The following is a 115,343-nucleotide window of genomic DNA, read 5'->3' as shown; positions in this document are numbered from 1 at the left end:
CAATCAATAATAATTGATTCCAAGGGCGGTGGAGTGATATGATTACTTCACCGTTTTTTTGTTGGAATAAAAATGCTTTGAGGCACGTCTGTCTCTGGCTATCTAATAATGTACATTTTATTGTAAAGGAGTATGAATCATATGCAAAAGGTTGAAACCGTTCAAGAGTTTGAACAGCTATCCGAAACGAATTCCCGCTTCTTTTTTATGAAGCACAGCTTAACCTGTCCGGTGAGCTCAAATGCTTTCAATGAATACCAGGCCTTCCTGAATAAGCATGAAGAGGAAGACGGCTACTATTTAGCCGTTCAAGAGTCAAGGGAGCTATCCAATCACATTGCAGAAAAATACGGCATCAAGCATGAATCACCCCAAGCCTTCCTGTTCATTGAAGGAAAACCGGGCTGGAATGCTTCACATTGGAATATTACCGAGAATGAATTGAATAAGTTGTAAGGAAAGGACTCTGTTTTGACAGGGTCTTTTTTTCTAAGCACTTTTCGTAAATATTGTTGCTATTAAACGAGTGGTTGTGTGAAAACTTGGACCGTTCCTTTCCGCTCCAGGCACTTGCTTTCCGCGGGGAGGAAGTCGAGCCTCCTCGGGCTTTAGCCCTGCGGGGTCTCGACCTTTCCTCTATCTCCCGCAGGAGTCAAGTGCCTTCCGCTACAATCCACTCTGTGTTACTACATTTCTTCTACTTATAAGTATAGATAGAAACAAAAAAGCTCCTATTTTAGATTTGTTAAGCGTTTGTTTCCAAAACAAAGTACCTAAAAAGAAGGAAAAGAAATTTTGTGTTAACTCATATATCGGTCGATCATTGTACTATCTTTCCAATGAGTCACAATACTCCCATGGCAAATAACCACTTGAAAAGAGAAGAGTAATCGTTTTCTCTAGGTTGTTTTTGTGACTATTAAGCTCTGTCCCGAAATTTTCTTAAAGATGGTGTGGGGAACTGCGTAGACTCCTGCGGAAGTACGGGCGTGCCGAGACCCCGTTCGGCTAAGCTGAGGAGGCTCGGCCGAACGCTAGCTGCAAGCGAAGCAGTTCCCCACACCATCCAGCACATACTTATTTGACAGAGCCCAAGCAGATTTCATAAAGGACAACAATCTTGGCGAAAAGAGTCTTTTTATGGCGAGGGAGGTAAAGTATTTTTCTTTAAAAGTGAAGAAAGATTGCGCTCTTTTAAATAAAAATTTGGTAATTCCCTCCCACGTGTTTACTTTCCATAATACAGGGAATTTACTCTATAAGAATAAAATTTATTGATAGTAAATTAGGAGGAACGATTCATGACTCAGACTGTACCTTATAATACTCAAACGAGCAATACGACTAATACGACTGCGATGAACGGCACTTCCGGTGAGAAGAATGGTAAGTTATTAAAAGGCATGGTAGTGGGGGCTGTAGTAGGCGGCGCACTGGCTATGCTTGATAAAACAACGAGGAAAAGAGTATCATCCAGAACATCCAATGTGAAAGACTCCACAATGGGGATGGTGGCAAAGGTAAGGGAGAATCCATCGGGAGTTATGAACGACTGGCAGGATCGCCTTAAAACGGCTTCCACTGTATTAAAGGATGCGATCAACGACGCACAGAGCCTTTATGAAAAGGTGAATGATGATGTGATCGATCAAGTGAATCAAGTAAAGGAAGATTCTTCGGAAATAATCGCTACAACGAAGGAAGCGGCAGAGGAATTGAAGGATATAGGCGGTAAAGTGAAAGAAGCGGGTGAGGAAGTGACAGGGGAATCAACCCCTTCAGTTAACGGTTCACAATCCTTAACAAGCTCAACTTCTACAAATGATAACAATATCCATCCAACTAATCGTGCGAGCAGCGTCCCTGGACAAGTTGGATCATAATACAAAAAAACTGGCGTAAATGCCAGTTTTTTTGTTGTCAGCTATTCTTTCATTCAGCGTGTGGACTGAGGCCAGACGATTTCGAGTTCGTCCCCTTGTTGAATTTCTTCATAAAAGGTGGTTTCCTCTCCGTTTTTCAAGAGTAAGAAGCTCCCATTCGCATGGGAAGGCATGGTGATTTCAACAGTATTAAAGATGTCCTGGAATATAAATGAGCTTACTTGTTGTTCTTCAATTTCAATCGAATCCCCGGAAATTAAGCGATCGCCCATTTCAAGTCTGCTGCCATTTCGATAAACACGGCTGCTCTCTTTCAAAAGCTCTACTTTCTTTCCGTTAAAAGTAATGCTGATAGAAGCCCCTGCAGTGAGCTGTTTCTTGGCGAGAAGCTCCTTTACCGTTGGAGTAAAGCCTGGTTTATATGAAATAATATCGCCGTGTTGAATCTTTGATGATAGCTTTGCTTCAATACCGTTGATGAACAGCTTCCCGCTATAAACAGGGAAGAAAGTGTCTTTTCCATTGATGGAAATACGATAGGGCTTAGAGCTTTCTAACCACTCTTCATACCCTGAATGCTTCAACACATCTAAGAGAGATTCCATCAATTCGATCCGGATACAATCTCGGTCCTGAATGGTATCATCAAGGGATGCAGGTTGATTGTTTCTGTAGACGAGTGGAGCTAGTAAAAATGGGTTCTCATCTATCACAATCTTTTTTGAAGTAGAGGTGTCTAGTAAATCTCCAATCGTTACACTTGGTGAAGTCCCGTTCTCTCCTTTGTGAACAGTGATACTATCGTTATTGTTAATTTTTTCGTCCAGTGCACTGGGCTGACCATTTTTTTCAATAAGAGGTGCCTGACCATGACCTCCTGGTAAGGTGATATCTTGACCATTGACTGTTACAAAGAAACCATTACCTGGAACCCCGTGCCATTTACTTAGTTTTAAGCCTGCGGCCAAAATACAGTCCCCTACTGTTAAGTCCTTTACTTCAAATAATCGGACCGGCTGATTGTTTACGTGGGCTGTGACGTATTGGACAGGTGTCTGCTTGGCTGCAATGGCGATTCCGATAGGTGTAACGAGCTCTGGTCCTTTCGTTACTTCATCCAATATGGTTATATTCTGAATCGCTTCCACGCCTCTTACTGCGACCCGGTTGTGTGGCAATTGTAAGGATGAAGCTAATTTGCCCGGCAGCTCAGGTGTTAAGCTGCCTCCTCCAACTAGCATGACAGCTTGTGGAGGCTTCCCGTTGTTCAACCGGAGAATCTCCTTGGAAATCTCCACAGATAAACGATCTACAGCTGGACCAATTCTTTCAACAACCTCCAGTGCAGGGAAACTCGTTTCAAAACCAAGAATATCGGTTACCGTAATCTCTTCTCTGGACTGAAGCTCCCTCTTTGCCTGCTCGGCTAAAGGAAAATCCAGCAATAGTTCATTGCTGATGGCTTCTGTTATTTCATCACCCGCTGTCGGAACCATTCCATAGGCAATGACAGTGCCCAGATTTGTAATCGCGATATCGGATGTTCCTGCTCCGATATCAACGAGGGCTACATTGAGTCGTCTCATGGATTCTGGAATCAGCACATTAATCGCAGCGATCGGCTCCAAGGTTAAGGCATCCATTTCCAGACCAGCGCGATTCAGTGCCGCAATTAAGGATTCAACCACTACACGTGGAAGGAAGGTTGCGATAATCTCGACGGTGGCCTCTTCTCCCTGCTGATCGATGAGACTTCCGATTTCCTCGCCATCCAAACGGTAGAAAAGGACAGAATAACCAACACAGTAATAGTGATAGCCCTTCGTATCATTTTCGTTTTCTGCAGCCAATGCTTGAGCCTGCTGGACAGCGCTTAACTCGAGATGGAGGATATCGTTTTTTTGAAGGAGTGGTTTTCCTGTTATAGGTAATGTGGAAGATGCGGTGGCCGTTTTCAGGGCTCTTCCGGCAGCTGCGACACATACTTTATGAAGAGGGCCGTGTTTCTTCTCCAATTTCTCTTTAATGGAGCAAATGACCTCGGCGACTGCTGGGACGTCATGGATCTGACCATCCAGCATGGCTCTCTTTTTATGCTCTTCTACTAAAATATCTGAAACTTGAAATATTCCGTTTATTTCTTCTAAAATGATCCCTACGACCGATCGGGTTCCGATGTCCAATGCAAATATTTTTTGCGTATTTTTCAATTAGTGTTCACCCACTTTAGCCTATTCTCATACAATACTAAAATACTTTAGCGCTTAAAAGCGTCTAATTAATAAAGAATTTTATCGTGACATTTTGGATATGTTCTATTATAATAAGTTTCAATATCAAAAATGTATCATACTTTCTTAAAACTATAACAGTTTTTACGTATGAACAGGATAAAAAAAGAAAGGGTGCTGTATTGTGAGTAATCAAGAGCTCGATCAATTACGAAAACAAGTAGACGAGATGAACTTAAAACTATTAGACACCATTAATGAACGTGCTAAACTAGTTCAGGAAATCGGGCGTGTCAAGGAGACTCAAGGAGTATACCGCTATGATCCTGTTCGTGAAAGAGGAATGCTTGATCTGATCAAAGAAAATAATAATGGTCCATTTGAACATTCGACCGTTGAACATATTTTTAAAGAAATCTTTAAAGCCGGTTTGGAGCTTCAAAAAGACGATCACCGTAAAGCACTGCTTGTTTCCCGTAAAAAGAAACCGGATGATACGATCGTAACGATCAACGGCGATTCAATTGGAGACGGAAAGCCTCACTTCATTTTCGGACCATGTGCGGTTGAATCTTACGAGCAAGTAGCAGAAGTGGCAAAAGCCGTCAAAGCAAAAGGACTTAAATTGCTTCGAGGAGGAGCGTTCAAACCGAGAACGTCACCTTATGACTTCCAGGGCCTCGGAATCGAAGGATTAAAAATTCTTAAAAAAGTGGCGGATGAATATGATTTGGCTGTCGTCAGTGAAATCGTAAATCCTGCAGACATCGAACCAGCATTGGAATACATTGACGTGATCCAAATCGGTGCGAGAAATATGCAAAACTTCGAGCTATTAAAAGCAGCAGGAGCAGTAAAGAAGCCGGTATTACTTAAACGCGGTTTAGCTGCAACGATCGATGAGTTCATCAACGCTGCTGAATATATCATTTCACAAGGAAATGGAGACATCATCCTTTGTGAGCGTGGAATTCGTACGTACGAAAAAGCGACAAGAAACACATTGGATATTTCAGCTGTCCCAATTCTTAAGCAAGAAACGCATCTGCCAGTATTCGTGGATGTAACGCACTCAACCGGACGCAGAGACCTGTTGCTTCCAACGGCGAAAGCAGCACTTGCCATCGGTGCAGATGGTGTAATGGCTGAGGTTCATCCTGATCCTGCCGTTGCCTTATCCGATTCTGCCCAACAAATGGACTTAGATCAATTTGATCATTTCTATCAAGAGCTGTTAAAAGGAAGAACGATCGAAGTATAATATATAAAAGAGAAGGGTTGGATCCTGTATATGGGGTTCAACCCTTTGTTTTTTATCAGCGAAATCCTGATTTTAACGGCGAAACGCATCCTCTTCTCCAGTAAGCCAGTATTCTGATAGTCGCTCTTTCACTATGCTATAATCAATTTTTTATTAAGATAAGGCACAGTCGTTGCACGAATATAGAGACTATCGTATGATTATCATGGTAATTGCAGATAAATAACCTATATACATTGAAAAAACACTAACGTGAATATAATTATGTGCATTTTTTAACAAACTATTGTAATCGCTTTTTTCTTTAGGTTTATTTAGTGTAAAATAAGATAAATAAATGAGTAGAAGAGTAAAGGAGAGTTAGCTATGAACGTTACAATATATGATGTAGCAAGAGAAGCAAATGTTTCCATGGCAACCGTTTCACGTGTTGTCAACGGAAATCCCAATGTAAAGCCGGCAACAAGAAAGAAAGTACTGGAGGTCATTGACCGCCTTGGGTACCGTCCGAATGCTGTAGCAAGAGGACTTGCAAGTAAGAAAACAACAACGGTCGGAGTCATCATCCCGGATATCTCTAATATTTTTTATGCTGAGTTGGCACGTGGTATTGAAGATATCGCAACGATGTACAAATACAATATTATCTTAAGTAACTCGGATCAAAATGCGGAGAAGGAACTTCACCTTCTCAACACGATGCTGGGTAAACAAGTGGACGGAATTCTGTTCCTTGGCGGGCACATTTCCGAGGAACATGTTCAGGAATTCGAACGTTCCCCGGTTCCAATCGTTTTAGCTGGAGCAGTGGAAGAAACAAACAAGGTTCCTTCCGTTAATATCGACTACAAAGCGGCTTCCTACGATGCTGTTACGGAATTGTTGGAAAAAGGACATAAGCGTATCGGATTTGTCAGTGGTCCTTTCCACGATACAATCAACATGAAGTTTAAATTAGAAGGGTATCGTGAGGCTCTTGCCAAAGCCGGAGTTGAATATAGTGACGACCTGGTTGTTGAAGGTGAATACACATATGATTCAGGACTTGAAGCCTGGCAGAAGTTTTCTGAGCTTGAGGACAAGCCGACCGCTATATTTGTCGGAAATGACGAGACGGCCCTTGGAGTCGTTCACGGTGCTCAGGATCAAAACGTGTCCATTCCCGATGAAGTTGAAGTAATCAGCTTTGATAACACAAGACTGGCGCTTATGGTTAGACCACAGTTAACTTCCGTTGTTCAGCCTTTATATGATATCGGGGCTGTGGCGATGAGATTATTAACGAAATATATGAACAAAGAAACGGTCGAAGAATCCACAGTAGTTCTTCCTCATCGAATCGAACATCGGAACTCAACAAAATAAGAAGTTTGTCGATATAAAAAATAAAGACAAACAGAACTTATTTTTGTAGGGAGAGTCAAAATGAAAAAGCTTGATGTTCTTACACCGATCGGGGTTGTAGTAGGGTTTCTATTCGTCGCTTTCGCCATCATTACGAACGCTGGTGTTACAGGCTTCAGTTCCTTCATAGATCTGCCGTCCATGTTTGTTGTCATAGGCGGTTTGGTCGCTGCCATGCTGGTCAGCTTCTCTATTAAGGAATTGAAGCAATTGGGGAAAGTGATGAGAGAATCCTTTCGTGACGAGGAATATGATCTTCAAGGCCTCATTCGCACGTTTGTGACCCTATCAGAAAAAGCCAGACGTGAAGGTCTTCTCTCATTAGAGGCGGAAGTGGAAGAGGTCGAGGATCCTTTCATTCGAAAAGGAGTCCTGTTAGCCGTGGATGGAATTGAGCAGGACGTGATTGTAGATATCATGAACGCCGAGATCATCGCTTTAGAAGAGCGGCATCGTAAAAATAAAAGTTTACTGGATAAGGCTGGGGAGTATGCGCCTGCCTGGGGGATGATCGGGACCTTGATCGGTCTCGTCCTGATGTTAAAGAATTTGAATGATCCAGCGTCATTAGGGCCTAATATGGCCATCGCCTTGTTAACGACTTTATATGGATCGATCCTTGCAAATCTTGTCTTCTTACCTATGGCATCCAAATTAGCGATGAAAACAGAAAAAGAAGTGTTTATGAAACAAATCGTGATTGAAGGTGTCGTTGGGGTACAATCCGGTCAAAATCCAAAAATCTTGGAAGAGAAACTGAGAGTGTTCTTATCCAATGAGGAACTGGAGATGTACTCTGCTGGCAGAAAGCAAGAGGAGGCAACATTCCATGATGCGTAGACGAAGACAACCGTCTCAGCCTACGGGGGCACCAAAATGGATGGTAACCTTTTCCGATCTCATCACTCTTATTCTCGTATTCTTTATTTTACTATTTTCCATGTCTCAAATTGATATCGTGAAATTCAGGACCATCGCTGATTCCTTTCAGCAGCGTCAAATACTGGAGTTTTACCCTTCTGTCATTCCATTCGAGAATCCTTCAGCTGAACCTGAAATGGAGAAGGAGAATACTCAGCCTCAAAGCAGTGAGGAAACCGATAAAGAGTTGAATCAGCTTTTAGCCGATATTCAAAGCTACTTGAATGAAAATAAACTTAGTGACGTTGTAGTGGCCACAAGAACCGAGCGTGGAGTCGTGCTTGTCCTTCAAGAACAAGCACTGTTCGCTTCAGGTGAAGCAACGGTCCTTGAGGACGCTTATCCGTTCTTGAATAAAGTGGGCGATCTTTTATCGAGGATCCCAAACTTCGTGAAAGTGGAGGGACACACAGATAATCGTCCCATCGGTACATATCGTTTCCCATCAAACTGGGAGCTCTCCTCCGCAAGGGCAAGCAGTGTGATCCGGTATCTTGTTCAAACCGAAAACTTAGATCCGAAGCGCTTCATTGCCGTCGGATATGGGGACACACGACCCATTGCACCCAATGACACAAGTGAAAATCTTCAAAAAAACAGGCGTGTGGAAGTGATCATAACAGATCCTGCATATGAGGAACAATAAAAACCAAGGACTTCTCGGGTAGTGAGAGGTCCTTGGTTTTTTGTTAACTTGACGGCTTCTGTCTCAGTTGCTGCCGGATGGAATAGAGGGCTTTCTCAACGGTTTGCTTGTTTTTTTCCGTGATTTCGCCTTTTCTCGGAATCGGCTTGTAAATGTCAGGTCTATCCCACCATTCAGATGGCAGGGTGACCCCTGCTTTACTTTGCCAGCGTTCCGTCCATTTAGACGGAAAGGAAGAGGCAAGGTCCATTCGACCGGTCATCTGCATCCAAATCATGCTCCAGGCCCTTGGGACGACTCTCCAAATGTCATAGCCGCCACCACCAACGGCAATCCATTTACCATCGCAATACTGATGAGCAAGCTCATGGGCGATACGAGGGATTTCCCGGTATATATTCATGGTAGCCGAAAGGTGGGTGAGTGGGTCATAATAATGGGCATCTGCCCCATTTTGAGTCAAAATGACGTCGGGCTTGAAGAATTCAATGACTTCACGAAAGGACGTTTCGTAAGCTTCGAGCCAAGACTCATCCTCAGTAAAGGCATCGAGGGGAATATTGAACGAATACCCATATCCTTTTCCGTGACCGCGCTCATTAATATTGCCTGTCCCCGGGAAGAGGTAGCGACCCGTCTCATGGATGGAAAGGGTACACACGTCCGGGTCATCATAAAAGGACCACTGAACGCCATCTCCGTGATGGGCATCTGTATCGACGTATAGGACCCGGGCCCCGTACTTTTCCTGCATGTAGCGGATCGCCACCGAACTGTCGTTATAAATACAGAACCCTGATGCTTTTCCTTTGAAACCATGATGGAGGCCGCCACCGAGATGAAGGGCATGCTTCGCTTTTCCCGTCATGACAAGATCAACCGCCGATAGCGTCCCGCCAACCAAATAAGCACTTGCTTCATGCATTCCTTGAAACATCGGGGTATCTTCAGTACCAATTCCAAACCCTTCAGCCTGATCTTGAGAGAGTTGGCCGACACTCGCTCTTTTGACGGCGTTTACGTAATTTGGATCATGATTAAGAAACAACTCTTCATCGGTAGCCATTCGTGGTGGAACGATTTCATCTGATTGAAGAGCATTTGCTTCTTTGAGTAAATCCATCGTCAGGGTCAATCGGGTTTGATTGAAGGGATGCTCATCAGAGAACCGATACCCCAGGAGTTCGTCTGAATAGATGAAAACAGCATCTTTTGTCATGAGGAGATTCCGGGCATGTTTGGCCATAACACGTCATATCCTTCTTTCTTTAGATCATTGATCACATTCATCGGATTCATCGTTCTTACTCTGAACACAAGGATTTTGAACTGTTCGTCCTTTTTATCCGGATAGACAAGTACACTTTGAATATTGGAATTATTCCGTCTGATGATACCGGCTACCTCGTATAGAATGCCCGCTTTATGTGGGACTTTCACTTCGATTTGAGAGCCGGGCTGATGGGCTCCCGTCAGTTGAATGAGCGTGTACAACAGGTCGGTTTCGGTAATGATTCCGACCAGCTTCTTTTCCTTCAAAATAGGAAGGCAGCTGATCCGGTGCTCATAAAAGAGAGCCGCAACCTCTTCGACAAAATCGAGAGGATGACCTGTGATCACATCTTTCTTCATGATCAATTTAAGCGGATTCTGCAATTCATTGCCAGGGGACTCATCATGAAAAATAGATGGGGTGCCGTCTTTTACATCACGGTCACTCACGATCCCGATCACTTCCATATCATGATTGGTAATCGGGATATGCTTGATCTTCTTATCCCGCATTAATTTTATGGCTGTTTCAATTGTATCGTCTGCCTTTAAAGTTTCGACTTTCGTTTTCATAATTTCTTCTACAATCACGTTCTCCACCCCTTTAGAAACTTGTCAGAATTCCATTAATACATAAAACGATTCATAAACCTCAGTTGATCAAATCGCTGGATGGAATCCGGGTCCACTCTTGTACCGATTCTCGCCATTAAACAATTAGCAGGATGGGAACTGATTTCAGGGTCATCCGTTGCGTAATATTCCAACCCGCCGGCGTTCATCATTTTTTCCATCACTTTCCGATATTCCCACACGTTCAGACCGGTACCTTTTAAATCCCAGTGCCAATAATATTCAGTCGTAATGATGATGTAGTCTTCCATATGATCATCCATCATGGAAACCTTTAATAGATTTTTTCCGACTGAAGCCCCGCGGAATTTAGGAATGACTTCTATTGCTCCAAGCTCAATCAGATTATCCATTTTCCCCTGAGACCAGCGTTCAAGGGGGTCAGGATATAAATATGTAACATATCCAACAATCGTATGATGATCTCTCGCGATCAGGATTCGGCCCTCTGGTAAACTGGCAATCTCTACAAGGGCTTTATGCTGATGGGCAGGAGGTCTGAAAGCGACCAAGTCCTCGTGAAAGTCAAGCCTTGATAGTTCTTCAGCGGAAATCGGACCTTCAATAATGATATTTCCTTTAGTTGTTTTCAATTCTGTTGCATTATAGGTTTTTTTCAATTTCATCTGGACACCACCTAAAGATATTCCTCAAGTCCATTATACATGAAATTAAAAAATGTATAGCGATTTCACGAAATTTTCAGACGTTTGAAACGGGGAAGTTATTCTGGAATACCTATCTGGAACAGGGGTTTGAAGTGTTTTTATTCTGATTAAAGCAAAGAGGACATAGTGGCAGATTTTTTTAAAAATTGAGAAAATATTAAATTTATACTATAATAAGATTGTAATTTCTTACATAAGGGGGATGCGGTATATGAAAGTGGAAGCGTTACCAGTAACGAAGGGAAACTATAATCTTGAAAGCTATGAAAATACGTATGAATCATTTGATTGGAAAGATGTCGAAAAAGAATTTTCATGGTCGGAAACAGGACGTGTCAATCTGGCTCATGAAGCAATCGACCGACATGCAGTATCTTTCAGGAAAAATAAAGTCGCTCTTTATTACCGAGATGCAGAACGTGATGAAAAATATACGTACTCTGATATGAAGAAGATGTCGAACAAAGCAGGAAATGTATTGAAACGTTTTGGGGATGTTGAAAAAGGTGACCGTGTCTTCATCTTCATGCCGAGATCACCGGAATTGTATTTCTCCGTATTGGGTGCGATCAAATTGGGTGCCATCGTTGGCCCTCTGTTTGAAGCTTTCATGGAGGGAGCCGTTCGTGATCGATTGGAGGATAGTGAAGCAAAGGTACTGATCACGACTCCTGAACTATTAAAGAGGGTTCCGGTAAGTGAACTTCCGAACCTGAAGCATGTTTTCTTAATTGGGGATGAGGTACAGGAGGACGATGTCCATATTGACTTTATGACTAAATTTGCTGAAGCAAGCGATAAACTGGCCGTGGAATGGGTAGACCGGAACGATGGATTGATCCTTCACTATACGTCAGGGTCCACTGGAAAACCAAAAGGGGTCCTTCATGTCCATAACGCTATGATCCAACATTATCAAACTTCCAAATGGGTACTCGACCTTCAGGAAGAGGATGTGTATTGGTGCACAGCTGATCCGGGCTGGGTCACAGGGACATCATATGGAATCTTCGGACCGTGGCTGACAGGTGCCTCGAACGTCATTGTAGGGGGACGCTTCAAGCCGGAGAACTGGTATCAAACGATCGAAGATTATGGAGTGACGGTTTGGTACAGTGCTCCAACCGCCTTCAGAATGTTGATGGGGGCAGGGGATGAAGTCGTGAAACAATTCGACTTAAGCTCGCTTCGCCATATCCTGAGCGTAGGAGAACCACTGAATCCGGAAGTTGTGCGCTGGGGAATGAAAGTATTCAATCTGCGCATCCATGATACTTGGTGGATGACTGAAACAGGCGGTCAATTGATCTGTAACTATCCGAGCATGGAAATCAAGCCAGGATCCATGGGAAAACCATTCCCTGGAGTGAAAGCAGCGATTGTGGATGATCAAGGAAACGAAGTGCCTCCATACCGCATGGGGAACTTAGCGATCAAAAAAGGCTGGCCGTCCATGATGAACCAGATCTGGAATAACCCACAGAAGTATGACTCATACTTCATGCCTGGTGACTGGTATGTTTCTGGAGATTCAGCTTATATGGATGAAGACGGATATTTCTGGTTCCAGGGCCGGATTGATGATGTCATCATGACGTCTGGAGAACGAGTAGGTCCATTCGAAGTAGAAAGCAAGCTCGTAGAACATCCGGCAGTCGCAGAAGCAGGCGTCATCGGAAAGCCCGATCCGGTTCGCGGCGAAATCATCAAAGCATTCATCGCTCTTCGCGACGGCTACGAAGTGACAGATGAGCTGAAAGAAGAGATTCGCCAATTCGTGAAAAAAGGATTAGCTGCCCATGCGGCTCCTAGAGAAATCGAATTCAGAGACAAGCTGCCGAAAACACGAAGCGGAAAAATCATGCGTCGCGTGTTGAAGGCATGGGAATTAGACCTTCCTACCGGTGATTTAAGTACAATGGAAGATTAATAGATGAAAGAACCTCTGCTCGTGGTGAGTAGGGGTTTTTTTTGTGGTCTGGGGGAGTGGAGGCGAAGGTGGTGGGATTTGTCGATTTATCAGAAGTGGCAGGTAACCTTAAAAACGGCAGATAAAAATAGAATATGGCAGATAAACTGAATAACCGGCAGATAAAATAAAAATATGGCAGGTGAATTTCCAAAGTGGCATGAAAGATCAATGGACAGCCAAATCCTCAAATCAGCTGTCCCTATCCAATCCTTTAATCTCATCCAATATAAAAAAACGAGCAAAAAGTAAATACTTTTGCTCGTTTTTTATATTGCGATCTAATTCTGTTCTGCAGGTGGTTCAGGTTCAGTTGGCGGCTCGGTTCCTCCATCGTCACCGCCGCCGTCACCGCCTCCATCATCAGCAGGTGGTGGCTCAGGCTTGTCTGGTTTAGGGGGAGCATCGGCCGGTTTATCACCAGGCGGTTTCGGATCCGTTGCAGGCTTCTCTGGCTTCGGTTCCGGTTTTGGCTCCGGTTTTCCGATTTGTACAGTGTTGGAAGCTCCTGATTGTTTTCCGGCTACATCAACGGCAACCACATAGAAATCACCATTTCCAACGGAAACGGAATAATTCCCGCCAGACTTGACACTGCCGACCTTGCCGCCAGCTTTACTATATACACGATATCCGACGACATCTCCGCTTGCGGAAGGGGTCCAAGTGATGGTATTACCATTAGCACTCGCTTTTACCGTCCCTGGAGCCACTCCGTCGTCAGAAATTTTATTTTCTGCAATCAGAACATTTTTGAATCGATTGTCACCTTCCGGAATGAGTTTGTTTGGATTTCCAGGTACAGAACCAAATACATTCTTCACAAAGTCAGGATTCAAGATCACTCCCGGTTGTGAAAATTCTTCCGGCGTATTAGGCAGTGCTAAATATTTCTTTCCGTTTACCATGACATAACGGCTCATGAGTAAGCTGTCATCTGTTTTGGTCGGTACATATTTAGCGTTGAATAAGTCACTTTTCACTAGCCCGGCCTGACTGCATGCTTCTGATGGCAGCAATCCGGAAATGGAGCAGAAGGATCTCCTTACAATGCCTTCCGGTGCTGTAAACGAAGCATCTGGATCAATCAGTTCGGGAGCCAGGTCTCTCGTATCATTCAATAGGTATGACCATAAGCGGATGTTACGTAATCCATAATGTCCATACTGTGCCCGTGATCCTGGTGTATTTAATGAAGAAGGTGTGTCATACCCGAACCATGTTCCGAATGTAATGCTCGGATTGGATGCGACAAACCAGTGATCCTTGTATTCCTGACTCGTTCCGGATTTCCCGGCCCAGTCTGAACCAAAGTTTAAGAAAGTTTTTGCATATCGTCCGGTACCCAGAGAATGATCAAGAGTATCCCTCATCATATCGATGGCAAGGTAAGCCGTTTGTGGACTGAATACATCGACCGGTTCTACTTTATGTTCGAATACCACATTGCCATCCTGATCAACAATTTTATCGATCATGTAGGCATCTATGAATTTCCCACCGTTTGCAAAAGTAGTATAGGCATTCACATTTTCTTCGACTGTTACACCACTTGTAGTGGCTCCCAGTGCAAGCGACAGGTTATTATCATATCGGCTGTTTAGTGATGAAAAGCCCATTTTCAGAAGGAATTCTTTAAATGGATTTCGGTTATAGATATTGGCATATGTTCTTACAGCAGGTAAGTTCAATGATTCTGCAAGTGCATATCTTGCAGGGAAAAGTCCACGTTCATTAAGCGAGTAGTTTTCAGGCGTCCAGCCATTGATGTTCACACCAACATCAGGAATAGGGGATCCAGGTGAAATGTATCCGTATTCCAGTGCCGGGGCATAAGCAAGTAAAGGCTTCATGGTAGACCCGTTTGATCTCAGTGACTGGGTGGCGTGGTTGATTTGTTCCGTTTTAAAGTCACGGCCGCCAATGAAACTGATGATGCGTCCTGTTTTATTTTCAATCATGATCGCTCCAACCTGAACCGGCTCCTGAACTTCCACTTCTTCTCCTGTTTCAGGGTCCGTTGCCGCTACATATTTCGGAGGTCCATACATTTCGTAGGCATCTTTCGTCTTTTGCATTTGATCGTAGATCTTTTTATCGATGGTTGAGTGAATCTGATAGCCGCTTTGACGAACATTGCGGTCCGCGAGTGTTCGGTATTTCTCCTCGAGTTCATCATTATTTTCAAGATCCTGTTTTGAATAGCCGTCTTTTTCGGCAAGTACATCCGTCATGATATCGACTGCTCTGCTTTCAAGTTCGGCAGTCAGCCAAGGATACTGCTCACTTGGTGATGCTTTAGGCTTGATGAAATCTTTCGACAGATCATAGGCAACAGCATCATCGTACTCTTTTTTCGTAATATAACCTTCTCGGTGCATTCTGTAGAGCACAGTGTTTTTTCGGCTCATTCCAGCTTCCAGATTCTCTTTCATTTCTCCGCTATTCGTAAATGGAGTATAAGAGAATGGGGCTTGTGGAAGTCCTGCAATGAATGCAGATTGAGGCAAGGTTAAGTCCTTGGCGTCGACTCCGAATATCCCTTGGGCAGCAGATTGGACCCCGGCGATATTCCGACCGGAAGAATTACGTCCAAGTGTCGCTACATTCAGGTACGCTTCCAGGATTTCGTCCTTTTCAAAGAAACGTTCCAAGCGTAGGGCGAGGAGTATTTCCTTTGCTTTTCTTTCAAAAGATACTTCATTCGTCAATATTTGGTTCTTGATTAGCTGTTGTGTGAGTGTACTTCCACCTGATTGAGTGGAGGAATTGGTGAATTCCTGTAGTACGGCACGCATGATCGCTTTCGGTACGACACCGTTATGTTCTTTGAAGTATTCATCTTCCGTGGCAATAACAGCATTTCGCAGATCTTCAGAAACATCTTTGAGCTTTACTTCTTCCCGCTCTAAGTCTGTTCGGAGTTTACCCAAATATACATCATTGGCAAAGTATAGCTGCGATGTTTCTTCGTAGTTGTAAATGTCCTTTTTCATTTGGTCATAAGGACGGATCGGTTCTTCCTTGACGAGAGAAGCGAAATATCCCGCTCCGACTCCACCTGCAAATGCGAATCCCAGTACAAAAATCACAACCAGGATCAACGACAGATTCCAGAATACTCCGTATGTAATTCTTGCTCGTTTTTGAACTCCAGTATTTGAAAAGAACCTGATTGCAGGGTCTAGTTTTTCGAGTAATTTGTTCCATTTTTCCTTCATATATCATTCCCCCCAGAACATTCCCATTATAGCATATTTACAGGAAGGCTGTCGTAAAAAGTCAAATAAAATGGTCTTTTATCATGCGTTTAGTTGACTAATATTTTAGAATATGGTAAAAACCTTATATAGCGAAATGAATGACGATCCGGCACACAGTCGGATTTACTTACAAAAAAATGAACGTGTGATCGCAATGAGAGGAATAAGTAGTCTGCCTTCCCTGTTATAAAGAGAGTCAGTGGTAGCTGTGAACTGACACAAATGGCCGATGAATTACATCCTGGAGCTTTTGCTGTGAACCTTAGTAGCAGCAAACGGTTAAAGCCGTTATCTTTAATGAGTGAAGGATGTAATTCCTTAATTTGGGTGGTACCGCGCGACAGCGTCCCTGCATATATGCAGGGACTTTTTTGTTGTCTTGTTTTACAAAAAAGGAGGAAAAAACATGGATTTGATAAAGGACTTGGATTGGCGTGGAATCACGTATCAACAAACGGATGCTGAAGGGTTGAAGGACCTGTTGAATAAAGAAAGCATCTCCATCTACTGCGGGATCGATCCGACAGCAGACAGTATGCATATCGGGCATCTGCTCCCATTTTTGACATTAAGACGCTTCCAGAATCAAGGGCATCGTCCACTTGTGCTAGTGGGAGGGGCAACAGGCTTGATCGGTGACCCGAGCGGTAAAAATGAAGAGCGTAAACTGCAGACAATTGAAGCGATTCAGGGGAATGTAGCGAGCATTAAAGTGCAGCTTGAGAGCATCTTTGATTTCGAAGGGGACAATGGTGCAGTGATGGTGAATAACTATGACTGGATTGGAGCGATGGATGTTGTCACTTTCCTTCGTGATTTCGGTAAGCATGTGGGTGTGAATTACATGCTGGCAAAAGATACGATTGCGTCACGCCTGGAATCTGGTATTTCGTTCACTGAATTTACGTACACCATTTTGCAAGCCCTGGACTTCAATCATCTATACGACAACTACAATTGTAAGCTACAAATCGGTGGGAGCGATCAATGGGGGAATATCACGACTGGGCTTGAACTGATCAGACGTACCCATGAAGAAGAAACGAAGGCATTTGGCTTCACGATTCCACTCGTAACGAAAGCCGATGGAAGTAAATTCGGTAAAACCGAAAGTGGCGCGATCTGGTTGGACCCGAAGAAGACATCTCCTTACGAGTTCTACCAGTTCTGGATCAATGCGGCTGATGCAGATGTCGTGAAATACTTGAAATACTTTACATTCCTTTCACACGAAGAGATCGATGCTCTGGCACAGTCAGTTGAGACGGAACCTCACCTTCGCAAGGCGCAAAAGGCACTGGCTGAAGAAATGACAAAACTGATTCATGGCGAAGAAGCACTGGATCAAGCGATCCGCATCACACAAGCATTATTCAGTGGTGAGATCAAATCGTTATCGGCTTCTGAAATTTTAGAAGGATTCAAAGATGTTCCTTCATTCGAACAGCCTAAAGGAGAAGAGATCGGATTGATCGACCTTCTCGTCAATGCGAAAATCTCACCATCAAAGCGACAAGCCCGTGAAGATGTCGGAAATGGTGCAGTATACCTTAACGGTGAACGTGTAACAGACCTTCAGCATGTGATGGATGAAAAAGACATGATCGAAGGACAATTTACCATCATTCGCCGCGGAAAGAAGAAATATTTTAGAATTCAGTACGTATAATACTATTATTGAATCTGACAGTGCGGTATCCGTTTCTCTTTTGTGGAGCGGGTACCGTGCTTTATTCTGGGAAAAAGTTATACGCCTCTCATGTTTTAAACACAAAAAAACACTGCCCATAAAATGGACAGTGTTTTTCTTACAAAGATTAACGAGAGTAGAACTCAACGATAAGAGCTTCATTGATTTCAGCCGGTAATTCAGAACGTTCAGGAACGCGTGTGAAAGTACCTTCTAATTTGTCAGCATCGAAAGTTAGGAATTCAGGAACAAAGCTGTTCACTTCCATCGCTTCTTTGATGATGTCAAGGTTACGTGATTTTTCACGAACTGAGATTGTTTGACCAGGGAGTACGCGGAATGAAGGGATGTCTACGCGAGATCCGTTCACTGTTACGTGACCGTGGTTAACAAGTTGACGTGCTTGACGACGAGTACGAGCTAAACCTAAACGATAAACAACGTTATCCAGGCGGCACTCAAGTAGCGCCATGAAGTTTTCACCGTGTTTACCTTGTAATTTGCCAGCTTGGTCAAATAGGTTACGGAATTGACGCTCAGTTACTCCGTACATGTGACGAAGTTTTTGCTTCTCTTGAAGTTGTAAACCGTACTCAGAGATTTTTTTACGTTGGTTAGGACCATGTTGTCCAGGAGCGTAAGGACGCTTTTCTAATTCTTTACCCGTACCGCTTAGAGAGATTCCAAGACGACGAGATAATTTCCAGCTTGGGCCAGTATATCGAGCCATGAATGACTCCTCCTTTATTGTTTTTATTTTGTTGTAAAATAAAAACACCTGTGAATAAACAATTATGTGCATTTTGTTTTCATGTACCTTCGCCCTAGCAGCAGAGGGTTACAAGATACACCTCAATATGTAGAGGAACAAAATACGATCATAAAGGACTTCACTGAAGCTGCATTATTTTACACAAAGAATATTATATGACGGGAGTGAATAGAAGTCAAGGAAGTATTTTAAGATGAACAGATTTCATAGATTCATGCGTGGGTTATTCTCTAAACAAAATAGTCCAAAAGTCATTTTTTGTGATATAATAAAAGTTGGAAAATATGTTGAATAGGTGAATGTCGTTGAAAGAATCAAAAAGAGAAAAGACCCTTCGATTTGCATTGATCGGTCTGTGCGTCCTGGTTGTTTTAGGAGGGTTTGTTTATTCTACCGATTCCTCGGAAAAAGTAGATGAGTCTGGGCAATCGATTCATGCGGAAGTATTATCTGCAGGAAATCGAGAGCAGAACCCCATCATCGTTGTAGCAAAAATGGCTCAAGATCAGCCTGTCCTTATTATATATGAACTTGATAGAAGCAATCAGTATTATTTTAAGGTATTACATAGTGTGTCGTTACAGAAAAGAGTGAAAAAGATAGGACTCTCCAAAGGTAAAGAGGGGATATGGGTCCAATTAGATAAGAAACAATGGGTGTTATTTTCGAAATCTTTAGAGGTTTTACAAGAGAAGAAGGAGGCTCCTTCTTCGGTGATCTCCAGTAAACAACCCTTTACATATGACGAGCATCATCAGTTGATAGACATTTCCCTAAGAGAGGACAAAGACCCGGTTCAACTGGATGTGTCAGATCAAAAAGCTGAACCTGCGGAAGTCCATTCCTTATCGGTAGATCAGCCATTATGGCTCGTGGTATTACAAGAAGATCTGGTGCTGGCTCAAGGTCAATGATGTTAATAGTTTCACAAACCTTTTAGGTGTGGGTGAGAAAAATGTACGTTGTTCATAATTCATTGCTTAAATATAAGTCAAAGCTGTTTGATTTGATCTATGAAGAAATGTCAGTAGAGTTGGGGCATTCTGCTCATTTGCAAAAGTGGCTGGATATCATTAAAGTCTGCCTTGATATTGATCGGGCATTTTTATATTTTTACAACGAATCTGCCTATTTCTTATATCAGCCCAGTGACAATGAGGAAGTTCCCCTCACACTTGCTGAAACAAAGGAGAAATACATTTTTCGTCCTGTAATGGTTGAGGAAGAGGATGATTGCGCCATCCGCTTTCACTTTACGAATAAAGATGGCAGTCCTCTGGCGATGCTTTTAGTAAAAAGGAATGAATGTGAAAAAGTGAAAGACGATGGCTGGCTTCATTCCTTTTGGGAAGCCAGCAATCAATTTTTACAGCATACAGGTGGAATCCAGACCGTACTCGAAGATGAAAAACGGTACAGGGAATTATTTAAAGTAACGGAGATCTTTCACTCAACAAGGGATGTCCATACGCTTCTCGTGCAGATCATTGAAACGTTGAAGCAGGTGTTTCCAATCGATGAGTTCCACTTGTTGTTGTCTAACGACCGGTATGAATTCGGGACACTCCCCATTAAAAACTTTGACTTTGATCGTGCCAATGAATCTGCCATGCAGGCATTTGTCAATGGAAGTATCGAAGTGAAGGAACAGGATGTCCTGTATGCACCTTTAAAAGGAAAACAGGGGATCTATGGCGTTCTCGAAGTGAAGTCAAAGACCCATTTCACCTTTACGGAACAGAAGATCGAGTTCATTCGCTTACTTGCCTATACGGCAGGGAATGCCCTTGAAAATGCCAAACTTTATGAACAGTCTAAGAGGCTCATTACCGATTTGCAGCTTATTAATGAAACCTCCCATCAGTTAAATTTAAATTTGCGATTAACGGATACCGTCTTGTTTTTAAAGAAACAGGTTAAACGATCTTTTCAGGCATCAGCAATCGGATTTGTTCTCCTTCAAAAAGGGGAGTATAAAATCCTGGAGGAAAGCTCTTCTGTTTTTTTTGAAGAAGAAGGTGAGAAGTATATCTCCTATGTAATGGCGAGAATCGAGAAGGAACGGGATGCCATCTTTTTAGGGGATGTAAGTGATCGATTCGAGGAGGGAGCGGTCTTTCCTTCCGTTATGGCCGTGCCCATGATTCAAAATGAAGCCCTGCTCGGGTTTTGTATAGTGTTACATAAAGAACCGTACATGTTTTCCTTTGATATGTACAAGCTGCTTCAGTCGTTTATCCATCATTCGACTCTGGCAATCACCAATGCCACCCTTCGTGAGAAACTGGAGCAAATGGTCATTACCGATCATATGACTAAATTATTCGCACGAAATTATCTAGATGATGAAATGGAATCTTCGATGAACAAGGATTCAGTGGGAACCTTACTTTTGATCGATATTGACGATTTCAAGGCGATAAATGATAATTACGGCCATCAAATTGGTGATGAAGTCATTATCGGAGTGGCGAACCTGATTAAAGACATCGTCAGTCATCATGGATTTGTTGCCAGATGGGGAGGAGAAGAATTAGCGGTCTATCTGCCTTCCCTTGACCATGAGGCGGGTTCTGACATTGCTCAACGCATTGTCGAGGAGATTCCTCTGAACACAGATCCTTCCGTGACTCTGTCCTGTGGCTTATCCACATGGAGAGTAAGGGACGAACAGTTTCCCAAATCTGTAAAGGAATTAGTCAAGCAAGCAGATGAAGCACTCTATCATGCGAAAAATAACGGAAAGAATCAGGTTGTGAAAGATTGTGATGGAATCATCCTGGAATAAGAGAGATCCCGAACCCGGAGCCGACATGGTTTTTCCGGGTTCTTCTTTGTTGGACATTTTCCTTTATCACTTTAGTGTAACCGCTTTCTTTTTTGTTGTGGTTATCATATTCTAGAATAGTAGTTACTTAGACATAAAGGGAATACTGGGAGGAATACTGTATGAAAGAAGAGAAGCGTTTTGAAACAAGGGTGATTCATGAGGGGTATGCATCATCTCAGCACTTTGATAGTTTAGCGCCGCCTTTATATCAAACTTCTACTTATACCTTTGCAAATGCGAAACAAGGGGAAAATCGCTTTGCCGGTGAAGAGGAAGGATATATATATTCAAGACTGGGTAACCCGACAGTATCGATTCTGGAAGACAGGATGGCATCATTGGAAGGGGGCGGGTCTGCCCTTGCCTTTGGTTCCGGCATGGCAGCTGTATCCGCTGTATTATTCTCCTTAACCAAATCAGGAGATCATATTCTATGCTCTCAAGGCGTCTATGGCTGTACGTTCGGTTTACTTCAGTTACTTCAAGAGAAATTCTCCATTCATCATGACTTTTCATCCATGAGTACAGAAGAGGAAATCCGGGAGAAAATCACAGAACATACGAGCTGTATCTATGTAGAAACACCGATCAATCCAACCATGCAATTAATTGACCTTGAGCTAGTCGTGAAGGTCGCCCGTGAAAAAGGGATTCCTGTAGTGGTTGATAATACATTCTGTTCACCTTATTTACAACGACCGTTGGAACTTGGATGCGATATTGTCATCCATAGCGCAACGAAGTATATCGGCGGTCATGGAGATGTGGTCGCAGGGCTGGTTGTGGGATCACAGGAAAAGATGGCAGAAATTCGCATGACGACTCAGAAGGATATTGGAGGAATCATTTCTCCTTTTGACGCATGGTTATTATTGCGGGGGTTAAAAACGTTGGCGGTGCGAATGGACCGTCACTGTGAAAGTGCAGAAAAGATTGCAGGTCTATTAGCTGAACATCCGGCAGTAGAATCTGTGATTTACCCGGGCCATTCCAATCATCCTCAACATGAGGTCATGAAGAAACAAATGAAGAAAGCCGGAGGAATGATTTCCTTTACGATTAAGGGTTCGAAGGAAGAGGCACAGAAGCTGATGGATGATCTTGAAATGATCAAGATCGCCGTAAGTCTGGGGGATGCAGAAACATTGATTCAGCATCCGGCGACCATGACTCATGCAGTCGTACCTGAAGAGTCAAGAAAAAGCATGGGAATCAGTGACACTCTCCTAAGGCTTTCCGTAGGATTGGAAGCGCCGGAGGATATTTGGGATGATTTAGCTAAGGCTTTGAATAAGGCATAAGTAAAAAAGGAAGGAACCAATTTTTCGGTTCCTTCCTTTTTAAGTGGTTTATAAGTGGCGTAATAGTTCTTCCACAAAAATCTCCAAGTACTTTTGATCCTCTTCGTCAAATCTGGCTTTTTCCGGACTGTCAATATCCAGAACACCAATCAGTTTTCCCTCTTTCACAAGTGGGACGACGATTTCTGATTGAGAGGCTGCATCACATGCAATATGTCCGGGGAATTCATGAACATCATCGATCAAAAGTGTTTTTTGTTCGCTAGCAGATGTACCGCAAACCCCTCGGCCCAGTGGGATCCTTACGCATGCAGGAAGTCCCTGGAATGGTCCTAACACCAGTTGATTGCTTTCTTCTTCATATAAATAGAATCCTACCCAGTTAATACGGTCCATAAATTGATTTAAGAGGGCAGAAGCATTACTTAGGTTCGCGATTTGATTTGGTTCGCCTTCTAATAAAGCTTTCAGTTGCTTCGTCACAAGACCAAAGCCCTGTTCCTTTGTACCTTGATATTTTTCTGCTTTAAACACCAACAACTCCCCCAATTCTACAAAATGTGCGTTATTTCATGTCCGTTTGTTTCCCAAAGCCCTCTGTACAACAAATCCTGTCGAGAAATACTTAAAGGAAATCCACATGAAAACACGAATTCTTTGAGTAAACAAACTATAATAGAAACATCTATTGAACCATTTTTAGCATAATTCACTCAAACCTTCAATGATTTAGATTTTTTCATCAAAAGATTTTTAATAGATTGAATTCCTGTCACTGTTTTTTTCATACGCCTATCATATTTGAAAGAAGGGGAAATATGAAAAAACTAGATACCTCCATACCGACGAAAGATGCCATTTTTCAAGCAGCCGTGTATTTGTTTTATGATCACGGCTTTGATGGGACCTCTGTCCGGGATATAGCAAAAAGAGCGAATGTCAACCCCGCTACCATCTCCTATTATTTTAAAGGAAAACAGGGTGTCCTGGAAGCGTGCTTCACTCATTTCTTTGAACAGTATCTGCGCTTTCTTCAGGAAGAAGTGGAAGCCTTGAACTATGTAAGTGCGGATTTATGCTTAAAGCGGGCAGTGTACAAAATCTTGAAATTCCAAAGTGAACATCATCAATTATCCAGGTTCATCTGGAGGGAAGTGTCGATTGATTCGCAGGTTGTGCGTGAAATCATTTCTTCCTACTTAATGAAAGAAAGACACTATATGAAGCGATTGTTTGAACAAGGGATGAAAGATCATGCCCTGAAGAAACAACCTGTTAGCTTTTTGGTGATTCAGCTCAAATCCATGCTGACGATGCCCTTTCTCAATAGCCAGCAACTAAGAGAAGTGTGGCAAATGTTCCCGCAGGAATATTATTTTATCGATCAATACTATAAAAATATTGATCAGTGGATCGATTTACTTCTCGTTTCCGAAGCGAAGGAAATCATGAAGAAAGAACTTATTATCTAAGCCGGGAAAAGCAACAAAAGAACTCTTCGAAGTTAATAGAAGAGTTCTTTTGTTTTTATCATAGCATCTCTGCTCTGCCTTGACCGACACCTGCAGCTGTATGGGCATCTGAGCCATAAACGGTTTTGATTCCTAAAGAATGAGCTTGTTGAATGATTTCTGTAGGGGGATAGGGCTCACCACAGTAGGGCTTCACCAGGCCTGCCCCATTATAATCCAACTCCAAATGTCTTGAGGCCATTTCTTTTAATATCATAGAGGTTTTATCTAAAAAAGCATGGGAAGCCGGATACAGCCTTTGAAATTTCTTTACGAGGGTCATATGGCCGATCCGCTTGGGCTTATAGGGTCCCAAGTCAGCTCTGATAGACTTTATTACGGTATCATAATAGTGTTCGTAAATCGCATCGACGGATCCGTAATAAGCAATCATAGATTGGAATACATCAGGACTGAAGTCCAGGCAATCCCATTTTCCCCCGTGCTCCAAGAAATGGACGGAAAGAATACTATCATCCAAGCGGGGTCCGTAAGTAGTTAAAAATTCAGCTGTTTCTTTTTCAAAGCCTGCAATGTAATCGACCTCTAACCCTGTACGAATCGTAATTTTATCTTTATATTTCTCCTTTAGGATATCCAGAATTTGAACGTATTCCAAAAGATGTGATGGATTCATACCGCTATCCTTGTCCGGGGTTGTGTCTTCAAAGCCCTGGGGAAGTGGCGCATGCTCCGTAAATGTTATAGCAGAAAAGTTTAAAGACAACGCTCTTTCTATATACATTTCAAATGTATCGTCACTTCCATGAGGACAAAAAGGGGTATGAATATGACCGTCCACTTTCACCAAAGTCTTCACTTCCTTGTAAATAGTGATTAATTCTAAAAGAGGCTTTTTTCGTATACAGCCTGAAAAATAAAAAGTAATATTAAAAATACATAAAAAAAGTCTATTTTTCCTTGAATTTGCTGAAAATGACTTTTTATCACTGAAAAATTAGAAATTAATAGTCAAAAATTGTCGTTAACATGGTATCATTATAGCAATGAGAATTTATTAATGAAACATTCAAATTGATATAGATGTCTACTGAATAGTTGAACAGGGGGCTTAAGATGCAATACGTCATCGCTGGAATAATACTTATCTTAATCATATTCCTTATCGGATTTATCTCTAGAAAAAAATATTACGCTGAAATTGATCGCTATGAAGCTTGGAAAATAGATATTATGAACAAGCCGGTTTCAGATGAACTCTCCAAAGTGAAACAATTGAATATGACAGGACAAACAGAGGAATTGTTTGACGGTTGGAGACAGGGATGGGATGAGATTGTTGCTGTGCAGCTTCCTGATGTTGAAGAACTACTATTCGATGCAGAAGAGTACACCGATAAATTTCGATTTACCAGAACGAAAGAGATCCTATCCCGAATCGACAAGGTCCTGACTGAGACCGAACAGAAAATCGAGCAAATTCTGACAGAATTAAATGAACTGATCGGCAGCGAAGAGAAGAACCGTGAAGAAATTCAATCTCTTCAAGAAGACTATCGAAACAGTAAAAAGCAGTTACTTGCGTATCGTCATACATATGGTCAAACCGCTAAGTACATAGAGAACATTTTGGATAAGCTCTCTGAACAGATGAATCAATTCAATGACTTAACAGAGCAGGGGAATTATCTGGATGCAAGAGAAATAGTCCTTAGCCTTGCACAGGAAATGAAGGATGTTTCCTACAAAATGGAGACGGTTCCGAAACTGATCACCGATTGCGAAAACCTTTTGCCTGCACAGTTGTCCGAGCTCGAAGCGGGATACGTGGAGATGAAAGGACAAGGATACAAGCTTGATCATATTGATGTAGAGAATGAGGTTGCATCCCTGAAGGATACCTTGCTCCACTTTAATAAAAATCTTGAAGAGCTGAAGGTAGAAGAAGTAGAAGAAGGAATTCAGGAAATTAAAGAAAAGGTCGATAACCTTTATGATTTACTGGAAAAAGAAGTACATGCCAAACATTTTGTCCAACAGTATAAAGATCAGACGACTGAAGGATTGATCAAGGCCAAGGAAGACAATGAAGATATTCAATCTGAAGTAACGCTTGTGAAACAAGGCTACCATCTTCAAGATGCGGACCTTGATACACCGTACGAAATTGAGACGAAGATCATTCAGCTTTCAAAGCGTCACGAAATGTTGATGAATAAAGAAGAATCGAATGGTACTGCGTACTCCTTACTGAGTGATGAGCTGAAAGAAATCCGAAACGGTCTGGAAGAATTGGATCGGGAACAGAGTGAATTCTCCATCTACTTACAAAACTTGCGTAAGGATGAACTGGCAACCCGCGAAAAAATCCAGGAGCTTAAGAAAAAGGTGGCTGAAGCGAGCCGCATGATTTCAAAGAGTAATGTACCCGGCTTACCTGCTGATTACAAAGATCTTCTCGATGAGGTCCATCGGAAGATTGAGCAAGTGAATGCCAGTTTAACCGAAAAGCCTTTAAACATGAAATTTGTTCAAGAAACACTACTTGGAGCTGAAGACACTGTCGATCATTTTTACACGAAGACGGGAGATCTGATCGAAAACGTGATTCTATCCGAGAAAATCATTCAATATGGAAACCGCTACCGCAGTAAGTATAGTTCAGTCAGGGATGGTCTTCAGTCTGCTGAAGAATCCTTCCGTCAATACGATTACCGCAAAGCATTGGAAGAAGCGGCAACAACGATTGAAAAAGTCGAGCCGGGTGCTCTTAAGAAAATCGAGAAAATGATGGATATTGAGGAAAAGTAATCATCATCATAAATAAAAAGGACTGATTTAGAATGAACTTCTAAATCAGTCCTTTTTTCATGTAACTAACTGGCTTCAATTGTACGCTTTGTCTGTCCCGCAAGTGCAGCAATGACGAACCCAATGATGGCACCGATCATAGCAGGCACTAACCAGCCGATCCCTTGTGAATAGAAAGGAAGGAATTCAAGTGATTGACTGATGGCAGTCACGTCAATCCCGGCAGTTTTAATCCCATCAATTAAACTGATCAATCCTGTTGGAATCAGGGCTCCCACGTATACAAGAGAATATCCGTTAAAACCATTGTGCATGAACGACAGTAAGATCAATACGATGGCCAATGGATAGATGAAGATGAGTACCGGTAATGATACAGCAATCAGCTGAGTCAACCCAATATTGGCAATAATCATACTAAATACAGACATGATGATCACTAACTTCGGATAGGATACCGGAAGAATCTTTGCGAAATATTGTGAACATGCAGAAACTAGTCCGACTGACGTAGTGATACATGCAAACGTGATCGCCAGTCCCAGGATGATTGTTCCTAAAGAACCGAATAAATGACTCGCTGCTGCTGATAGAATGGCACCACCGTTAGCTTGAGTACCGATTGAATCAGTACTTGTAGCTCCAATGTAACTTAAGGATAAATAAACAAGTGCTAAACCGATGGCAGCGATGATCCCTGCAATGATTGTTATCCGAGTGAGGTTTGCTTTACTCGTCACACCACGGTCTTTAATGGAATTAATGACCACAATCCCGAATACTAAAGCCGCGATGGTATCCATCGTCAGATACCCCTCAATAAATCCCTTGAACAGCGCTCCATTCTGATAAGCGGGGTTCGGTGCTCCGAAATCTCCCATAGGAGTTACGATACTCTTGACCACTAAGATCGTAAGAATCACGATCAGGGAAGGTGTTAAGATCTTTCCGATTCTGTCTACGAGCTTTGAAGGATTCATCGCAAGCCATGCGGTTAATCCAAAAAAGATGACCGTATAAATGAATAAAGGAGTTCCGTATTTGGCAACATCTCCAGGTAAAAATGGGATCACTCCGATTTCATAAGCAACCGTACCGGTTCTCGGAATCCCAAAAAATGGTCCAATGGCCAAGTACATCACAACCGTGAAGACTAGTCCATATAAAGGATGAACTCGATTTGCAAGTGTCTGAAGATCTCCTCCAGATTTGGCGATGGCGATAACGCCCAATAAAGGAAGTCCTACTCCAGTAATGAGAAAACCGATAATACCGGTCCACACATGTTCCCCGGCCTGTTGACCTAAAAAGGGCGGGAAAATCATATTACCTGCTCCGAGGAAAAGAGCAAAGAGCATTAATCCTATCGTAAAGATTTGGCTGAATGACAGCGCTTTCTCATTCATATATACCCCTCCGTTTGTAATCGTTATCATAAGCAAAATTATCTTATCATAAGATTGTAGAAAAATGTCGAAATACTAAATAGTCTTACAATTTAGTATATTTAAATAACTTTTGCCATTATTTCCTTTATGATTCTCGCAAAAATTCTGTCATTTTTCAATGATTATTTTTGGAAATTGCAAAAAATTCTCGAATGATCTGAGAAAATTAGTATTGCTACAATAATATCCTGCCCTGCATGTTGAATAAGATTTGGGTTCAGGATGATTTATGGTAAGATTAATGATTGAATATATTACTGTGAAATTCGCAGGTCACCACAAGTAAAAGAAGGTGAAATCTTGATTTATTTAGATAATAGTGCAACAACCAAGCCATATAAGGAAGTACTAGATACATTTCTTAAAGTGAATGAACACTTTTATGCTAATCCTTCATCGATTCATTCCTTTGGAGGGCGTATAGAGAAATTAATTCAACAGTCCAGGGAACAAGTGGCTTCATTATTAGATATAAAGCAGAAAGAGGTATTCTTTACCTCTGGTGGAACAGAATCGAATAACCTGGCGATAAAGGGGACGGCTTTACAATACGGTCACAGAGGGAAGCATATTATTACGACGAATATAGAGCACCCTTCCGTCCGGAGTGCCGTTAAACAATTAGAGACCTACGGGTATTCTGTGACCTACCTTGATGTCGATGCGCAGGGAAGGATTCAACCTGAACAAGTAAAAGACGCCATACAGGAAGACACCATTCTCGTTTCTGTCATGCAGGTGAACAACGAAATCGGGAGTGTTCAGCCGATCAGGGAGATAGGGATGCTGCTTTCTGACTATCCAAAAATCCTTTTTCACGTTGATGCTGTTCAGGCATGCGGGAAGGTCCCCCTTATTCTCCACGAAAAGCATATTGATTTATGCAGCATTTCCGCTCATAAAATTCATGGCATTAAAGGTACTGGAATGCTCTATGTGAGGGACGGACTTGAGCTATCCCCTATCATTTCAGGGGGGGAGCAAGAAGGGAATCTCAGAAGCGGTACGGAGAACACAGGTGGAATCGTGTCATTTGCAAAGGCATTAAGGATGCACCTTACGGAAAGTAAACAAAAGCTTCCTATGATGGAAGAAAACCAGCGATATTTAAGAAAAGAACTGGAAAGAATGGAAGACGTGATCGTTCATACACCAGTGGAGCACCATGCTCCTCACATCCTTAACTTTTCTATAGAAGATTTTAAAGGTGAGGTCGTCGTTCACGCATTGGACCTCCATGAGGTGTTCGTGTCTACTACAAGTGCATGTTCATCAAAGCAAAGCAAACCAAGTCGGACCCTTCTATCCATGGGTGTATCAAAGAGCCAGGCGAACAGCTCCATTCGTATCAGTCTATCTTTTCACAATACGATGGAAGAGTGCCGTCAATTCATGCAGTTACTAAAGAAAGAAATAGAACAATTACAAAAGACAATGAGGAGATCACGATGAATTATAATCGCATACTAGTCAGATACGGTGAAATTTCAACAAAAGGCAGAAACCGGAAGATGTTCACGGCCAAGCTGCGGGAAAATATTTTGCAGGCATTGAAAGATTTCCCCACGATTTCAGTTTCAGCAAGCCGGGATCGTTTGCATATCCAGTTAGGGGACGAGAACGGGGAAGAGATCATCCCAAGATTGGAGAAAATCTTTGGAATCCAATCCTTCAGTCCGGTTGTCAAAGTGGCTCAGGATATCGAGGAAATCAGCCAAGCAGGATTGGCCCTCGTTCAAAAGAGTTTCACACCGGGGAAAACCTTCAAGGTATCTGCCCGCAGAGCGGATAAAAAGTTCTCCATGGACACAAACGAATTGAATTACGAAGTGGGATCCTATATCCTCCGAAATATGGATGGATTAAAAGTGGATGTGAAAAATCCCGATATTAACCTTAATGTAGAAGTTAGAAAAGAGGGTGTCTATCTCTCCTCGGAAATTTATCAAGGTTCAACGGGGATGCCGGTTGGCGCAAGCGGAAAAGCGATGCTCATGCTATCAGGAGGCATCGATAGTCCGGTAGCAGGGTATTTAACGATGAAACGAGGCGTTGAAATCGAGGCGGTCCATTTCCACAGCCCACCTTTTACAAGTGAGCGGGCAAAGCAAAAGGTGATCGATCTTTCCAAGAAACTGTCTGCATTCAGTGGGAAGGTGAAATTGCATATCGTACCGTTCACGAAAATTCAGCAAACCATTCATGATCAGGTTCCTGAAAATTACACGATGACTTCAACGAGACGGATGATGCTCTTTATTGCTGATGAGATTCGTGAAAAGAACGAAGGATTGGCCCTGGTGACCGGGGAAAGTCTTGGACAGGTAGCGAGTCAGACGTTAGAAAGCATGCAGGCCATTAATGATGTGACGAACACACCGGTACTCAGACCGCTCATCGCCATGGACAAGCTTGAAATCATTGATATCGCTCAAAAGATCGATACACATGATATCTCGATTCTTCCATATGAAGACTGCTGTACCATCTTCACACCGCCTGCACCAAAAACAAGACCTAAAAAAGATAAAGTGACATATTATGAAAGCTTTGTTGATTTTGATACTCTTATTAAAGAAGCCGTCGAGGGTACTGAAACCATCACCATTGATGGATCAACCGGTTCAAATGTAGAAAAAACCTTTGACGAACTACTCTAAAAATTTAGGATTATTTACCAACAATTTTCTTTGCATGAAGCCATGTGTTTTTACACATTCTATACTCACAAGGAGGTGAAAACACATGGCAAACAGAAGTTCAAATCAATTAGTAGCTCCAGGAGCTCAACAAGCAATCGACCAAATGAAATACGAAATCGCTTCAGAATTCGGAGTTCAACTTGGTCCAGATGCAACAGCACGCGCTAACGGTTCTGTAGGTGGTGAAATCACTAAACGTTTAGTTCAAATGGCTGAACAACAAATCGGTGGCGGATACGCAAAATAATTAAATACAATGGCTACAAGGAGCGAGATTCTCTCGCTCCTTTTTATTTTATTCTTTTTTACTATGATGAAAGAAGCTGGGACAAAACTAAAAAACCACGATATAAAGATGAACAATTGAAGTGTAGGTTCTTAATACCGCTAATGATTTCCGTGCAAGACTACGCTTTCCGCGGGTAGCTCGTGAGCCTCCTCGGCCTTAGACTAAAACACTTTTGTCCCAGCCTCTTTAGGGTGTTATTCAACTAAATTCTTCAATAATGAAATAATTTTTATGCTTTTGTTATTCTCTGATGATTTTCCGTGAATCACTAAGTAATTGATAACGGGTGTAGAATTACCATTCATATTCAATATCAAAAAGGTTGGTTGTATCGATTAAATTCCAAGTGTTTTCATTATTTACTTTAAACTCTTTTAGACAAAATTATTATCATATCGTTAATCGTGACTTCATTAAATTGATGATGGATACTCTCCAGCACTGGGAACCAAGAAATATAATTATCGAGATATTTCGTTACGACGTTAAGTTTGTTTCTTGGAACTAACTCTAAACATATCTACAATAAGTGCTTTCTGGTGTTTTCCAAAACGTAATTAGGAAGCCAGAATATAGAAGTACAGAGTGGATTGTAGCGGAAGGCACTTGACTTCCTCCGCGGGGAATCTTGTGCCTGGAGCGGAAAGGAACGGTCCATGTTTTTACACGACCACTCATTTTTAGAAGAATAATTAAGTTTTGTAAAACCGGTGGATGAGACTTGAGCCCCTTCGCCAGTCCCGCGGAAAGCGAGCATCCTGTAGAGAAAATCAACTATTACTTTCATCTTAAAGATAGCGACAACTTTAAGAAATGAGCAATTTTCTTTGCAAGATAATGTTATTTTTTGATCTGATTTTGAAAATCATCCTTAATTTATTATCCCTTTGTCGAAAATCCTCAGAATTTGTATTTAGGAAAAATATAAACGAATAATTTAAAAAATTTGAATTATTTTGTATAATAGAGAAGAATCGACAAACAAGGGGGAGTCAGAATGAAGAGAGAAGAACTAATTGCACCGGAAAAGTACAATTTAGTAGAAGAAGTAGAGAAGTACGCAGGTGATCAACAGAAGCTTGCAATTAAATGGGAAAACGAAGAGGGAACGAAAGCCGAAATCACCTACCGGGAATTATTGAACAATGTAAATAAAATTGGAAACGTTTTCTTGGGTTCGAACCTGGAAAAAGGCGATGTCATCCTTGTGATGGTTCCCCGTTTAATCGAAGCGTACGCTGTGTACCTTGCTGCTCTTAAATCCGGGCTCGTGGTGATCCCAAGTTCAGAGATGCTTAGAACGAAGGATCTGGAATACAGAATCGACCACGGTGACGTGAAAGGAATTGTAGCTTACTCTCCATTTGTTGAGCAGTTTGAAAACGTTAGAGGAATGGAAAATCTCCAAAAGTTTGTTGTGGGAGACAAACAAGAAGGATGGATTGCATTAGAGGATGAAATGAAAACAGCTTCTGATGAATTACCTTTCGCAGATACAAAGCGTGATGATATGGCGTTCCTTTCTTATACGTCAGGGACGACTGGAAACCCTAAAGGAGTTGTCCATACCCATGGCTGGGCATACGCTCACTTGAAGACGGCAGCCCGTGAATGGCTATCCATTGATGAGGGAGACACGGTTTGGGCTACTGCAGGTCCGGGGTGGCAAAAATGGATATGGAGTCCGTTCCTGTCTGTACTTGGGTCCGGGGCCACCGGACTTGTGTATCAAGGTAAATTCGACCCTAACAAATATCTTCAGTTGCTTCAGGACAATGAAGTCAATGTTCTGTGCTGTACACCAACAGAGTATCGCCTGATGGCCAAAGTGGATAATCTCGGATCATATAAACTAAATCAATTACATAGTGCAGTTTCGGCTGGAGAACCATTGAACAGGGAAGTCATCGACGCCTTCAAGAGACACTTTAATATAGAAGTACGTGATGGTTATGGCCAAACCGAAAATACGCTCCTCGTCGGCATCATGAAGGGCATGGAGATGAAACCGGGCTCAATGGGGAAACCAACTCCAGGAAACAGAGTCGAAATCATCAACGAGGAAGGGTATCCATGTGAAGTCGGAGAAGTTGGGGATATCGCGGTTCATGTAGAAACACCTGCTCTATTCAAAAATTATTATAAAGATACCGAGCGGACGGCGATGCAATTCAGAGGGGATTATTACATTACAGGTGATAAAGCGAAAAAGGATGAAGATGGCTACTTCTGGTTCGAAGGAAGAGGAGACGATATCATCATCAGCTCCGGATATACCATTGGACCATTCGAAGTGGAAGATGCCTTAGTCAAGCACCCATCGGTTCAGGAATGTGCCGTTGTAGGAAGTCCCGATGAAGTAAGGGGACTGATCGTGAAAGCCTTTGTCGTACTGCGAAATGATGTGAATCAAGAAGATCCCGAATTGATTCCTGCTCTTCAGCAGCATGTTAAAGACTTAACAGCACCATACAAATATCCGCGTAAAATTGAATTTGTGAAAGAATTGCCGAAAACAACTTCAGGAAAGATCAGAAGAATCGAGCTGAGACAAAAAGAAATGAGTTCAGTTAATAACTAGTCAGGGATGAGGCTGGAACAAAACCATAAATTCACGGACTAAAGACTAACAATTTAGTGTAGTCTCTGAACACCGCTAATGATTTCCGTGCAAGACTACGCTTTCCGCGGGTAGCCCGTGAGCCTCCTCGGCAAGCCTGCGGGGTCTCACATAAGCTACTTTTCCCGCAGGAGTCTTCGTCTTGCACTCCAATCAACCGCTGGAAAGAGCAACACCTAAGTATAAATTAAGATTAAAACCCGAACTTATTTGGCGATATTAAAGCCATAAAGTTCGGGTTTTACATTTGCTAAAACATAATTGTCTCAGCCTCATTTTTGTAAAAAATTCTTTTAGCAAAGATTGTGGTTTATAACATAAGGTCTGCTTGAACTCTCTCAATCAGTATGTGGTAATCGGCAAATGTTTTCTAAAAGCTTTTGATTTTATGGATTTCTTTTTTTAAAACATTCTTAGAAAGTTGATTGGAGCGGAAGGAGGCTCGACTCCTGCGGGAATAGCTGGACAGGTGAGACCCCGCAGGCGCAGCCGAGGAGGCTCACCGCCAGCCCCGCGGAAAGCGAGCATCCTGGAGCGGAAATCAACTACTACTTTCTTACTTAAGATAGCAACGAACTTTGTGAAAAGAACTTTATGAAAAAAACCTTTCTCTTTCAGATTCCTCCTATAATATGGTACATTTGAAAAACAGAATTTTTTTATAAAGAAGGGGTAAACATCATGGGCACTTTATGGAAAAACGGAATCATTTACACAATGCAAGAGGAAGGACATCACGTTGAAGCGGTCTACACGGAAGATGGGGTCATCAAAGGAATCGGCTCATCTGACGACCTGGCGAAGAATGAACAATTCACGATTGAGTCCGAAGTAGATCTTGGGCAAAAAGTGATGTTTCCCGGGTTTGTCGATAGTCACATGCATCTGATCGGGCATGGCGAAACGTTAATGAGGCTGGATCTTTCCAGTATGAATAGTAAGCAGGAAGTACTAGAGGCAATAAAAGAAAAAGCAAAAGGCCTTGAAAAAGGAGAATGGGTCATTGGCGAAGGCTGGAACGAAAACCTTTGGAGTGATGCGGCGGTTTTAACCAAGCAGGAAATTGATGAAGTCGTACCGGATCATCCTGTACTTCTGAAACGCATTTGCCGTCATGCCATGGTAGTGAATTCACTCGCTCTAAAGAATGCAGGTATCGATGAGGAGACTCCCGATCCTTCCGGTGGATTGATTGAGAGGGATGATGCCGGTGCATTAAACGGATTGTTAAAGGATAAGGCTCAGGATCTGATGATCGATGCATTACCAGCCATCTCCTTAGAGTATCTTGTAGGTGCCCTGACAAAAGGAATCGAAAGCTGCTGGGAGCACGGACTGGTAGGTGGACATACAGAAGATTTAAGCTACTATGGGAACTTTAAGAAGACGTATGATGCATTTGTAAAGACGATCACCGAGGGCAAAAAGAAATTCAGGGCACATCTATTGGTTCATCATGAAGTGATTGAAGATTGGAAGGAAGATGGTCACCATTTCCTCAGCGGCAATCAATTTATTGAATTCGGTGCCATGAAGATCTTTGCTGATGGGGCTTTAGGCGGCCGGACTGCCCTATTAAGCTATCCATATGCCGATGACCCAAGCACAAGCGGAGTCAGCATCCATACAAACGAAAAACTTCTTGAGCTTGTGAAGAAGGCTAGAAAGTATGATCTTCCGATTGCCGTTCATACGATTGGTGATCAGGCTTTTGAAAATGTACTCGATAGCATCATGAAAGTGCCATCTCACTTTGGAAGACGGGATCGACTCATTCATGCCCAAATTCTGCGTAAAGAGCTGATCGAGAAGATAAAGGATCTTCCGTTAATTCTTGATATTCAACCAAGGTTTGTTGCGTCGGATTTTCCTTGGGTAGTCGAAAGACTTGGAGAGGAAAACATGCAGTATAACTATGCGTGGAAAACACTTCTTGAGGAAGGCATTCCATGTGCCGGTGGATCTGATGCGCCAATCGAGCCGATTAATCCTCTTTGGGGAATCCATGCGGCAGTTACGAGAACGAATCCATTGGATCCTGACAAAACAGAGTATCGTCCCGAAGAAAAGCTTACGATGTATGAAGCCCTCTCCCTGTTTACTAAGGGAAGTGCCTATGCCTGTCACCACGAAAGTGACAGAGGGCAGATACGGGAAGGATTTACAGCGGACTTTACCGTTTTAGATATCGATCCGTTCAAAGTGGATCCCGATCAATTGTTAAACAAAGTAGTAGATATGACGGTGGTGGACGAGACCATCGTTTATAAAAAAAATAAATAATCATTGCCCCCAAAACTTTTCATGGATATAATGGAGATATTTCGGAAATAGAAATAGTTTTGGGGGTGTTTTTATGAAGCAAAACGATCAAGCTGGAATCATCTACACGGCTTTTTCCTATTTTTTATGGGGAATTCTCCCGATCTATTGGAAATGGTTGAATCATGTTTCCGCCTATGAAATTCTCGCTAACCGCATTTTTTGGTCCTTTTGGTTTATGCTCTTATTTTTATTCGTCAGTAAACGCTGGAAGGACTTTTCCTTATATTTGAAAACATCTCTTACGAAAAAGAAGCAGCTGTTTGCTTTACTCCTTGCTTCTTTATTGATCAGTACGAACTGGTTCATTTATATATGGGCCGTGAATACAAATCAAATGGTGGAAGCGAGCCTGGGGTATTACATCAACCCCTTGGTGAGCGTTTTGTTAGGGGTATTCATCCTGAAGGAAAGCTTGTCAAAAGCCCAAATGGTCTCATTTGGATTGGCCGCGATAGGGGTTCTGATCCTCACGATCTCCTATGGGGAATTCCCATGGATCGCCATCGGTCTTGCATTCTCTTTCGGACTATACGGATTAGCCAAAAAGCTCATCCAGGTCGAATCATCCATCGGTCTGACCCTGGAAACCCTGACCATCGCTCCAGTGTCCCTACTCTACCTAGGCTACATGTACAATGAAGGTTCCGTGTCCCTATTCCATGTATCGTTAGGGACGGACCTCTTATTGATCGGTGCCGGGGCAGTAACCGCCATCCCTTTATTATTCTTTTCAAAGGGTGCTCAACAAATCCCGCTTTATATGGTCGGATTCCTGCAATACATTGCACCGACCCTCACGTTGATACTCGGCATATGGGTCTATGACGAAACCTTCTCATTCACCCATCTCATCTCGTTCATGTTCATATGGCTCGCCTTAACCATCTTCACGGCTTCAAGAGTGCAGTACGCCAGAAAGCGAAGACGGGAAGCGAGATTATCCGCTTGATAAAATGCAAAAAGCTCCAGCATGTGCTGGAGCTTTTTGTATAGGGACGGACCTTGGTTTGTTCACCATTTGGCACAACAAACGGGGAAAGTGGCACAAGTTGGCCTGATTTTGGCACAACAGAGAGGAAAATGGGGTTCTGATACCCATTCAGAACCCCATTATTTTATAAGAACGAACGCTTCACTTTCTCCCAGAACGAATTATCCTTCAATTTAACCGTTTTGATGATTTTGTCACTTAACTTCGCTTCGACTTTTTCTACGTGTTGAATGCTGAGAGCCTCATTGTCCATCCCCATTGCAGGGTAGTCATTCCCGTCCTGAACGATTTTAAGAACCAAGCGGCGCTTGTCGCTAAGAATGAAGGAAGACCCAAGCGTACGATATCGGTTATTATTCAAGGACGCCATCTCACTCACTTGAATGCAAGGCAGCATCGGATCCACCACGGCTCCGCTGACCGATTTATTATAAGCCGTACTTCCCGTCGGAGTCGCAATGATCATCCCGTCTCCACGGAACGTTTCAAAATGATTATCATCGATGAAAACATCCATGACGAAGGTTTTGATGATGCCGGAGCGGATGCTGAATTCATTCAGGCAATGGAAGGAGGTCTGGTTATCGACGGTAATTTCAATGGTCGGATATTTGCGTACCTCGATTTGCTCGGTTGTCATCGCTTCAATCATTTTGGATGTGTCATCAATATGGAAGTCACAATACATACTCAGGGTGCCACCTGTAGAAACACCTGCATACAAGCAATCCTGTCTGAAGCCGGTTTGGCGGACGGCTTGAAGAAACGTTCCATCCCCTCCGATGCTGACGATGATATTCGCTGTCTTTGGAGAATCGACAATGTTGAAATCATAACGATTGGCAAGCTCGTATAATCGGTCCAGCTTTGCTTGCATCCCTTTTTCATTTAAGGCATAGAAATAAATATTTCGACGGTTATTCATCGTATGTAGTACCTCCCTGAAATAAAAAATAAGATAATTTTTCCCATTTCCATGAAATTTTGCTAGAATCTAACTTAGTGAATATTCTATCATGTTTTCACATGAGAATGATATTTATATCCTTACATAAGATAGGGTAAACAAGGGAGGAATATACAAGATGAATGCAAAAAGATGGACGGCATTAGGTATTGCTGTTGGGTTATTCTTTGTTTCTGTTTTAGTCAATTTCGCTACATCTGCGGCGACTGGTGATTTTAATAAAGCATTTGAAGACATGCTTGGCGCAACAGACAACCCTTTTTCAGAAGAAGTGATTGATGAGGGGAATGCCCAGAAACGAATTGCTGTGTTAGAAGTAGAGGGTGTCATTCAGGATACGGGTGGCGCTAATTCTCTATTTGAAAGCCCGGGATACAACCATGAACTCTTTATGGATAAGCTGGATGCGGTTCAAAAAGATAAATCTGTCAAAGGGATTATTTTAAAAGTAAATTCCCCAGGTGGCGGCGTAGTGGAGAGTGCGCAGATCCATTCGAAGCTTGTAGAAATCATGGATAAAGCGAAAAAGCCGATTTATGTATCAATGGGGGGCACGGCAGCTTCCGGAGGTTACTACATATCTGCACCGGCTACGAAAATATTCGCCAGCAAAGAAACACTGACCGGTTCACTCGGTGTCATCATGCAAAGCATCAACTACTCGGAACTCGCAGAGAAATATGGAGTCGATTTCGTGACCATCAAGAGCGGACCGTACAAAGACATCATGAGCCCGACACGTGAAATGACGGAAGAAGAGAGAAAGATTCTTCAATCCATGATCGATAATTCCTATGAAGGCTTCGTCGATGTCATTGCGAGTGGCCGTGATATGTCAGAAGCAGAAGTCAAGAAAATCGCAGACGGAAGAGTATATGATGGAATCCAGGCGAAAGAAGTCAATCTGATTGACGAATTCGGCTATGTGGAGGATACCATTGATGCCATGAAAAAAGATTATAAGCTAAAAGATGCTCAAGTATTTGAATATACTGCAGGCGATCCTTTCTCAGAATTCTTCAGTATGGGTGCAAAGAAAATGATAGGGCAGGACATGGAAGCAGCGGCATTAATGAAGCTGCTATCTAAGCCGAATTCTCCGCGATTAATGTATCTATACTCTGAATAAGGAAGGTGAATGAAGTGAGTGACACACAAGATCGTTCTGTACAACATGATGAAGAGCGGGAGCGAATCGAAATCGATCCCCCTTCTCATGATCAATCAAGGCCCGTGAATCACGATGGATATTACTTAGCAGGATTTTGGATAAGGTTCTGGGCGTACTTACTGGACCTTATCGTGATTGGCAGCATTACACGATTAGTAGTTAATCCAATCTTTAAGCTATTGGATATTTCACTTTCAGAAGGCTCCATGTTTGCACCGATTTCGATATTAACGAGTATCGTCTTCTATGGCTACTTTATGTTGATGACGAAATACTTCAGCCAAACGATCGGTAAAATGGTGTTCGGCATTAGGGTCATCGATTTAAAAGGAAGGAAGCCTTCGTGGGGAACGATTCTATTTAGAGAGCTGATCGGCCGTTTTATCTCTACCACGATCTTTATTCTCTACGTGGTGGTAGCCTTTACGAATAAAAAACAAGGAATACATGATTTGTTCGCTGATACGACGGTGGTTCAGGAAAAGAAGCAGCTGGAGTTTAAGCCGGCGATTTAAATCATTATTGTTTTGAAACCAAACCTGTTTATATGGGTTTGGTTTTTTTTATTGAGAGAAGTGTCGAGGATTTACATTAAATGTAAAACGACGCAATAACCGTTAAGAATGACGCAATTAATTGAAAAACGACGCAATAACGCTAGAATAGACGCAATAATTGATAATACGACGCAATTCCAATGGGAAACGACGCAATGATAAAAAAGCAGACGTTCAGATTATCCTCAAGTGCCCCAATATTCATCAAATATTTCTCTTTTCCTCATGATACAAGCCCGATCCTCATACAAAATCTCTCCCCGCTAGTTTATTTTCCCAGGCAAAGGCCATAATAAGAGGTTGAAGGGTGTGAAAATATGAGCTGGTGGATTTGGACTTTACTAATTGTTATGGCACTTATCTTGTTGATCTTATTTCTTCTGATTATTACGAAGCTTACCGTTACTCTCTCGCTGTACCATGGGAATGATAATGACCATTTCAAGGTGAAGCTTAGGGCATGGTTTGGCTTGCTAAAATATACAATCGATATCCCATTAGTCAAACTCGATGACGATGGACCGAATATCGTGTTTGAGGAAGAAACGAAAAAAGGCAATGAAAGCAATCCATCAAATAAAAAGACTTCTAAAAAGAAAATCACTCCAAATGATTTTATAGATAGTTTGAATGATACGAAGGAGATCATCATCCATGTCCAGTCACTTCACAGAATCATCCGGTCGTTTCTCAAGAAAGTCAAACTGGATCATGTGCATTGGAAAACGTTATTCGGCACTGGTGATGCAGCTTCAACAGGTACGTTAACAGGGACGATCTGGGGGATGAAAGGAAGTATCATCGGCATTCTGAGCGGGTATATGCGCCTTCAGTCCATGCCCGTCATAGAGGTGACTCCGACGTTCCAGCATGCTGTGATCCAAACGCAATTTTCATGTATTATCCAGTTTCGCATAGGGAATGCTATCCTAGTAGGTTTCAAGATACTTCGGTATTGGAGAGGCGGTATGGCTAAGTTTAAGACAAAGCCCCTTTCCACACTTTCTGGAGAAAAACATTCAGTATAATAAGGAGGTCTTTACATGTCAGAACATCCTATTGAAGGTCTAATGACCACGGCAATGGAAAATTTAAAAGAAATGATCGATGTGAATACGATTATCGGTGATCCCGTTGAAACACCCGATGGAAGTGTCATCCTGACAGTATCAAAGGTTGGCTTTGGATTTGCTGCAGGCGGAAGTGAATTCATCATTGATGGTGGCAAAGGAAAAGATGATGGTGGCGGAAAAGGCGGAGATAGCGGAAGCAATCAATCATCCCAGAAGCAGCAGCCATTCGGTGGAGGTAGCGGGGGCGGTGTCTCCATCACTCCGATCGCGTTCTTGATCGTCAGTTCAAAAGGAATCAAGATGCTTCATTTAGATGAAAGCACTCATCTGATCGATCGCCTGCTGGACCTAGCTCCCGGTGCCATCGAAAAGATCCAGGGTATGATGAAAAAGGACGATAACAAGCAGGACAATAACAGTCAGGGTAATCACAATCAAAAACTTGATCTGTAAAAGATAGAGAGCTTACTCGAGTATGAGTGAGCTCATCTTTTTTTTTGAAAAGAACCCCTATGATTTGCTTTACCGTATCTTTTTTCTGTACTATAAACATGTACATATTATTATGGAGGAGGAACAAATAATGGCAAACATTACATTTAAGAATAACCCTGTCACTCTATTAGGTAATGAGGTAAAAGTAGGGGACAAAGCTCCTAACTTCACAGTATTAGCTAATGATTTATCGGAAGTCACACTGAATGATTCCAAAGGCAAGGTGCGTTTGATCAGTGTCGTTCCTTCCATCGATACAGGAGTTTGTGATGCCCAAACACGTAAATTCAATGAAGAAGCAACCAAGTTTGATAATGTAGAAGTATTGACGATTTCTGTGGATCTTCCATTCGCTCAGAAGCGCTGGTGTGGAGCAAACGGTATCGAGAACGTTCAAACGCTTTCCGATCACCGCGATCTTTCTTTCGGTGAAGCATTCGGCGTACACATCCAAGAGCTTCGTCTGCTTGCACGTGCTGTGTTCGTGGTAAACAGCAACGATGAAGTGACATATGTGGAATATGTGAGCGAAGCAACGAACCACCCGGATTATGACGCTGCCGTTGAAGCAGTGAAGAACGCTAAATAATTCCGTCCCAACTGAACAATGCTTAGACATGCTGACCTGAATTACCCATGGTCAGCATTGTTTTTTTTACAAACGGTATGGACAAAGGTAAAATAGATGAATGAAATTGTGATAAAGGAATGAGTGCCGATGATTAATTCGCCAGTCGAATCATTATTTGGAATAATCGATGAAACGGCTACACTGCTGCAAGAGGAATTAGCATGCAGCTATTTAGAAGCCGTTGCGGAAACAGGAGAAAACCTATTTCAGGGTGACGTCCTGCAAGAAGAAGTAAGTGAACTGACCAAGAAGCGTTTGAACAAAAAGTACGATGAAGTGAATCTTTCTCAGCTGGAGAATGAAAATATCCGTAAAGCCTTTCAGTTTGCGATCCTAAAAGGAATGAAAGAAAACGTACAGCCGAATCATCAAATGACACCGGACTCACTTGGTTTATTTATCAGCTACTTAGTCAATAAATTTACTCGGGGCATGGACAAACTCACCATCCTGGATCCGGCGATCGGAACAGGAAACCTCCTGACGACGGTATTGAATCAAATGCCAGGAAAAGAAACACAATCCATCGGGGTCGAAATTGATGAGGTATTGATCAAACTCGCTTACGTAGGAGCGGATCTTCAAAAACATCCACTACAGCTCTTTAATCAGGATTCAATCGAACCGCTGTTCATCGATCCTGTAGACCTTGTGTTGTGTGATCTGCCAATCGGTTATTACCCGAACGATTTACGTGCACAGGACTATGAGCTGAAAGCAGAAGAAGGCCATTCATATGCCCATCATCTGTTTATGGAACAAAGCCTGAAGCACACGAAAGACGGAGGATACCTTTTCTTCATCGTGCCAAATGGACTTTTCGAATCTCCATACAGTGCACAGCTGCAAACGTATTTGAAAGAAAAGGCAGACATCCAAGGCTTCCTACAGCTGCCTCTTTCCCTGTTCAAAAACAAAAACTCAGCGAAAAGCATCCTGGTCCTTCAAAAGAAAAAAGATGGCCTGAAGCCACCTAAAGAAGTATTGCTTGCCCAGCTGCCAAGCCTATCGAATCAACGAGCCCTGCAGGACATCATGTCTAAGATCGATCAGTGGCTTGCACAAAATAAATAGTAGACTGCCTTTTGGCAAATACTAAAACTAAATAAACACACCAATGAGCAGTCCTATTCGTAACTGAATGAGACTGCTTTTTTTGTTGGTGTATAGAGGGTTGTTTTAATAAGGGGAGATTTTCCGGTTATCCTGCAAAGCAGGGTCAGTTTCGGGGGATATAAGGGGAGTTTTTCCGGTTAAGGTAACGTAGAATGGTCCGTTTTCATGCTTTTGGATTAAATAGGCGGATTCATTCCCCCTATTTACTCCATATTTCTAGCATCATTCCTCAATAAGAGGAAATTTTCCCCTTATTTTGATAGATTGGTCTCTGGGCAAAGCCCCTCCGCTTTTCGAATTGTCCAGCTCCGGGGCTTAGAGGCTCGAGGTCATAAGTCAAGAACACCAAAAAGGCAAAGGGCGCCTTTCCGGTGTTCTCGCCTTATGCTTGTCGGGACTGACCAAGCCGTCTACGCTTTTCTTTTTCTAATTTTTGCGAAAATATTTAATTTAACATGAAAACGATGTCATTTCAAGCTTTTTCTTGAAATAGGGGGGAGTCAGTGATTTAATGGGGAATTGAGAGATAAAAAATGATTCAATGAACAGAATAAATAAGAGTCAAGAGATCGAAAACAAAAGGAGCGATACAACGTGGCAAAAAAAGTGATTGCAATTAATGCTGGAAGCTCTTCTTTAAAGTTTCAGCTTTTTGATATGCCTGAAGAAACGGTCATTACTAAAGGTCTTATTGAACGTATCGGACTGAATGATGCGGTATTTAATATAACGGTGAATGATGAGAAGCGTGAAGAAGTGACAGATATCCCGAACCATGAAGTGGCTGTTAAGATGCTGCTTGAAAAGCTGACAGGCTTTGGCATCATCGATTCACTTGATGAAATCGACGGGATCGGACATCGTGTCGTACATGGCGGCGAGGTCTTTAATGAATCCGTTCTGATCACCGACGAAGTAGTGTCTAAGATCGAAGAACTGTCTGATCTGGCTCCACTTCATAACCCGGCAAACCTGACGGGTATCAAGGCATTCCATAATGTATTGCCGAATGTACCTGCGGTTGCTGTCTTTGATACAGCGTTCCATCAATCCATGCCGGAAAGCTCGTTCTTATACAGCCTTCCTTATGAGTACTATGAAGATTACGGAATCCGTAAGTATGGTTTCCACGGTACTTCCCATAAGTATGTATCCGAGCGTGCTGCGGAAATGCTTGGCCGTCCGAAAGAGCAAGTCCGCTTGATTTCTTGTCACCTTGGGAATGGTGCGAGTATCGCAGCGATCGAAGGCGGTAAATCCATCGATACATCAATGGGCTTCACTCCACTAGCTGGTGTTGCCATGGGAACTCGTTCAGGTAATATCGACCCGGCCCTTATCCCGTTCATCATGGAGAAAACGGGTTCAACGGCTGATGAAGTATTGAACATCCTGAATAAGAAATCCGGTATGCTTGGTGTATCCGGGTTCTCAAGTGACCTTCGTGATATCGAACAACAGGCTTCTGAAGGAAACGAGCGAGCGGAACTGGCTCTTGAAGTGTTCGCCAACCGTATCCATAAATACATCGGTTCTTATGCATCCCGCATGTACGGTGTAGACGCAATTGTCTTCACAGCAGGTATCGGTGAAAACAGTACGCTGATCCGTGAAAGAGTCCTTCAAGGCTTGGAATTCATGGGCGTATACTGGGATCCGGCACGTAATCAGGTCCGCGGTAAAGAAGCATTCGTTAACTACCCGCATTCACCTGTAAAAGTCATGATCATTCCAACAAACGAAGAAGTCATGATTGCACGTGATGTAGTGGAAAAAGGGAATATCTAATAAACTTACGCAGGATCGCCTTTCGGGGGGATCCTGTTTTTTTAATAGGGCTATTTTCGCATAGTTTGTTGTTATTGTAGAGGAGAAAGTAATAGTTGATTTCCGCTCCAGGATGCTCGCTTTCCGCGGGGCTGGCGGTGAGCCTCCTCGGCTGCGCCTCCGGGGTCTCACCTGTCCAGCTATTCCCGCAGGAGTCGAGCATCCTTCCGCTCCAATCAACTTTCTGAGCATGAATTCTTAACGGAAAACAATTTAAAACAAGAATTTTAGCAAACAATCTCATTTAAGGTAAGTAGAGAGTGATTTTCCTTTTAAGGAAGAAGGATTATTTTTTCTGGTTTCTTGCACACCTTGAAGCTCTGTCATGAAAAAACTGTTAAAGATGGTGAGGGGAACTGCGCAGACTCCTGCGGAAGTACGGTCGTGTCGAGACCCCGGAAGCGAAGCTGAGGAGGCTCGGCCGAACGCTAGCTGCAAGCGGAGCAGTTCCCCTCACCATCAAGCATAAACCTGGTTGACAGAGCCCTTGCAGATTCTATGCTAAAAAACAAAAATCTTTGCTAAAAGAGCCTTTCATAAAAATAAATGACAGAGTATTCAATATACTTCCTCGCGGATAAGTGTTGTCCTCCCCATATATGGTATACTATACGTAATTTAACGAATGTAAAAGGAGTGGGAGAAGTGAATTGGTCAGAACGAGATAATCAGGTATGGCAGTCGATTAAAGCGTGGAGAGCAGAATTATTTGAATACGAAGCGAATGATTTGGAGCATACATATGTGAAATGGTTGGATTACGCATTTGAATCCATCCCTGAAGATGTTCAGGCTCAATTTTTCCAACGGCTGGATGGCTGGTTGTTCCACATGCACTCTCTTATTCAAGGTTCACAGATGCAAAATGATGCCCGTGAGCGCATCCTTGTGACGGCACGAGCCTTTAATCAAGACATTCAGACGGTCGAGGATCTTCATTATTTAACGATTGATCAGCTTCATTACATAGCGGAACAGCATGCGGGACGACATCGCATCTACTCTCTGTTACAAGGGGGGGTGACGGGGACCGGCGGCCTGGTGGCGATCGGTTCGGATCTGCCTGCCATGCTCGTCATCAATCTTCGTTCGGTGCAGCTCATTGCCATCACCTATGGTTTTGATGTTCAGACCCCGTTTGAAATGATGACGTCACTGAAGGTGTTTCATGCGGCTACCTTACCGGCAAGGCTACGTGCCCTTGCGTGGGAAGATTTGATGGAGGATTTAAATAAGAAGGACAGCAATTACTTCTATGATGGATCGGAGCAGCTGACGGACTACACGTGGCTGGAAGGATCCATGAAGCAGGCGCTTAAAGCTATGGCCATCACTATGTTCAAAGGGAAGAAGTGGTCCGGTCTGCCTCTTGTCAGCATCGCCATCGGAGCGGGTTCGAATTATCAGCTTTCCAGAAAAATTACCGATTTTGCGGAAAAATATTATCAGTACCGCTATTTACGTGAAAAGAAAAATGACCAATAAACAAAGGGGAATGATGTGCTCACATCATTCCCCTTTGTGTTTTATCCGGAGTGGTCCGATACCAAATCCATAAATCATTGATCTCTGAAGCTCTCTCGGAAATCTCTCCATTGATCATGCAGGATCTGTCGAAATGGTCTTCCTGAGCTAATTCCGCCTGCAGTCTCTCAATCTCCACTTCTATTTCCTGGATCCGGTCAGGAATCATTCCCCGCACGCGCTCCCATTCTAGAAGTACCATTTCTTGTTCTTGAGAAGAATAAGAAGTCCAATCCTTCGACAACCGGGGAAGTTGAATTCCTAGCCTTGAATTATATGAAAAAAATTCGTTCTTCATCTATGTGGATGCTCCTTACGTTTCATTCTCCTTTCATCCTACAATAAAATAACCGACAAGCCCAGTACAAAGCGAATCTCACATTCCACTGATAAAATATTTATACAAATTTATGAATAAGTATTGATGTATCTCTCATTAACTGCTAATATAAATTCATCTTAAAGAATAAATATTCATTTTATATAAAATCAACAGGAGGAGATACGGATGAATAAAAAAGTGGTATTAGCCTACTCAGGTGGTTTAGATACGTCAGTCGCGGTTCAATGGTTAAAGGAAAAAGGATATGAAGTGATTGCATGTTGCCTGGATGTCGGGGAAGGAAAAGATTTAGATTTTGTTCAAGCGAAGGCACTGAAAGTAGGAGCTTCAAAAAGCTTTGTGATTGATGCCAAGGAAGAATTTGCAAATGAATATGCCCTTCTTGCCTTACAAAGTCACGCCCTGTACGAAGGAAAATATCCACTGGTATCTGCTCTATCAAGACCTTTGATTGCCAAGAAACTTGTGGAAATCGCTGAGCAGGAAAATGCTACGGCGGTCGCACATGGATGTACAGGGAAAGGGAATGACCAGGTGAGATTTGAAGTATCCATCGCTGCATTGAATCCTCATTTAGAAGTGATTGCACCGGTTCGCGAATGGAAATGGTCACGTGAAGAAGAGATTGAATATGCGAAGGTCAAGGGCATTCCGATTCCGATCAATCTTGATTCTCCTTACAGCATCGATCAGAACTTATGGGGAAGAAGCAATGAATGTGGTGTTCTTGAGGATCCATGGGCTGCCCCACCGGAGGATGCATATGATTTAACGTCCAGTATTGAAGAGTCACCAAACGAAGGTGATGTGGTAGAGATTACATTCTCTCATGGTGTACCTGTTGAATTGAATCATGTCGCATATCCGCTGCATGAGATCATTGCCAAACTGAATGTCATCGCTGGTAAGCATGGGGTCGGGCGTATCGATCATGTGGAGAACCGCCTGGTCGGAATCAAGTCACGTGAAGTGTATGAGTGTCCAGCTGCGGTCACGCTGTTAAAGGCACATAAGGAGCTGGAAGACCTCACGCTTGTGAAAGAGCTTGCACATTACAAACCTGTGATCGAGAAGAAAATGACGGAATTGATTTATGAAGGATTATGGTTTTCACCACTGAATAAAGCACTGAAAGCATTCCTTGATCAAACTCAGGTGTATGTGAATGGTGTCGTACGCGTAAAGTTGTTCAAGGGTCATGCGATCGTGGAAGGAAGAAAATCACCGAATTCCTTATATGATGAAAAGCTCGCAACCTATACAAAAGCAGATGAATTCGATCATGATGCAGCCGTTGGATTCATTCAATTATGGGGTCTGCCGACAAAGGTTTCAGCAATGGTCAACGCTGAAAAGAAGGAGAAAGTGACTCTATGAGCAAGCTCTGGGGAGGACGTTTCACAAAGAAGCCGGAAGAGTGGGTGGATGAATTCAACGCATCCATCTCTTTCGATCAGGAGCTCGTTCTAGAAGATATTGAAGGCAGCATCGCCCATGTGAAAATGTTAAAGAAATGCGGTATTTTGACGGTGAGTGAAGCGGATCAAATCCTTGGCGGACTTCATGTGCTGTACGGAAAGGCCGAAAAGAATGAACTTCAGTTTTCTGTGGAGTATGAAGATATCCACCTGAATTTGGAGAAGCAGCTGATTGATTTAATCGGTGAGGTCGGCGGTAAACTTCATACAGGCAGAAGTCGTAATGACCAGATCGCGACCGACATGCATCTATTTCTAAAGAGACGCGTGGAGGAGATCGTGAAACTTGTTGAGGACCTTCAGGAGGCGATTATCCTTCAAGCGGCAGAAAATGTAGAAACGATCATTCCTGGATATACTCATCTTCAACGTGCCCAGCCGATCTCTTTCGCTCATCATCTGATGTGCTATTTCTGGATGATCAATCGGGATAAGGAGCGTCTCGTTGACTCTCTCAAGAGAATTGACATATCCCCATTGGGCGCAGGGGCACTGGCTGGGACGACATTCCCGATAGACCGGGAATATTCAGCAGTGCTCCTCGGCTTCGGTTCATGCTATGAAAACAGTCTCGATGCCGTAAGTGATCGTGATTTCATCCTGGAATTCCTGAGCAACAGCTCGATTATGATGACGCATCTTTCCCGTTTAGCGGAAGAAATGATTCTGTGGTCCACGGAAGAGTTTCGATTCATCGAACTTGATGACAGCTTCACGACAGGTAGCAGCATCATGCCGCAAAAGAAAAACCCGGATATGGCGGAGCTTGTCAGAGGGAAGACAGGAAGAGTGAATGGGAATCTTATTTCTCTTCTTACCGTCTTGAAAGGCTTGCCCCTTGCGTACAACAAGGATATGCAGGAAGACAAGGAAGGCATGTTTGATACCGTTAAAACGGTGGTGGGATCCCTGAAGATTTTCACTGGAATGATCTCTACGATGAAAGTGAACACGAAACAAATGGAAGAAGCGGTAGGAAATGATTTCTCCAATGCGACGGAACTTGCCGATTACTTGGCGACGAAAGGGATTCCGTTCAGACAAGCCCATGAAATCGTCGGGAAGCTGGTTCTCTATTGTATTGAAAAAGGCTGCTATCTGAAGGATGTTTCTTTGGAGGAGTACGGTGAATTTTCTTCACTGATTGAAGAAGATATTTATTCAATTTTGACTCCGTATTCTGCTGTTGAAAGAAGGAAGTCGTATGGTGGTACCGGGTTTGAACAAGTGAAGGTCCAGATTGAGAAGGGGAAAGCTCATTTGAAAACCTTTACTGCTCAATCAGTCTAGAAAAGAGAGCGGTTGAACGTAGTGACAATCTACATTCAACCGCTCTCTTATTTTTTATAAACTTACTCATCTACTTCTTCTGTTCTTACAACAAGAACATCACAATGGGCAGCTCGTGTGATATGCTCTGACACACTTCCGATGAGGAATCGTTCGACGGCGTTGAGTCCGGTTGCGCCGCATATGACAAGGTCTGCTCCTACGTTCTTTGTTGCTTCTCTTGGGATGATCACTTTCGGGGAGCCGTACTCGACATAGGTTTTCACTTTAGTTAACCCTGCTTCTGCAGCTTCTGCTTTGTACTCTTCTAACAATTCTTCAGCATACTTGATAGCTCTTTCTCCTACCGTCCGATCATAGGATTCGATTGCTGCGAAGGAACGGGTATCGATCACGTGTATGAGTGAAAGAATCGCATCATTCCGTTTAGCAATGGCAATCCCTTTTTTGAAAGCCCATTCGGCTTCTTTGGATCCGTCTACAGCTACTAATATGTTCTGATATTTTAAACTCATTGTTATCCCCTCCTTACCTTTATCATACTATATTTTTCCACTCATATCTGTAGCCAATTTTCGAACAATATAAGGGAATAGATCACTTAATATAAGGGGGAATCGACATGAAGAAGAGGGATCCGAAAGAGCAGTTTTCGTATGATGAGCAGGCAAATGAACAGGTGAGCCAGCAGATCATGGATTCTTATACAAGCGGTGTCATTGATACGGAAAATGGTCAATATGGCACGTATGAGAATGAAGAGAATCAGAAGTAGGTAGTAAAGATACCTTTTTTGTACATCCTTCCATACTTAGGGTAATATAAATGAAGCTGAATAAAGGCAGTCGAGAGCAAGCAGGATATTTTCCTGCTTGCTTTTTATTGGATATGATGGACTGCTTTTTCTTATATCAATAAGAGAATGTTATGATTGTCCTTTCAGTTTTCATATTATTCCAATGCCCCTTTTTACAGTAGAATGAAGAGTAATTGATGGGAAAATATGTTATACAGGAGATTCTACTTTGTTGTATAAGGGAGTTACATTAATGAAAGCAGTTATTCAAAATGAGTTCGGACATTCAGATGTACTTGTATTCACGGATGTGAAATGCCCGGAAATAACGGAAGATGAAGTGTTGATAAAAACCGCATTTACCAGTGTGAATTATGCAGATATCAAGTCGCGGAAAGGAACTAAAGTGAAGGGTAACTTCCCCTTCACCCTTGGGTTGGATGTTTCTGGCACCATTGTGAAGGCGGGAAAATCGTCTCCTTTTTCTGTCGGAGACCGTGTCATCGCCTTTCCCATAGGTGGCTCATACGCAGAATATGTGAAGGCAAATAAACAATTGGTGTTTAAGATCCCAGACAGTCTTCCTCTTGAACAGGCTGCTACCATGCCGACCGTATCAATCTTGTCTTATCTTCTCTTACATGAAGTCGGTCAAGTGAAAAAGAGCGATACGATCGTCATTCATAGTGCTGCCGGTGGTGTTGGTTCAATGCTTGTACAATTAGCAAAACTGGCAGGGGTAAAGAAGATCATTGCAACAGTGGGGAACATCCGGAAAGAAAACTATGTAAAGAACTTAGGGGCAGATCTCGTTTGTACATACGACTCGTTTACAGAGGAAGTTCTAAAGAAAACATATGATCAAGGAGCAAATGTAATTTTCGATTCAGTAGCAGGTGAAGTCACTACCAGGAGTCTCGAGTGTTTGGGACTATATGGAACCCTTGTTCAATTCGGCAACAGCAGTGGAAAAGCCGGTACCTTTAAAACAAGCGATGTTCATAGTTCCTGCAGAAATGTAAAAGGCTTCAGCTTAGGAACGACCAGGAAACATCGACCGGAACTTTTAGCTCCTGTTGTTGATGAGGTTATAAAGTTATTTGCCTCCGAGAAAGTCATCCTGCCCGTCGCACAGATCTTTGATTTGAGAGATGCAGCAAAAGCGCATGAATTGATAGAGAGTCGTGATTATGAGGGGAAAGTGTTGATTAAGGTATAAATTTTCTTAGAACGATTTTTAAGATTAAGAGAACACCGTTGCCCTTGAAATTTCTTAGTAGGGAGTCAGTACTATGTTGATTAAAGTGATTACGTGTAAAGTGAACGAGGAAAGGAAGGAAGATTTTTTCGAAGAACAGAAACTATGGAAAGCGATGAGTCCGCTGAACGGATTCTTGGGTCAGGTTGGTGGATGGAGTAAAGAGGACCCAAACACAGCTTGTATTTTTGGTTTTTGGGAAAATCAAGAAACCTATCATTATTTTAAGGATAAGGCACATGACGAAATCCTTCTCCATTCAAATCAATCGAGTACCTATACGTCTATAGATGTATCTTTATATGAGGAAAGTATTACGATCCCTGGTTTGGAAAAGAGGATAACTCATGTTTTAGAGAAAGGTAAATATGTTCGAGTGGCCAGGGCACTAGTGAAACCTGGACATGGAGATCATTTTATTGATAGGCAAAAAACGATTTTGACTCCAGGAATGAGCACAGCTGAAGGGTTGCTTGGAGGAACATTTGCTATTTCTAGAAAGAGAATGAGAGATTTTCTGGTGTTTACCTGTTGGGAAAATGAGAGATTCCATCAAGTGTATATGGAAAAGCATTTTCCGGAATTCGTTACTGTAACTAAAACCCAAACCGATGTGCAGGAGATAAAGGGAGAAGAACTTGTGCTTGAAGAAGCGTGGCGGGTACTTCCATGTACTAACGGTACTTGAATATGAGCATCCTCATGTATATAAAGATAAAATAGCCTACCCAAAAGCTTTATCTAATAACGTCTTCGGGTAGGCTATTTTCTTGTGTCCAATATTTTTACCTCACTCCTGACAACCCCCGATTAATAAACCGGTGCAAGATCCCCGCCATCTCTTCAGGGGTCTTATCCATACCATTCTCCACCCAATTTTTGATGACATGAATACTTCCGCTCACCATGAACATATTGATGTATTCATAGGTTTCTTGATCGATCCGGCTTTCGGTGATCCAGTTTTTGAAGATGAATTCGTGGGTGATGATCATCCCTTTTTTGAGAAAGTACATATCGGTGTTTTCGCTGAGGAGGGCCTCACAGATGGCGCTTTTATCGGCGATGTATTCGAATAGCTTTTCGGTCATTTGGAGGGCTTCTTCTTCTTTTGAGAAGTTGTATTTACCCAATGTGACGGTCAGGTCCTCGATGAATTCTTCTTCGATTGCCTCAAGCAGTTCGTATTGGTTTGAATAGTGGGCATAATAGGTGGATCGGTTGATGTCTGCCGTTTCGCAGATTTCTTTGATGGTGATGCTTGAGATTGATTTAGTCTGCAGCAGTTTCAAAAGGCTTTCTTTTAAAACCATGCGTGTATATTTTTTTCGTCGGTCCATTTTTGAGTTCAACGATCAACGTTCCTTTCCTGCTTTTTCTGAGTTACACAACACAGGTGAGTGATGTGTTGAGTATTGAACATTCCTTATGCAACTGTCCGTTGAATATCCAACACGGTGTTTATTATAATGATAATGTGAAAATGTGAAAGAGACAAGAGAGGATGAAAGATGATAAATATTGCATCTTGGATCATAAAGCATAAGAAAGCTGTTCTGGTTGCGTTCATGCTGGTGACGGTGTTGTCAACGGCGGCGCAGTTTTTTGTGAAGGTCAATTATAATATGGTCGATTATTTGCCCGATGATGCCCAGTCGACACAGGCCATGGACATCATGGAAAAGGAGTTCACGGGTGACGTCCCCGATACGCGGGTCATGGTGACGGGTGTGACGATCCAGGAGGCACTGGACTATAAAGAAAAGCTGGAAGCCATAGACGGAGTATCGGATGTGATGTGGCTGGATGATATGGTCGACCTGAAGACGCCGTTGGAAGTGGCGGACAAGGAGACAGTCGAGAATTACTATAGTGATCAGAATGCGCTGTTTTCCATCAGTGTCGCTACCGGCGATGAGGTGCGGATCACCGATGAAATCTATGAACTGATTGGTAGTGATGGTGCGATTGCCGGTGAAGCGGCCAATACGGCAAGTTCTCAGAAAATGGCCGGAAGTGAATCGATGTATGCCGGGATGTTACTGGTACCCCTCATTATATTGATTCTGGTCGTCTCAACGACTTCGTGGGTTGAACCACTTTTCTTCCTGACGGCGATCGGGGTGTCGGTCCTCATCAACCTGGGAACGAATATCTTCCTCGGGGAGGTTTCCTTCGTCACCCAGTCGGTTGCGCCGATCCTGCAGCTGGCAGTGTCGCTTGATTACGCGGTGTTCCTGCTTCATAGCTTTTCCGATTACCGGAAAGTGACGGATGATCCTGAAGAAGCAATGAAGCTGGCGATGAAGAAGTCGTTCCCTGCAATCACGGCAAGTGCAGCAACGACGTTCTTCGGATTTATCGCCCTTACGTTCATGGAGTTCCAGATCGGCTCGGATCTCGGGGTGAACCTTGTAAAGGGGATCGTCCTGAGCTTTATCAGTGTGATGGTGTTCCTGCCTGCACTGACGCTTGTTTTCTATAAATGGATGGATAAGACGAAACATAAGAGCTTTGTACCGAGCTTCAGGGGTATCGGGAACAAGGTATTGAAGTTGAAGGTTCCGAGCCTGATTTTTGTATTTGCGATTCTGGTCCCTGCCTTCCTTGGGCAAACGAATACTTCATTTATTTACGGGTCAGGTGAGCAGCCGGAAAACACCCGTGTCGGGAGTGACTTTAAGAAGGTGGAAGAGGCGTTTGGTGAAACGACCCCCCTCGTGCTTTTAGTTCCCAAAGGAGATACGGCAAAAGAAAGGGAGCTCGTGGAGGACATCGAATCCCTTGATTATGTGACAGGAGTCATGGCGTATGTGAATCAGGTTGGTTCTGAGATCCCGCCTGACTATCTGGATAAATCGATCACGGATGAATTCTACTCTGAAAATTATAGCCGGATCGTCATTAACACGAACCAGGGTACGGAAGGAGAGGTTCCATTTGCCATCGTAGAGAAGGTGGAAAAAGCGGCGGCGGATTATTACGGGGATGAAGCTCTGGCGCTGGGAGAGAGCGTGACGCTTTATGATATCAAGAATACCGTCAACAAGGATAATGTGGTCGTGAATGTGCTGACGGTCGTGACGATTGCCCTTGTGCTTCTGTTAAGCTTTAAATCGATTACGATTCCGGTGGTGCTGCTCATCACGATTGAAGCGGCCGTATGGATCAATTTATCGATTCCATACTTCACGAATACACCTCTTGTGTTTGTGGGGTACTTGATCATCAGTACGGTACAGCTTGCCGCGACGGTCGATTATGGAATTTTATTCACAGAGGCTTATACCCATTATCGCAAGGAAATGCCTGCTAAAGAAGCAATGGTGAGAACCCTTGATGAGAAGACATTCTCGATTTCGATTTCGGCAGCGATCCTTTCGAGTGTCGGCTTTATTCTGTGGATCACCTCTTCCAATCCGATCGTTGGATCCATCGGTCTATTGATGGGCAGGGGGGCGCTGCTAGCCTTTATCATGGTCCTGCTTGTCCTGCCCGCGATGCTCTTGGTATTCGATAAAGTCATTAAGAAAACAACCTATAAAGCAAACTATTATGAGGAGAAATGATGATGAGAAAAAAACAATTACGTTATTCTGCACTCGCATTGATGCTATTCTTGCCTTCATTTCTTAGTGTACCAGCCCAAGCGGCAACGGAAGGAAAGGTCACGTCCAAGGATGAAGTCGTGTATGCGACACTGAATGCAGCTGGAGAACTGGATTCTATCTATGTCGTGAATACCTTGGACGTAGCTCGTGCCGGAAAGATCCTCGATTATGGGGAATTCAGCAGCGTCAAGAATCTGACGGATCTGAAGAAGCTTGAGGTTGAGGGGCAGAAGATTGAAATGGATGCCCCAGAAGGAAAGTTCACGTATCAAGGAAACATGAAAGAAGATACAAAGTTACCATGGGATGTGACGATATCATATAGCTTGGATGGGAATAAAATCGACCCATCACAACTTGCAGGTAAAAGCGGACATCTCGAAATCAACATCGATACTGCTGAAAATACGAATGCAGGTACTGTATTCTATGAAAATTATTTATTGCAGATTTCCCTGAACCTGCCGAATACGTATGAGAACATCGAAGCGGCAGACGGAATGGTGGCGAATGCTGGGAAGAATAAGCAAATCACCTTTACGGTCATGCCTGGAAAAGAGAAAAAGCTAAAAGTGGAAGCGGATGTAGAGGACTTTGAGTTCGATGGTGTTCAAATTGCGGCGGTCCCTTCCACACTCCCAATCGATACGACGGGTACAGAAGGTATGACGGATGACATATCGGAACTATCAGATGCCATCGGGAAGTTAAATACCGGGGTGGCCAATTTGAAAAGTGGTGTAACCCAATTGAACGAGGGAGCAGCGAGCCTGCGTGACGGTTCGGCACAATATCAAAATGGCATCAGTGAATTGAACGGTTCTTCGTCTCAAATTGTCGGAGCCTCGAATTCTATCGGTGATGCACTGAGAACCATCAATCAGTCACTGGCTTCAAATCCTGCTGAAATGGACTTATCAGCTTTGAATGAACTGCCGGCTGGTTTGACGCAATTGGCAGATGGCCTGACACAAGCCGCGAATGGGTTATCGACCCTGCAGAAGAACTATTCTTCAGCCTACGCTGCATTGGACGGTGCGATGGCGGGAATCCCTGCTTCCGAGCTTTCGGAAGAAGAGATTGCCGCATTATATGAAAGCGGAGCGGACCGGCAGGTAGTGGATAAACTGGTGGAGTCCCATCAAGCCGCGCAAAAAGTGAAGGGGACCTATGCAAGTGTCAAGGAAGCCTTCGCTGCTGTGGAACCGACCTTGAATCAGGTGAGTGGTTCCGTGAACGAGATGAGCGGACAGCTGACTTCCATCTCGAATAATCTGTCTGCATCTTTGAAAGAAACGGATATGAGCGGGTTTGCCCAGCTGCAAAAAGGACTGGGTGAATTGTCCGCCAACTACGGTGACTTCCACTCCGGATTGGTCCGCTATACAGAAGGCGTGGGTCAGTTATCCACTTCGTACGGGAAGCTTCATTCCGGCATTGCTGAACTGGCTGGAGGTACAAACGAATTAGAAGGGGGAGTCGCAGACCTTCACAGTGGAACGGGCGAATTGCATAAGGAAACGAAAAACCTTCCTGACAAAATGCAAGAGGAAATCAATAAGATGATGGCTGAATACGATAAATCCGACTTCAAGCCAGTATCCTTCGTTTCCCCAAAAAATGAAAAAGTATCTTCCGTGCAATTTGTGATCAAGACAGAAAGCATCGAAAAAGAAGAACAGGAAACGAAGAAAGCAGAACCGAAGAAAGAAAAAGGATTTTGGGAGCTGCTGATGGATTTGTTTAAGTAAGCTGAACGTATTTGATGAATGACACAAAGGTGATTGGTAGCACCTTTGTGTCATTTTTTAGTGGAATAAAAGATTGTGTAAATTTGAATATTTTGAAATAATTGGTATGGGAAAGAACGGTGTGTGAAGGAATTCAAGTGTATGGAGGTGAAAGTATGGTAAAAAACAAAGGAGCACTTATTGGCTCAGCTGCAATTCTATGTATATGTATGTCTTTATTTTTCCCGTTTCCGGATAATGAAATGATACATGCACGCACTACTTTCATGTCATTTCCAATCAGCGATCAAAACGGATACAATCTGCTTGGTATCATTGGATCCTTTTTATTCATCATCGCCATGATTTTACTCGTCAGGGGTCTACATAAATACCATTTTCGAACGGTGGTAATCACTGCATTCGTTTACGCGTTATTCCCCCCTTTGTTACTCATTCCGATGTATCAGGAAACGTTAGCTGATGGTATTGCCGCCATTTCCTACGATGGAAAGGGTACATGCGATTATGAGCAAGTGAGTGAAGATGAATTGAATGGTGAATGTGAAATCCTTTTACATAACCGCAGTGGTGAAACGGTGTCATTCCAGATAGAATTCCTGGATTCTTATTTCATGGAAAAGAATACACGATTGACGTCACTCATGAATGTGAATGGTCCCTATACCATTACAATAGAAGCAAATAGTGAAAAGTTCATTCAGCTGAAGGAATTATTGGACGTATCTGATGTTCCTAATCATATTGGCGGAGGATCATCGATGAATATTAATATTAAATTAATTGACGGGGAGTCTACCCGTATCTTGTAATGCCTCTTTCCTTCCAAACGTAATTCAAGCTAAAATAAAATGGAACAGCATATGAATTTTTTCCGGACTAGGGTTGTTTTAAGGGGGGATTTTAAGATGAATCTACTATATGAAGTGATTCCACAAGAAAAGGCAGAATACTGCCGGGACCTGTGCAATGAACTGATGGACTTTCAACAATCAAAGGCTACCATTACGCCTGAACGGTTTGACAGCATGAATTTTGATACAAGGATGATGCCATCGATCCAAAGCGCTTTACATAATTACATAGTGGTGGTGAAGGATCCTCATAAACATGAGGAAATGGTCGCGTATGTGTATACCAACATTTCACCGAAAGAATCGTATTCAAATGATTTTGCCACGTTTTTCGATCTTTCATCGGTTAAGAATAAGAACGTAGGCTGCCTATCCCAATTTTATATTAAAGAGGGGTATCGGCAATTCGGTGTGGGATCCAGGCTTTTTAACATGTCAATGGATTGGTTGAAAACCTATGAGGATGTGGAGGATTATTTTGTATTCACATCGAATGGGAATCAAGAGGCTTTGGAATTCTATCAGCGGAAAGGGTTCTCAATTTCTCATGATATCCTGGACGGATTTATCACGGTTTTACGAAGTCATAGGAGAGGATCGGGGAGTTTTTGACTATCCTCCCTGGAAAATATATAGTTGAAATCAGATAAGGTTATCTTGAACGGCATCATTTTAAAGAAGGAGGGAACAAGATGGACGTTTTTGCACCATATTTAGCAGGTATCGATCATCCCGATCACCGCAATCGATTGGAGGAAATCCTGACGTGGGTTGCGGCGAAATTCCCGCAAATGGAACCAGTGATGAAATGGAATACCCCTATGTTTACCGATCACGGCACATTTATCATCGGTATTGACGCAGCGAAGCATCATGTAAGCGTTGCACCTGAGGCGGTAACCATGTCGGAGTTTGCCGAAAGGATTGAACAAGCCGGCTACAGTGCCACCAAAGGCTTGTTTCGAATTAAGTGGAAAGACCCTGTGGATTATAAATTGCTTGAGGATATGATTACATATAATATTCAGGATAAAGCAGAATACACGGCCTTTTGGCGGAAGTAGCCAACACTTAGAGTTCATATAAGAAGGAGTGTTCCATGATGATAAAGCCGAATCGTAAGGTTGATGGATTTATAAAAAAAACCAAGACGTGGAAGGAAGAATTTGAGAGGTTGAGAAGCATCCTTCTTGGCTTTGAGGAGCTGGACGAAGAAATCAAGTGGATGCATCCTTGTTACACGCTGGAGGATAAAAACATTGTGTTAATGCACGGATTTAAAGACTATTGTGCGCTTCTGTTTCACAAAGGCGCCTTATTAAAGGACCCCGACGGGATTCTCATCCAACAAACGGAGAATGTGCAGGCAGCACGCCAGATCCGGTTCACGAATGTTCAAGAAATCATAGAAATGAAGCCAATCTTGAAAGCGTATATCCAGGAAGCCATTGAAGTGGAAAAGGCCGGTTTGCAAGTAGAATTAAAAAAGACGGAAGAATACACCATCCCCGAAGAACTTCAAACTAAATTCGACGAAGTCCCTGCCTTGAAGACGGCTTTTGAAGAATTGACCCCGGGAAGGCAACGAGCTTACATTCTTTACTTCTCTAAAGCCAAACAATCCAAAACCCGGGAGTCGAGGATTGAAAAATATGTGGAACATATTCTTGATGGTAAGGGATTGAATGATTAGAATATGATGGCTGAAGTCTGATGAAGCCAAGATTTGTGAGGGGGACGCTTTTGATTGACTAGCGTTTGTCCGAGCTGCCTCTTACTACTTATGAGATAAGAAACTGATTATTTTCTGAGGTGTCTTAATGATAAGGAAATTAATTGCAACGATTTATTTGTTGGTTGTTTTTACTATTAATTATTTTTATGATTTAAATAATATCTTTTTAATTGTTTTGTTTGCCATTTTCCTTATATTTTTATGGGTTGAAGATATAGGAAAGCTAAAATCAGGTGGGAAATGAAGTATTATTGTATTGAATCAACAAGGCAATAGCCAGGCTATTGCCTTGTTTAGCATTCATGCACCTGCCATTTACAAACTACGAATCCTTCAGTCTAAGAAATTACGATGTTATTGCAGTTGTATCGCATGTTTATCATCAATATTTTCAATGTGTGTTAAAATACTCACCCCACTCTGTTTGTTATCATAGTGCACCAGGTAAGTTTGATCTTCTTCTTGTTCTTCTATATAATTCTTCTTCAATACTGTAACGATAGCTGTTGTTGAACTTGTAACACCCATATTAGGTAAGATAAACAAGACGACAATTATCAACATAACGGATAGAGTGAGTATCCTTTTTTTATTCCTCATAAAGCTCTCCCTTTATTAAAACAATATCTCTTCAATACTAACAATTTATTTAATGGATACCAATAACATACAAACAGGAAGAACCAAAGTTTTCCTGTTTATTATTATTTATTAAAGCCAAATGGTCATTTGAGGTATCTAATTGATATAGGAACAAAAAGGGGTGAAAGACATCAATCGATTAGTAAAGAAAGCTCAAAAAGGCGATGACAGAGCATTTATTAAACTTTTTCAACACTATGAAGAGGATATATACCGAATGGCTTTTATTTATGTCAAAAATGAGAACGATGCTTTGGATATAGTACAAGAGGTGGCATATCGTGCTTTTAAAAAGATAGAAACATTAAAAGATCCCCATTACTTTAAAACTTGGTTAATAAAAATAGCCATCAACAGTTCATTGAATGTGATAAAGAAGAGGAAAAAGGTTGTTCACCTTAAACCAGAGTATGAGGAATTAATTTATGTGGAAGAACATGATCCTCTTCTATCAATTACTCTGCAAGAGCTACTGGAGCAATTAAATGTAGAAGAGAAAAGTGTCGTTATTCTAAGGTTCTATGAAGGATATTCATTTAAAGAAATTGCAGAAATACTTGAAATTCCATTAGGAACGGCAAAAACAACTTTGTACCGTGCGTTAAGTAGACTTCGAAAGCATTTTGAGGAGGCTGATCTTTGTGAGTAATATAAAGCAGGAAATAAACAAAATCGTTATCCCATCTACTTTACACCAACGTGCAAAAATGGGGGTAAGGAAAGCAAATTCAGAAAAAGGAGGAAAGCTTAAAAGGTACGTAAGAAATAATATAGCTGCTGTTATTCTTGCGGCTTCTTTAATAGTTCCCACTGGTGCAATTGCTTACCAATCATTTCTTGTGGAGGAGTTTTACGGATCATTCGAGGATGTAAAGATTCATATATCCAGTGCTACAATGGAAGGATATCTGCTTTTAGATGCAAAGTTAACTCAAGCCCAGGGGGATATGGAAAAAGGGGAGTACAAACGGTTTAAAGAATTATTAAGTGTTATTACAAACGCCAAGGTAGATTATGGAGATAAATATGGCAACATAGATTATTCTCAGGTCCCGAATGAGCAGCTGGTTCAATTTGAAAATACGTTACTTGAGATACAGCCATTCTTCGATCAATTAAATGGACAAAAATCAAGTAGAGAAGTATTGTCTACTGAAGAGTATAAGGAATATATTCATGCAATGATGGTATATGAACAAATTATGGCTCAGAGTGGCATCAAGGAATCTGATGAGGTAGATAAAATACCTTCAGATTTAAAAGAAGATTATTTAAATGCCAGGAATATTTTGAGACAAGTAAATGAAAAACAGCTAATGAATTAAATGTAAAATAGAAAGAATTCGCTCCTGGCTTATCTATTGCCAGGGCCTCTTAAACGAATGGGACTTATCCAGAACTGGATGAGTTTCTTTTTTTGAAAATGTTCCTTGAGTATATGGTTGGAATTTGAAATAATTGGTAGTGGGAAGAGGAACAAGGAGAGAAGACAATGGCACAATCACTCATTTTTGATATGGATGGAACTTTATTTCAAACAGACAGAATCTTGGAATTATCACTTGAGGATACATTTGACCATTTACGATCCCGAAATTTATGGGATACTCTGACGCCAATAGATCAATACCGCGACATCATGGGGGTGCCCCTCCCGAAAGTATGGGAAGCTTTACTGCCTGATCATTCTCAAGAGGTAAGGGAACAAACAGATACTTACTTTCTTGAAAGTCTGATCCATAACATTGAAAAGGGCAGAGGTGCTTTGTATCCAAACGTAAAGGAGGTTTTTAGATATTTAAAAGAGAATGATATTTCAATTTACATAGCGAGTAATGGCTTAACAGAATATTTGCAGGCTATTGTAAACCATTATCAATTGGATCGTTGGGTCACCGAAACTTTCAGTATCCAACAGATTCCAACGCTGGATAAAGGTGATCTCGTGAAGACGATTATCGATAAGTATGACATAACGAACGGCGCAGTGGTGGGAGATCGTCTATCGGATATCAATGCCGCTAAAGACAATCATCTGATTTCAATTGGATGCCGCTTCGATTTTGCCCAAGAAGCCGAACTGGCTCAGGCGGATTACATCATAGATGATTTGGTGGAACTGAAGAAAATAGTGCCTAAGAGTAAAAATAAAATCATGGGTTAACGTAGGATTGGTTGATAAAAATGAGGAACGATCTTTTTTGGATTTGAATGACAAGTTGGCTAATTGAAGTGAGTTGAAAAGGAGGAAACAGGATGACTCTATTGACACCGATAATCATAACAGGTGCGGTTCTCGCATTGGCTTGGATTATAGGAAATAATGAGAAGGCTAATGGACAAAGGTAAACCTTTTTGTTCTCCGGCTAAGATGCCATAAAAATAAAAACTTTCCATCTTCCAGCAATTATTTTTCGTACGTTTCATAGGACATACTCCGTCTTGTATTTCAGCGAAAGGTAAATGCTTCCGAAGCAAAAGAGAACCTTGCTCATGCTTCCACCCTAAAGAGTTCTGAGTGGTGTAACATGAGCTTACAGTAAGATTATCTTGGTATGTCTTCCGTTGGTTTTTCGATGTATTTTTGAAATCCATAATTCATTAGAGCAAGGGAATAGTAAAGAACGAAAATTTTTGTTGATGTGAACTTCTTGAATTTAAAATGTCCAATCTTCTGGAAAATCGGACATAGTAAATAAGCAAAAATATAGTCCATGACGAGATTAGCAATCGCATATAAAGAAAATTTTCCAAAAGTAAAATGAAAAACCAATAAATTAATGGTGAAAAACGGACCCAAAATAAATGCTAATGCGTCAAACACCATATATTTGTAACCGCCCTTTACTTTCCACCAATTAAATATTGGACTTAACATTTCGATAATAAGAAGAAGAAATGAGCAAAAGAATGTAACTGGTAGAAACCTTTTGAACGATTGTTTAGGGAGAAAGATCAAAACAACGATCCATAAAACGATTGCATTAAATATTCTAAAAAAATTGACGGACATTTTTTTCACCTCATTTTTCCTTTTAGGATATGACATTTCTTTTGGATATTACATTAGTGAACGCAAGGTAGGACTAAGTAGTGCCAAGCGGATGGTCATTTGCCAGAGAAACTACTTTTTTATGATTCATCATTACGTGGCTCAGAGTATCCAGCTTCTTTGGCGTACTAGGGTCCTGCCCAGTCTATTTCAGCTATTTTTTTCATGAATGTTGATAAATTGGCTGATGAGAGAATTTAATGCACTTGCCTTTTTGGTGGGAATTCGATGGTCTGATTTCTCGATGAATTCCAATTGATTAACAGGTAATTTTTTATGCAATAACTCGGCATAATGGTGGAATTGTGTATCCTTTTTACCATATATCAATAGTGTCGGACAACTGATGTTTTGAAGACGATCCGTACAATTATAGAGCAAACTAAAAGCATAGTATTGCGCAATATTTCTGGAATCTCCTTGTTTTGCATCGGTGAACATCTTTTTAAACAACTCTTTCGTATTCGAGTTGCCCTTTGATATAGACCATGCCAAAACAGAAACCAATCCTTTCTTCGCAAGCTTGAGTGCAACCCGAATTCTATTCTTGAGAATTATATCACTCACTTCAGACATTCCACTGATTACACAGCCGCCTAAAGCCCTGTCTGAAGAAGTCAGTAAAAATTCCAATACAATAGAACCTCCTGTGGAATAACCGCATACCCATGCTTTCTCAATAAGTAAATGATCGAGTATCTCAATAATATCCCTTACAATCAGCTGATAGGTGATGGATTCGTTAGAGTATTGACTTTGTCCGTGACCTCTAATGTCAAAGGTGATGACTTGAAAATTTCGGGATAACTCCTCTAATTGATACTCAAAATTAACGGAGGTTAAAGTAGGGGGGTGGATAAAAACAATTGGAGTTCCTTTCCCTTTAACTGAAAAATATATGCTAGTCCCATCATCAACGTTTAAAAGTGGCATGTAAGCTTCACACCTCCTTTCATTTTGGCCATATATTCCAGCTATCCGTAGTTCTTCATATTGTATGTATAGTATTTATTAGCACAAATTTATTATTCCTGGATTTTGATGAAATAATGAAAGTTATATAAAATTTGGTTTCCTTTGTATGATAAGTTATTTAACACTGGGCAATTCCTCAAAGGATGGTATAGGAAGTCTTGTATTATCAGTTGTTACAGATGCAAATAAGTGCCTTAATGAGATGTTGAGAGTGTGGAAACCAAATGGAGAAATGATCATTTTTAATAAATTCACCCCAAAAGACCAAGGACATTCACCGTTTCAAAAAGCACTTAGACCGCTATAAAAAAATTAGGTACTGACATAGAAGTTAACTTTAGAATTTGGTCTTAAATGAAGCCAATCAAGGTTTTATTTATAGAGGAAAATTCATGAATAATTAGGTCTATAGCAAAATAGTTATATAAAAAGACTTATTGTACAAGTTCATTAGTGTTTTTAGATTGGGACTGATTCTATGTATCGAAACAGAAATAGAGATAGACTTGTGAATATCGTCATTGTATCCCTCGTTTGCATCCTTATCTTTCATATCATCCGGATCATCCTTCACGTTAAGGTTTACTTCGTGTATAGCATGGGGATGGGATATCTTTTATTTATTGGACTAATCATCTTCCTTATTATGTTCCTATATTTTAAAAGGTGACGGTCCTCAAGGAAAACGCAATGAAAACGATTGCGTTTTTTTATTGTGTATTTAAAGGGTTTTCACAGAAGTTTAGTAGAATAAGAATGAAAGTGAGGACAACATTTCTGTGAATGGAGGGAATTTATATGAAGAAACTGCTCCTGTTCGGATCAAGTGGATTAGTGGGGAAGGCGTTGGTGGAAGAGTGCAAAGATTCCTTTGATGTATATGGGACCTATGCAACCAGACCAGGAGATCTCCCTGAAGAAAAACAATTTCAATTAGAAATCAGCGATATGGATAAGATGAAAGAAATCGTTCAGTCCATCAAGCCCGATAGCATCATTTCATGTCTAAGAGGAGAGTTCGATCAACAGCTTGCATTTCATAGGGAGCTGGCATTGGAAATCGAAAACACCGAAAGCGTACTCTATTATTTCTCCACGGCAAATGTGTTTGATGGGGATTTCACGAAGCATCATTCAGAAGAAGACACTCCTAACGCTGCATCCCCTTATGGGCAGTTCAAAATGGAGTGTGAAAATATGTTGCAGGAATTTTTAAAGGAACGTGCGGTTATGATACGCATACCGCAAATATGGGGGAAGAAGTCTCCGAGGTTGGATCAAATCAGAAGTGGAATAGAGAAAAACTCGATCGATGTATACAGCAATCTGGAGTGTAATCATCTAACGGATGAATTCCTTGCAAAACAGCTGAAATACATCATCCTCCATAAACTGACAGGGATCTTTCACTTGGGTGCTATCGACATGATGACGCAAGATACTTTTATTAAGGAGTTAGTCAGCAGCCTTACGGATAAAGAAATAAACTTTCATTATCGTTTGCTTCAGGATACACCGGATACATATTATTTTGGATTGAAGAGCATTCGAAACGATCTTCCGGAGAGTTTGTTGAAGACGAATAGGGACATGATAGCCAATGTAGTTGGTTCATGAAGAAATCTTATGCAGGAGGGGAAAAAACGGAAAAGATCAGGCGTGATCTCTTCCGTTATTCTCCCTCTTTTTTTGTTGATAGGGAATCACATTCACAACAATAAAAAGTCCAAAAGCGGGAAGTCTAATACGAGAAGGGGTGAGCAGAAAATGTTACTGATCTTATTCACGGCATTATTTTCACTCGTATTGTTGTACTTTCTAAAGGGATTATTAAAAAGATTCAGGGCGATCGAGGTATTAATCCTCAGTTTATTCAATTCCTTTTTATGCCAACACATCAATTTCAAAATCTTTTCTGCCTATGATCGACTTTCCGTTAAAGAAGAGATCATTCCGAGAGTAGTAAGTTATCTTCATTATGGATTATTACTACCGCTCTTATTAATATGGGTATTGTATTTCTTTCGTTCAAAAATTCCAACCGTTTTTAAACTTATGATTGCCATGGTCTGGATGGGGATTGATGTTGGATCAAAATATTTATTATTACAAATAGGGGTGTTGAAGTCTGAGACTGCTGGATGGTATCCAATAGTAGATGTAGGTATCACAGCTGGAATTCTTTTATTTTCTTCTATTTTTATGGTTCGTTTTGCCTTTATCTTAAAAAAGGAGCTCGTTTTTGTTGACTAACATACCGAAGATTCTAGAGCCTCTGACACCGAAAACATTCGATGAAAATGAGATTTTTGTCCTTTTTATTGTTGTCCTATGCGTGTGTATTTTGGTATTGGTCCATCATCTGGAGCCACACCTACTACTGCAAACTGAAATCATAGCTTTGTTTGTTTTTAACATTTTACTTGGAACAATAGGGGATCGAATGCTGGCAGAACCACCACTGGATTTTTATGACACACTCGATTATGGGCATGGGGAATTTTATGACTCCATTCTGCAAATAGTCGTATACCCCATCCCAATCATCCTTTTCATTCACTTCTATCGAAAATGGAAGCCAAACAAGGTTGTTTCTATTTTATTGTATGGCTTCATTCTTGTTGTGCTCGAATGGATTTCAGCAGAATACTTTGACGTTTTCCAATTTAAAACGTGGAAGACATCCTATTCTTATGTTTTCTATTGTTGTGTCTTAACAGTCAATCTGATTTTTGCCGGGCAGATTGAAAAATATTTACGCAGGGGCATATAGTGAAACATTATTTTATTCTTTTTATGATGTTGAAATTGAATGGTGTATATTGCATCATAGTCGGTGTCTAGATATACGATTGTAAGACAACGGACGGATTAGGACGATAAGGACCCGGGTATATGTGGTAAATTATTAATATAGCAAGATATAGCGGGAAATTAGTAACCTTAAACCTAATCAAATCATACATAAATGGAGCAATGAAACATGAAGGTAGAGCGACTACTGGCGATGATCATCAAGTTGTTAAATACCAATAGAATAACAGCAAAAAAGCTAGCCGAAGAGTTCGAGGTCTCTGTACGGACGATTCAAAGAGATATCGATTCAATTAACCTGGCGGGTATTCCGATTGTTTCATATAAAGGTTCGAACGGCGGCTATGGAATTCTTGAGGAATACAAAATCAGTACAGGATTATTTAATGATGTAGAATATGAATTGCTGCTCACTGCATTAAATGGTGTCTATAAAACCTATGATGATAACCAATTAAAACAAATTATTGAAAAGCTGACATCCATAAAGTCAAATGGGAACGTTCAGCAAACTTCACCCGTTTGGTTAGATTTCGGTGGCTGGGGACCGACTGAAAAAAGGAAAGAAAAAATAAATATGATCAAACAATCGATTGAAGCCAATAAAGTCATTGCTTTTCAATATATAGATATTAATGGACGCTATACAGAAAGAGAAATTGAACCTGTTACGTTAATTCTAAAGATCAATAAATGGTATGTGTATGCTTTTTGTACACTAAGAAATGAATATCGGTTGTTTAAATTAGGCAGAATGCAAAACATGAAACGTACGTCTAAACCAATTGAGCAAAGAGAACGAAGCGAACATGAAAGCTTTTACCAGCACAATCGTGAAATGGTTACCATCAAACTAAAGTTCACTCAACATGCCTTAAATGAGTTGGAGGATTATGTCGATTTAGATTCTGTAGAATTCGGTGATGACGGGTGGGTTTATCTGACTGAATCATTCCCGGAAGATGAATGGGTCTATCGTATGATCTTTAGTCTCGGATCCGAAATAGAAGTTCTTGAGCCAGAACATATTAGGGAGATTATGAAAGAAAGAGCAAAAAAAATATATGATAAATATTAAGAAATACGACATAATGGTGTCGGCTTACGTGTGATACGGTATCAATATGAATCAATTCTAATAAATGGGGGGATCAACGTGTCAGTAGTGAATCAATTAGCTTCCCAGCTCAATAGAAATGACGAAGAGCCCAATATTGAGCTGGCACACACGTTAGCTAATGAAGAAAATCATGCAGGTATAGAAGAGATTATTGAAGGCCTGTCTAGCAAAGATAAAAAGGTTCAACATGACTGTATCAAAGTAGCGTATGAAATCGGACAAGTTAAACCAGAACTAATAAGTAAGTATGCTCAGACCTTTATAGAGTTGCTGAAAAGCCGTAATAATCGATTAGTATGGGGTGGAATGACAGCATTATCAACGATTACTGAGGAATCTTCAGAAACGATCATGGCTCATCTTCACACAATAAAGAGTGCCATGAAAATGGGTTCGGTCATTACGATTGATAAAGGTGTTCTAACTCTTGCGAAGCTCGCCGCGGTTAATAAGGAAAATAATGACGCGATTTTTCCATTCTTACTCCAGCACCTTGAGAATTGTAGAACAAAAGAAGTGCCTCAGCACGCTGAAAGCACAATGGTAGCTGTTACAGATGAAAATAGAGAGGGGTTTCTGAATGTGTTACGAAAAAGAGAACCCTATCTGACGGCGCCTCAACCAAAAAGAGTAAAAAAAATCTATAAAACGTTGGAAGCGTAATGTTAAATAGTGAGGTGGAAAAATGAAAGAATATAAAAAATGTCAGAGTTGTGCCATGCCCTTAAAGAAAATGGAAGACCGCGGTACTGAGAAGAATTCAGAAAGAAGTTCGATGTACTGTAAGCATTGTTATGAAGAAGGGGAATTCACTCAAAAAGACATCACAGTAGAAGAAATGAAACAATTTGTAAAGAATAAATGTATCGAAATGGGTTTACCGAAGTTTATGGCAGGGATGTATGTAAAAAACCTTCATAAGTTGTCCAGGTGGCAATAGGTAGTATACATTCATGTGAAGACGATGTTGTATACATTTGTCCTTGATCTAAATGGCACTGTGTCTTTGATGTGTGTAAAGTCATTTTAGTTGAAGTACGAATAAACGAGGTGAAAGAGATGGTTAGAAGAATATAGATTGCCTCCTCAATTTGATTTGTATTAAATTTTGGAGGCTAACTAATTAAGTAGGAGTTGGGCATAGTATGAAGCAAAATAAGTATGATAATGTGAATTTTTTTTCTGAATATAAAAATATGGAACGTTCCGTTAAAGGTCTTGAAGGCGCGGGAGAATGGCACGTATTAAAAGAGCTTTTACCCGAGCTCCGAAATAAGAGTGTCCTTGATTTGGGATGCGGTTTTGGCTGGCATTGTCGCTATGCTCGTGAACAGCAAGCAAGATCTGTTATTGGAGTAGATATATCTGAAAACATGCTTCAACAAGCCCGTGAAATGACGAATGATTCTTTCATTTCATATATTAAGATGCCAATCGAAGACATTGATTTTTCTAATTCCCAATTTGATGTAGTGATCAGTTCATTGGCTTTTCACTATATTGAGTCCTTTGGAGAAATATGTAAAAAGATCTATGATAGTTTACAGCCGGGAGGTTCTTTTATATTTTCGGTTGAACATCCAATGTTCACTTCCCGAAAGGAACAAGATTGGTATTGTGATGACAAAGGGAATCGTTTACATTGGCCCGTTGATCATTACCAATTAGAAGGCATACGTGAAACAACGTTCCTGACTGAAAATGTTGTAAAATATCACCGTACATTTTCTACTTATGTCAATGATTTACTACATGCAGGCTTTAATATAAGGAAAATGAAAGAACCGATTCCCTCTGACGAAATGGTAGAAACTGTGCCTGAAATGAAAGACGAACTCCGCAGACCTATGTTCTTGATCATCTCAGCTGAAAAGTAATGCGTCTCATCGCTCCTACGAAATGTAGGGGCGATTTTCGCCTTCCCCTAAAGGATCTTCATGTGGAAGGCGGTATGCAAGCTTTCTTCCCTTTAAGCAAAGAAGACTCGTCAATTGGCGAGTCTTCTTTGCTAATATTTGCTGTCAGCATATCATTATAGCCTTTAATGTTGGTTTAAGCACCTCAAAAAGGACCCCCATACCGCTTCTTTTTATGAAGTCTTGACAGATTTACTTGATACCATTTTTGTAGGGACTCTGATCCCGGTTTCTTTGATAATAATGCCAGATTTGGACTTGAAAAGAGAGAACAAGACACATCCTGCTATGACAATGATGCTGCCGACAGCTTGTAGTCCATTCATCTTTTCCCCAAGAAAAGCGAAGGCCAATAAGGCGGTGAAAACGGGGTTGAAGTTCAAGAACAATCCTGAAGTACTCGGCCCCAGGTTATTCACCCCGATATTCCATAAGACCATGCATATAACGGTGGAAATCACACCGGTATATAAGATTGACTGCACGAATGAAGCGTCAATATTGGTCACCCGGAACGTAGAAAGATTAAAAGGAAGAAGGATGAGAAGGCCAAATAGTCCGGAGTATAAAATGGACATCATAGGAGTGACGGTCTTCATTGCCCATTTACTGCAAACGGAATAGATCCCCCACATGACAACCGCAGCCAGCATAAAGAGATCCCCTTCATTAATTTGCAGGGAATAGACCATCTCTACATTCCCTTTGGACAGGACAAGCAACACGCCAAAGAGCGAGAGGAACATGGATGACAGTTGAAATGCGTTCATCTTTTCCTTCAGAAAAATAAAAGAGATTCCGGCAATGGAGAACATATTTAACGTGGAGATCAGGCCCACATTGGTGGCAGATGTCTTTTCCAACGCCATGAATTGCAGTGCTTGAAAAAGGGCTACCCCCGTCAGGCCCATGAAAAATAACGGCAGGATCGATTGAATGGGTGGAAGCAGCTTCTTTTCTTTCCACCAGACAATCGGGAACAGGCAGACGATGGCGATCGCCCATCTTAATATGGTCAACGTTCCCGGAGATGCATGTTCCACAAGGGTTTTACCCACAATGAAATTGCCTCCCCAGAGAAGACTTGTCAGTAACAATAGATAATAATATTTCACGTCATTTAGCCCCTTTTCAAAGAGCCATTGTGCACAATGACATTGTCTATAAGAATAATTTTAACATTTTACTGAAAATACAAAAGAACATCTTGTATAATTAGGATTAATCGAAAAAAATGAAAGTTTAATAGCTATTTAGATTATTAAAATTCATTTATACATCGTTTTATCAGTGGTTTTTGGAACAATTGAAAAGGGTGGATGGAGAATGGAATCGATTGTAAGCAGGGTTCTGGACCAAATGGATCTCAAGCTTTTGGATTTGCTTCAAAAGGATGGCCAACTCAGTAATCTGGAATTATCGAAGCGTGTCAATTTATCTGCACCAGCCGTACACGCAAGAATCAAACGGTTGGAAATGGAAGGATATATCAAAAAGCAGGTAGCCATTCTAAACCATGAAAAACTGGGGTTTGACTTACTATGCTTCGTGTTTATGAGCACGAATGAACATCGAACAGAAAAACTGGAAGCAGTGGAGGAGACATTGGAATCTATGGAAGAGGTCCTGGAATGTCATTGCTTGACCGGGGAATATGATTATCTCTTAAAGGTGGCCTGCAAGGATCGCAAGGGGCTGGAGCTCTTCATCAGAAGGCTGAATGAGATGGGGATCACGAAGATTCAAACGAGCTTGGCGTTGAGGGAGATCAAGGATTCTACGGTGTTACCGATACAGGGGGAAGACTAAAATCCGACGGGGAAATGGTTACGAGTCTGCCCCACAGTCCATTGGCGGAATGCTGTGGGGCAGACCCAGTTGTTTATGATGGGGTGGATCACCATATATCTTGTTGCAGCTTCTCCACTCAATCCGATCGACCGATTTCTTTGTCGTTCTGTCCGATTACGGTTGAAATGTTGGCTGCAGTCACACCGATGATCGGTACTGCAAGAACCGTGAGAAACAGGGTCCCGGTTGCGACAGGCCACGCTAAAAAATGTTGCACTGAGATGGATGAACTCCGTAAATAGTGCTATTTAAATCCAAACAGCTTCATATTACTTCGCTTTAACCAACCTGATTTCTTCCGCTTTCGCTAACACACACTTCTTGTCTCCCGAACTCAATTCCACATATTCAGAATCGTAGATCCAGAATATGGTGAACAACTCATCTTCAAATTCTACAATATCGCCGAGATTATATTTCATTTTCACTCCTTGAAGGAGATCGATCCATTCACAGTGAACGGTGTATATTGTACCATTACTTTAGAACTAAAAATGTTTCATTGTGTTCATTGAGAGACCATTCAGGTTGAATTTCATCATGAAACCGCCGGTGTACGCTTAAATTCACTATAAAATATTCTTCTAAGAATGTATGAAGCGTGCCCCCTCCAAATTTTTAGACTGGTCCATTCGGAAGGGAGCAAACACGCGTTTGCCTGTGATATAATGGAAGTACACAACATAATACGGAAGATGGGGTAGCGGCTCACACTCCCGAGTGAAGGGAGGTGATACGCTAATGATTGCTGTAGGAGATGTATTACAAATCATGATTGCCTTTGGAACATTGATTGTAGCAATTGTCGCGGTTACACAAAAAAAGAAGTAACCATCGTCCCCACCGCTCATGAGGATCATTGATGATTACTTCGTTTCGATTGACTCTAAAGTGAGCCGCTGCACTTTCGATGCAGTTTATGTTGTGGAGGAGTCCTGATTGCCGTCAGGCTCCTTTTTTAGTGTACTTAACTACTTTTATTATATACATAAGTTCATACGTTAGTAAAGAATAGTGAATAAATGGATGAAGCACCGTCTATAATAAAATAAAATATTGACAAATTTAACCTGTATCATTTACATTTGTTCTAACATATATTGGATCACTTACATTCCATGACGAGAACGAGTAGGTATGGAATCTGTTCTACAGAGAGTTGACGATTTGGTGGAAGTCAACGTTCAGATCATATTGAATATCCTCTCCGAGAAGCAAAGCTGAAGGTACTTTAAGCTTTGACGGGCTTCCGCCGTTATAAGGAACGCGTATGATTGTACGTTGCATGAGTGCTGTCACGTAAACTTGAAATACAGTTTATGGATAGAATCAGGGTGGTATCGCGGGTAACAACTCGTCCCTAACATTGGTTAGGGGCGGGTTTTTTTATTTACAAAAAAATAGAGGGTGATGACATGAAAAAGGTGAATGTAAACGAAAAGTCGGTCGAAAGAGAGCAGCGGATCCAGGAATTCTGGAATTCGAATCATATTTTTGAAAAGTCAGTGACAAACCGAGAAGGGCAAAAGTCGTTCGTCTTCTATGAAGGACCTCCGACTGCCAATGGGCTACCGCATGCCGGTCACGTTCTGGGGCGTGTGATCAAAGATTTTGTCGCGAGGTATCAGACCATGCGTGGATATCAAGTCAAACGTAAGGCAGGCTGGGACACACACGGTCTCCCGGTGGAACTGGGCGTCGAAAAGAAAATCGGCGTGTCCGGTAAACAAGAAATCGAGGAATACGGTGTTGAGAAATTCATTGAAGAATGTAAAAAGAGTGTGTTCGATTATGAGAGGCAGTGGCGCACCTTTACGGAGGCAATCGGATACTGGGTGGATATGGATGATCCCTATGTTACCCTTCAGAATGATTACATCGAAAGTGTCTGGCACATTCTTTCGAAAATCCATGAAAAAGGGTTGCTTTATCAAGGGCATCGGGTCGCACCTTATTGCCCGAGCTGCCAAACCTCCCTCAGTTCCCATGAGGTAGCTCAAGGATATAAGGATGTAAAAGATTTATCCGCGACAGCTAAATTTAAGGTGGAAGGAAAAGAGCATGAATACTTTCTAGGGTGGACGACAACACCTTGGACGCTTCCTGCCAATGTGGCCCTCGCCGTCCATGAAGATGTGGATTACGTGAAAGCCAAACGGGGTGAAGAGACGTATATCCTGGCAAAGAACCTTGTGATCGATGTGTTGGGAGACGATTTCGAATGGGTCAGTGAGCATAAGGGCCACGAATTTGTAGGGGTTTCGTATCAGCCGCCGTTCAACAATCTTGCGCTTGATCGGGGGCATGAAGTGATTGCGGCATCATTTGTGACCGATGACAGCGGAACCGGGATTGTTCATCTGGCTCCCGCTCACGGGGAAGATGATTACCATGCAATCAAGGAAAGTGGATTGGATTTTGTCAATATTGTCGATGAAAAAGGCTGTTATACCAACGAATTCGAGCCTCTTGCAGGAGAATTCACAAAGGACAGCGATGTGAAGATCATCAAGATGCTGGCGGATAGTAATCTTCTCTTTTCCAAGGAGAAGTATGAACACAGCTATCCACACTGCTGGCGCTGTGACTCACCACTCCTTTATTACGCAATGGAAGGCTGGTTCATCAAGACAACGGCCATAAAAGAGACCATCTTAAAGAACAACCAATCCGTCGAATGGTATCCGGACCATATGAAAGAAGGAAGGTTTGGGAAATTCCTTGAGAATATGGTGGATTGGAACCTGGGAAGGAACCGTTATTGGGGAACACCACTGAACGTTTGGATTTGCGGGGAATGTGATCATCAGTATGTCCCGGGAAGCATTCAGGATCTAAAAGAACATGCGATCAGGGGTTGGCAGGACCATCTTGAACTTCATAAACCCTATGTCGATGAGGTCATCGTGGAATGTCCATCTTGTTCCCATGAAATGAACAGGACGAAAGAAGTCATCGATGTCTGGTTTGACAGTGGTTCGATGCCGTTTGCACAGTATCATTATCCATTTGAGAATGAAGAATTGTTTCATCAGCAATTCCCGGCAGATGTGATTGCCGAAGGAGTGGACCAAACGAGGGGCTGGTTCTACAGCCTGTTGACGGTTTCCTCCCTCTTCACAGGAAAAGCCCCATATAAGCGTGTGTTATCACTCGGGCACATACTGGATGAAGACGGACGAAAAATGTCTAAAAGCAAAGGGAATGTCATCAATCCAATGGATCTCGTTGAGAAGTTCGGGGCAGATGCTCTCAGATGGGCATTGCTTGCAGATAGTGCCCCTTGGAATAACAAACGCTTCTCAGAAAACGTCGTCAGCCAGGCAAAATCGAAACTGGTCGACACGCTGAATAATGTTCATTCCTTTTACACCCTGTATGCAGTGATCGATGGGTTCGACCCTGATCAACACGAGGCTGGAACTCCGTCTCTACTCGATCAGTGGATGTTGTCCCGACTGAATTCGGTTATCAAAAACGTAACGGACCATTTAGATCTATATGACTTTACCGCTGGGGCAAGGGAACTATCCATCCTGGTTGATCAAGTCAGCAATTGGTATATCCGCAGATCACGTGAACGTTTCTGGAGCGAAGGGCTGAATGAAGATAAATTGGCTGCTTACCATACTATATATAAGGTATTAGTAAATGTTAGCCGGTTGCTGGCACCATTCACTCCGTTCATTGCAGAGGATATCCATATATACTTGACCAATGAAAGTGTCCATCTGTCCGATTTTCCTAAAGTAAATCAAGAAGACATCAATCCAGCATTGGAAACGGAAATGGATCGCGTCTTACAAGTAGTCGAACTTGCCCGGTCTGCCCGTAATACGACGAATATCAAAACAAAGCAGCCTCTATCCAGGCTTACGGTAGTGGGAGCGAAGGATGATACGGAATTACTTAGGAAGTACGAATACATCATTCAAGATGAAATCAATGTAAAGAATGTAGAATTTCAGGACCAAGCAGGAGATTCCGTGCAATATGAATTAAAGCTGAACTTCCCGACTGCCGGTCCGAAACTCGGTAAGCTCGTGGGCCTTGTGCAGAAACATTTACAATCGTTAGATCATGAAGAAGCAAGTAAGGTTGTAGAACAAGGGCATCTTGACTTTGAGTCTCCAACCGGGGAAAAGGTATCAGTCGAGAAAGAGGATCTCATCGTTCATCAAAAAACACATAAAGGGTTGGAAATGGCTTCAAACACAACCTTCAGTGTTTTCCTGGATACAACCATCACAGAGGATCTGCGGAAAGAAGGGAAAGCCCGGGAGCTTGTTCGCGCCGTTCAGCAATACAGAAAAGAACTGAACCTGCCTGTGGAAGAGCGTGTGCATCTTGTGCTGGATGTTGATAAATCAATGAAAGAGGTAGTGGAGCAATTTGAAGACTTACTGCAAAGCAGCCTATTAATCAAGAGAATGACATTTGAAAAGCGTGAAGGCATGAAAGAAATAGACATTGATGGAGTGGGGGTCGGACTGGACATCAAAGAGTAAGAAGTGGTAATGAGGGGCTAATCCAGAATAGGGTAAGCCCCTTTTATTGTGTTAATTTCTCTTGAATATGAAAATGTAATTTGAAATAATTGGTATTAGATGGAAGGAGGAGAGCGAGACATGATCCATAATAAAGCCATGCGATACGGACGAGAAAGGCTTACATAAAATCATTCTAGAGAAAAAGTTATTACCGGGTGGGGGAGATTTCCATGCTAAACAGCTTACCTGCAAGCGAACACTTACCTGTTAAGGAAGGCTCATCAAAAATTAGAATCAAAACCCTATGGATCTATCTGATCATGTTGGCGGTTCCAGGCTATTTGATTAATAAATTCCCACTTCATGGTGTTACATACGAAGGAGTCAAGGGACTCATATGGTTTACTTATTTTATGGTCGTGACTCTGTGTTACAAGGATATCCGAACCTTCATCGCTCCGCTGTTGAACGTCAAAGCCTTTAAGAAGTCGGGAACCTATATATGGATTCTTATAACGTTTATGCTTCCGTACATCCTGCTGCACCTTTGCCTCTATTTTGAAGTGATTCTGGACAAATATTTTATGTTCTACTTCAATAATCATATGCTTCATGCCAGCACCTGGGGGCAGACAATCGATGTAGCGATTCTTACACCGATAACGGAAGAAATTGTGTTCAGGGGCATTTTGCTGACAATTCTATTGCGATTTGTAAAGCCGTTTTGGGCAGTCGGAATCACATCGATCTTGTTCGGACTTATCCACCCATCGGATATTTGGATGATTACGTTACTGGGGGGATTCCTTTTAACATTCACAACGTATAAAACCAAATCGATCCTGCCTGCGATGGTGGCCCATTCACTATGGAATCTATATATGGTTCAGCTGTTTCTTTATTTTTAGGGGAATAAATGCAAAAATCCTAAAGACAGGGGAGCAAATCTATGAAAAAACTAAGGATAATATTGAGTGTGATTCTTCTAGTCGCCATACTGGCAAATCTACATACTATAATAGCTTCAGTTAAATTGTACTCATTCGAACATAATAAAAAAATTGTCACCGAAACAAAAATTATAACGTTTCGTGAAGTATTTGAGACGTTGTATCAACAAAGAGAATTGGCTGCAGAATTAGAGGACTCCATCATCTATTCATTGATAGGTGATCAAGTAAGAAAAGGAACTGATGAGGCTTCTGATTACGAAAGATTCTTATCGCACAATGATCACATCACATCCTTAAAAGTTAAGCTGCCAATTACCACCTACAAAGATGACGATAAGACCTTTGAGTTTATATCAGGTAAAGGGAAAGTGTTAGAAATATTCGAGGACGGTGAGTGGAAAGGTTTTAATGGTCCTTTGGATAAGTTAATGAAAAAGTATAATTTGAATGTTCAATAAGAATAAACCAACACATGGCATGAACAAAAACGCTCATCCTGAGCGTTTTTGTATGATCAACGTATCTACTTCTGATTATACCCCCGTTCTCCATACGGCTGCAGTTTCTCCAACCACTTTTCTTCCAACTCATCCAGAGCTTCTTTTTCAGTGACATATGGATCATCATTCTTTTTCAGTTTTTCCAACAGCTCGAATGTAAAAGCGTCTTTCCCGAACTGGTTCCATTCGGTTTGTAACGCTTTGCTGGTGGTGAATCCATTGTTTTCAAGCATGAACTTGATCCCGTTCAGGGTCTTCAGGTTTTTCGTGCTTCCGATATAGATTTTATTGTTTTGCTGATTCAAGATTTGAAAGACACCTGCTTCAACCGGTGTTTCTTTATACTGTTGTTTTAACTCTCTTTTACGATCCATGTTAAGACCTCCTGTTCGTTCTTTACTTCTTTAACCAGTACTTGCTTCCGTCGGATTTACGGTCTATAAACCCATATTCGACGAGATATCTTCTGATAAGCACATAATCGTCATAAATGCCTTTTAATACATGATTTAATTCTTTTTCATCGTACATATCGTCTTTCTTCAACTGTTTAGAAATCTCACGAAGAATGACCAGCCTTTGCTTTTCCTTTGGGGGGAATGTCGTCAATGCCCCGTCAGAGAAGTACTTCTTCACGATTTGCTCCTGTTCGGTCTGTGTAATGTTGTACCGTTCGTCTACCATGGTGGCTGTCTTATGAACAGGGACAAACGTCGGGGCATTTTCGTCTTTCTCTTTCAGCAATTCCATCATGGTCAGGAAGGTCTTGGCCTGACGCTCCTTTTCTTTTAAAGCAAACCGGTGATGCCGGATAGTGGACGCACTCCCGATATCCAATTCTTCTTTGATTTCTTTGTCATTTTTCCCTTGATAAAAGAGGGTCAATAACCGTTTTTGGTGATCGGTAAGACCCGTGAGTTTTTTATCCATTCCAATTAAATAATCGAATACAGATAGGTGCGTACCCTCAATATGAACACCCATATATTTTTCGGCGAGGTAAAATTTATCTTCGTAAGGATAGACCATGCCTTTTTCAATGATCTCTCCGCACATAAGACAGATAAAGGAATCTTCTTCTTCTATAAAACCTCTTTTCATTTCTTCCAAAGAGGCACTCCAAAACAAGTTGGAAAGCTCCATTCCTTAACACGTCCTATTCTTTTTATCTTATACGAAATTATTATACAAACTTATTTAAAATTTGTTTGTTAATTTATAAACATAATATAAAATTGTTTGTAAAATGTCAATGGGTGTTGATGTCCACAGTCTCCAAATCGATGAATCAGCAGACTTACCTAAAAGCGTAGACCTGATGCAAAGGGCGTGGTATCTTCAGATTATCAAGGTGTGTAAATTTAAATCGAATGGAACGGAGGCCGAAATGGATGAACGACGTGACGAACATTAAATGTGAAAACATAACAGATGATATCATTCAGGAATACCAACAAAAGGGGTTTGAGTTGGTATTCCAAGAATATGTGATGGAACACTCTTTAACACACATCCCCAGAATCGAAACATCTTTTCCTTTGACTTTCAAAAGTTGGTCACCATCATTGAAAGAGCCATTTTATGAAGTGTACGAAGCCTCATTTAAGGACCGTCCCGGTTTTCCAGGGTGGCCGAGGGAGAAGTGGGTGGAGTGGATATCGTCCGGTTCTGATTTTCTACCGGAAAGGTCCTATATCGCGACTGTCAATGACCAGGCGGTAGGGTTCATTGCTACCGATCAGGAGACAGATACAATCGGGTATATCATTCAAGTGGGTGTGATTCCGGAGTGGCGGGGAAGAGGGATTGCTGCTGTATTGACTTGTAAATGCTTAGAAGACCTCCGACAAGATGGAATGAAATCCGTCGTCCTCCACGTGAATCAAAACAATCCCGGAGCCATAAAGTTATATGAATCTATAGGATTCAGGACTGTCCGGAAAAGAGGGACGTTTGGAATGACATCTTAGGGTATCTCGAATAGAAGGATACGCTTTTGTTGTTGTATTTTGGAGATTGAAAAATGAGAGTAGAATCTAAGTTTTCATATTGTGTTAGAAATATGATTATTGAACGAACAAGGCAATAGCCAGGTGTCTCTGGTTATTGCCTTATTTAGCTTGTTATTTTAGCTTTTCTTCACAAAGTATAGTATCTTGACAACTCCTCATACTAACTTTTAGGGAGGATGAAGGATGCCTAAAATAGAAATGTCCTTAAAAGAAAACATTAAAAACATAAAGAACACCTTTCACGATACATCTGACCTTATCGTAAGAAACATAAAGGCGGGTTGCGAAGGTTCCCTTGAAATGAATGTTGTCTATCTGGACGGAATAATCGATGTAGACCTTATTCAGGATTACGTGGTCAAGCCGTTATTGGAACCATTTAAGGGAGAAGATTTTAATGAATCACTCATCGATCAAATCATGGGAAGAATAGTTGAATCGGCAGATGTAAAAACGACAACTCAGTATCAAGAATTGACCGATGCCATTGTACAAGGAAATACAGTTTTGCTGATTAACGGGACTCGAGAAGGAATCATAATCCCATCTCCAAAATGGGCAGAAAGAAGCGTCGAAGCGTCAATCGGAGAACGTTCGGTAAGAGGTCCGCAAATTGGATTAACAGAAAAGATGAAAACAAATATTAATTTGATCAGAGGTTCATTAAAAACGCCGGATTTGTGTGTGGAAACAGTAGAGATTGGCTCCACTTCACCAACATCTGTTTCCATCTTATATATAGAAGGTACTGTCGATAAAGGGATATTAAAAAAAGTCAAAAAGAGGCTACACAGTCTTACCGTAAAGTATGTCCTGAGTGAAAGAGTAGTGGAGGAAGTACTAGAAGGAAAACCAAAAACATTTTTTTCCCGGCTAAGACATTCAGAACGAATTGATGGGGCAGTTTCATCCTTATTTGAAGGAAGAGTGGTAGTGATTGTGGACGGGTACCCTTTCGCCATCATTGCTCCTGCTCTATTTATAGATTTTATTCAGGCACCTGATGATTACCACATATCCATGGGCAGATTTACGAGCCGAATCATCCGTTTTATCGCCTTTCTATTAGGGGTGTACCTGCCAGCGGTTTACATAGCGTTAGCCAATTTTCATAAAGATGACTTACCCAACAAGATTTCGAAAGCAATCATTTCAAACGATGAGCTATTGCCAACCTTTTGGGAAATCGCCATTCTTTTATTCTTGGTCAGAATATTAGTAGATGTTTCGTTTCGTCTTCCACAGAGCGCGGTCATATTGGTGTCTTTAATCGGGACCATCGTCATTGGCGAAACAGCGGTCACCGCCAAATTAATCCACCCCGTCAGTCTGATCGTCATAGGGATAACCGCTCTTTCCAGTTTCTTGGGAGCTAACAGAGGACTGGTGGGACCTGATGCCACCTTAAGAATAGTATTTTTATTAACGGCTAACTTTTTTGGTTTTAATGGAATCATCATTGGAACAACCATTTTAATACTGTATATGGTGAGTCTGAAATCGATAGGCGTTCCTTATCTTTCACCTATCATTCCGTTTAAGATGCAGGAATTGAAGGATGCATTTTATCGAGAAGATTTACAGAGGCTGACCAATAGCAAGCACAGTTATACGGAAGATAAAGGTTAAAAGTTAGGGTCAGACCCTCGGCACGGTGGAGAATTAATGTACCGAGGGTCTGACCTCAATTTTGGACAACGCTCATTTTTATCTAGTCTTTTTTATTGAGATACTGGATGCTTTTTATTTTTCTCATCGTTACGCTAAATTGTGATGGATGTTGGCACGGCAATAAAGATATCATGTTAATTATGTGAAAATAGAAATTTTACAGAGATTTCACTTTATTCATTGAAATGAGTGAAAAATGGGTGTACGATAAAAAGAATATTCTTAGAAATGAATCCTGATAGAAGGTATAGTAGAGACACTTCTGAAGCGAACGGTATGATTTTTCATAATAAGCGGAGAAAATCTGCATTCGTTTCGTGGAGGGGTCTCTTTTTTATTTAAGGAGGATGCCGGCATGATAAATGAATTAACGGATTTTTTCTGGCAGCATGATATTTACTTCCGGATTGTAGTGAGTGCGGTGTTGGGATTCATCATTGGATGGGACCGGTCATCAAAAAATAAGCCAGCCGGTTTAAAAACTTATACATACGTATCGGTGGCATGTACATTGATCACGATCGTCTCAATCGAAGGCGCCGAGATGCTCAGTCAACCTGATAGCGGAAAAATGATGGATCCACTCCGTCTTGCTGCCCAAATTGTATCAGGGCTCGGCTTCTTAGGTGCAGGCGTGATCCTGAAAGATGGACTGCGGGTGAAAGGCCTCACTTCCGCTGCGATGATTTTCTACGTGGGTGGTATCGGAATCGGCATTGGAGCAGGATTTTATTCCATTGTCATTTTCGCCACCATTGTCACGTTCATCATGACGAGGATCGGAAACTTCTTTGAAGAAAGGGAGCTCAAGGCGATGAGCCTGCCGAAGCTGCGGAAGAAAAATGATGAGAAAGAGGAATAAATGTGGGGGTGAAATGGATAGGTGTGAATGATCAACAACTACTTTATGCGGATATGAGTAATGTTACAGGGATTCTTAACCCTATAATTCGGATGAAGTCTCCACGTTTAAGCTCGTTGTTTTTTCATTTGATTACCTATTCAACATCTCCCCTTTTGTGTTTACACCATAAATCAGCACTGAAATGTTTGTGTTGTTAGCACGTTGTTTCGTGTCATTGATTCTCGCTATAATTTACTTAAGATTTACATTTCTTCGTTTAATCACCCTGCACTTGAGGTAACAGTCACTATAAGGAGGTGTTGTAATCATGGAAGCAATCAGTAAGCGTTTTTTCTTGTTTCTTTCTCACAATAAGGCGTTGGATAAGATGGCCAAACGGTGGGGATCAAGATTTGGGGCTAATAAGCTTGTAGGGGGAGAAACCTTTGCACAGGCGATTCCATTGATTACGCAATTGAACGAAGAGGGATTCCAGGTTACGGTCGATCATCTTGGTGAGTTCGTCGATTCCACAGAGGTGGTGAGGGAGAATGTCCAACGATGTATCGAGAGTATCAGTGCCATTGCCTATCATGGGCTGGAGACTGAAATCTCTGTCAAGCTGACTTCCCTGGGATTGGATATCAGTCAAGATCTTGTCATGGAAAGTATGGAGTTGATTCTTGCGAAGGCAAAAGAAAGCGGAATCACGGTCACTCTCGATATGGAGGATTCCTCGAGGTGCCATGCCATCCTTGACGTTTACAAGAAGCTCTGTCAAAAGTACGACAATGTGGGGACGGTAATCCAATCTTATCTCTATGTTTCAGAGAAGGATGTGGATGATCTCAATCAGTGTTCCCCTTATTTGAGGCTTGTGAAGGGTGCATATAATGAATCGGGTAAAGTGGCGTTCCAGGAGAAGAAAAAGGTGGATGACAATCTGAAGCATCTCATCAAGAAGCAGCTCTTGAACGGCCATTATACAGCGATCGCAAGCCATGATGAAGCGATTATCAATTACACCATCGGATTAGTGAAAGAACACAATATCCCGAATGACCGCTTCGAGTTCCAAATGCTTTACGGAATGCGGAACCAACTGCAATCCGAATTGTTGGAAAAAGGATACACCGTCCGCATTTACCTGCCATATGGCGAGGACTGGTTCGGGTATTTCATGCGACGTCTGGCGGAACGGCCGGCAAACATCGCATTCGCATTAAAAGGAATTTTCAGCAAGTAACATCCAGACAGATTGAAATCAGAAAGGAATGTGAAGAGAATGAGTAACGGAATTTACAATATCCCAACACCTACAAATGAGCCTGGTAATACATATGCCCCAGGTACGAAAGAAAGAGAAACGTTAAAAGCTGAATTAGTGCGCCAAGCTGGTATCGAGGTTGAGATCCCGGTCATCATCAATGGCGAGAAAATCAAGACAGATACAGTGAAGCAAGTGGTGATGCCACATGATCACAAACATGTGTTGGCTAACTTCTCCCAAGCTGGTGAAAAAGAGCTGCGCGATGCAGTAGAAGCGGCAATGGCTGCGAAGGATTCTTGGTCCAATATGCCATGGCAACACAGAGCATCCATCTTCTTGAAAGCGGCTGACTTAATTTCTGGTCCATACCGTGATGTCATCAATGCTGCAACGATGTTAGGTCAATCCAAAACAGCGTACCAAACGGAAATCGATGCTGCACAAGAATTAGCAGACTTCTTACGCTTTGGCGTTGATTATGCGAACCAAATCTATCAAATGCAGCCGGACAGCATGAAAAACATCTGGAATCGTTTAGAATACCGTGCATTAGATGGTTTCGTACTAGCGATCTCTCCATTTAACTTCACAGCGATCGGTGGAAACTTACCGTCTGCTCCTGCTATTATGGGGAACGTGGTCGTTTGGAAACCGGCAACAACGGCTATACTATCAAACTACTACTTTATGCGTATTTTAGAAGAAGCTGGACTACCAAAAGGCGTTATTAACTTCGTCCCATCTCGTGGTTCACAAGTGTCAGAAGTCGTATTAACAGACCCACGCATGTCCGGATTCCACTTCACTGGATCAACAAGCGTGTTCCAGACGATTTGGAAAACAGTCGGGGAAAACATCACAAACTACAAATCGTATCCTCGTTTAGTTGGGGAAACAGGCGGTAAAGACTTTGTCTTCGCTCACGAAACGGCACAAGCAGACAAAGTAGTCGCTGCACTTGTTCGTGGTGCATTCGAATACCAAGGTCAAAAATGTTCAGCAGCTTCACGTGCCTATATCCCAGCAAGCATGTGGGAAGAAGTGAAAAATGGTGTCGTGGAAGAAACGGCGAAGCTTAAAGTAGGGGATGTCAGAGACTTCAGAAACTTCATGGGTGCGGTCATTGACAAAGCTGCCTTTGATTCCATCACAAGCTACATCGACTATGCGGCTGATTCTGAAGAAGCTGAAATCATTGCCGGTGGTACGTATGATGATTCTGTTGGATACTTCGTTCAACCGACTGTCATCGTGACAACGAATCCAAACTTCAAAACGATGACCGAAGAAATTTTCGGACCTGTATTAACGATCTATGTATATGAAAACGAACAATTAGAAGAAACACTGACTTCCGTGGATACTGCTTCCATGTATGCCTTAACGGGTGCAATCTTTGCACAAGATCGTGAAGCGATCATGCACTTGGAACGCCGCCTATCCGGTGCAGCTGGTAACTTCTACATCAACGATAAACCAACAGGTGCCGTGATCAACCAACAACCATTCGGCGGTTCACGCGGATCAGGTACAAACGATAAAGCAGGCTCTATTTTCAACATGATTCGCTGGACCAGTCCTCGTATCATCAAAGAAAACTTTGCGCCAACAACAGACATTACCTATCCATTTATGGATGAGGAATAAATCGAACACGATGAGCTCTCCCGATCAGGGGGAGCTTTTCATTTTTTATTGAGGGATTTAACGCTATAATAGGAATCACAAACACTCGTGGAAAGGTAAGATTCCTATGGAAGCACTTGATATCATCCTCCAAACAGAAGACATTCATAAAGCGACGGAATTGATCAGCTCAAAATTAGGCAATCCCGTCATCATTGAAAACAAAAATTTCGAACTGATTTCATACAGTTCCTCTTCGAATAAGTTCGATCAAACACAGCTAAAGACAATCCTCACGAAAAAATGTCCGGTCTTCATCATCGATCGACTGAAAAAAGAGGGCATCGTCCACCAGCTCGAGAAACATACGGATCCGATCCGGGTACAGGCGATGGAAGAGTTAGGATTTCACCAGCGCGTCGTCGTTGCAGCCAAGTACCTGGGAAACACGATGGGATATATTTGGGTTCAGGAATCCAACCGTCTTCTCGAAAATGAAGAGCTCGCTTTCCTTGAAGAAATCTCCGCTCATCTTGGAAACCTGATCAATGATATGTACGCAAAAGTCAATATCAAAAAGGACAGAAAAGAAGAAGTACTATGGCATCTCCTGCAGCACGAATACGGAAGTGAAAGCCAGCTCCGCCATGATGCATCCCTCGTCAAGCTGACCCTGCCTGAACGGTTCACGGTAGCGGTATACTCGATCGCATCGTCGGACTATAAGCCTATGCTCGACCAATTGGAGAAGCTGGTCCAGGAATCCAGCTTCAACACAAAGATTTATTCACTACGAACGGAATTCCAGGTGATCCTCGTTCTCTACGGCAAAGCAGACACACCATCTTCCTCCCTGGAACTAGCCAGAGATCTAGTCGAAAAGGTGAAAGAACAAACAGGGGAAGAAGAATTCTACCACTTCCTGATTGGGATCGGGAAAGAATACACCACGTTATATCAAATGAGAAAGAGCTTCTTGGAAGCGTCAGAGGTCATTGAAACGGCTAACTTCATCAGCCCGCGTCCTGAATCCATGCCTCGGGAATTCGCTCATCTGGGTATTTACAGGTACTTGCCAACCCTTTATGAGAAGAACACGTCAAAGGATTATTACAGTGATGATCTGCTGGTATTGATTAAGAATGATGTGAAGAAACAGACAGATCTTCTTAAGACACTTGAGGTGTATTTGGCGAATGATGGGAAGGGGAAACAGACCGCCAATGAACTGTTCATCCATCCGAACACGTTGAATTATCGGATCAAGAAGATACAGGATCTGACTACGATTGATTTTAATGATTTTAATATGAAGGTTTATTTGTATACGGAGTTGTTGTTGTTGAATAATGTGGAGGCTTATTATCAGAGGTACAAGGATGCTTTGAAAGGGATTTGATGCTCTTGGCCAGAGGAGAATTCTATACGTAGGGGGCAAATATATTGGACTTTGAAATGGTAGAGAATCTCAATAGTAAACAAGTCGAAGAATTACACGTCATGTATGAAACAGAATGGTGGACTAAGGGACGGACACTTACTGACATTCATGTTATGCTTGAGAATTCAGACATTGTTATAGCATTGGTTGGACCACAAAATAAAGAATTAATTGCTTTTGCACGTATACTTACCGATTACGTTTATAAAGCCATTATTTTTGATGTCATTGTAAATACATCCTACCGTGGAAAGCATATTGGTGAAAAAATGATGAACAACATCATAGAGCACCCCTCGTTAAAGAAAATAAATCATTTCGAACTATACTGCAGACCAGAAATGATACCGTTCTACGAAAAATGGGGGTTCACAGATAATCTGGGTGAACTTCATTTTATGAGACGCGGTTAATAATGGAATAGACTTTAAGTTTTATGTGAAACAAGGATTCATACTAGGTGGAGTCGACACATTGAAGCAGTCATATATTCCAAATATAGAAAACACTTTGTATTGGTATAAGTTATTCAAGTATCCTGGGCAATAATGGAATAAGAAAGTAGAGGGGGACGGTACTTTTTTTACCTTTACCTTTTGACCATCACCCAGGAAAGTAGAGTGAAAGCCGTCCCTGTTTTTTTGTAAGAACTATTTTCCTAAATAAGATAATTTAACGTAGTACAATATGTATTTCACTGTATACTTAGAATATTCAGATTTTAAAAAAAGAAGAAAATTCGTGTATATTAGACAACCTGTCAAAAGATGCCTCACAATCTTTGTTTAAGAGTGACCCACTTATCGGTTGGGGATCTGGTTAAGTGCCAGAGATAATGAATAGACGGTAAGATTCCGCTTAAATGGTCACTACGATTAAAAAAGGCTGAAATAAGCGGAAAGATTCCGCCTATTGCTTCCAGAAATATAATAATGGGGGATTTATCTGTGCTTAAGAGGAAATCCTCCGCTTATTTCCCTTCAATACTAAGTCCATCCTGGATATAACCGTAAAATCTCCGCTTATGTTCTTTCAGCCTAATAGACTGGGACCTGACCCCGCCTTCATCAGGGTCGGACCTTCTGTTAAAAGTAGGAGAGGTCCGTCCCTCTCTTTATGTAAAAACACTTAACAATATAAATCCGTTGAGTGGGAATGAGTCCGTTTCTTACTTCTCCTTTCGACTAATCTCAATCTCCCTTAAAGTCAATATGTAGAGTAGGAATCGTCCCCAGTTTGCATGCTTTCAAGTTGGATTTTGGATGAATTAGCCAATTTGAGTATATTGAAATTAATTCAAAAACAGGATTGACAACCCAACTAATATCCTTTAACATTACCCTAATGCTAAAACGCATTATAACGTTAACTTAATAAAGCGATATCTTCTTATCCAGAGAGGTGGAGGGACTGGCCCTGTGATACCTCGGCAACGGGTTCTTATGAATACCGTGCCAATTCCATCAAGTCATATGACTTGAAAGATGAGAAGAGCGGGACATATACATATTTGTGCCTCTCTTCTTATGAAGGGGGGCACTTTTTATTTTCTGCCATGTCCTTCACACACAGGCTTCAAGAAGAATACATAGCGAAAGGAGCAAGTCCTGTATGATCAGAGTTCAGAATGTTACGAAAGTTTTCGAGACGAAGGATGGCCCATTCACCGCTTTGAAGAATGTTTCCTTCGAAGTGAAGAAGGGAGAGATTTATGGCGTGATCGGATTCAGCGGAGCGGGAAAAAGCACGCTTGTCCGCTGTCTCAATTTTTTAGAGAAACCATCATCGGGTGATATTTTCATAGAGGGGCGCAGCTTGAAAGATCAGTCGGCAATCGATCTGAGGAAAGAGCGGCACCGCATCGGGATGATCTTTCAGCATTTCAATCTGTTTCAATCCCGGACGGTGGCAGGGAATATCGCCTATCCTCTGAAACTTGCAAAATGGCCAAAAGAAAAAATCAGCGAGAGAGTAAAGGAGTTGCTCGCGTTTGTCGGACTTGAAGATAAAGCGAAGCATTATCCGGATCAACTGTCAGGAGGGCAGAAGCAAAGGGTGGGGATAGCAAGAGCCCTGGCGACATCGCCTTCGATTCTGCTCTGCGATGAAGCCACATCCGCACTTGACCCTCAGACGACGGAATCGATTCTGAACTTATTAAAGAGAATCAACGCGGAGTATGGCATTACGATTGTGATGATCACCCACGAAATGGGGGTCATCCGGGAAATCTGTGATAAGGTCGCTGTCATGGAAAATGGAGAAATCGTGGAAGAGGGAAGCGTCTTCGATATCTTTTCCAACCCGCAGACCCCGACGACGAAAAACTTTGTGAAGAGTGTCATGAATGATCAGCTGCCGGCATCGGTTCTCGACAAATTGAATGACAGCAAAGAAGGGCGCATCTGCCGCCTTATTTTCAAGGGGGATTCGACGGGCACGCCGATTTTGTCCGAAACGGCAAAGAAATTCAATGCCCATATCAATGTATTATTCGGCCAGATCACGGAACTCCAGGGCAAGCCGTTCGGGAATCTCATCGTACAGATCATCGGCAGCAAGAAAGAAACGGAAGAGATCCTGGATTATTGGAAGAACAGATTATTCGTAAGCGAGGTGGAGAAGCGTGCAAGTTAACTGGGAATTATTTTGGCCAAAAATTATAGAAGCGACATGGGATACCGTGGCGATGGTGTCATTCTCCCTCCTGTTTGCAACGTTGATTGGGCTTCCCCTCGGCATCATCGTCGTGGTGACGAGAAAGGGGCACTTACTTGAAAATAAAGTCGTCTTTTCCATATTGAGCAGCATCATCAACATATTTCGTTCGATCCCGTTCATCATCTTGATGGTGGCCATCATTCCCTTTACAAGATTGGTAGTGGGCACATCGATCGGAACGGCGGCAGCGGTCGTGCCGCTTGTCGCATTTGCGGCACCGTATATTGCAAGACTGGTAGAGAGCTCGCTCCTTGAAGTGGAACCGGGTGTCATTGAAGCGGCGGAGTCCATGGGGGCAGGGCCGTGGCAGATCATTTTCGGGATCCTCATTCCGGAAGCATTGAGTACACTGGTCCTGAATATCACGATCGCCACCATCGGCCTGGTCGGTGCATCGGCCATGGCTGGGGCAGTCGGAGGCGGGGGCCTCGGAGATCTGGCCATCGCTTACGGTTATCAGCGATTTGAAACATCCGTCATGATCGTGACTGTCATCATTTTAATCGTGATGGTGCAGGGATTGCAGACAGCAGGAAATACCTTATCAAAAATCATCAGAAGACGTTAGGAGAGAGGAATATGAAAAAATCAATCAGTCTAGCAAGTATCGCGATTCTATTAATCACCCTTATATTGAGCGGCTGCTCGGGAAACAGTGCATCCGGCTCAAGTGAAAAAGAAGTTGTTAAAGTCGGAGTGAATGGATCTGGGGTGCCGATTTGGGAGTATATGAAAGAGAAAGCAGAGAAGGAAGGGATTGAGATCGAGATTGTGGAGTTTGCCGATTACGTGAGACCGAACCAGGCCCTGGCCGATGGGGATATCGACCTGAACGCCTTCCAGACGATTTCGTATTTTGACTCTTTCGTTGAAGAACATAATCTGGACCTTGTACCGATCGGCTCGACGATCATCGCGCCAATGGGAATCTATTCGGAAAAATATAAATCGGTAGAAGACTTACCGAAAGGCAGTAAAGTAGCCGTTCCTCAAGAGGCGACGAACCTTGGCCGTGCCCTTCTCCTACTGGAGGAAGCAGGTTTGATACAACTGAAAGAAGGATTTGATCAGTCACAAGGTTTGGAAGCCATAAAAGAAAACCCGAAAAACCTTGAATTCACACCGGTCGTCGCTGCCCAGACACCGAGGGTACTACCGGATGTTGCAGCATCGATCATCAATAATGGTGTCGCTGTTGAAGCAGGGTTCGTCCCGGTTGATGACAGCATCTATATCGAAGGGGCGGAATCTAAGCCGTTCATCAATATCATCGCGGCGCAGCAAAAAGATAAAGAAAATAAGACTTATAAAAAGATTGTGGAGCTCTATCAGGAGGATGACGTAGCGGAACATATCAAGAAAACATACAAAGATTCCCTGATCCCGACATTCGTGCCGGTCAGTGAATTGCATTAGGAGGGTAAAGAGATGAGTCAACCAGCAGCGATTACCGATCGTAAACACACCCTCGTCTCGGCAGTGGATCAACTGGCTGTGAAACTCGTATCAACCAGCCATCAGATCCACGACAAACCTGAAATCGGAAACGAAGAGTTCTTTGCTTCAGAGACCTTGACCACCCTCCTTGCAGCCAACGGGTTCTCCATTGTACGGGGAGTCGCAGGTCATGAGACTTCCTTTGTAGCACGCAAACATTCAGGGAAAGAAGGGCCGGTCATCGGCTACCTGGCTGAATATGACGCCCTGCCTGGACTCGGTCACGCCTGCGGTCACAATATCATCGGGACGGCAAGCTGCGGGGCGGCCATCGCCCTGTCGTCCCTACTCGATGAAACAGGAGGGGAAGTGGTGGTGTTCGGGACGCCTGCCGAGGAAGGCGGTCCGAACGGAAGTGCAAAGGGGAGTTTTGTAAAGGCAGGCTTGTTTGAAGGAGTGGATGCCTGCATGATGGTCCATCCGTTCAACCGAACAACTCAGACAGGGAAAACCCTTGCGGTGGACCCGCTTGATTTTGAATTTAAAGGAAGGTCTGCCCATGCGGCAGCTTCCCCTGAAGACGGAATCAATGCCCTCGACGGCGTGATCCAGCTATTCAACGGGATTAACGCCCTTCGCCAGCACGTGACCGATGATGTACGGATCCACGGCATCATCACCCACGGCGGCGACGCCCCAAACATCGTTCCTGATTATGCGAAAGCCCGCTTCTATATACGCGCTGCAACCAGGGAAGCGTGCAATGAGGTCACGAAGAAAGTGAAAGCGATCGCTGAGGGATCGGCACTTGCCACCGGGACGAAACTGAATGTCATCAAAATCCAAAATGAAGTCGATCACTTTCAGCTCAACCGTCGCTTCGATCAAGTATTCCAGCGGTCCATCGAGTCACTGGGCGAATCCTTCGACGATACGGAACGAAAGGGACTCGGCTCATCTGATGCCGGAAACGTCAGCAGGGTGGTCCCAACCATCCACCCCTATATCAAAATTGGGCCAGAATCCCTCGTCGTTCATACGAACGAATTCAGGGAGGCAGCGAAATCCATTGAGGGTGATCGTGCCCTTGTGATCGGGGCAAAGGCACTTGCGTTGACGGGGTATGAACTGCTGACGGATAAGGGGCTTTTGGAGGGAATATGGGAAGAGTTCGGTTCAAGTAAATAAGGATGAAAAGACAGCCAAATCAGGGCTGTCTTTTTTGTGTAATTGATATGCGGAGCTTAATGGAGAATGTTTCAATTAATTAAGAGTGCTTGGTAAGCATTCTTTATGAAAAAGTCAAACCGGAACCGCCCCCGGATGATTCTGGCTATGAAACAAGGAAAAAGGTATGGCTACTAAAAAAATAATCCTTCCTCTTAAAATCACAAACATTTTCACTAATCATATACTAGTTACTAGGGGTGGTATTTTAAGGAGGGATACAATGAGAATGAACAGGAAGAAGCACTTTCTACGTAAGGAAAAGCTTTTTGCTTATGTAACTAACTTTGGGGATGATACTATTTCAATAATAGATACCAAAAATGATAAAGTTACAGGTACTATTCTAGTAAGAGAGCAACCAGATGGGATTACGATTTCCCCTCTACTTAAACATGCATATGTGTCCAATACGAATCATGACTCGGTTTCAGTTATAGATCTTTCTAGTCATTAGGTGGTCAATGAAATACCTGTTGGTGAGGGGCCGGTTGGCATAGCTGCGACTCCTGATGGCAGAAAAGTGTATGTAGCGAATTTCGGTGGTACAACAGTCTCAATCATTGATGTCTGTACGCAAACAGTGAAACATATAGAAGTAGGAAATAACCCATTTGATGTGGCATTTAGTCCAAATGGAAGAAAGGCTTATGTTGCTGTAACAATAAGTAATTTTGTTGCCGTAATCGATACAAAAAAAGAATCAGTGATAGACAGGATTCCTATTACGAATGGGGAATTCCCTCGAGACCTTGCGATCACTCCGAATGGAAAAAAGCTATACGTGGCCAATCGTGGGAGAGGTGAGCCCAGTACAGTTTCTGTTATTGACCTAAAGGGAAATGTAGTAACGAATACGATCAATGCAGGTATTAGACCGAATGGTGTAGCGGTTACACCAGATGGGAAGAAGGTTTATATCACTAATATTAGTAGTGATAATGTAACAGTAGTGAATGCAATGGATGACTCAATTAGTGCAACGATTCATGTTGGAGACGGTCCAACGGATGTTTGTATTTCCCCCAATGGGAAAAAGGCTTATATCACTAACTTTAATGCAGGGACAGTCTCAGTGATTTGTATTAAAACGAATATGGTTTTGACTACGATTACTACAGGAAAGCAAACAAGCGACTGTGCTATTTCTCCTTCATGTTTTCCTTTCTAAGGAAAACATGAAGCTTTAAAAAATCAATGGTAGTTGATGTTTTCATTTATTATTAAAAGTGAGGTTGATATGATCTCAACCCATGACAGAATAATTAACTATCAAATACACCTGTCGAAGGTATTTTCCAATCAATTAAAAGATTGCTTCACTCTCGAACCATTCGAACTCTATTTGTGATTCAGCAGGGGAGCGACTGTATAAAAAGAACATAGCGTTCGTTCCTGGCTCTATTATTAGCCGGCCATCAACTCTAAAACCCAGCTCTGTTTTTTGGGGGCTTAGGGCTCTGGTACCGACAACCTTTCCTCCTGAAAATGAACCTGAAACACTAGGGTTGAAGAGGATTTGTCCCACAGGTCTATGCTTGGAGGCCAGTTTCAGAACACTCACGTCTGATGATAGAGTTGGGGTTCCAGGCGGGTCAGCATTCACAACAAAATCTGCCGTCACAAGTTTAGTCGAAAAGTTTGTCAAAGCAAAAAAAGAGACATATAAATTCACATTAGAGTGTAACGGATTGACAAGCTGAGCCCATGCATTTTTACTAGCATTCGTCTTTAATACCCCGGAAGTTCCAGCGAACAACCTTCCTTTGGTACTTTGAAAGGCTGGATTTATAATGTCTACTTCTGGCTTTATTTCCATGTAAAGTTTACCTCCTTATAAGTCTACTTTTAAAATATATATACTTGAGAATAGTCATTATGCTTTTATACTAAGTAAAAGTTATAGGGATTTAAGCTGTTTATAGCATTGGGAGTAGAAGTTGGATAAAGCAAAGGTTTCCTAATACAAGGAAGAGGTTGATGCTTTATTTTCATTTATCTTTATTGTTTTTTAAAGAAGATTGAGGGAAAAGGTGATAATAAGTTTTAATATAAAATATTGCAAACGTTTACAAACATATGTTATTGTATGTGTAACCGGTTACATAATAACCAACCAAACGAACAGGAAGTGACAAGCGTGGCAACGATCAAGGATGTGGCGAGTGAAGCGGGGGTGTCGGTGGCGACGGTCTCCCGGGTGCTCAATGATAACGGCTATGTAGGAGCCGAGACGAGGAAGAAAGTGATGGGGGCGATCGAGAAGCTGAATTACAGCCCGAATGAGGTGGCGCGCTCCCTATATAAACGGGAGTCGAGGCTGATCGGACTGCTGCTTCCGGATATCACGAACCCTTACTTCCCGCAGCTGGCAAGAGGGGTCGAGGATGAAGTGAGTGAGGCTGGGTTCAGGCTTCTGCTTGGAAACAGCGACGAGAATATTCAGAAGGAACTGGATTATATCCAGACCTTCGTTCAGAACAATGTCGTCGGCATGATTTCTGCGACCAATCATGTAGAGCATGATCAGCTGTATAGTGAATTGAATCTTCCACTCGTCCTCCTTGACCGGACCACGGACAACTATCCGGCTGTCTATGCGGACGGCCGTAAAGGAGGACGCCTGGCGGCAAAGACCCTAGTTGAAAAAGGGGCGAAGCGGATCACCGTCATGAAAGGGCCGGCACACGTCAAGCCGGCACAGGACCGATTCCGTGGAGCCGTCGAGTACTTAAGCGGGACAGACGTCGAATTCACGGTGATGTCCACGACCTCGTTCTCCTTTGAGGACGCCAAAGGCTGGGCAGAGGAACTGTTCGCCACATACCCTGATACGGACGGGGTCATCGCAAGCAATGATATCGTCGGGATCGCGATTCTCCATGAGGCCTTGAGGCTAGGGAAAAAGATCCCTGAAGACGTACAGATCATCGGCTACGATGACATCCCCCAGAGCAGCCTTTCCTATCCGGCGCTTTCTACGATCAGGCAGCCGGCTTACGAAATGGGCAGGCAGGCCGCGGCACTTCTGATTAAACTGATAAAAAAAGAACAAGACATCGATACAACTGTTCAGCTTCCGGTTGAACTCATACAGCGAAGTACAACAAGAAAGGGATGAAGGAAGATGAAAAAAGCAAAAATTGCCGTGATTGGCAGTTCATCCATGGATCTGGTGGTGACATCAGCGAAACGCCCCGGTGCAGGGGAAACTGTACTGGGCGATAGCTTTGACACGGTACCAGGCGGAAAAGGAGCCAACCAGGCCGTTGCAGCAGCAAGGCTTGGGGCTGACGTTTACATGATCGGATGCGTAGGCGATGACCCTTACGGCCAAGAGATTTTAGAAAACTTTAAGAGAAACGGTGTTCATACCGACTATGTGGAACCGGTTACAGGTCAGAAATCCGGAACCGCTCATATCATCCTCGCTGAAGGGGACAACAGCATTGTCGTCGTCAAAGGGGCCAATGATCTTGTGACACCAGAATACGTCGAGAAAACAGCTGATTTCTTTAAAACATGTGATCTCATCATGATCCAGCAGGAAATCCCCGAGGAAACGGTCGAGTACGTGGCAAACCTTTGCAAAAAGATTGAAGTCCCACTGCTACTTAACCCGGCTCCAGCACGGAAGATTTCACAGAAAGTCATCGATGGTGCCAGCTACCTGACACCGAATGAACATGAAGCGGATGTGCTTTTTGATGGAATGAAGCCGTCAGAAGCGCTGAAACAATATCCTGACAAAGTCATCATCACCGAAGGAGCAGCGGGAGTCCGCTACCATAACGGAACAAAGGAAATCCTCGTTCCTTCCTTTAAAGTCGAAGTCGTCGATACGACAGGGGCCGGTGATACCTTCAACGCCGCATTCGGTACGGCCGTGGCTGAAGGACAGTCAATGGAAGAAAGCCTCCGATTCGCAAACCGCGCCGCATCCCTTTCCGTGACCGGATTCGGGGCACAGGGCGGAATGCCGACAAGAGACGAAGTGGAAAGGAAGCTGGCAGAATGAAGCGACATGGCATCTTGAACAGTCACATTGCAAAAATACTAGCCGATCTCGGTCACACGGATACGATTGTCGTGGCCGATGCCGGTCTCCCAATTCCGTCAGACGTTGTAAAAATCGACCTGGCATTGAAACCGGGAGAGCCATCCTTCCTTGAGGTGATTGAACTGTTAAAGGAAGAAATGGTCGTCGAAACCGTCACACTGGCAGAAGAAGTAGAAACGAATGCGGGGGTTCATAAACAGATGACCTCATGGTTTGACGGGACCCAGTATGTATCCCATGAAGACTTCAAGAAAGAAACCCATAAGGCGAAGGCCGTCATCCGCACGGGGGAAGTCACACCGTATGCGAATTGTATCCTTCACGCGGGAGTCATTTTTTAAAACAAAGGGGGTAGTAGCATGCAGATCAGCATGAAGAATATCCATAAAGCATTTGGTTCGAACAAAGTTCTTGAAGGAGTGGACATCGAGATCCAGCACGGGGAGGTCCATGCCCTGATGGGGGAAAACGGTGCCGGAAAGTCGACCCTGATGAACATCCTGACGGGTCTTCACAAGAAGGATCAGGGAACGATCACCATCGACGGGAAAGACAGGACGTTTGATGATCCGAAGCAGGCAGAGGAATTCGGCATAGCCTTTATTCATCAGGAGATGAACGTCTGGCCTGAGTTGACCGTCCTTGAGAATCTTTTCATCAATAAGGAACCGGTTACACAATTTGGTCTCATCAATATGAGAAAAATGAAAGCGGTTGCGAATGAACAGTTTGAAAAGCTGAACATTTCCATCCCCCTCACAAAAGAAGCAGGGCAGTGCTCGGTCGGGCAGCAGCAAATGATCGAAATCGCCAAAGCCCTTATGACGGATGCAAAAGTCATCATCATGGACGAGCCGACGGCGGCCTTGACAGACCGGGAAATCGATACGCTCTTCACCGTTATCCGTTCGCTCAAGAAATCCGGCGTGTCGATTGTGTACATCTCTCACCGGATGGAAGAGATCTTCACGATTTGTGACACCATCACGGTCATGCGGGACGGACGCACGGTGGATACGACGCCGATTCCCGAGACGAACTTCGATGAGGTCGTGAAGAAAATGGTCGGACGTGAATTGACGGACCGCTTCCCGGCCCGGGATCCAAAGCCAGGCGAAACAATGCTTGAAGTTCGAAACCTGACGAAAAAGGGACTGTTTGAAAAGGTAAGCTTCGAGGTCCGCTCAGGAGAAATTGTCGGCGTATCAGGATTGATGGGGGCAGGCCGGACGGAAATCATGCGCACCATCTTCGGACTCGACGGACGTTATGAAGGCGAAATCCTCGTGAACGGGAAACCGGTCACCATTAAAACACCCGATCAAGCGGTGAAGCTCGGTCTTGGATTCATCACCGAGGATCGGAAGGACGAAGGACTCGTCCTCGACTTTTCCCTGAAGGATAACATCGCCCTTCCAAGCCTCTACAGCTTCACGAAGAAGGGCTTAATCAATGATAAAAGCGAACAGGACTTTGTGGAAATGCTTATCAAACGGCTGACGATCAAGACGGAATCAGCCCGGACTCATGCACGGAACCTTTCGGGTGGGAACCAGCAGAAGGTGGTCATCGCCAAATGGATCGGGATCGGTCCGAAAGTGCTGATCCTAGACGAACCGACGAGGGGAGTCGATGTCGGGGCGAAACGGGAAATCTATCAGCTGATGAACGAGCTCACCGACCGTGGCGTCGCGATCGTAATGGTATCATCCGAGCTGCCAGAAGTACTCGGGATGAGCGACCGCATCCTCGTCGTCCATGAAGGGACCATCGCAGGAGAGCTATCAAAGGAAGACGCCACACAGGAAAAAATCATGACATTGGCGACAGGAGGTCACGCACATGAATAACGCACTCAAAACGAATCACGTCGGCAATCTAATGCAAAAGCTCGGTCCACTTCTCGGACTGTTTGTGCTGATTGCGACCGTATCCATCATCAACCCTAGTTTTCTAGAACCCTTGAACTTATTGAATCTACTACGACAGGTCGCGATCAACGCCCTGATTGCCTATGGGATGACCTTCGTTATTTTGACCGGGGGAATTGATTTATCCGTCGGCTCGATCCTCGCCTTATCCAGTGCCCTCATGGCAGGGATGATGGTCTCGGGAATCGACCCGATCCTTGCGATCCTGATCGGCTGTATCCTTGGTGCTGTGATGGGAATGGTCAACGGACTGTTGATCACAAAAGGAAAAATGGCGCCATTTATCGCCACACTTGCAACGATGACCATGTTCCGCGGTTTGACGCTCGTGTACACAGACGGTAACCCGATCACAGGACTCGGCGACAGCTATGCATTCCAACTGTTTGGAAGAGGATACTTCCTAGGAATCCCAGTACCGGCCGTCACGATGATCTTGACGTTCGCCATCCTGTGGGTGATCCTGCACAAAACCCCGTTCGGCCGAAAAACGTATGCCATCGGCGGAAATGAAAAAGCAGCCCTTATCTCAGGTATCAAAGTACCACGCATCAAAGTGATGATCTACTCATTAGCCGGCTTACTGGCAGCACTCGCAGGAGCGATCCTGACGTCACGCCTGAACTCAGCCCAGCCAACAGCCGGTACATCCTATGAACTCGATGCCATCGCAGCCGTCGTCCTAGGCGGGACAAGCCTGTCAGGCGGACGCGGACTGATCGTCGGAACACTGATCGGTGCACTCATCATCGGAACGTTAAACAACGGTCTGAACCTGCTCGGCGTCTCATCCTTCTTCCAAATGGTCGTAAAGGGTGTCGTCATCATCATCGCCGTTCTCATCGACCGAAAGAAAGCAGCGTAGGAGGGATACTATGAAAAAAGCATGGTTACTACTTATCAGTTTGTCACTCCTATTCCTGGGTGCCTGCTCCCTGCAGCCGCCGGAATGGGCGAAGCCAAATAAAAGCTCGAACCCGGAAGACATCAAAATCGGACTATCCGTTTCAACCCTAAATAACCCGTTCTTCGTCTCCATGAAAAACGGAGTAGAAGACGAAGCGAAAAAACAAGGCATGGAAGTCGTCGTCGTCGATGCCCAGAACGATGCTGCCAAACAAATCAATGACGTAGAAGACCTCATCCAGCAGGGCGTCAACGTCTTACTCATCAACCCGACAGACTCAGCAGCCATCTCAACCGCCGTCCAGTCTGCCAACAGTCTCGGCATTCCCGTCGTCACCCTAGACCGCTCAGCTGAAAAAGGGGACGTCGCTACACTCGTCAGCTCGGATAACGAAAAGGGTGGCGAAATGGCTGGAGAATACCTCGTCAAACAGCTTGGTGAAGGAGCAAAGGTGGCAGAACTGGAAGGTGTCCCTGGAGCATCCGCCACTCGTGAGCGGGGAGCCGGATTCCACAACATTGCTGATGAAAAGCTGGATGTCGTGGCCAAACAGACGGCAAACTTCGATCGTACCGAAGGATTGAATACAATGGAAAACCTGATTCAGGGAAATCCAGATATCAAAGCGGTGTTCGCTCATAACGATGAAATGGCATTGGGAGCACTGCAGGCAATTCAAAGTTCCGGACGTGATGTATTAGTCGTTGGATTTGACGGAAATGAAGATGCGATGACTAGCATTCGGAATGGTAATCTGTCTGCGACTGTCGCTCAGCAGCCTGAGAAGATTGGTCAGTTGGCCGTGCAGGCTGGGGCTGATGTGTTGCAGGGTAAGAAAGTGAAGGAGAAGATTCCGGTGCCGTTGAAGTTGGTGACGGAGGAGAATATAGAGGCGACAGAAGAATAAACTTGGTGGGAAGCTCCTTTCGTGTGTTTGTGCGGAAGGGGCTTTTTCTTTTGGATAGTGGATTTAAGATGAACAACTCAGGAATCTATAATAATGCAGATAGAATTAATATTCTTTTTGAGGAGGGGATTTCGATGATACTTACGAAAACGCATGGAGGAATTTACGATGAGAATGATTACTGGACTGTTCCATACATTGACATTCGACCAGACATTCCCAATGATAAAAAATCAGTGGCAGTTCATCATTTGAAGATTTTCGGGTCAAACCCTCGATACACGATTTTGAGCAGTCAGTGTAGAATCTTCCTGCTCAATGAAACAACTACATTTAGATCTAATGGGTCATACTCACGTCACATTTCCGATGTACCATAAACATAATAAAAACTTCTATTGTATTCAGGAAAACGTTCCTCAAGCAGATGAATCAGACAATGTGTTGAGTGCGCTATAAAGCAAATGAAGAAGATGCAGTGATATTATTTTTATTTCATCACCTATACTATAATGGTGACAATCGATATAATTCTTATTCCTGGTTGTACATAAAGATATTTTTTTAGAATGAGGTGTTATCTTGGCCACCATTTTAGTAGCAGATGATGATCATTTCATCAGGGAACTGATCGGGATCTATTTGAAAAAAGAGGGATATACAGTTGTAGAAGCAAACGATGGTGTAGAAGCTGCGAATCTTTTATCTGAGCGCACCATTCATTTATGTATCATTGATGTGATGATGCCAAATAAAAACGGCTGGGAGCTTTGTAAGGAAATAAGGGAGTTATATGACCTGCCGATTTTAATGGTTACGGCTAAGGGTGAGAGCGAAGATAAAGTAAAAGGCTTTCAGCAAGGGACGGATGATTATATTGTCAAGCCATTTGATGCACATGAGTTGATGATGCGGGTTAAAGCGCTGTTGAGAAGATACAAAATCAATACGGCAGATAGAGTAACCATTGGAAATGTCATCATCGATGCGAACAGGATGGAAGTGACCGTTAATCATGAGCCTGTCCTTTTTCCTTTAAAAGAGTTTCAACTCCTGTACAAACTGGCCAGTCATCCTGGTCAAGTGTTCTCAAGAGACCAGTTAATAGAAGAAGTTTGGGGAAGTGGTTTTGAAGGCTTTGATCGAACCGTCGATTCACATATTAAGAAAATAAGAAAAAAATTAAATCAACAAACGGCTTTTGATATCGTGACAATCAGGGGACTGGGCTATCGTTTAGAGGGATCGAAGGATGTTTAACACGTTATATGTCCGCGTTGTAGTCACATTCATTTTGGTTGTAGGAATAAGTTTGACAGCCGCTTTCTTTATCACTTTCAGCTATTATCAAGAACGTGTGTTAAATGAGTTGGAGGAAGAAATGATCCAGGCTGGCAAGGGGATCATTCAGTTACAGAAAACGATGGGACAAGAGAACCTTGAAGGCTATTTAGCGGGTATACCAGCCATGACGATAGCCCTCTATTCAGAAGATGGAGAAGTGAAGGTGTTTGGAAAACATACGGATGAACCATTGGCAGCCCCTTCTGACGTCCGGAAAGTGCTGAATGGAGGCGTGTATCGGGTGAAATCCACGGAAAAAAGGTTGTTAAAGAAAGTGACAATCGGTTTGCCATTTCAAGTGGAGGAAAAGAGATATGCGCTCTTTCTCAAGCCAAGAATCATGGATCGCATTGATGTTATTAAAGAGGCTCTGATTACCGTATTAATATATGTGTTGATGATTGGCAGCTTACTTTATTTACTGGCAGCTTACCTATTAGTCAATCCAATTAAAAAGCTGACCGCGTTGACAACCAAAATCGCAAAAGGTGACTTCAAGCAAATCAACTCCATTAAGCAAAAAGATGAAATCGGCGAATTGGTCAGAAGCTTTAACAAAATGACTACGGAACTGATGAAATTGGAAACGATGAGAAAAGAATTTATATCCAATGTTTCACATGACTTACAATCACCTTTGACATCGATCAGGGGATTTGCTGTTGCGATAAAGGAAAATGAGTTTTCAAAAGAACAGCGGGATCATTACTTAACCATTATTCAAAAAGAGAGTGAACGACTTGCAAAGCTGAGTGAGAACATATTAAAACTGTCCGTGTTGGAAAATAAGGATTCATTACTGGAGAAAGAAACCTTTCGCCTCGATCAACAAATCAGGCACGTTTTTTTAAGCCATCAGCCCCAATGGCTTGAAAAAAAACTTGAGATGGATTTAGAAAAGGTTGAAAAAGCAGAGATCACAGCAGACCGATTGCAATTAGAACAGGTATGGCATAATTTACTAACCAACAGTATCAAATATTCCAATCCCTGTGGCGAAATTAAAGTAGTGGTAAGGGAGATGCAAAACAAAATCCACGTTGTTTTTTCGGACACGGGGATGGGGATTCCTGAAAAGGATCTTCCGTCTATTTTTGACCGGTTTTACAAGGTGGACAAAGCAAGGGTCCGTTCAGGACAGGGCAGTGGATTAGGGCTGGCCATTGTTAAGAAAATCATTGACCTTCATGAAGGTGAAATCTCCATTAAAAGTGAAGTTGGAGCAGGAACTTCTATTCATATCGTCCTCCCGAAATAACGGCAAACTCTTCTATAGAGTCTGCCTTTTTTTTATGTTTCTTGGTCATATTCAGGGCACATTTCTCTTTTATAGTGAAATCATAATCGAAAGGAGACATGCGGAAGATGAAAAAATGGATTGATTTCAGCTTGAAAAATAGTGTTGCCATCCTTGTGTTAACAATCCTGGTGGTGGCAGCAGGTTTACTATCAACACATACGATTAAGTTGGAAACCTACCCTGACGTGGAGGTTCCAACCCTTATGATACAGGTGGGTTATCCGAACCATCCCTCTGAAGAAGTGGAGAAGGATATCACTCTGCCAATCGAGGAAGCGGTTGAACAACTGGCCCCTTATGAAGAATTAACGAGTACGACAGGGGCAAACAGTGCCATGATTCAAGTAAGCTATGACTTTGATGAAGACATGGATGAACGGGAACGTGATATTCAATCCGCCATCAGTAAGCTTTCACTGCCTGAAGATGCCACTCTTACGTATAAACGGTTATCAGCCAGTGCGAAGCCTATTTATCAAATTGCCTTTGCAGATGATGAATTATCAGCGTTACAAGATGATGTAACGGATAGTCTTGCACCACAGCTTCAAACCATTGCAGGTGTGAGTGACGTAACAGTCTCAGGAACCTCCGCAACCAAGCTTGTCGTAGATGTAGACGAAGAAAAAGCAGCTGAGAACGGGGTAACCGTGACAAGCATCATCAATGTGTTGAACGAGAAAAACCACGTGCTGCCGCTTGGAAGTCTGGATGAAGAAGGAAAGATCCCGGTTAGTATAGAGGGGGACATTTCCAGCGTTGAAGAGATGAAGAAGATCCAAATTCCTGTCCCTCAGCAAGGGAGCCAGCCCCAGCCTCAGAAATCATCGTTCATTTCCTTAAGTGATGTGGCTGATATCAAAGAAGTTGACGAACAGAACAGTATCACCCGGTATAATGGAAAACCGGCACTTTTGTTAAATGTAACGAAAACCCAAGATGGGAATACGGCTGATGTGGTTGAGCTTGTAAGAGAAGAGGTGGAAGACTTCAATGAATCGTATGACTATGAAGTATACACCATCACGGATCAAGGGAAAGAGGTAGAGAAATCCGTCAACTCCCTATTAAAGGAAGGCGGATTCGGTGCCTTATTTACAATCATGATCATCTTGTTGTTTTTAAGAAATTTCCGGGCCACGTTCATTGCCATACTGTCATTACCGATTTCAATATTAGGGACCATTGCCGTTCTTGACTATTTGGGATACTCCTTAAACATCATGACGCTTGGCGGGATGGCAGTGGCAATCGGCCGGATTGTCGACGATAGTATTGTCGTCATCGAGAACATGTTCCAATGGATGCATAAGAAAAAAGAGCTGTCAAAACGGGAGCTCATTCTAAACGCTACTAAAGAAGTCATCGGAGCGGTCACGTCGTCTACGGTGGCCACCGTTGTAGTGTTTCTGCCCTTGGCTTTTGTAGGGGGAATTGTAGGAGAGTTCTTTAAACCGTTCTCGATTGCCGTGGTGACATCGATTGTTCTTTCCCTGCTTGTAGCATTCATCCTCATCCCGGTATTGGCTTTGGCCCTTTTAAAAGAAGGACGCCATGAAGAGAAGCAGGGTTGGATTCAAAAAGCATACCACCGGTTATTAAAGGGTTCCCTGAACCATAAAAAGATCGTCATGGTAAGTGCTGCAATATTATTGGCCGGAGCTCTCTTCCTGGTACCATTCATCGGCAAGTCCTTTCTGCCAAGTGGTCCGGCAAGCGCGGTAGAGGCAGACATTGAACTTCCAGTGTCTACAACACTTGAAGAAACCGATAGGCTTGCAAAAGAAATAGAAGACATGCTCATGAAAGAAGCGTCCGTAGAGTACGTTCAAGGCTCTGTAGGATCCGTCAATAACACGAATCAATTAAAGCAAAAAGCATCGGCTGATTATAAAGCCACCTTCTTTATTCAATTAAAAGATGGGTACACCGTGACAACAGAACGAAAAGCCCTGGAAGAAGAACTATCTGCACTTGTATCAGCATCATACAAAGACAGCACCGTTCGAATGCAAGAGATACAGCAGGAAGGACCTCCATCTGGAAAGACGATTGACATCACCCTCTACGGGGAGAATGTAGAGGCTCTCCTCGATGCTGCCGATCAGGTAGGAGGTGCCTTACGTGAAAATGACCAATTAACGGATGTGTCCAGCTCTGCACAAAAGCTTCAAACGAAATACAAATTGGAATTAACAGATGAAGCCGTTGAACTAGGCGTCAATCAATATAGTATTCACCAGCAGCTAAAGGAAAAAATGAATGAACTGTCAGCGGGTGTCATGGAGGTTGACAGCAAAGAGCTCGAGGTAGTGGTAACATACAACGAGCTAATCCGTGACAAAGAAGAACTGGAAAATACGGAGATCCTCACACCGCAGGGACCAAAACCTTTAATCGAACTCGCAACGATCGAGGAACAGTTCATTCCAGCAAGTATTCAGCATAAAGACGGCAAACTTGCCTACACATTATCAGCAGAAAGTGCCAGTGAGGAGGTAGGAGCCGTCACGGAACAAGTAGAAAAAGATGTGGACTCACTACCCATCTCAGAAGAAGTGGAATGGGAAGTCGGTGGCGGACAAGACATGATGATAGAAGGATTCCGTGACCTTGGTCAGGCCATGATGATTGCCATAGGACTGGTGTTCTTAACGCTCACCATCACATACGGGGGAGTCATCACCCCATTCGTGATCCTTTCATCATTGATATTTATCCCAATCGGCTCTCTGGGAGCCCTCCTGATCACAGGTGAAACCCTATCCATGAGCGGAATGATCGGGATGCTGATGCTAATCGGGATCGTCGTCACCAATGCGGTAGTCATGCTGGACCGCGTAGAAGCCAATCGCATCAGCGGAATGACCTTAGAGCGTGCCGTCATTGAAGCCTGTACCACCCGCTTCCGTCCCATTCTCATGACGGCACTTGCTACGATCCTGGCACTCGTCCCACTGGCTTTATCCACATCCTCTTCAGGTGTGATATCGAAAGGGCTCGCCATCACAGTCATTGGCGGACTGACCACCAGTACACTGCTCACCCTTGTCTTCATACCCGTTCTGTACAGTGCAGTAGGGAAATGGAGAAGGTTATCTTAAACATGAGGTAGATTAAGTGCAAGAATGTTTCATTTTAAGAGGGGGATGCTGACTTGATTGAATACATCTCCAGTGTTCTTCTAACATATATGTATTAACTAACAGGCAGGATGAGCATTCTGCCTGTTCCTATAGGGGGGATCGTGATGAAGAAGTGGATCATCGTCAGTGTTGCCGTGATGGTGGTTTTATTGAGCAGCATGTATGTGACAAAGCCTACAGAGGATAAGTACGCAGAGTGGTTGTTAGGTGTTGTCAGTGAAAGAGTTGGTGCGAACCAACCTTTAGAGAATAAAACGTTGAAGGCGTTAGGGGAGAAAATGATTAAACGTAATTCAGAGTATCATGATTATGTTTTTTTTACTGTTCATACAACCCGATTTATGGGGAAGGAAATGACGTTTATTGGTGCTTATGGTTCTTTTGTGCCTGTTAGGAGGTAGAGGGGTAGGGAAGGAAGTGAGGGATATAGAACTTTTTCAACTTTCTATTTTCCTTATCGAGACAATAATCATTTAAATATAAAACTGTCTGAAAAATATTTGCCTTAAACCTGACTTTTTTTAGAAAGAAAATTCACCTAAGGGTATCCTTCCTCAGCCTATCTCCCTATATAAAAGTTGAATACCAATTGAATGAGGAGTGAATCAAATGAGTGGATGGAGAAAACTAAAACAAAGGATGTTGGATTTGGATACATTTGATCGCATAGAGGATCTTTGCCTGTATGTGTGGATTCTGTTGAATGCCAAGTATGAGGACAAGGTTCAGGTCGGGTGTGTGGTGCTTGGGGAAAGTCAATATGTCCCGTCGATCCGGAAGTTTTGGAGGGATATGTGGTTTTACAATGGGAAGAAGGTTGAAGAGTATTTTCATTCCCGGATTAAACGTTTGATTAAGCGGTTGGAGTCGGAGAAGTATGAGTATGGGTATGTGTTTACATTTAGGACGACGAAGGATTTCGCTTTTGGGGTATTATTTGAATTGGATGGGAATGTCTGTGAAAGAGGACTGGTGTGATGATTCCGGGAGTGACCAGCTTGATGATAGAGCTGATTCCGGAAGGTCTTCGTGCGGCGAAAAGCATGTGAATCGGGTACGGAAATAACTTGCAAACAGACTTAAGAACTTAGAGAAAGAATAGATATTAGAGAACACCACCAACATAGCGACGCTAAGGATGTAGATAGGGTGGAGGCGCTAATTGGACATTTGGTTATCAGGATGCATGTAATCATGATGTTTGAGTAGTTGATACGGAGGAGCTCTGGTTCGAACACTTGGAAGAGAATATTTTCTACTAGATGAAGAGGAGAGTTCAGGTCTATATCATCAATGGCTGATAAGGTCATTAGTTGAAAGTGCGCTTTTCCAGATTAATGTAAAAAGTCAAATTGGATCCGTCCCCGTTTAACCGGAGAAAAACCAAAAACGCACGGTTGTACCAATCAACAAGATTTGAACAAAATTCCATTTTACCTTGCAATAAAATAATTTGTCAATACTAAATTTGTATTTTTATCGAAAAAAAGGTATGATTATTATCTGGTGATTTTTTACATTGGACGATTAGTTAACTATCTAATTTGTTTCGAAGGGAAATTCAAACAGTTTTTGTGAGCTTTTTAGGCAATAGTACCCGAGTGTTTATACAAGGAGGACTAATATATTGAATTTAATCAATAAGAAAGTTACACATGAGCGGTTTGGTATGGGAAGCATCGTTAATCATAATGATACGGTAGTTGAAATCCATTTCGCCTCGGAAAATAAAAAATTTGTTTACCCGGATGTATTTGGACAGCACTTGAAACTACATGATAAAAGTGCTGCCAATTCACTTGAAAAAATATTACACGAGCAGGAAATGGAACGCAAAGAGGAAGAAATGCAGAAGCAAGAGGAAAAGGAACGGCAAAGAAAACACCAGGAGCTTCGAATGGGTCATGAAAAACGTATGAAAAATCATAAACTTCATCCCGAATCGCAGATGGTTTACCGGTGCGATACAGAAGAACAGAGTAGCTCCTTTTCAGATTGGACGGTTTCCTCTGGTGAAATAAAAAGTGGTAATAATAAGGGTAAGCCAAACAAACCCAGTCGCTTACACCAAAACAGTGCGGTCCTGCTGACAGCGGTCGATCCCGGCATGCCCGAAAAAGACAGACGGATATTAGGAGTCTATATGGTGAAGGATCATTTCATCGGTAAACTTTGTGAAGATGGGAATATTCCTGCCCATTCCCATTACAGACTCCAACTTTCAGACGAGGAATCGAAGCAGATGCCTTTTTGGAAGTACTATGTCAATGAAAAATCCCCTCAACAAACGACTTGGAATACAGGTAAGTACCGTTATTTTGATAATTCGTGGATGGCTCAGATTTTGCGCGACATCGTTTCATTGAAAAGTGACACGGAGGAACAAGAGTTGGCACAACAATTTCTGGACCACTTCTTTAAGGTGAATCAAATAGTAGAGCAGGAGTTAAAAGAGCCGAATGGAGCATTATTGCGTGCTTAGATAAGAACAGTAGGGGAGCTGGCACATTTAAGGTGAGTGTGTTAGGTTCAATGCGAATAGTGTTAAAAAAGGGACAAGGCGGCCGCCTTGTCCCTGTTGGTGTTTTTTGGACACCTTACTTGTTCCTTCGTCTCGCTTTTTACCTCAGCCCTCATTTTATATTGGGATGACCCTCGGTACAGTGAAGCGTCAATGAGCTGGGGGTCTGACCCAATTCTACTGCGCTTACCTTAAGGGAGGCTTTTTTTATTTCATTGAAGGGTTTTTGTCTTATTTCTAGAATTTGTAATATTATACAATTATTTTGTCGGAGGGGAAGATATTTTGGCTAAAAAGAAGCGTAAAAAGAAGAATAATAATAGAAAGAAAATAAAAGATAATTATAGTATGCAAGAGATGGAAGCAAACATGAAAGGTGCGAAAGAGTTAGGGGATTTATTTAAAGTTGCAGAACTTCTAGGATTAGGCACTTCAGTTAATCAAGAAGTATTCCAAAATGCAGAGACTATTCATAAACAGTTTAAAGAGTTGGTAAATACGGTAGATAAGTTTAACAACTTTTTCGCTAATAAAGGTTGGATAGCGTATGAAACACTTAGTTTTGAATTAATGAAAAAGTGCGTAAAACTTGCTGAAAGTGGTAAGTCAAACGATGCCGAAAAAGAGTTAATCAGTTATTTTACTGATAGAGAAAATGTAAGCTTTCTTGCTACACGGTTAAAAAGTATAGAAGAATTTAAGCCGAGAAGAGAACTGTTAATGAACGCTTTAGATGATCATTTTAGCGGTAGATATTACGCTAGTGTGCCGTTGTTTTTAATGCTTATTGATGGCTTTGTAAATGAGTTTGAACGGTATGGGTTCTTTGCTGAAAAAGTAGATCTTAACGTATGGGATACAATCGCAGCTCACGAAAGCGGGTTAGGTACTGTTGCTAAAATCTTTGGTAAAAGCCGTAAAAAGACAACTAACGAAGAAATTACACTACCCTATAGGAACGGAATATTGCATGGTAGGGATCTAGGTTACGGTAACGTTCAAGTATCCTCGAAAGCCTTAGCAACTCTACTGTCATTAGCAGATTGGGCTAAAGGAATTAAAGAAGGTAAAAAGGGTATTACGAAAGATTACGTACCGCCAACAATAGAGGAATCAAGTGAACAAATAGCTTCTGCGTTAGAGTTATGGCAAGAAAGCAGAAAAGAAAGAGAGTTTATGGACAATTGGAAGCCTCGGGAGGTAGCCGTTGGTGTAGACATTCCTTTAAACGGTGACTTATCTGAATACGGTGAAGACACACCTGAAAAAGCCGTTATAGAGTACCTCGGTTATATACAAACAGGCAATTACGGAAACCTAGCTAAAATGACTACTAAGATGTTTGGTAAGGGGTTGGCAGATAAGAAATTAGCAGGCAAATTACGTGTATTGTTTATCGGTAAATCACTAATTAGTTACGAATTGGTGGGCGTAACAGATAGTGCTCCTGCTATCAGTGAAATTGAAGTTAAATTAACATTTGACATTAACGGTAAAGAGGTCGAACATACTCGTGTATTTAGAGTTATTTACGAAGATGAGGACAGCAATCCAGTTGCACGTGGTTATAAGAAAGCGGACTGGAAGGTAATGTATAATTATCAAGATATAGAGTTCATCGAATTTATCGGGGAAAGAAACAGTTAATGTAAAGTTCCAATGATACCCGTATGTAAGCGCTAAAATATTGGCGGATTTTAATGAAGTCTTAATTAGAGTTGCTTATGAAAGAGTTTCTAAATTAAAGGATCTAAACATCAGAGCATCATTAATTCATCAGACTAATTTGGCAATAGTGCCTAAATTTGAAAATGGTCAAGATTTAAGAGCTGAATTTATTGACCTTTATCAAGTATTTAGAGAAAAAAGGTCAAGCATAGAGTAGTTTAAAACTAAAATAAAAATGTACTGATCAGTATTTCTTAAAGGCAGTCCTTTTGGATTGTCTTTTTATTCATCTGAAATATTGGGGTCTGACCCTCGGTGCGTTGAAGTATTAATGTACTGAAGGTCAGATCCCAATTTTCAATACTTAACTCCAAGAGCACTTTCAAGGCAATGGTTGCTTGTGTACAATCGCAACCAATGGAAAAAATTATAGATCCGTCATGTGGTACTGGTGGTTTCTTTTTAGCAGCCTATGATTATATTACTGAGAATTATGAGCTAAATCGAGAAAAGAAGGAGTTTTTAAAGAATAAAACTTTTATGGAAACGTAATAGTTGCTCTTACATGTAGACTGTGTTTAATGAACATGTTCCTCCACAACATTGGTGAAATTGTCGGGGATACTTTAATTTCTTCTGCTACCCCAGAAGAGAGATGGCGTAAATTCACTTACGAAGAAATTATTTCAAGAGATAAGACAAGTCTTGATATATTTTGGCTTAAAGATAAGGGACTTACCCATTTAGATAATCTTCCAGATCCAGACCTCCTAGCATATGAGATTATTGATAACATTGAAGGTTAAACTCTAGTTCAGTTGATAAATAAGAATTTTCTACCAATAAAATAAATTAATAGGAGACACTCAATTTGTATGTCTCCTATTAATTTAATTTACAATTATTTCTATAAAAGTATACAATTGAAATATATAATTTAAATGTAATTGTTTAAATAGATATTCACATAGATGTTTAGAATCACGTGCAATGCTCAAAAGTTGATTAGGGGTGAAAACATGAAAATTAGTAAAATTGCAACTCCAGCTTGGAATAGAGAAATTGAGGAAACACTTACGCCACATAAAGATTCTTTTGAGTTTGAGGGTATTCAGAAAAACAACCTTTAGAGCATTATGAATGGTGGAAAATTCATGAAGATAATGAAACCTTAGGTATTGGTTGGATAGATTTTCATCAAAATGTTTTTGGGAAAACAGAAGGTGAGATTTCACTTTGTGTAAGTAACTTAAATAGAAAAGGAATAGGCAGTAACTTATTACTCTTTCTTGAAGAGGAGATAACAATAAGAGAAATAGAAGTAACTTCAGTTGTAATTAAAAAGAATAATCCTAAATATGATGAAGTTGTAAAATGGTTTAAAAAGAAGGATTATGTTATTGAGCAGGAATTATCACCTGATACATATATGATAAAGAAATGAAATAGAGTAGAGAAAGCTATTTTAAAAAGCTACTTAACAGGGGACGATATTTAATTAGTTAGAGGTGATAATTCGTTAGGAAAATGTCACCTCCCCTCATATTGACACTTCACGCACATTTATTTTTAGGAGGAAGTTTATTTGGATGATCAAGATTTTAGTTTAAAAGAATACGAGCTATTTATATTCAAACTTATAGATCATTACTTAGAGATAGAAGAATATAAATCCTATCTAGAGCAAAAGCAAGAACAAATTCAGGAGGAAGTAATAAAATTTATAACGAATTATAGGAATGAAGAAACCCTCATTACAAGATATGTTACTGCAGAACTATCAAAAGACAAGATTATAAAATTTAATAGTTCTAAAATGCAAGAGGTTATAGAAATTTTAAATGAAAACAATTTATTGGATAAATTAAAATTAATTGAGGGAAAGAACCTTATAAGGATTTTAGCAGAGGATAATGAAACATTAGATTCCTATAAAAATTACGTTCTGAAAATAAATGAAAAGGAAAATAAGCAAAAACTTATAACGTATTTAATCAAACATAAGAAATTGGATAGATTAAAGCTTGATATTAATGAGCTAATGAAAGAATTTGGATATAAGTCTGATGCATATTCCGAAACACAGAGACGTGTAATTGAGGAGATATTAAAGAAATTTGGAGAAGAAAAGAAAATTATAGTAAAGAGGAGGTAATCTATTTTTGAGATATATAGTACTAAATAGGAGTGGAGAAGAAAGTTTATTTAGAAAGGCTCTACACGAGGTGCTGAATACTAATGGTGATAGAATCATTTTAGGTTATGGCTATTTAAAAGAGGATATAGCCAAAAGAAATGATTTTATTCAATGCCTAAAACAGGGTTTCGCATCATCTGATAAAAAAGAGATAATAATTGTAGGAAATAATCAAGAAAACTACAGTTCATTTATAAAATCAGCAAAGCATATAAGTAAGGAAATCCCTGAAGCAGACATACAAGTACTTATAAAAAAAGTGAATAAGCATGGTTTAAGGCAATACCATAAGAAGCTAGCGATTAAGACAAGAGGTGGACATGCTGTATTATCGTTATTAGGTAGTAGCAATTTATCATCTGCTACATATGATGATGGGCCATATAATCAGGAAGTTGATATTTTACTCTGGAACAGTTTTATTGTAGATGAAATATCAGAAGAAAAACTACTAAATAATGTAAAAAAGTCTACTTATTTAGAGAAGTTTAAAGGTCTAAGGAAATTGGATTCCTTTTTGCAATCTTTTAAGATTGATTTAGATTTAGACTTTGAATTGGAAGACATTATAGAAGAAGTGAATTGCTATAGTAGTAGGGATTTTGAAATTAAATTCATAAGTGCAAATAGTATAGCAGATGTTACTCAATATGAACTAAAAGGAATAATTGACTCAACAACTGATATGGATGTAATAAAAGAAGTTCTTTTATACTTATATAACTATACCAGAAAGAATTTACATACCCCTTCAAATGTTATGTATTTTAATGATAACTGTGAAGCGTATAAACAAATGATAAATAAACGGGATAAGACTTCTATTAAATATGCTATTAATACTTGTACTGGACACCTACGTAATACACTTATTTACAATAAAATAAAAGGAGATACTGTTAATCTCTTTCAAAATTTATTAAATCTTCTTTAAACTCAACTCATCAAAGTACAGAAAGAGTATTGAACACATTGTAATTAGTTTTTTGAGCATTTATTTGTAATTAGCTCTATTAGTTTAAAATCGTTTAAATTGAAATTCACAAGATACAGAGGCTAACATTTTACTAACGAAATCCCATAAAAAACGGTAAAATTCTGTTTAAGATGTTACAGTAAGAATATAGCAAAACTCAAATATACCCTACTTTACTCACATATCGTTAAAGATATTGCACACCGGCACCTAAGTGGTGCCATGACGTGATAAGTGCCTAAAACCATTGATATGAATAGATTTGTGAGTGGTTTGATAGCGAGATACTAACACTGAAAAAAATAAAGAAAGCTTCATAAGATCTTGAACTTATATGAAGCTTCTTCTTTCATTTCTTCCGTGGGGTGTAGTTATAACATTTTTTGTGATTTGATCATTAGAATGTCCTAACCGATTCATAATCTGTTCTAAGAACAAACTTAGCTTCGGCAAGAAGTGATGTATGCGAATACCGTAATGAATGAGGTGTCAATTCTAATTAGTCTTATCATTCTATTTTGAAAGGGCTTAAAAATAGAGGGATATCTGTATCGAATATTGGGGTCAGACCCTCAGCAGGTGCATAACAGTATGCAGCAGAAGTTTTCCGATTTAGTGGTTACGATACTTACAAAGATGATGCTGAAGAGGTAAATAAAACTTGCTTTAATGAAGACTTCATAATGGAGTCTTTTTTTTATTAGATATATTCAAAGATTGCCCATTCTTGTACTTTATAAAAAATTAGAAATAAATGGTATAATAATATTATTGCATATATTGATAAGGGGGATTCATATGAGCCAGTTGAATGATATTTTTGATAGATTATTTGCATCTAAAATACCAACTGAAGTAATTCTTCAGTCTCAACAGTTTTCCGTATTTGAAAACTTAGCAAAAAGTCATGATATAGAACAAGTAAGACCACCTATTGAGGAGTTGAGAAGTCTGTTTGGGAAGGAAAAAAGTATTTTTTCTCGTTCTATTGGTACCCATCCAGATTTTTCGGATACATCGATACTACCACATCATCAATATATTTGCTCCATGTTTTTAGATATCTCTGGTTCAACAAAATTAGGATTAAAATTCCCACTTTCTAAGGTAAGGTTATATAAGAATGCTATATTATCTTCAGCAATTGAATTATTTCAAGCATTTGATGGTCATATACATCGTTTGCAAGGAGATGCTGTTTTTGCTTATTTTGGACATAAGGAAATGAAAAAAAGTGATGCAATAATAAATGCTTTAAATGCAGCATCATTGATGCAATCCTATAATAAGCATACATTGAGCAAATTTTTTGAGGAAAATGATTTGCCGCCTCTAAGAATTAGAATAGGAATTGATATTGGTGATGACAGCGATGTTTTGTGGTCAGTATATGGAATTGATAATGTTACAGAAGTAACCACAACAAGTATTCATACAGATTTAGCAGCAAAATTACAAAGCCACTCGCCAAGAAATAGGATTATGATTGGTGAAAATGTTTATAGATACCTTGATTTGACAGATAATTTCTATGATGTAAAAACTCGTACTGAGAATGGTGAAACAGTAGAAGATAAATACGTGTTAAAAGATACAAAGTCATATTCATATTATCAGATGAGGGTTTTTAATTGGGAGAAGTATCTTGACTCATTTTCGTCCATACCACAATCAAACAGCAAGGGCCGAGTCTATAGTTCTCCAAGCGATTTTGAAATAATCTGTAGTGTAAGAAAGGATGAAGATGAGCCTTATGAGAGGTATTTCCAAAGTAGTTGCTCTTTGGAAAAAGAAATGTATTTAAGATTTGAATTGCTTAATCATGTTTCAATGCCAATAGGAAATATAAAGTGGAAGGTAGTAAACTATGGAACTGAGGCAGAACAGTCCAAAAGTGGTCTTGAATATTTTATGGAAAAATCTGAAGGTGAATATGTTTGTGAAC

Annotated in this window: 108 protein-coding genes, 1 riboswitch and 2 other annotated features (2 of these 111 cut by a window edge); of the genes, 86 read left to right on the top strand and 22 right to left on the bottom strand. The window is 41.9% G+C overall.

The window, feature by feature from the left end:
• The 3 genes from ACXAF2_RS06975 to ACXAF2_RS06965 all read left to right on the top strand — a co-directional run.
• Positions 1–10 carry the end of a YtxH domain-containing protein gene (locus ACXAF2_RS06975; RefSeq protein ID WP_148970967.1) on the top strand. It extends 473 nt beyond the left edge of the window, so only the last 10 of its 483 coding nucleotides appear in the window; the start codon falls outside the window, past its left edge; its stop codon occupies positions 8–10.
• 131 nt (positions 11–141) lie between these two features.
• Complete coding sequence (gene ytxJ, locus ACXAF2_RS06970) at positions 142–456, top strand: bacillithiol system redox-active protein YtxJ (protein WP_475137944.1); 315 nt, start codon at positions 142–144, stop codon at positions 454–456.
• Between the two features lie 845 nt (positions 457–1,301).
• A complete protein-coding gene (locus tag ACXAF2_RS06965; RefSeq protein ID WP_475137943.1) occupies positions 1,302–1,883 on the top strand; it encodes a YtxH domain-containing protein in 582 nt (193 codons plus the stop codon).
• Positions 1,884–1,936: 53 nt separating this feature from the next.
• On the opposite strand, the gene ACXAF2_RS06960 is transcribed toward ACXAF2_RS06965, so the two are convergent.
• Positions 1,937–4,093 (bottom strand): cell division protein FtsA, encoded by a 2,157-nt coding sequence (locus tag ACXAF2_RS06960; RefSeq protein WP_475137942.1) that lies wholly within the window; start codon positions 4,091–4,093, stop codon positions 1,937–1,939.
• Between the two features lie 205 nt (positions 4,094–4,298).
• Here ACXAF2_RS06960 and ACXAF2_RS06955 point away from each other — a divergent pair, with 205 nt between their 5' ends.
• The 4 genes from ACXAF2_RS06955 (at position 4,299) to motS (ending at position 8,346) form a co-directional block, all read left to right on the top strand.
• Positions 4,299–5,375, top strand: coding sequence for a bifunctional 3-deoxy-7-phosphoheptulonate synthase/chorismate mutase (locus ACXAF2_RS06955; protein ID WP_148970963.1), 1,077 nt, complete (start codon positions 4,299–4,301; stop codon positions 5,373–5,375).
• Positions 5,376–5,741: 366 nt separating this feature from the next.
• A complete protein-coding gene (gene ccpA / locus ACXAF2_RS06950; protein ID WP_148970962.1) occupies positions 5,742–6,740 on the top strand; it encodes a catabolite control protein A in 999 nt (332 codons plus the stop codon).
• Positions 6,741–6,800: 60 nt separating this feature from the next.
• On the top strand, positions 6,801–7,619 hold the full coding sequence (gene motP, locus ACXAF2_RS06945; protein WP_475137941.1) for a flagellar motor protein MotP: 819 nt from the start codon (positions 6,801–6,803) through the stop codon (positions 7,617–7,619).
• Complete coding sequence (gene motS, locus ACXAF2_RS06940; protein WP_475137940.1) at positions 7,609–8,346, top strand: flagellar motor protein MotS; 738 nt, start codon at positions 7,609–7,611, stop codon at positions 8,344–8,346. The genes motP and motS overlap by 11 nt, the downstream gene beginning before the upstream one ends.
• Before the next feature lie 43 nt (positions 8,347–8,389).
• Here motS and ACXAF2_RS06935 read toward each other — a convergent pair whose 3' ends face one another.
• From ACXAF2_RS06935 to ACXAF2_RS06925, 3 genes are read right to left on the bottom strand one after another with little or no spacing between them, the layout of a single operon-like run.
• A complete protein-coding gene (locus ACXAF2_RS06935; RefSeq protein WP_475139133.1) occupies positions 8,390–9,565 on the bottom strand; it encodes an acetoin utilization protein AcuC in 1,176 nt (391 codons plus the stop codon).
• Complete coding sequence (locus tag ACXAF2_RS06930; RefSeq protein ID WP_475137939.1) at positions 9,562–10,209, bottom strand: acetoin utilization AcuB family protein; 648 nt, start codon at positions 10,207–10,209, stop codon at positions 9,562–9,564. Before ACXAF2_RS06930 ends, ACXAF2_RS06935 begins: the two co-directional genes overlap by 4 nt.
• Positions 10,210–10,244: 35 nt before the next feature.
• Complete coding sequence (locus tag ACXAF2_RS06925) at positions 10,245–10,877, bottom strand: GNAT family N-acetyltransferase (RefSeq protein WP_475137938.1); 633 nt, start codon at positions 10,875–10,877, stop codon at positions 10,245–10,247.
• Positions 10,878–11,130: 253 nt separating this feature from the next.
• On the opposite strand from ACXAF2_RS06925, the gene acsA reads away from it, so the two are divergent.
• On the top strand, positions 11,131–12,849 hold the full coding sequence (acsA, locus tag ACXAF2_RS06920) for an acetate--CoA ligase (RefSeq protein WP_475137937.1): 1,719 nt from the start codon (positions 11,131–11,133) through the stop codon (positions 12,847–12,849).
• A 320-nt stretch (positions 12,850–13,169) separates the two neighbouring features.
• On the opposite strand, the gene ACXAF2_RS06915 is transcribed toward acsA, so the two are convergent.
• Positions 13,170–16,109, bottom strand: coding sequence for a transglycosylase domain-containing protein (locus tag ACXAF2_RS06915; RefSeq protein ID WP_475137936.1), 2,940 nt, complete (start codon positions 16,107–16,109; stop codon positions 13,170–13,172).
• Positions 16,110–16,296: 187 nt separating this feature from the next.
• Positions 16,297–16,505 (top strand) — a binding site (T-box leader).
• Between the two features lie 52 nt (positions 16,506–16,557).
• Between ACXAF2_RS06915 and tyrS the strand changes: the two genes are divergently transcribed.
• On the top strand, positions 16,558–17,820 hold the full coding sequence (tyrS, locus tag ACXAF2_RS06910; protein WP_475137935.1) for a tyrosine--tRNA ligase: 1,263 nt from the start codon (positions 16,558–16,560) through the stop codon (positions 17,818–17,820).
• Between the two features lie 148 nt (positions 17,821–17,968).
• Here tyrS and rpsD read toward each other — a convergent pair whose 3' ends face one another.
• A complete protein-coding gene (gene rpsD, locus ACXAF2_RS06905) occupies positions 17,969–18,571 on the bottom strand; it encodes a 30S ribosomal protein S4 (protein ID WP_034765742.1) in 603 nt (200 codons plus the stop codon).
• Positions 18,572–18,918: 347 nt separating this feature from the next.
• Between rpsD and ACXAF2_RS06900 the strand changes: the two genes are divergently transcribed.
• From ACXAF2_RS06900 to megL, 3 genes are all read left to right on the top strand, one after another.
• On the top strand, positions 18,919–19,527 hold the full coding sequence (locus ACXAF2_RS06900) for a hypothetical protein (protein WP_475137934.1): 609 nt from the start codon (positions 18,919–18,921) through the stop codon (positions 19,525–19,527).
• Between the two features lie 41 nt (positions 19,528–19,568).
• Positions 19,569–21,401 carry a sensor domain-containing diguanylate cyclase gene (locus tag ACXAF2_RS06895; protein ID WP_475137933.1) on the top strand — a complete coding sequence of 611 codons (1,833 nt, stop codon included), beginning with the start codon at positions 19,569–19,571 and terminating at the stop codon, positions 21,399–21,401.
• A gap of 161 nt (positions 21,402–21,562) precedes the next feature.
• The gene (gene megL / locus ACXAF2_RS06890; protein WP_475137932.1) at positions 21,563–22,744 is read left to right on the top strand and encodes a methionine gamma-lyase; all 1,182 of its coding nucleotides are present in this window, start codon (positions 21,563–21,565) and stop codon (positions 22,742–22,744) included.
• A 48-nt stretch (positions 22,745–22,792) separates the two neighbouring features.
• Here megL and ACXAF2_RS06885 read toward each other — a convergent pair whose 3' ends face one another.
• Positions 22,793–23,278 (bottom strand): GAF domain-containing protein, encoded by a 486-nt coding sequence (locus ACXAF2_RS06885; RefSeq protein WP_475137931.1) that lies wholly within the window; start codon positions 23,276–23,278, stop codon positions 22,793–22,795.
• 284 nt (positions 23,279–23,562) lie between these two features.
• Between ACXAF2_RS06885 and refZ the strand changes: the two genes are divergently transcribed.
• Positions 23,563–24,216 (top strand): forespore capture DNA-binding protein RefZ, encoded by a 654-nt coding sequence (gene refZ, locus ACXAF2_RS06880; RefSeq protein ID WP_315634265.1) that lies wholly within the window; start codon positions 23,563–23,565, stop codon positions 24,214–24,216.
• Between the two features lie 58 nt (positions 24,217–24,274).
• Here the strand turns inward: refZ and hisJ are convergent, their stop codons facing one another.
• Entirely contained in the window at positions 24,275–25,063 is a 789-nt protein-coding gene (gene hisJ / locus ACXAF2_RS06875) for a histidinol-phosphatase HisJ (protein ID WP_475139131.1), read from the bottom strand.
• 269 nt (positions 25,064–25,332) lie between these two features.
• Here hisJ and ezrA point away from each other — a divergent pair, with 269 nt between their 5' ends.
• Positions 25,333–27,027, top strand: a complete 1,695-nt coding sequence (gene ezrA / locus ACXAF2_RS06870) for a septation ring formation regulator EzrA (RefSeq protein WP_475137930.1) — start codon at positions 25,333–25,335, stop codon at positions 27,025–27,027.
• Positions 27,028–27,092: 65 nt separating this feature from the next.
• Here the strand turns inward: ezrA and brnQ are convergent, their stop codons facing one another.
• Positions 27,093–28,433, bottom strand: coding sequence for a branched-chain amino acid transport system II carrier protein (gene brnQ / locus ACXAF2_RS06865; protein WP_475137929.1), 1,341 nt, complete (start codon positions 28,431–28,433; stop codon positions 27,093–27,095).
• 342 nt (positions 28,434–28,775) lie between these two features.
• Here brnQ and ACXAF2_RS06860 point away from each other — a divergent pair, with 342 nt between their 5' ends.
• The 6 genes from ACXAF2_RS06860 to rarD all read left to right on the top strand — a co-directional run bounded on the left by ACXAF2_RS06860 (position 28,776) and on the right by rarD (position 37,360).
• Entirely contained in the window at positions 28,776–29,927 is a 1,152-nt protein-coding gene (locus ACXAF2_RS06860) for a cysteine desulfurase family protein (protein ID WP_475137928.1), read from the top strand.
• Positions 29,924–31,135 carry a tRNA uracil 4-sulfurtransferase ThiI gene (gene thiI, locus ACXAF2_RS06855; protein ID WP_475137927.1) on the top strand — a complete coding sequence of 404 codons (1,212 nt, stop codon included), beginning with the start codon at positions 29,924–29,926 and terminating at the stop codon, positions 31,133–31,135. Before ACXAF2_RS06860 ends, thiI begins: the two co-directional genes overlap by 4 nt.
• Positions 31,136–31,220: 85 nt before the next feature.
• Positions 31,221–31,424, top strand: coding sequence for an alpha/beta-type small acid-soluble spore protein (locus ACXAF2_RS06850; RefSeq protein WP_044339433.1), 204 nt, complete (start codon positions 31,221–31,223; stop codon positions 31,422–31,424).
• 1,039 nt (positions 31,425–32,463) lie between these two features.
• Entirely contained in the window at positions 32,464–34,047 is a 1,584-nt protein-coding gene (gene mbcS / locus ACXAF2_RS06845; RefSeq protein ID WP_475137926.1) for an acyl-CoA synthetase MbcS, read from the top strand.
• A 720-nt stretch (positions 34,048–34,767) separates the two neighbouring features.
• Positions 34,768–36,369, top strand: a complete 1,602-nt coding sequence (locus ACXAF2_RS06840; RefSeq protein WP_475137925.1) for an amidohydrolase — start codon at positions 34,768–34,770, stop codon at positions 36,367–36,369.
• Between the two features lie 73 nt (positions 36,370–36,442).
• A complete protein-coding gene (gene rarD, locus ACXAF2_RS06835; RefSeq protein ID WP_475137924.1) occupies positions 36,443–37,360 on the top strand; it encodes an EamA family transporter RarD in 918 nt (305 codons plus the stop codon).
• A gap of 166 nt (positions 37,361–37,526) precedes the next feature.
• Here rarD and ACXAF2_RS06830 read toward each other — a convergent pair whose 3' ends face one another.
• Complete coding sequence (locus ACXAF2_RS06830) at positions 37,527–38,327, bottom strand: NAD kinase (RefSeq protein WP_475137923.1); 801 nt, start codon at positions 38,325–38,327, stop codon at positions 37,527–37,529.
• Positions 38,328–38,487: 160 nt separating this feature from the next.
• Here ACXAF2_RS06830 and sppA point away from each other — a divergent pair, with 160 nt between their 5' ends.
• The 8 genes from sppA (at position 38,488) to ACXAF2_RS06790 (ending at position 46,724) form a co-directional block, all read left to right on the top strand.
• Positions 38,488–39,498, top strand: coding sequence for a signal peptide peptidase SppA (gene sppA / locus ACXAF2_RS06825; RefSeq protein ID WP_475137922.1), 1,011 nt, complete (start codon positions 38,488–38,490; stop codon positions 39,496–39,498).
• Positions 39,499–39,569: 71 nt separating this feature from the next.
• Positions 39,570–40,055 carry an RDD family protein gene (locus ACXAF2_RS06820; RefSeq protein ID WP_475139130.1) on the top strand — a complete coding sequence of 162 codons (486 nt, stop codon included), beginning with the start codon at positions 39,570–39,572 and terminating at the stop codon, positions 40,053–40,055.
• Positions 40,056–40,414: 359 nt separating this feature from the next.
• Positions 40,415–41,125 (top strand): DUF2953 domain-containing protein, encoded by a 711-nt coding sequence (locus ACXAF2_RS06815; RefSeq protein ID WP_475137921.1) that lies wholly within the window; start codon positions 40,415–40,417, stop codon positions 41,123–41,125.
• A 15-nt stretch (positions 41,126–41,140) separates the two neighbouring features.
• A complete protein-coding gene (ytfJ, locus tag ACXAF2_RS06810) occupies positions 41,141–41,623 on the top strand; it encodes a GerW family sporulation protein (RefSeq protein ID WP_475137920.1) in 483 nt (160 codons plus the stop codon).
• A 130-nt stretch (positions 41,624–41,753) separates the two neighbouring features.
• Positions 41,754–42,254, top strand: coding sequence for a thiol peroxidase (tpx, locus tag ACXAF2_RS06805; RefSeq protein ID WP_148996118.1), 501 nt, complete (start codon positions 41,754–41,756; stop codon positions 42,252–42,254).
• Between the two features lie 132 nt (positions 42,255–42,386).
• Complete coding sequence (locus ACXAF2_RS06800) at positions 42,387–43,370, top strand: class I SAM-dependent methyltransferase (RefSeq protein ID WP_475139128.1); 984 nt, start codon at positions 42,387–42,389, stop codon at positions 43,368–43,370.
• 636 nt (positions 43,371–44,006) lie between these two features.
• Positions 44,007–45,200, top strand: a complete 1,194-nt coding sequence (locus tag ACXAF2_RS06795) for an acetate kinase (protein WP_148970924.1) — start codon at positions 44,007–44,009, stop codon at positions 45,198–45,200.
• Between the two features lie 684 nt (positions 45,201–45,884).
• Positions 45,885–46,724, top strand: a complete 840-nt coding sequence (locus ACXAF2_RS06790) for an EcsC family protein (protein WP_475137919.1) — start codon at positions 45,885–45,887, stop codon at positions 46,722–46,724.
• A 19-nt stretch (positions 46,725–46,743) separates the two neighbouring features.
• On the opposite strand, the gene ACXAF2_RS06785 is transcribed toward ACXAF2_RS06790, so the two are convergent.
• Entirely contained in the window at positions 46,744–47,061 is a 318-nt protein-coding gene (locus ACXAF2_RS06785; RefSeq protein WP_475137918.1) for a hypothetical protein, read from the bottom strand.
• 210 nt (positions 47,062–47,271) lie between these two features.
• Here ACXAF2_RS06785 and ACXAF2_RS06780 point away from each other — a divergent pair, with 210 nt between their 5' ends.
• Together ACXAF2_RS06780 and argH are read left to right on the top strand one after the other, a co-directional pair.
• A complete protein-coding gene (locus ACXAF2_RS06780; protein WP_475137917.1) occupies positions 47,272–48,483 on the top strand; it encodes an argininosuccinate synthase in 1,212 nt (403 codons plus the stop codon).
• Positions 48,480–49,874 (top strand): argininosuccinate lyase, encoded by a 1,395-nt coding sequence (argH, locus tag ACXAF2_RS06775; protein WP_475137916.1) that lies wholly within the window; start codon positions 48,480–48,482, stop codon positions 49,872–49,874. Before ACXAF2_RS06780 ends, argH begins: the two co-directional genes overlap by 4 nt.
• A 62-nt stretch (positions 49,875–49,936) precedes the next feature.
• On the opposite strand, the gene ACXAF2_RS06770 is transcribed toward argH, so the two are convergent.
• The gene (locus tag ACXAF2_RS06770; RefSeq protein WP_475137915.1) at positions 49,937–50,389 is read right to left on the bottom strand and encodes a universal stress protein; all 453 of its coding nucleotides are present in this window, start codon (positions 50,387–50,389) and stop codon (positions 49,937–49,939) included.
• Positions 50,390–50,496: 107 nt separating this feature from the next.
• On the opposite strand from ACXAF2_RS06770, the gene ACXAF2_RS06765 reads away from it, so the two are divergent.
• The 3 genes from ACXAF2_RS06765 (at position 50,497) to ACXAF2_RS06755 (ending at position 52,616) form a co-directional block, all read left to right on the top strand.
• Entirely contained in the window at positions 50,497–50,649 is a 153-nt protein-coding gene (locus tag ACXAF2_RS06765; RefSeq protein WP_475137914.1) for a hypothetical protein, read from the top strand.
• Between the two features lie 274 nt (positions 50,650–50,923).
• Positions 50,924–51,889, top strand: coding sequence for a quinone oxidoreductase family protein (locus tag ACXAF2_RS06760; protein ID WP_475137913.1), 966 nt, complete (start codon positions 50,924–50,926; stop codon positions 51,887–51,889).
• Positions 51,890–51,962: 73 nt separating this feature from the next.
• Positions 51,963–52,616 carry a YdbC family protein gene (locus ACXAF2_RS06755; protein WP_475137912.1) on the top strand — a complete coding sequence of 218 codons (654 nt, stop codon included), beginning with the start codon at positions 51,963–51,965 and terminating at the stop codon, positions 52,614–52,616.
• A gap of 97 nt (positions 52,617–52,713) precedes the next feature.
• Here ACXAF2_RS06755 and ACXAF2_RS06750 read toward each other — a convergent pair whose 3' ends face one another.
• A complete protein-coding gene (locus ACXAF2_RS06750) occupies positions 52,714–53,280 on the bottom strand; it encodes a TetR/AcrR family transcriptional regulator (RefSeq protein ID WP_475137911.1) in 567 nt (188 codons plus the stop codon).
• A 159-nt stretch (positions 53,281–53,439) separates the two neighbouring features.
• Between ACXAF2_RS06750 and ACXAF2_RS06745 the strand changes: the two genes are divergently transcribed.
• The 6 genes from ACXAF2_RS06745 (at position 53,440) to ACXAF2_RS06720 (ending at position 59,837) form a co-directional block, all read left to right on the top strand.
• A complete protein-coding gene (locus ACXAF2_RS06745) occupies positions 53,440–55,497 on the top strand; it encodes an efflux RND transporter permease subunit (protein WP_475137910.1) in 2,058 nt (685 codons plus the stop codon).
• 2 nt (positions 55,498–55,499) lie between these two features.
• Positions 55,500–57,290: a YhgE/Pip domain-containing protein gene (locus tag ACXAF2_RS06740; protein ID WP_475137909.1), complete on the top strand. Its 1,791-nt coding sequence runs from the start codon at positions 55,500–55,502 to the stop codon at positions 57,288–57,290.
• Positions 57,291–57,445: 155 nt separating this feature from the next.
• Positions 57,446–58,102: a hypothetical protein gene (locus ACXAF2_RS06735; RefSeq protein WP_475137908.1), complete on the top strand. Its 657-nt coding sequence runs from the start codon at positions 57,446–57,448 to the stop codon at positions 58,100–58,102.
• A gap of 96 nt (positions 58,103–58,198) precedes the next feature.
• Positions 58,199–58,756: a GNAT family N-acetyltransferase gene (locus ACXAF2_RS06730; protein WP_475137907.1), complete on the top strand. Its 558-nt coding sequence runs from the start codon at positions 58,199–58,201 to the stop codon at positions 58,754–58,756.
• An 80-nt stretch (positions 58,757–58,836) separates the two neighbouring features.
• Entirely contained in the window at positions 58,837–59,208 is a 372-nt protein-coding gene (locus tag ACXAF2_RS06725; RefSeq protein ID WP_475137906.1) for an iron chaperone, read from the top strand.
• A gap of 38 nt (positions 59,209–59,246) precedes the next feature.
• Entirely contained in the window at positions 59,247–59,837 is a 591-nt protein-coding gene (locus ACXAF2_RS06720; RefSeq protein ID WP_475137905.1) for a YdeI/OmpD-associated family protein, read from the top strand.
• 396 nt (positions 59,838–60,233) lie between these two features.
• Here the strand turns inward: ACXAF2_RS06720 and ACXAF2_RS06715 are convergent, their stop codons facing one another.
• Complete coding sequence (locus tag ACXAF2_RS06715; RefSeq protein ID WP_475137904.1) at positions 60,234–60,479, bottom strand: hypothetical protein; 246 nt, start codon at positions 60,477–60,479, stop codon at positions 60,234–60,236.
• 163 nt (positions 60,480–60,642) lie between these two features.
• Between ACXAF2_RS06715 and ACXAF2_RS06710 the strand changes: the two genes are divergently transcribed.
• The 3 genes from ACXAF2_RS06710 to ACXAF2_RS06700 all read left to right on the top strand — a co-directional run bounded on the left by ACXAF2_RS06710 (position 60,643) and on the right by ACXAF2_RS06700 (position 62,685).
• Complete coding sequence (locus ACXAF2_RS06710; RefSeq protein ID WP_475137903.1) at positions 60,643–61,170, top strand: RNA polymerase sigma factor; 528 nt, start codon at positions 60,643–60,645, stop codon at positions 61,168–61,170.
• On the top strand, positions 61,163–61,846 hold the full coding sequence (locus ACXAF2_RS06705; protein WP_475137902.1) for a DUF3600 domain-containing protein: 684 nt from the start codon (positions 61,163–61,165) through the stop codon (positions 61,844–61,846). The genes ACXAF2_RS06710 and ACXAF2_RS06705 overlap by 8 nt, the downstream gene beginning before the upstream one ends.
• A 167-nt stretch (positions 61,847–62,013) precedes the next feature.
• Positions 62,014–62,685 carry an HAD family hydrolase gene (locus tag ACXAF2_RS06700; RefSeq protein WP_475137901.1) on the top strand — a complete coding sequence of 224 codons (672 nt, stop codon included), beginning with the start codon at positions 62,014–62,016 and terminating at the stop codon, positions 62,683–62,685.
• Positions 62,686–63,066: 381 nt separating this feature from the next.
• Here ACXAF2_RS06700 and ACXAF2_RS06695 read toward each other — a convergent pair whose 3' ends face one another.
• Positions 63,067–63,534, bottom strand: a complete 468-nt coding sequence (locus ACXAF2_RS06695; protein ID WP_475137900.1) for a hypothetical protein — start codon at positions 63,532–63,534, stop codon at positions 63,067–63,069.
• Positions 63,535–63,723: 189 nt separating this feature from the next.
• Positions 63,724–64,506 (bottom strand): alpha/beta fold hydrolase, encoded by a 783-nt coding sequence (locus tag ACXAF2_RS06690; protein ID WP_475137899.1) that lies wholly within the window; start codon positions 64,504–64,506, stop codon positions 63,724–63,726.
• A gap of 840 nt (positions 64,507–65,346) precedes the next feature.
• Here ACXAF2_RS06690 and ACXAF2_RS06685 point away from each other — a divergent pair.
• From ACXAF2_RS06685 to ACXAF2_RS06655, 7 genes are all read left to right on the top strand, one after another.
• Positions 65,347–66,165 carry a sugar nucleotide-binding protein gene (locus ACXAF2_RS06685; RefSeq protein WP_475137898.1) on the top strand — a complete coding sequence of 273 codons (819 nt, stop codon included), beginning with the start codon at positions 65,347–65,349 and terminating at the stop codon, positions 66,163–66,165.
• A gap of 150 nt (positions 66,166–66,315) precedes the next feature.
• Positions 66,316–66,801: a hypothetical protein gene (locus ACXAF2_RS06680; RefSeq protein WP_475137897.1), complete on the top strand. Its 486-nt coding sequence runs from the start codon at positions 66,316–66,318 to the stop codon at positions 66,799–66,801.
• A complete protein-coding gene (locus ACXAF2_RS06675; protein ID WP_475137896.1) occupies positions 66,794–67,321 on the top strand; it encodes a hypothetical protein in 528 nt (175 codons plus the stop codon). Before ACXAF2_RS06680 ends, ACXAF2_RS06675 begins: the two co-directional genes overlap by 8 nt.
• Positions 67,322–67,531: 210 nt before the next feature.
• Entirely contained in the window at positions 67,532–68,440 is a 909-nt protein-coding gene (locus ACXAF2_RS06670; protein WP_475137895.1) for a helix-turn-helix transcriptional regulator, read from the top strand.
• A gap of 78 nt (positions 68,441–68,518) precedes the next feature.
• Entirely contained in the window at positions 68,519–69,145 is a 627-nt protein-coding gene (locus ACXAF2_RS06665; RefSeq protein ID WP_475137894.1) for a hypothetical protein, read from the top strand.
• Between the two features lie 22 nt (positions 69,146–69,167).
• A complete protein-coding gene (locus ACXAF2_RS06660; protein WP_475137893.1) occupies positions 69,168–69,422 on the top strand; it encodes a zinc ribbon domain-containing protein in 255 nt (84 codons plus the stop codon).
• 205 nt (positions 69,423–69,627) lie between these two features.
• Positions 69,628–70,359, top strand: coding sequence for a class I SAM-dependent methyltransferase (locus ACXAF2_RS06655; protein WP_475137892.1), 732 nt, complete (start codon positions 69,628–69,630; stop codon positions 70,357–70,359).
• 212 nt (positions 70,360–70,571) lie between these two features.
• On the opposite strand, the gene ACXAF2_RS06650 is transcribed toward ACXAF2_RS06655, so the two are convergent.
• The gene (locus ACXAF2_RS06650; protein ID WP_475137891.1) at positions 70,572–71,513 is read right to left on the bottom strand and encodes a DMT family transporter; all 942 of its coding nucleotides are present in this window, start codon (positions 71,511–71,513) and stop codon (positions 70,572–70,574) included.
• Between the two features lie 211 nt (positions 71,514–71,724).
• On the opposite strand from ACXAF2_RS06650, the gene ACXAF2_RS06645 reads away from it, so the two are divergent.
• Complete coding sequence (locus ACXAF2_RS06645; RefSeq protein ID WP_475137890.1) at positions 71,725–72,207, top strand: Lrp/AsnC family transcriptional regulator; 483 nt, start codon at positions 71,725–71,727, stop codon at positions 72,205–72,207.
• Positions 72,208–72,325: 118 nt separating this feature from the next.
• Here ACXAF2_RS06645 and ACXAF2_RS06640 read toward each other — a convergent pair whose 3' ends face one another.
• Together ACXAF2_RS06640 and ACXAF2_RS06635 are read right to left on the bottom strand one after the other, a co-directional pair.
• Positions 72,326–72,466: a hypothetical protein gene (locus tag ACXAF2_RS06640; RefSeq protein ID WP_475137889.1), complete on the bottom strand. Its 141-nt coding sequence runs from the start codon at positions 72,464–72,466 to the stop codon at positions 72,326–72,328.
• A gap of 52 nt (positions 72,467–72,518) precedes the next feature.
• Positions 72,519–72,671, bottom strand: coding sequence for a hypothetical protein (locus ACXAF2_RS06635; protein ID WP_475137888.1), 153 nt, complete (start codon positions 72,669–72,671; stop codon positions 72,519–72,521).
• Between the two features lie 319 nt (positions 72,672–72,990).
• Between ACXAF2_RS06635 and ACXAF2_RS06630 the strand changes: the two genes are divergently transcribed.
• The 4 genes from ACXAF2_RS06630 (at position 72,991) to ACXAF2_RS06615 (ending at position 78,150) form a co-directional block, all read left to right on the top strand.
• Positions 72,991–73,080, top strand: coding sequence for a putative holin-like toxin (locus tag ACXAF2_RS06630; protein WP_219927342.1), 90 nt, complete (start codon positions 72,991–72,993; stop codon positions 73,078–73,080).
• A gap of 278 nt (positions 73,081–73,358) precedes the next feature.
• Positions 73,359–73,614: a binding site (T-box leader), on the top strand.
• Between the two features lie 50 nt (positions 73,615–73,664).
• Entirely contained in the window at positions 73,665–76,757 is a 3,093-nt protein-coding gene (ileS, locus tag ACXAF2_RS06625) for an isoleucine--tRNA ligase (protein WP_475137887.1), read from the top strand.
• Positions 76,758–76,969: 212 nt separating this feature from the next.
• Positions 76,970–77,647, top strand: coding sequence for a lysostaphin resistance A-like protein (locus ACXAF2_RS06620; protein WP_475137886.1), 678 nt, complete (start codon positions 76,970–76,972; stop codon positions 77,645–77,647).
• A 41-nt stretch (positions 77,648–77,688) separates the two neighbouring features.
• A complete protein-coding gene (locus ACXAF2_RS06615; protein WP_475137885.1) occupies positions 77,689–78,150 on the top strand; it encodes a hypothetical protein in 462 nt (153 codons plus the stop codon).
• Positions 78,151–78,215: 65 nt separating this feature from the next.
• Here the strand turns inward: ACXAF2_RS06615 and ACXAF2_RS06610 are convergent, their stop codons facing one another.
• Together ACXAF2_RS06610 and ACXAF2_RS06605 are read right to left on the bottom strand one after the other, a co-directional pair.
• Positions 78,216–78,566 carry a GIY-YIG nuclease family protein gene (locus tag ACXAF2_RS06610; protein WP_475137884.1) on the bottom strand — a complete coding sequence of 117 codons (351 nt, stop codon included), beginning with the start codon at positions 78,564–78,566 and terminating at the stop codon, positions 78,216–78,218.
• 22 nt (positions 78,567–78,588) lie between these two features.
• Positions 78,589–79,335 carry a DUF2087 domain-containing protein gene (locus ACXAF2_RS06605; protein ID WP_475137883.1) on the bottom strand — a complete coding sequence of 249 codons (747 nt, stop codon included), beginning with the start codon at positions 79,333–79,335 and terminating at the stop codon, positions 78,589–78,591.
• A 248-nt stretch (positions 79,336–79,583) separates the two neighbouring features.
• On the opposite strand from ACXAF2_RS06605, the gene ACXAF2_RS06600 reads away from it, so the two are divergent.
• The 13 genes from ACXAF2_RS06600 to ACXAF2_RS06540 all read left to right on the top strand — a co-directional run bounded on the left by ACXAF2_RS06600 (position 79,584) and on the right by ACXAF2_RS06540 (position 93,612).
• Positions 79,584–80,162, top strand: a complete 579-nt coding sequence (locus ACXAF2_RS06600) for a GNAT family N-acetyltransferase (protein ID WP_475137882.1) — start codon at positions 79,584–79,586, stop codon at positions 80,160–80,162.
• 225 nt (positions 80,163–80,387) lie between these two features.
• Positions 80,388–81,833 (top strand): spore germination protein, encoded by a 1,446-nt coding sequence (locus tag ACXAF2_RS06595; protein WP_475137881.1) that lies wholly within the window; start codon positions 80,388–80,390, stop codon positions 81,831–81,833.
• A 397-nt stretch (positions 81,834–82,230) separates the two neighbouring features.
• Positions 82,231–82,737 (top strand): MgtC/SapB family protein, encoded by a 507-nt coding sequence (locus ACXAF2_RS06590; protein WP_428976672.1) that lies wholly within the window; start codon positions 82,231–82,233, stop codon positions 82,735–82,737.
• A 310-nt stretch (positions 82,738–83,047) separates the two neighbouring features.
• A complete protein-coding gene (locus ACXAF2_RS06585) occupies positions 83,048–83,965 on the top strand; it encodes a proline dehydrogenase family protein (RefSeq protein WP_475137880.1) in 918 nt (305 codons plus the stop codon).
• Between the two features lie 39 nt (positions 83,966–84,004).
• Positions 84,005–85,636, top strand: a complete 1,632-nt coding sequence (gene pruA / locus ACXAF2_RS06580) for an L-glutamate gamma-semialdehyde dehydrogenase (RefSeq protein WP_475137879.1) — start codon at positions 84,005–84,007, stop codon at positions 85,634–85,636.
• Between the two features lie 106 nt (positions 85,637–85,742).
• A complete protein-coding gene (locus tag ACXAF2_RS06575) occupies positions 85,743–87,014 on the top strand; it encodes a PucR family transcriptional regulator (protein ID WP_475137878.1) in 1,272 nt (423 codons plus the stop codon).
• Positions 87,015–87,058: 44 nt separating this feature from the next.
• Positions 87,059–87,469 carry a GNAT family N-acetyltransferase gene (locus tag ACXAF2_RS06570; RefSeq protein WP_475137877.1) on the top strand — a complete coding sequence of 137 codons (411 nt, stop codon included), beginning with the start codon at positions 87,059–87,061 and terminating at the stop codon, positions 87,467–87,469.
• Between the two features lie 973 nt (positions 87,470–88,442).
• Positions 88,443–88,547, top strand: a riboswitch (SAM riboswitch).
• A gap of 120 nt (positions 88,548–88,667) precedes the next feature.
• Positions 88,668–89,693, top strand: coding sequence for a methionine ABC transporter ATP-binding protein (locus ACXAF2_RS06565; RefSeq protein ID WP_475137876.1), 1,026 nt, complete (start codon positions 88,668–88,670; stop codon positions 89,691–89,693).
• Complete coding sequence (locus ACXAF2_RS06560; protein ID WP_475137875.1) at positions 89,683–90,345, top strand: methionine ABC transporter permease; 663 nt, start codon at positions 89,683–89,685, stop codon at positions 90,343–90,345. The genes ACXAF2_RS06565 and ACXAF2_RS06560 overlap by 11 nt, the downstream gene beginning before the upstream one ends.
• An 11-nt stretch (positions 90,346–90,356) precedes the next feature.
• Positions 90,357–91,193: a MetQ/NlpA family ABC transporter substrate-binding protein gene (locus ACXAF2_RS06555; protein ID WP_475137874.1), complete on the top strand. Its 837-nt coding sequence runs from the start codon at positions 90,357–90,359 to the stop codon at positions 91,191–91,193.
• Positions 91,194–91,205: 12 nt separating this feature from the next.
• Positions 91,206–92,402, top strand: coding sequence for a M20 family metallopeptidase (locus ACXAF2_RS06550; RefSeq protein WP_475137873.1), 1,197 nt, complete (start codon positions 91,206–91,208; stop codon positions 92,400–92,402).
• Positions 92,403–92,568: 166 nt separating this feature from the next.
• Complete coding sequence (locus ACXAF2_RS06545; protein ID WP_475137872.1) at positions 92,569–92,898, top strand: YncE family protein; 330 nt, start codon at positions 92,569–92,571, stop codon at positions 92,896–92,898.
• Entirely contained in the window at positions 92,899–93,612 is a 714-nt protein-coding gene (locus ACXAF2_RS06540; RefSeq protein WP_475137871.1) for a YncE family protein, read from the top strand.
• A 135-nt stretch (positions 93,613–93,747) separates the two neighbouring features.
• Here the strand turns inward: ACXAF2_RS06540 and ACXAF2_RS06535 are convergent, their stop codons facing one another.
• Positions 93,748–94,260 carry a DUF6143 family protein gene (locus ACXAF2_RS06535; RefSeq protein WP_475137870.1) on the bottom strand — a complete coding sequence of 171 codons (513 nt, stop codon included), beginning with the start codon at positions 94,258–94,260 and terminating at the stop codon, positions 93,748–93,750.
• A 321-nt stretch (positions 94,261–94,581) separates the two neighbouring features.
• Between ACXAF2_RS06535 and ACXAF2_RS06530 the strand changes: the two genes are divergently transcribed.
• The 19 genes from ACXAF2_RS06530 to ACXAF2_RS06440 form a co-directional block, all read left to right on the top strand.
• Positions 94,582–95,562, top strand: coding sequence for a LacI family DNA-binding transcriptional regulator (locus tag ACXAF2_RS06530; protein ID WP_475139127.1), 981 nt, complete (start codon positions 94,582–94,584; stop codon positions 95,560–95,562).
• A gap of 6 nt (positions 95,563–95,568) precedes the next feature.
• The gene (rbsK, locus tag ACXAF2_RS06525; protein ID WP_475137869.1) at positions 95,569–96,459 is read left to right on the top strand and encodes a ribokinase; all 891 of its coding nucleotides are present in this window, start codon (positions 95,569–95,571) and stop codon (positions 96,457–96,459) included.
• Entirely contained in the window at positions 96,456–96,842 is a 387-nt protein-coding gene (rbsD, locus tag ACXAF2_RS06520) for a D-ribose pyranase (protein ID WP_475137868.1), read from the top strand. Before rbsK ends, rbsD begins: the two co-directional genes overlap by 4 nt.
• Before the next feature lie 18 nt (positions 96,843–96,860).
• Complete coding sequence (locus ACXAF2_RS06515; RefSeq protein ID WP_475137867.1) at positions 96,861–98,351, top strand: sugar ABC transporter ATP-binding protein; 1,491 nt, start codon at positions 96,861–96,863, stop codon at positions 98,349–98,351.
• Positions 98,344–99,297 (top strand): ribose ABC transporter permease RbsC, encoded by a 954-nt coding sequence (gene rbsC / locus ACXAF2_RS06510; protein ID WP_034756545.1) that lies wholly within the window; start codon positions 98,344–98,346, stop codon positions 99,295–99,297. The genes ACXAF2_RS06515 and rbsC overlap by 8 nt, the downstream gene beginning before the upstream one ends.
• A 10-nt stretch (positions 99,298–99,307) precedes the next feature.
• Positions 99,308–100,246 carry a ribose ABC transporter substrate-binding protein RbsB gene (rbsB, locus tag ACXAF2_RS06505; protein WP_475137866.1) on the top strand — a complete coding sequence of 313 codons (939 nt, stop codon included), beginning with the start codon at positions 99,308–99,310 and terminating at the stop codon, positions 100,244–100,246.
• A 134-nt stretch (positions 100,247–100,380) separates the two neighbouring features.
• Positions 100,381–100,626, top strand: coding sequence for a hypothetical protein (locus tag ACXAF2_RS06500; protein WP_475137865.1), 246 nt, complete (start codon positions 100,381–100,383; stop codon positions 100,624–100,626).
• 202 nt (positions 100,627–100,828) lie between these two features.
• The gene (locus ACXAF2_RS06495) at positions 100,829–101,506 is read left to right on the top strand and encodes a response regulator transcription factor (RefSeq protein ID WP_475137864.1); all 678 of its coding nucleotides are present in this window, start codon (positions 100,829–100,831) and stop codon (positions 101,504–101,506) included.
• Entirely contained in the window at positions 101,499–102,848 is a 1,350-nt protein-coding gene (locus ACXAF2_RS06490; protein ID WP_475137863.1) for a sensor histidine kinase, read from the top strand. Before ACXAF2_RS06495 ends, ACXAF2_RS06490 begins: the two co-directional genes overlap by 8 nt.
• Positions 102,849–102,955: 107 nt before the next feature.
• Positions 102,956–105,994, top strand: coding sequence for an efflux RND transporter permease subunit (locus ACXAF2_RS06485; protein WP_475137862.1), 3,039 nt, complete (start codon positions 102,956–102,958; stop codon positions 105,992–105,994).
• Positions 105,995–106,140: 146 nt separating this feature from the next.
• Positions 106,141–106,437, top strand: coding sequence for a hypothetical protein (locus ACXAF2_RS06480; RefSeq protein ID WP_475137861.1), 297 nt, complete (start codon positions 106,141–106,143; stop codon positions 106,435–106,437).
• 208 nt (positions 106,438–106,645) lie between these two features.
• On the top strand, positions 106,646–107,014 hold the full coding sequence (locus ACXAF2_RS06475) for a hypothetical protein (RefSeq protein ID WP_475137860.1): 369 nt from the start codon (positions 106,646–106,648) through the stop codon (positions 107,012–107,014).
• Between the two features lie 649 nt (positions 107,015–107,663).
• Complete coding sequence (locus ACXAF2_RS06470) at positions 107,664–108,518, top strand: malate synthase (protein WP_475137859.1); 855 nt, start codon at positions 107,664–107,666, stop codon at positions 108,516–108,518.
• A 324-nt stretch (positions 108,519–108,842) separates the two neighbouring features.
• Positions 108,843–110,204: a hypothetical protein gene (locus ACXAF2_RS06465; RefSeq protein ID WP_475137858.1), complete on the top strand. Its 1,362-nt coding sequence runs from the start codon at positions 108,843–108,845 to the stop codon at positions 110,202–110,204.
• A gap of 411 nt (positions 110,205–110,615) precedes the next feature.
• Positions 110,616–110,777, top strand: coding sequence for an N-6 DNA methylase (locus ACXAF2_RS06460; RefSeq protein ID WP_475137857.1), 162 nt, complete (start codon positions 110,616–110,618; stop codon positions 110,775–110,777).
• Positions 110,778–110,806: 29 nt separating this feature from the next.
• On the top strand, positions 110,807–111,031 hold the full coding sequence (locus ACXAF2_RS06455) for a hypothetical protein (RefSeq protein WP_475137856.1): 225 nt from the start codon (positions 110,807–110,809) through the stop codon (positions 111,029–111,031).
• Between the two features lie 779 nt (positions 111,032–111,810).
• The gene (locus ACXAF2_RS06450; protein ID WP_475137855.1) at positions 111,811–112,380 is read left to right on the top strand and encodes a hypothetical protein; all 570 of its coding nucleotides are present in this window, start codon (positions 111,811–111,813) and stop codon (positions 112,378–112,380) included.
• Between the two features lie 7 nt (positions 112,381–112,387).
• On the top strand, positions 112,388–113,356 hold the full coding sequence (locus ACXAF2_RS06445; RefSeq protein ID WP_475137854.1) for a hypothetical protein: 969 nt from the start codon (positions 112,388–112,390) through the stop codon (positions 113,354–113,356).
• An 840-nt stretch (positions 113,357–114,196) separates the two neighbouring features.
• Positions 114,197–115,343 carry the 5' portion of a nucleotide-binding domain-containing protein gene (locus ACXAF2_RS06440; RefSeq protein ID WP_475137853.1) on the top strand. 146 nt of this gene lie beyond the right edge of the window, so only the first 1,147 of its 1,293 coding nucleotides appear in the window; it begins with the start codon at positions 114,197–114,199; its stop codon lies off the right edge, out of view.

The organism is Rossellomorea sp. ABR4_004, from assembly GCF_056159585.1.
This window is presented reverse-complemented; position numbering and strand designations above follow the sequence as displayed.

Coding starts and splice junctions, on each gene's coding strand:
- ytxJ (WP_475137944.1), top strand. CDS start 142: ATGCAAAAGGTTGAAACCGTTCAAGAGTTTGAACAGCTATCCGAAACG.
- ACXAF2_RS06965 (WP_475137943.1), top strand. CDS start 1,302: ATGACTCAGACTGTACCTTATAATACTCAAACGAGCAATACGACTAAT.
- ccpA (WP_148970962.1), top strand. CDS start 5,742: ATGAACGTTACAATATATGATGTAGCAAGAGAAGCAAATGTTTCCATG.
- motP (WP_475137941.1), top strand. CDS start 6,801: ATGAAAAAGCTTGATGTTCTTACACCGATCGGGGTTGTAGTAGGGTTT.
- motS (WP_475137940.1), top strand. CDS start 7,609: ATGATGCGTAGACGAAGACAACCGTCTCAGCCTACGGGGGCACCAAAA.
- ACXAF2_RS06935 (WP_475139133.1), bottom strand. CDS start 9,565: ATGACAAAAGATGCTGTTTTCATCTATTCAGACGAACTCCTGGGGTAT.
- ACXAF2_RS06925 (WP_475137938.1), bottom strand. CDS start 10,877: ATGAAATTGAAAAAAACCTATAATGCAACAGAATTGAAAACAACTAAA.
- acsA (WP_475137937.1), top strand. CDS start 11,131: ATGAAAGTGGAAGCGTTACCAGTAACGAAGGGAAACTATAATCTTGAA.
- ACXAF2_RS06915 (WP_475137936.1), bottom strand. CDS start 16,109: ATGAAGGAAAAATGGAACAAATTACTCGAAAAACTAGACCCTGCAATC.
- tyrS (WP_475137935.1), top strand. CDS start 16,558: ATGGATTTGATAAAGGACTTGGATTGGCGTGGAATCACGTATCAACAA.
- rpsD (WP_034765742.1), bottom strand. CDS start 18,571: ATGGCTCGATATACTGGCCCAAGCTGGAAATTATCTCGTCGTCTTGGA.
- ACXAF2_RS06895 (WP_475137933.1), top strand. CDS start 19,569: ATGTACGTTGTTCATAATTCATTGCTTAAATATAAGTCAAAGCTGTTT.
- megL (WP_475137932.1), top strand. CDS start 21,563: ATGAAAGAAGAGAAGCGTTTTGAAACAAGGGTGATTCATGAGGGGTAT.
- refZ (WP_315634265.1), top strand. CDS start 23,563: ATGAAAAAACTAGATACCTCCATACCGACGAAAGATGCCATTTTTCAA.
- ezrA (WP_475137930.1), top strand. CDS start 25,333: ATGCAATACGTCATCGCTGGAATAATACTTATCTTAATCATATTCCTT.
- brnQ (WP_475137929.1), bottom strand. CDS start 28,433: ATGAATGAGAAAGCGCTGTCATTCAGCCAAATCTTTACGATAGGATTA.
- thiI (WP_475137927.1), top strand. CDS start 29,924: ATGAATTATAATCGCATACTAGTCAGATACGGTGAAATTTCAACAAAA.
- ACXAF2_RS06850 (WP_044339433.1), top strand. CDS start 31,221: ATGGCAAACAGAAGTTCAAATCAATTAGTAGCTCCAGGAGCTCAACAA.
- mbcS (WP_475137926.1), top strand. CDS start 32,464: ATGAAGAGAGAAGAACTAATTGCACCGGAAAAGTACAATTTAGTAGAA.
- ACXAF2_RS06840 (WP_475137925.1), top strand. CDS start 34,768: ATGGGCACTTTATGGAAAAACGGAATCATTTACACAATGCAAGAGGAA.
- rarD (WP_475137924.1), top strand. CDS start 36,443: ATGAAGCAAAACGATCAAGCTGGAATCATCTACACGGCTTTTTCCTAT.
- ACXAF2_RS06830 (WP_475137923.1), bottom strand. CDS start 38,327: ATGAATAACCGTCGAAATATTTATTTCTATGCCTTAAATGAAAAAGGG.
- sppA (WP_475137922.1), top strand. CDS start 38,488: ATGAATGCAAAAAGATGGACGGCATTAGGTATTGCTGTTGGGTTATTC.
- ACXAF2_RS06815 (WP_475137921.1), top strand. CDS start 40,415: ATGAGCTGGTGGATTTGGACTTTACTAATTGTTATGGCACTTATCTTG.
- ytfJ (WP_475137920.1), top strand. CDS start 41,141: ATGTCAGAACATCCTATTGAAGGTCTAATGACCACGGCAATGGAAAAT.
- tpx (WP_148996118.1), top strand. CDS start 41,754: ATGGCAAACATTACATTTAAGAATAACCCTGTCACTCTATTAGGTAAT.
- ACXAF2_RS06785 (WP_475137918.1), bottom strand. CDS start 47,061: ATGAAGAACGAATTTTTTTCATATAATTCAAGGCTAGGAATTCAACTT.
- ACXAF2_RS06780 (WP_475137917.1), top strand. CDS start 47,272: ATGAATAAAAAAGTGGTATTAGCCTACTCAGGTGGTTTAGATACGTCA.
- argH (WP_475137916.1), top strand. CDS start 48,480: ATGAGCAAGCTCTGGGGAGGACGTTTCACAAAGAAGCCGGAAGAGTGG.
- ACXAF2_RS06770 (WP_475137915.1), bottom strand. CDS start 50,389: ATGAGTTTAAAATATCAGAACATATTAGTAGCTGTAGACGGATCCAAA.
- ACXAF2_RS06765 (WP_475137914.1), top strand. CDS start 50,497: ATGAAGAAGAGGGATCCGAAAGAGCAGTTTTCGTATGATGAGCAGGCA.
- ACXAF2_RS06760 (WP_475137913.1), top strand. CDS start 50,924: ATGAAAGCAGTTATTCAAAATGAGTTCGGACATTCAGATGTACTTGTA.
- ACXAF2_RS06755 (WP_475137912.1), top strand. CDS start 51,963: ATGTTGATTAAAGTGATTACGTGTAAAGTGAACGAGGAAAGGAAGGAA.
- ACXAF2_RS06745 (WP_475137910.1), top strand. CDS start 53,440: ATGATAAATATTGCATCTTGGATCATAAAGCATAAGAAAGCTGTTCTG.
- ACXAF2_RS06740 (WP_475137909.1), top strand. CDS start 55,500: ATGAGAAAAAAACAATTACGTTATTCTGCACTCGCATTGATGCTATTC.
- ACXAF2_RS06735 (WP_475137908.1), top strand. CDS start 57,446: ATGGTAAAAAACAAAGGAGCACTTATTGGCTCAGCTGCAATTCTATGT.
- ACXAF2_RS06730 (WP_475137907.1), top strand. CDS start 58,199: ATGAATCTACTATATGAAGTGATTCCACAAGAAAAGGCAGAATACTGC.
- ACXAF2_RS06725 (WP_475137906.1), top strand. CDS start 58,837: ATGGACGTTTTTGCACCATATTTAGCAGGTATCGATCATCCCGATCAC.
- ACXAF2_RS06720 (WP_475137905.1), top strand. CDS start 59,247: ATGATAAAGCCGAATCGTAAGGTTGATGGATTTATAAAAAAAACCAAG.
- ACXAF2_RS06715 (WP_475137904.1), bottom strand. CDS start 60,479: ATGAGGAATAAAAAAAGGATACTCACTCTATCCGTTATGTTGATAATT.
- ACXAF2_RS06700 (WP_475137901.1), top strand. CDS start 62,014: ATGGCACAATCACTCATTTTTGATATGGATGGAACTTTATTTCAAACA.
- ACXAF2_RS06695 (WP_475137900.1), bottom strand. CDS start 63,534: ATGTCCGTCAATTTTTTTAGAATATTTAATGCAATCGTTTTATGGATC.
- ACXAF2_RS06690 (WP_475137899.1), bottom strand. CDS start 64,506: ATGCCACTTTTAAACGTTGATGATGGGACTAGCATATATTTTTCAGTT.
- ACXAF2_RS06685 (WP_475137898.1), top strand. CDS start 65,347: ATGAAGAAACTGCTCCTGTTCGGATCAAGTGGATTAGTGGGGAAGGCG.
- ACXAF2_RS06680 (WP_475137897.1), top strand. CDS start 66,316: ATGTTACTGATCTTATTCACGGCATTATTTTCACTCGTATTGTTGTAC.
- ACXAF2_RS06670 (WP_475137895.1), top strand. CDS start 67,532: ATGAAGGTAGAGCGACTACTGGCGATGATCATCAAGTTGTTAAATACC.
- ACXAF2_RS06660 (WP_475137893.1), top strand. CDS start 69,168: ATGAAAGAATATAAAAAATGTCAGAGTTGTGCCATGCCCTTAAAGAAA.
- ACXAF2_RS06655 (WP_475137892.1), top strand. CDS start 69,628: ATGAAGCAAAATAAGTATGATAATGTGAATTTTTTTTCTGAATATAAA.
- ACXAF2_RS06645 (WP_475137890.1), top strand. CDS start 71,725: ATGGAATCGATTGTAAGCAGGGTTCTGGACCAAATGGATCTCAAGCTT.
- ACXAF2_RS06635 (WP_475137888.1), bottom strand. CDS start 72,671: ATGAAATATAATCTCGGCGATATTGTAGAATTTGAAGATGAGTTGTTC.
- ACXAF2_RS06630 (WP_219927342.1), top strand. CDS start 72,991: ATGATTGCTGTAGGAGATGTATTACAAATCATGATTGCCTTTGGAACA.
- ileS (WP_475137887.1), top strand. CDS start 73,665: ATGAAAAAGGTGAATGTAAACGAAAAGTCGGTCGAAAGAGAGCAGCGG.
- ACXAF2_RS06620 (WP_475137886.1), top strand. CDS start 76,970: ATGCTAAACAGCTTACCTGCAAGCGAACACTTACCTGTTAAGGAAGGC.
- ACXAF2_RS06615 (WP_475137885.1), top strand. CDS start 77,689: ATGAAAAAACTAAGGATAATATTGAGTGTGATTCTTCTAGTCGCCATA.
- ACXAF2_RS06610 (WP_475137884.1), bottom strand. CDS start 78,566: ATGGATCGTAAAAGAGAGTTAAAACAACAGTATAAAGAAACACCGGTT.
- ACXAF2_RS06605 (WP_475137883.1), bottom strand. CDS start 79,335: ATGGAGCTTTCCAACTTGTTTTGGAGTGCCTCTTTGGAAGAAATGAAA.
- ACXAF2_RS06600 (WP_475137882.1), top strand. CDS start 79,584: ATGAACGACGTGACGAACATTAAATGTGAAAACATAACAGATGATATC.
- ACXAF2_RS06595 (WP_475137881.1), top strand. CDS start 80,388: ATGCCTAAAATAGAAATGTCCTTAAAAGAAAACATTAAAAACATAAAG.
- ACXAF2_RS06590 (WP_428976672.1), top strand. CDS start 82,231: ATGATAAATGAATTAACGGATTTTTTCTGGCAGCATGATATTTACTTC.
- ACXAF2_RS06585 (WP_475137880.1), top strand. CDS start 83,048: ATGGAAGCAATCAGTAAGCGTTTTTTCTTGTTTCTTTCTCACAATAAG.
- pruA (WP_475137879.1), top strand. CDS start 84,005: ATGAGTAACGGAATTTACAATATCCCAACACCTACAAATGAGCCTGGT.
- ACXAF2_RS06575 (WP_475137878.1), top strand. CDS start 85,743: ATGGAAGCACTTGATATCATCCTCCAAACAGAAGACATTCATAAAGCG.
- ACXAF2_RS06565 (WP_475137876.1), top strand. CDS start 88,668: ATGATCAGAGTTCAGAATGTTACGAAAGTTTTCGAGACGAAGGATGGC.
- ACXAF2_RS06555 (WP_475137874.1), top strand. CDS start 90,357: ATGAAAAAATCAATCAGTCTAGCAAGTATCGCGATTCTATTAATCACC.
- ACXAF2_RS06550 (WP_475137873.1), top strand. CDS start 91,206: ATGAGTCAACCAGCAGCGATTACCGATCGTAAACACACCCTCGTCTCG.
- ACXAF2_RS06545 (WP_475137872.1), top strand. CDS start 92,569: ATGGCTACTAAAAAAATAATCCTTCCTCTTAAAATCACAAACATTTTC.
- ACXAF2_RS06535 (WP_475137870.1), bottom strand. CDS start 94,260: ATGGAAATAAAGCCAGAAGTAGACATTATAAATCCAGCCTTTCAAAGT.
- rbsK (WP_475137869.1), top strand. CDS start 95,569: ATGAAAAAAGCAAAAATTGCCGTGATTGGCAGTTCATCCATGGATCTG.
- rbsD (WP_475137868.1), top strand. CDS start 96,456: ATGAAGCGACATGGCATCTTGAACAGTCACATTGCAAAAATACTAGCC.
- ACXAF2_RS06515 (WP_475137867.1), top strand. CDS start 96,861: ATGCAGATCAGCATGAAGAATATCCATAAAGCATTTGGTTCGAACAAA.
- rbsC (WP_034756545.1), top strand. CDS start 98,344: ATGAATAACGCACTCAAAACGAATCACGTCGGCAATCTAATGCAAAAG.
- rbsB (WP_475137866.1), top strand. CDS start 99,308: ATGAAAAAAGCATGGTTACTACTTATCAGTTTGTCACTCCTATTCCTG.
- ACXAF2_RS06500 (WP_475137865.1), top strand. CDS start 100,381: ATGATACTTACGAAAACGCATGGAGGAATTTACGATGAGAATGATTAC.
- ACXAF2_RS06490 (WP_475137863.1), top strand. CDS start 101,499: ATGTTTAACACGTTATATGTCCGCGTTGTAGTCACATTCATTTTGGTT.
- ACXAF2_RS06485 (WP_475137862.1), top strand. CDS start 102,956: ATGAAAAAATGGATTGATTTCAGCTTGAAAAATAGTGTTGCCATCCTT.
- ACXAF2_RS06480 (WP_475137861.1), top strand. CDS start 106,141: ATGAAGAAGTGGATCATCGTCAGTGTTGCCGTGATGGTGGTTTTATTG.
- ACXAF2_RS06475 (WP_475137860.1), top strand. CDS start 106,646: ATGAGTGGATGGAGAAAACTAAAACAAAGGATGTTGGATTTGGATACA.
- ACXAF2_RS06460 (WP_475137857.1), top strand. CDS start 110,616: ATGGTTGCTTGTGTACAATCGCAACCAATGGAAAAAATTATAGATCCG.
- ACXAF2_RS06455 (WP_475137856.1), top strand. CDS start 110,807: ATGAACATGTTCCTCCACAACATTGGTGAAATTGTCGGGGATACTTTA.